The following is a 96442-nucleotide window of genomic DNA, read 5'->3' on the forward strand; positions in this document are numbered from 1 at the left end:
GAAGGAGCCTCACGTGATTCGCAATCTGTTCCAGGAAAAGCATGTTCGCTACGCCGCCTAAGGAATAGGGCACTATTTGATGCACTCGTCAGTATGTCTCGCATCGTCCGCGATCGATGCATTTGACGCGCGGCACATTCGTTCCATGGGCAGTGCGCCGATTAGTGCGCCCCCGCGTGACTATTCGTCGTGCCGCATGGCCGCCGCCTGCTCTTCAGGCGACTTTCTTAACCAGCGCCGGTGCAACGCACGTTCAATGCTGCCGCCCACCGAGAGCAGCAGCAGGAGCAGGGCGGTGGCAATACCCGCAATCTGCCATGCGCCGATGCCGCACACAATGCCGAGCGCGGCGGTGACCCAGATCGAAGCCGCCGTCGTCAAGCCGCTGATCCTGCCGGTGGCGCGGTTTTGCAGGATCACCCCGGCGCCGAGAAAACCGATGCCCGTAATGACGCCCTGAATCGCACGGCCGGCGTCGCTGCCGTCGGTGAAACCGTGCAGTTCGAAGGACATGCCGGCCATCGTGACGAGACAGGAGCCGAGCGCAACGAGGCCTAGCGTCTTGACGCCGGTTGGCTTGCCATGCAGGTTTCGATCGAGCCCGACGATACAACCCACCAGCACTGCCGCGACCATGCGCAAGATCGCCTCAAGCAATTGCACGTGTGAAATCATCGGCATCCCCGCTAAGGTTTCCAGGTAACGTCGTGTTCGGCGAGCACCAGGCTGCTCACTACAAGTTTAGCGTCGAGGGGAGCAAACTGCTTGAGCGTCAAACGCCGCTCAGGTGACCCCTTTAGCCTGAAAACCGCAGTGATTCCCTTGCGATCGCCGCGATCGGTGGGCGTTGCAGCGGCGTACATGCGGTAATGCGCGTGCAGCCCCGCTGCAGCGTGAAAGGCACCCGGTTGGTCACGTGGCAAACAGGCCTTCTGCCCAAGCTTTCGACCCGCAGGTGCGGGGCGGCTTTCCGTTCCAGGCGTTCTGAAGTAACGCCTGAAGCGGTTCACGTTCGATAGGTCTGGGATTCCGATAGGGATTCGACAGGGTCATTTCGCATGGTTTATCGAGGGCAGATTCCTGCATGCCAGTTTCGCGCAAGCGAGATGGAACGCCGAACCCAAGTCCAAGCTCGAAGACACCATGTGCAGCGCTTTCGCCGCCGGGCGCGTGGCAGATTCGTGTCATGGCCGCAGGCAGCGCCGCGCTGTTGTATGCCAGTGAGGCAATATGATCGCGTGCGTTTGCGCATGCGGCAGGTCGAAGCTTCCGCCAAGAGCATCATAAAGCTCGTGATGCAGCTCCATTTCCACGTGCCCCAGCACACAGCCGCATAGCCAAGCACCGTAGAGGCAACCGCTGCGCGCTACCAGGCTTTGGGGCTCGTTCTTGACGCCGCGCAGTCCGGTCGCCAACGCACGAATTCTGTCTTCAGCCATCAGCGACATGATTGGATTGCCATCATTGGCGTACAACCTCTCCGCCGCATGCGCAATGACATTGACGCCGCTCACGAACGACAAGCCGGGTGGCAACTCACGTGACAGCTCGGGGTGGTAGATGACCGTCTTCGGCAACACATGCAGGTCGCGCCCCGTACGATTCAGACCGTCCCCGGTCGCCATAGATCGGTGTCATCTCTGAGCCTGCATACGTGGTCGGGATCGCGATCATCGAGAGGCTCGATTCGAGCGCGATCGCCTTACCCAAGCCAGGCCCGATCAATGTTCCCAGATCGCGGACGCGCCTGCGCATGACATGCCGCTTCACAAACCTGACCGCTTTCAAATGCTGCGTGATACCCGGCGTAAGCGTCAGCTTGCACAATGCCTTCTGGAACGATGTGTTGCTTTGAATCCCGGCTAATAGCCCATCGAGCGTCGTCCCGAGTTGCCCAGCGATATAACTCAGCAGCAACCCCATCAACGAAGTCGGGTTGTACGTGCCTGGACGAGCCGTCCAACGAGTAAATCACGACCGAGCCCCCCGCCGCCGTCAGCACGCACGGACCCGTCGAACGCAAACGTCGCGGTGAACGCACCTTTGCTGTTCTTCGTGGTGCTGGTAGCACCGTCGCTCTTGCAGTAACGCTGAGCTCAAGCGCGCGGGCCTCATTCCACATCGTGTGATCCGGGCCAAACTTGATGCGCTTTTTGTTTTCCAACCGATGTTTTCGGCAATGAAAAACGAAGCTTTAGCGGTGCGGTTTCGGCGGCAGCAATGGTCAACGTCAGGAAGCTGGCAGGTCTGGCCGGCAATCAACGGTGAGGCGTAGCATGGATCCGAGCGGGTCCATAGTCTGAACCGGCTGCCGCCTGAACTGCTTCTTCTGCGCCTATGGCAGCTCGTGCGCGTTCGGCAAGCAGCCAGGCTGCTGGAGAACACTATGGAAGAGGAAAGGCAATGAACCTCAAGCTGGCCGAGTTTGCCGAAAAGGCCGGCAACACCATGGCGAGCAGTGTCTGACCCCGGTACTTCAGCGCCCAGGATATGGCCGGCCCGCGCGGTCGAATCCAAGCTTTTGTCATCGTGGTTGACCTGTGCCTTACCACGACGGGAAAGTGTCCGGAAACAACTTCATGCGGCGAGACCGCCGGACGGATCATCCTTGGTCTGATGTGGACCGTGTCCAGCGTCGGCGCGAACAATCGCGGGCTGCAATTTCTCACGGCCCCGGCGATGGGACTATTCCTCCGGATTGCCGCGATGGTGAGCGACGATCTTTCGGCCAGCCGCATCTGCCCATATGACGAACTTGCCTTAAGCAGTCTTGAATTCGACGTAAGCTTAAGTATTCGACGAGGCAACGAGGAGACTTCTGCTTGTCATGAAGCAAACAACATCGACCCGGGATCACGGGTTACGCTGCCAACCGATGAACGTTGCTTTCACCAATGGCGGGCTGAATCCAGTGCAGGAACTCGGGCTCGTGATACCGACAGGTAGCACCGTCGTGCAGGCTGCGGGTTGCGACGACTTCGGAATGAGTCACTCCATCCTGATAAGTGCACCATTTGTTGCAGTTATTCCGGCTGGGGCGCAGTTGGCCACGATCGCTGACAACGATCCCAAGGGATGGGTTATCGCACTCAAAAGGGGCGTACTTGGGCAAGTCTCGCAAGAAGCGTTTGTCGCGGTCCCGACATGGTCTAGGTTTTGGGATCCGTTCCTGCGTGAGGCCGTGGACACATTGGGCGCTTTGCATCATGCGGAGCTCATCGACGCTGCCTGCGCCAACGCTTTCGCCGATGTCATCTCGGTGCACATCGCTCTCCACTACGGGCACTGTGCTGGTGCGGCCGAGCCGGACACGCCTCTTACGCGTCAAATGCTGACTCGCGTTCAAGCCTTCGTTCATGAGCACATAGCCGAAACCATTTTGGTCGAGCAACTCGCAGTGCTGGTGCACATGGGTACTTCAAACTTTGCACGCGCTTTCAAAACGGTGACAGGCAACCCGCCCCATCTGTACGTGACACTCGAACGAGTGAAATTTGCCAGGACGATGTTGTGCCAGGAGACCCTTCCCTTGGTTGACGTTGGCGCGCGCGCGGGGTTTCAGACTCAGCAGCATTTCACCGAAGTGTTTCATCGATATACCGGTGTGACGCCGCGCGCATACCGGCTTGCCCACCATAACGTCGGTAGCTGACTAATTTGGCGAAGTTGCGAGCAAAACGACGACCCCGGACTCCCGCGCTGGCGATTAAACCAGAGCGACAAGAGTTTCTCGAACCAGATACTGGCCCCGCGAGTTGATCAGAACAAGATTACACGTCTGGCAGGAGCTGGGAAGAACTGCGTGCGTAACTGGAGGGCTATGGAGGATGTAACAAGCGTCGACGGGCTTGTGAGGGCGTTCACGTACAACCGACACGTACGATCTACGATCGGTCCCGGCAACGAAGGCCGAAGCCCGCTCGCTTCCCCGGTGCGCCCCGCCGTGTCTTGCGGGAGCAGCGCATAATGTTGAAATACTTTTGTCAGGATGATGGAGGTAGATATGGCTACGTTTGCATGGACGGCGTCCGGATTAACCCTGCAACTGGCCGTGTCACGCATGTGCGCTGGGCTCTCATCGACTCGAAGACACATGACTGGCTCTCTTCCAGCGCGGTTGTCGAGGTGGCCGAAGTTGTCATAGAGATGTATGCGGGAGACGTTCGTGAGAGCGCTGCAGGACACGATGTGGTACAGCGTTCGGGAATCGACCTCGCGCAGGGATACCGGTATGGGAAATCGTAGCGAAGGGCCTCGCGCTCGAAACCTTCGTGTCGAAGGTCGAACCGGAAGCGGGATCCGGGTCTCGCGTGGCCGTCGACGACGTTCGCTAAAGCGGCGATTTCGCTGTCATCGCGCGGCAGCCCGAGTCAATCGCCCCGCTGCGCACCTTCGCTGGATCGTGTTTCCTGCTGCCGCTGTGCATACATAGTCCGGTCGAGTTCGGCGTCCGCCGCCGTGGTCGCGTCGACCGGATCGTCCCGCTGCCGCATCAGCCAGTAGACGCTCCCCAGCGCCACCAGCGCAAACGCAAGCGCCGCGATCTGCGCGGGTGCGCTGGCCGGATCGAGAATGATGAATTTGCGGGCGATGGCAAGCAGCGCAACGAGAACCACCGTCTTGACCTGAACGATATGATCGCGCCGCGCCATCACGCGCGTAATCGAATGTTTGAATTCCATTGCGATCAACAACGTCATGACCATGCCGAAGACCGTTTGAAACACTGCGTGATCGAGCGGGTTCAGCGCGTCCGAAACCAGCAATGCAGTAACCGCGTGGATCAATTGCCAAAGCGACACGAGAATGATGACGGAGATCACCAGGCTCAGCACATGCGCGACAAGCTGTTCGAAGCGTTCATAAAAGGTGAGTACGTCCCACTGCAGACGCAGCGCATCGAAATCCCTGCGCAGCCAGCTTTTCTTTCTGTCCATGATTTGGCTCCCGGGCGGCCGCCGATACGCCGCGCGCACACAGCGGGTGCGGATTGCACATGCGTCGCGCGAAGGTCAGTTGACGATGTGGCAGCTCATGCGCCACGGTCTTTCGGGTTCATGCTGTTTCTTTGCAGATAGCTGCTTGAAAACGCAACGGGCGGACGTCATTGTCGAACGTTATAAGTCACGCCGCCTGCGCACACCGTCCGGGATTGGCGAATGCGCCATTTTTCTATTCGCGGGGCAGGGGCACGGGCTGTCACAAAACACGTACTCAGCTTGGAGTAGGAGTGGAAAAAACGCTGAGTGCGTCGACCGGTCGGCTGGCATACGTCCCGACATCTACCTGCTGGTACCGGCCGACAGGACAGCCGTAGAAGCAAGCAGCCGTGACGCAACCGGCAAATGTAACCACGCCACCGTTAGTGTACCGCGTACCGCCTTTCGTTTCAGCCACCGCACAATTAGCCGCGCCCAGGGGACGGTCCGCAAGGGCTCGTCGTCACGATCGATTCGCACACGCTCAAAAGCAAATCGCGACAGGGTTTTCGGATCGACGGCCCGTGAGTTGCCACTATGGTTCCAGGCTTGGGATCCGTTCCTGCGCGCGGCGACCGACACGCTCATTTCGGTCTCGCAAACCGCCGCCGTGGAAGTCGGCTGCCTCGAGGACTTCGCCGACGTCATTGCCTCGCATGTCTCGTACCATTACAGCCGCAGCGCTCATGCGAGCGATCCCGAAATACTGATCGACCAGCATATACTGATGCGCATCAACATCCACATCAGCGAACATATTGCCGAGAACATTCAGGTTGAGCATCTCGCCGCGCTGGTGCATACGAGTCCGTCGCACTTCGCGTGTACATTCAAGAAAGCCGCCGGTTCCCCACTCATTTTCATCTGACGACGGAGGGGCTGACGCTCGCCAAATCGATGCTGTCTTCGAGCCGGGTGCCGCTCGTTGACGTTGCGGCCCGCATGGGTTTCCAGACCCAGCAGCATTTACCGAAGTATTTCATCGCTACACGGGAATGACTCCCCGCGCATTCCGCCTTGCCGCGCGAAGCGAATTGCCGGCATCCGGGAGGCGCACGCCAGGATTGCAGAATCCCGACAAGTCTTCGCAGGAATGAGAAAGAAGTCGCTTCTGTCGACGCGTAGGGTTGAATGCATGGCTTCAATGGCTCCGCCAGAGGCGAATACAGTTCATTGCTACGCGAGGCCTTACGATGCACGATCTGCTCGGACACGCGTGGTGGATGCTGGCGTTAGCTCTATCTGGTCTTATGATTGCCTTTCTAGTCGCGCTGTACGTGGCCTACGCGACTATCAGCGGCATCAGCGCAATCAGCGGGGCCATCCGTCATGGTCATGACAGATGGGGCTGGTGGGCGCCACAGCTGCTGGGATTGTTCAGCGTCGTCGCCGGTGTGATTGCGATCTTCCTGCCGGCCGTCACCGCCCTAGTGCTCGTCATTGTGAGGCGCGTCAACGCCATCGCGGCAGGCGTGTTCGATCTCGTTACCGTCACCCGGTCGCGTGGTCGCCTGCGCCGCGCCCGGTCGCTGTACGCAACCGGCACTATTTCGCTGGTATTCGGCGTGCTCGTGATCGCGTGGCCCGGCGCTGGCGCGCTTGCACTTGTTTGGATGATCGGTGCGTACGCCATTTTCAGCGGTGCCTTGCTACATCTGCTCACCGATCTGATCCGGGATCCGTTCGGCGGCCTGGGCCGCTGGAACAGTGGTTCGGCGATTTCAATCCCAGCTGGTTTCAGCCGCGCATTCGACGTGGTCGACGACGGCGACGCCTTGCGTATCCTAGCCGAACTGCCGGGCCTGAGCCGCGACGACGTGAAGCTCGAAGTGATCAATGACATGCTGGTGCTGAGCGGCAACAAGCAGATCGAGTCTAAGGGCGAAGAAAAAGGCTGTTACCGCGTGGAACGCGCGTTCGGGCAATTTCAGCGGGCGATTCCGTTGCGGTCCGGTGTCGACCTCGATCGTGTCGACACGCGCTTCGACAACGGCGTGCTGACCATACGCGTGCCCAAAGCGGGCGAGACAAAACAGACCGCAAAGCAGATCGAGATCAGGTGACCCGCGAGGTCTCGCCGCGAGAGATCGTGAAGCAGTGCGTCGGCGAGGCAGAAATATCCAGGATATGGACAGCCCAGTCGCCCACATCGCAACGCACAGCGCGTGGGCAGAACCTGAAGAGGAACATCATGGCCAAATGCAGTGTTTGCGGCAAACCGGCGACTACACAGATTACGATCACCGAGAACGGCCAGCGCCGCCAGTTAATGCTTTGCGACGAACATCACATGGAGTTCATGGCACGCCATCAGCGCAGCCTGTCGCCGCTCGAGTCGCTTTTCCACGGCGGGCTGTTCGAGCGCCTGTTCGACGAGGGATGGTCGCCATTCGAAAACGGCGGCACGGACTGGGAGCGGGCCGGGCGTTCCGCGCCTGGCCGCGCGTCGGCTTCGGCCGGGTCATCCGGTCCTCCGTCTGAAGCAGCGGGCGGCCCCGACAGCGGCGGTGCGCGCCCTCGCCGACGCAGGCGTGCACGCGAGGCCGTCGACCTGCAAAGCTTTCTGAGCGAAAGCGGGCTCGACCGGCTGCAGGCGGCCGCGCAGAAAGCTGTCGAGTTCGGCAAGAACGAGGTCGACACGGAACATCTGCTGCTCGCGCTCGCCGATAACAACGTGGTCAACGAAATCCTGCGCGAGTTCAAGCTCGATGCCGACGATATCAAACGCACCATCGACCAGGACGCGCCGCGCGGTACGGCCAAAACCGATGGCGAGGAGCCCCGCATCGGCGTTTCGCCACGCGCAAAGAGCGCGCTCGAAAATGCACTCGTGGCGTCGCGCGAGCTCGACCACAGCTATGTCGGCCCGGAACACATCCTGATCGGTCTCGTCGAGGAAGGAGACGGTTTCGCCGGCGAGCTGCTGCGCAAACTCGGGCTGACGTCGCAATCGCTGCGTCAGAAAGCAGTGAAGGTGGTGGGCCAGGGCGCGGAAGACGGCAGCGTCGAAGGCCGCTCCTCCACCCCGACGCTCGATAAATACGCGCGCGATCTGAGCGAGCTGGCAAAGCGCGGCAAGCTCGATCCGGTGATCGGCCGCGACAAGGAAATCGAAACCACCATCGAAGTGCTCGCGCGGCGCCGCAAGAACAACCCGGTACTGATCGGCGAGCCGGGCGTCGGCAAGACGGCGATCGTCGAAGGTCTGGCGCAACGCATCGCGCAGGACCAGATCCCTGAAGTGCTGCGCGGCAAGCGCGTGGTCGAGCTGAACATCAACAGCGTGGTGGCGGGCGCGAAGTATCGGGGCGAATTCGAAGAGCGCGTCAAGCAGGTGCTCGACGAAATCGTCGCGAACCAGGACCGGCTGATCGTCTTCATCGACGAGCTCCATACGATCGTCGGTGCGGGCCAGGGCGGCGGCGAAGGCGGGCTCGATATCGGCAACGTGTTCAAGCCGGCGCTTGCGCGCGGCGAACTGCATCTGATCGGCGCAACCACGCTCAATGAATACCAGAAGTACATCGAAAAGGATTCGGCGCTCGAACGGCGCTTCCAGCCAGTGATGGTGCCCGAGCCGAGCGTCGAGGAAACGATCGATATCCTGCGCGGCCTGCGCGACCGGCTCGAGGCGCATCACAAGGTGAAGATCACCGAAGAGGCGATCACGGCCGCGGCGAAGCTGTCGGATCGCTATATTGCCGCCCGCTTCCTGCCTGACAAGGCCATCGACCTGCTCGACCAGGCCGCGGCACGCGTGCGCATTTCGTCGAACTCGCGACCGCAGGCTCTGCACGGTATCGAGGCCACTATCCGTCGTCTGCGTCAGGAGCAGGACTCGGCGAGCGCGGCCAAACAGTTCGACAAGGCGAAGGAACTGCAGGAGAAAATCACGGCCGAGCAAGCGCGTCTGAACGAGTCGACCGAGGCCTGGAAGAAGGAACGCGGCACCAGTTCGCAGGAAGTCGGGGCGGAAGACATCGCGCAGATAGTATCCTCGTTGACCGGCGTGCCGGTGTCCGAACTCACGGCCGAGGATCGCGAAAAGCTGCTGCGTCTGGAAGACCGTTTGAGGGAACGCGTTGTCGGCCAGGACGAAGCCGTAACGGCCGTATCAAAGGCCGTGCGACTTTCACGCGCGGGATTGACGGAAGCTGGCAAGCCGATCGCCAGCTTCCTCTTTCTCGGACCGACAGGCGTTGGCAAGACCGAACTCGCGAAGGCGCTCGCCGCCGCGGTGTTCGGCGACGAGAACGCGCTCGTGCGCATCGACATGAGCGAATACTCGGAACGCCATACGGTGGCCCGTCTCGTCGGCGCGCCTCCCGGCTATGTCGGCTACGAAGAAGGCGGCCAACTGACCGAGCGCGTGCGGCGCCACCCATACAGCGTCGTGCTGCTCGACGAGATCGAGAAGGCGCATTCCGAAGTGCACAACATCCTGCTGCAACTATTCGACGAAGGACGTCTGACGGACGGCAAGGGACGGCTCGTGGATTTCACCAACACCGTGATCATCGCCACCAGCAACATCGGCTCGCAGATGATTCAGGACAACATGAAGGCCGATTCGAAACAGCTCGACTATCCCGCGCTGCGCGACCGGCTGATGGAAATCCTGCGGCATCACTTCAAGCCGGAGTTCCTGAACCGTGTCGATGAAGTGGTTGTGTTCCATGCGCTCGGCAAGGAGCAGATCCGCCGGATCGTCGACCTGCAGCTTCAGCGCGTGAAGCGCACGGCGGCCGCGCAGAATATCGAGCTGTCGTTCGACGATGCACTGCGTGATCATCTGGCCACGGTTGGATACGATCCCGAGTTCGGCGCGCGGATGTTGAAGCGCAAGATCCGTCTGGAAGTGGAATCGGAACTCGCCGACTCGCTGTTACGAGGCGATGTGCGCAGCGGCGATGCCGTCGAAATCCGCTGGGATGCCGGCGAAAAGGCCGTACGTGTGAAGAAGCTGGGGGCGCCGGAATCGACCGGTGAAGAAGCCAGGAAAGCCGCCGAAACCTCGGCCTGAGGCTCGGAAACGACGGGTGCGACCGGTGGAATCAACGCCGCCGGTTGTACCCGTTTACAGTGCCACTTCTCCCGCGATCATCTCGTCGCGATAGCACCAGATCCACGATTCGCCCGGTTCGATGGAACGCACCAGTGGGTGGCCGGTCACGTGATAATGCGCGCTCGCATGGCGATCGGGCGACGAGTCGCAACAAGCTACATGACCGCACGACATGCAGAGCCGCAGATGCGCCCAGGAGTGGCCGAGTTTCACGCAGTCCTCGCAATAGTGCTTCGTGGTCTGTAATACGCGGATTCCATCCAGATGCGTGCAGGTGGGAGTCATGGTCAGCTCCTGGTGACGAGATTGCGACAGAGAAAGCGGACGGCGCCTCACTCATGTGAGGCACATGAAGCACATCATGCGCCGCTCAGATAGCGGTGCACGAGCGCCACCGCCGTGGCTCCTTCGCCGACGGCGGCCGCCACGCGTTTGATCGAGCCGTGGCGGACATCGCCGGCGGCGAACACGCCGGGCAGGCTGGTTTCCAGATACAGCGGCTCGCGATCCAGCGGCCACTGCAGCTTCCGGTCCGTGTCGTGCAGGTCAGGGCCCGTCACGAGATAGCTGGCTTCATCGCGAGCCACGCCCACTTCTTTGGCCCAATCGGTCTGCGGCAGGCCGCCGATGCAAACGAAGAGCCAGTTCGTCTTCACGCGTCGCGCTTCGCCGCTGCGGCGATCGGTCAGCGTGATTTCGCGTAGCACGTCGTCGCCGTGCAATGCGGTAACGGTTGTGCAGGTCAGCACCTCGATGTTCGACGCGGATGAAATACGGTCGATCAGGTACTGCGACAGTGTGCTTTTCAGCGACGTGTCGCGCACCACCATCGTGACGTGATTGCAGTACTGGGAAAAATGCATCGCGGCCTGCCCCGCCGAATTGCCGCCACCCACGATGTATACGTGTTCGCCGCGGACCAGCGACGCCTCGCTCGCACCCGCGCCGTAGTACACACCTGCACCGCTGAAGCGCGCTTCGTCTGGCAATTCGAGCAGCCGGTACGCGACACCTGTCGCGCACACCGACGTGCGTGCCGTGATCCGCGAACCGTCTTCCAGATAGACGATACCGTTGCCCGTCGAGAAATCCGCGCGTACGCCGGCACGGGCCAGCAGGATTTCCGCGCCGAACCGGACTGCCTGAGCGCGGGCCCGCTCGGCGAGCTCCGTACCGCTGACACCGCCCGGAAACCCCAGGTAGTTCTCGATCTTCGAAGTGCTGCCGGCCTGCCCACCAACGGCCCAGCGCTCCACCAGCACGGTGCGCAATCCCTCGGATGCACCGTAGACCGCGGCGCTCAGACCGGCCGGCCCGGCGCCATAGATCGCGAGATCGTATTCCGAACGTGACGGGCTGCGGAACCAGCCGAGCTTTTCGGTGATCTGCCGGATGGTCGGACATTCGAGTCGCGTGCCGTCGTGAAACTCGCATACCGGCAGGCGCGAGTCGCGAAGGTGCTGCACGTGTGCCAGCTTCGCCGCCTCTTCATCGCTGCTGAGTTCGATCCACTCGAAGGGAATGTCGCAACGATGCAGGAAATCGCGGATCGCATAGCCTTCCGCCGACCGCATGCGTCCATAGATCTTGACCATGTGTGCCTCGCCCAAGTCTGTGTTCGGTCATGCGTGTGGTCAACCGTCAAGGGAATCCGCCGGCGCTTCGATCTTTTGCCGGATGAAGCGGCGGCCCCATTCGAAGCCGTCACGCATGGCTTCGGCCTCGGTTAACCATTCCGGCTGCACGGTCTCGGGACGAAACTCGGTCAACACATCCGAAGCCTTGCGTACGCTGACCTTCGCGCGCCATGCGCCGAATTCGTTCTGCTCCGGTTGCACCGCGATCTCGTAGCCTCGCCACGCAAGCGTGTGTGTCTGCATACGGTGTCCGACGTCTGCCGCGACGCCGCCTCGATTTATTGAACGCACTGGCCAGCGCACGTTCGTCTCAATCCGGCAGAACGAACTCCGTACGCATGTCCTCGATGACACGCCTGACCTGTCGAAGATAGTCGGCGCCGCTCTCATTGAGCGCGAGCATGTCCCAGTTCCGGCCGGAGGCATCGGGCGGATGCCGCTCGGGCAGCGGCACGCGGACTCGCAGATGGTGGGGGACGTTGGCTGAAAGCTGCTCGACGCGCCGTTGTGTTTCGTCGCGAATCTGTTCGGCCGTTTGAATGGACTTCGACATGGGCTTGCCCTCCATGAGTGGCGAACGTCGACATGGAGTCACGTCGCCCGAAAGTCTCGTGCGGAGATCACGCTACAGATGATTGAAGTCTAGTGCCTGTTGGGCTAAAGGTATAAGGCCGTTCGCCAATCCATTTGGCTATCGCATTCGGGCACCATCCGCACAAAATCCGTGTACAGGCATGCGCAGAAATCGGACGTCGATTCGGAGTCAGGTTCACGCTCGAGTGACTCACAACGCGGCGTCGCGCGGCGGTGTTTGTCATTCACGATACCCAGGCGGAGCAACGGGAAAAAACCGCGCGCGATGCGCGGGAGGCTGCGTTGCATCGGGCAGCCCATGAGGCCTCGGAAGTTCTGCGCAGGGCACATGAGCAGTTGACGACCGCCGAGCGACAATTGGGAGCCACGCGCGTAGATTTGCGCGCCATCGCTGACAATCTGCCGGTGCTGGTCGCTTACGTCGACGGTGAGCGACGTTTCCGGTTTGCCAACTCAACCTATCGCGAGTGGCTCGGGTTGGACCCGGAGGAGATCGCGGGACGGCTCACCCATGAGGTTCTCGACGCTGACTATGTTGCTGCCATCGAGCCGTACGTCCAACGCGTGCTCAACGGCGAAAGGGTCGAGTACGAGGTCGGAGCGACGCTTAACGGGAGTCAACGTGTCCTGCGTGGTGTGCTGGTGCCGCGTCGGGTCCACGATCAGTCGGCTGACGGGTACTACCTGTTTATCGACCTGGACGGCTTCAAGGCTGTCAACGATACATACGGGCATCAGTGCGGCGACGAAGTACTTGTTGAAGCCGCGCACCGGATCAGCCGCTGCGTGCGTGGCGGGGATCTGGTTGCGCGCCATGCCGGGGATGAGTTCACGGTGCTGCTGACCGGCCCTGCAATCGATCGTGCTGCACTGGAGAAAATTGCACGCGCAATCCTGCTGACACTGAGCCAGCCCATAAGGTTCGGGGCGAAGGTCGTCCAGTTATCGGCGAGTATCGGCATGCTGCCGCGCGACCAGGCAGCGTCATTGAGTGGCGAAGCCCTGTTACGCGCGGCTGATGCCGCAATGTATCGTGCGAAAGTAGCGGGCAAGGCGCGTATTGTCGTGCACGAGCTTCACGATTCACCGGCCGGGATGCACGGTTGAGATCGACGCCCGTGTCATCCCGGCTGAACCGGACCGGCCAGCTTTGCGCCGCAACGCGATTCATCAGCGCACAGGGCGCCTAGCGTCGCGACCGCTTTATCGAGCTGCGCCGACCACGGGTATCCATAGTTCAGACGCACACGGTGTCGAAAGGCGCCGTCCGCAGAGAAGATAGGTCCGGGCGCGACGCTGATGCCACTGCTGAGCGCAGCCTGGAAGAGGTGTATCGAGTCTGCGTGATCCGGTAGCGCCACCCATGTGAAGTAACCGCCGTCAGACCTCGTCGCCATCGTATTGGCCGGGAAGTACCGGCTAATCGCGTCGAGCATCTGCGATTGCTGATGGGCCAATTCGCGACGTAGTTTGTGCAGGAAACGTTCATAGCCGCCGTGCTCCAGATAGTCGGCGATTGCGCGCTGCGCCGGCATGCTGGCCGATAGCGTGGTCATCCATTTTGCACGTTCCAGCCCGCCCGCGAACCTTCCGGCTGCCGCCCAGCCGATACGATATCCGGGCGCAAGGCACTTCGCGAACGATCCACAATGGATGACAAGACCTTTCCGGTCGAAGAATTTGGCCGGACGCACCGGGTCCGGGCCAAAATGCAGCTCGTTGTAGACGTCATCCTCGATGAGCGGCACGTCGTGTCTGGCGAGCAGATCAACCAGCGCCTGCTTCCTGGAATCGTCCAGCGTCACCCCGGTCGGATTGTGGAACGAGGTCATGAACCAGCAGGCGCGAACCGGATGTTGCTGCAGCGCCCGCGCGAGCGCATCCAGATCATGACCCTCCACCGGGTCAACAGGAATCTCCACTACGTTCAGCCTCAGTCGCTCGATAGCCTGCAGCGCTGCATAGAACGTCGGCTTTTCGATCACGATCACATCGCCTGGAGCGGCGAGCAACTGGGCGCTTAGCGTCAGGGCTTCGAGTGCACCGCTCGTTATGATTATCTCGTCGACGGGCACCGTCATCCCCGCCATCAGGTAACGCAACGAAATCTGCCGGCGCAATCCTTCGTACCCCGGCGGCAGTCCGTCAACCATGCTGGCCAGGTCCGTTGAACGATTGACAGTCGCGCACGACTTTCCGACGCGCGCCATCGGAAACAGCGCAGGGCTCAGGAACGCTGAACCAAGTGGGACAGTCTCGGGCTGCCTGATCGTCTTGAGGACCTCAAAGACAAGGTCGCTGATATTGACGGTCTTCGGGTCGGTACCCAGCGAGGACCCGGGCCTTTGCCGCAGTAATTCTCTGGAAGTCGGCGACACGAAATAGCCTGAACGCGGGCGCGCCTTGATCATGCCCCGATTTTCGAGCAGGTAGTAGGCACGAAATACCGTCGCGGGGCTGACGCCCCAAGCCTTGCACGCCGCGCGAACCGAAGGGATACGCGCGCCGGGTGGCAGATCACCGCGCTTGATGAGCTCACTGAGTTGGTCGGCTAGCCGCTCGTACCGTTTCAACCTGTACTCCTCACAGATAACACCGTTGCGGGCGTCGCACCCGCCCTGGTAGCGCACACACTCAACGTTAGAAGAATGCCACTTATCAATCTGATACGGCCTTTCTTTTGCAATCTGCGTCTATTGCGGACGCGCACACGCTGGCAAAGTGCGGCGCAGACAGTTTCCACTTCTTTCGATGTTTCGCCTACGCGTAGCGGGCCAATCGATAGCGATTTTTAAGCCGAATCTTTTAACGATAAATCAATGGCATTTGGGTTCCCGGTATCAACCATGAGATGCAGCGCGTTCATCGCGCTCCGTCGGGCCTGGAGACGAGGTATGGCAGTCGTACTCGTCACCTGCGCAGGCACCTCACTCGCGGTTGCAGGTCCGGCCGACACTGGTTCCAGTCGCAGTCTTACGTTTGAACGCAACGTCTGGCAACAACTGACGGACTGGCTTGCTGGTCCACCAGCGCCCCCGATTCGCTTCGGCTCAGTCTGCGCGTCCATTGCGCAGTTGCCCGCTATTCCCGCCGCCCTTGCCGGACCGGTTGCTGGCCCGATGCCTGTACTGGTTAATACTTGCGATTCGCTGGACGACACGCGTGGCGAGGCCACCGGCACCGATGCTGCGGCGGCCAGTTCGGGGCCGAACGTTGTGACGCTGCTTAGGGAACTGCGGTGGCAAATCAGCGACCCCGCGGCGGCAGAACGAAACGGCCTTCTGGCCTCTGACGCAGTGGCCGCTGCCGCGTCGCGGGTCGACCGCGCGGAGCAGTCGCCGGAACCACCAGCGATGTCAACCCCGGATTGCTCATTGGGTAGGGGTTGTGAAACGCGAGCGGTCTCGCCTTCGATCGGCGCCGACTCACTCGTCTCGGTGCAGCCTTTGGCGAGCACTGCTACGCAGCGTATCTCAGTATGGACCATATTTGGATTTATATTGTGGCCGATCCTGGTGGTGGTCCTGGTCGTTGTTGTCGGTTGGGCCCTCAAAAGCTGGTTTCGCTACGACAAGTCCCTGCTGCGTGCAGCGCGTGCAGGGCTGCGTCGTGGCCGGTTCCATGTTGAGTATCAACCTGTCGTTGGCGTGCGGCGGGCCAGGTGTGTCGGCGTCGAAGCGTTGTTGCGATGGGACGACCAGAAGTACGGCGCGCTGGGCTCGGCTCACTATATGGAGTTCATTGAGAACAGTAGTTTGATCGGACCGATGACGCGATTCGTCCTGTCGCGTGCTGCTCAGGAGCTGCGGGAAATCGGCGCTCCGAAATCGCTCTACCTGGGCGTTACCGCTCCCGCATCTTACCTGGTAAGTTCCGCGTTCATCGCGGACCTGGGTGACGTTGGCTCCCTCGGTCTTCCACCGCTAATACTGAAGATCGGGGCAGGCAGCGCGAGGAAGTTCAGAAAACGTCTCATTGCGATGATGGCACAGGCGCGTGATAAAGGAATGCGTTTTGCCCTGTCGGGCGTGCGTCCCACTGACGTCGGATTTGAACTGCCTGCAGACATGACCTTTGAGATGGTGAAGATTGACAGGGACGTGCTGGGAATGGATCCCGATGAGCGCTCCAGACAGGTCAGTGCATTGACGAGTATGGGGCATGAGATGGGCGCCGTGGTCGTGGTCGAAGGCATTGAGAACGCGGCGCATCACAGCATCGCGCGGGCAAGCCGGGCTGAATTCGGTCAAGGTTTCTTCTACAGCCGTGCACTCGGCGCCAGCCAGCTGAAGGCATTTCTCCAGACCGCCAACGCCCCGTCCTCAAAGCCGGCTGGAGCTGCAACCGTGCTCGGCTGGCGGGTCCGAAATTTCTAAATGAGGCATTCCGCCCGCAACCGGAGCAGCTCGTGACAACTCTACTTAATTAGCATGACATAATAATGAAGCGCTATCTCCAACTGGCGGCAAAGTTCGAAAAACTGATTGCGAACGGTACGCTCGAGCCCGGCGTGCGGCTCCCGTCGGTGCGCCAGGCGAGCAGTTCGTACCGCGTCAGCCCTTCAACGGTTTTCCAGGCTTACTACACTCTCGAACGACGAGGCCTGATCGTAGCAAGACCTCGGTCGGGTTATTTCATTGCAAGTCGGCCCGCGCTAACGAAATCACTGGCGATTGTTTCAAAGCGAAGTATTGACGAGGCTGATGGCGACAGCTTGGTTATCCGCTTCATGAAGGCTCAACGTCGATGCGCGCATCCGGGGCTTGGCTCTTCGGAGCCAAGTGCCCAGCTGTTCCCGTTTGGCAGGATCTCGCGCTCGTTGACTGCGGCAACCCGGAGGATGGCGAGTTCCCGGAATGCCTTGTCGGCGGGAAAGGCGGAAGCAGATCTGCGTCGCCAGATCGCCCTGCGCTACATTGTCACAGGTGTTACCGTTCCAATCGATGAGGTTGTTGTGACGAGCGGCGCGCTCGATGCACTGATACTGTGTCTGCAGGTTCTGACGCGGCCTGGCGACACCATCGCAATAGAACGGCCCGCTTTCCATGCTGTGCAAGATGCGGTTCAGCGCCTGCATCTGAAGGCCGTGGAAATCCCTGTCGATCCACACCGTGGACTCGACCTCGGCGCATTAGCGGAGGCGTTGCGGCAGCATCCGGTACGGGCTTGCTGGTTTATGACAACGCTGCACCAGCCTACCGGCGCGACGCTCTCCGATGAACGGAAGGAGGCGCTCGTGAGGTTGCTGGCAAAACATGGCGTGCCGCTAATCGAGGACGACGTATTCCGCGAACTGCATTTTGGCTTGACGCCCGCGTATCCGGCGAAGCGCTTCGATTCTAACGGCCTCGTGCTGCACTGCGGTTCGTTTTCGAAGAGCCTTGCGCCTGGACTGCGCCTCGGTTGGGTAGCGGCGGGGCGATACGCCGCGAGAATTGAGCACGCGCGTTGGCTGACGATGGCCCCGGCGTCTGTGCCCCTGCAATGCGCAATTGCCGACTACCTTGAGCATGGTGACTACGACCGGCTTCTGCGCAAACTGCGTCGCGAACTGGCGTCCCTTCAGACCCGGATGGTGGCCGCCGTCGTCAGGTACTTCCCTCAGGGGACATCCGTGGTCCGGCCGCATGGCGGATTCTTTCTATGGGTGCAACTTCCAGAAGGAGTCGAGGCAGTGCAGTTGTTCGAGATGGCGAAAGCGCACGAAATTGCGATAGCACCTGGTGCAATCTTTTCATGCAGCCGCGAATTTCGCCGTCACATCCGGCTTAACTATGGCCGTCCGTGGACCCCAGACGTTGAAAAGGAGATGCACACTTTGGGCATGTTGGCGAGGCGAGCAATGGCTGAGCAAGGGACAACCCGTCGTACTGGGCGCGAAGGAGCGGAATAAATAGCAGGCAAGGAGCCATGATGGTTCTGGTGCAAATACGGTCGGAGAATCGGTTAGAGTTGTCGGAGCAAAACGAACTGATGACCGGCGATGAGCAAGCTGAAAAGTCTGGAGGCGTTGTTCGATGGACGTCGTTTTGATCGGGAGATCATCATTCTGTGTGTTCGGTGGTACCTGCGCTACAAGCTCAGCCTACGCGATCTGGTCGAGATGATGGCCGAACGGGGTTTGTCGCTGGCTCACACGACAATCCTGCGCTGGGTGAGGCGTTCTACCCAACAGAGTTTGCAGAACCATCTATACGGAAGGAAAGCAAATGAGTGCAGCAACACGGGCGTGTGCACCTTCTGGCGTGACGTGGGACGGCATCAATTGGGCCGATGTTTAACGTCAGGTAAGAAGGCTGCAGTCGCGTATGGTGAAGGCGGTACAGGCCGGTCGCCATAACAGGGTGAAAGCCCTGCAATGGCTGCTGACCCACTCGTTCAGCGGCCGTGCATTAGCCGTCAGGCGGGTGACTGAAAACAAAGGCAGGAACACTCCCGGTGTGGACAAGGTAACGTGGAAAACACCGGCGGCAAAGGCCAACGCGATTGCGTCGTTGAAGAGGCGGGGTTACTCGCCCCTTCCGCTTCGGAGGGTTTTTATTCTGAAGAAAAATGGCAAGACGAGGCCGCTCGGCATCCCCGTGATGAAATGCCGCGCCATGCAGGCGCTACATCTGCTGGCGCTGGAACTTTCGAGTGCACCATCTCAATTGCCGTAGAACTCCGCAATACGCCTGAAAATGAGTTGTGCCACCGGGTGTCGACAGACGCCTTTGTAGAGGCTTGAGCCGTATGCTCCTAAAGGCGCACGTACGGCTCTTAGGGGCCGTACCGCAGCAATGCGGTACGGCTACCCAACCAGGACCATCGCCACATCAAGTCAAGAACGAACGTGATGCTTGGATTCAAACGGTTCAGGAGCGCCGCGACCACGATTTCAGGTATCGAATTGACGCAGCGCATTCGCAAGGGCCAGTTCGAGCTCGCGAAGCTCGGCCTCAAGGATGCCGCTGAGCCCGCCGTATGGAATGCGTTCCTGTTCGCTCGATAAGGAATCCTTCCTATAGGAAGCTTCTCAACCCGCTTACCTATTTGCACCAGAACCGTTACAGTTTCCTGCGTATCGGGCTGCGGGCGGCGTCGGCTTCAGCGATGCCGCCGTGGTGAAGCGGCCAATCGCAAGGCCGGTCGCGGGATCGATGCTGTCGACGGCGGGCGTGCCGGTCCATTCGCCAGCGATCCAGTGAAATGCGTTCATGCAGAGGCTTCCTTCGAGGATGACAAGCCAGGGGGTAACCGGTGCGTGCCGCCATCGGTCGGCGCCGATTCGCTCGACACTTCACGTAATTCGTCGGCGATGATGGTGATCAGCGCTTCGGCAGCAGCGCTCAACGGCCGCCGCGGATGACTGATGCGCACGATATGGCGTACGATGCGCGGCGCGAGAATCGGATAGGCGCGCAACGCCCCTCGACGCACTGCGCGCTCAACCGCGATGCGCGGCAGGATCGTCGCAAAGCGGGTGCTTTCGACGAGCTTCACGATCGTGCTCAACACATCGATTTCGAAGCGCGGCGCAAGCAGCACGTCCTCATGCTGCGCGGCCGTATCGAGCACGCCGCGCAGGCCGTGGCGCTTGGTGGGCAGGACGAGTTCGAGTTCGGGCAGTTGCGCGAACTCGATCGCATGCGGCAGTTCGGGGCCGTGTTCGGCGCTGGTGACGAGCACCATCTCTTCGTCGAGGAGCGGCTGCGAGTCGAGCGACAGGCGCGAGCGCGGCTTGTTGATCAGCGCGGCATCGAGCTGGCCGCCCGACACCCAGTCGATGAAGGTCGCGGTGTAGCCGTCGGCGACGGTGACTTCGACATGCGGATAGCGCGCGTGAAAGCGTGACAGCGAATCGGCGAGCACGCTTTCCGTCACCGATGCGATCAGCCCGATCGACACGTGGCCCGTCACGATCTCGTCGCGCTGAACCATTTGCTGACGCGCATGCGCGAGATCGCGGATGATCGGCAGAAAGAGGCGATACATCAGCCGTCCGGCGGCGGTGGGCGCCATGCCGTGCGCGCCGCGGTCGAACAGTTGCTGATGCAGTTCTTCCTCCAGCTTGGCGATCTGCATGCTGAGCGCCGGCTGCACGATGTTCAGGCGCTTGGCGGCGCGCGTCACGGAGCCGTCCTCGAACAGCGCGATGAAATACTGGATCTGCTTCAGGTCCATGCGAGGTCCATTTGACGTCCAGGGGGGCGCCGCGGGGTGCATCACGAAAGTTAATATCCGCTGCGCGGTCCATCAGGTCGCTCACGAAAGCCGGTGACAACCGCACACCGCGTAACTGTCTGAATAGCTGAGAAAGACCCTTGCCGGAAGCGTTGCCTATTGATAACCGAGCGCACGAAGGGCGTCATCGGGGCTAACACTGATATCAGAACTAGTGATAAAAGACATCAAAAAACAATATTAGAAGTTATAGCCCGTTCTCGCTACGCTTCATTCCAACTTGCTGCATGTCCGCCCGACAGACTCGTTCCGGCGCCCGACGGCAAGCACCGATGGAGACGTAAATGAACTCACGCGATGCCGCAGCCAGCGGCACACCTCAATCCTCATGGGCGCCGCAGAGCACCGCGCCGACGCTGCGCCACTGGCTTGAACGCCTGTCGGCTTCGGGCCGCGTCGCGACGATCGATCAACCGGTTTCACTCGAACACGAACTCGCGGCAGTCGCCAAACGGCTCGACGGCGAACAGGCCGCCATCTTTCTCAAACCCGGCGGCCACGCCATTCCGGTGGTGAGCGGCTTCATGTCGAAGCGCGCATGGATCGCCGAAGCGATGGGCGTGCCCGAGGCCGCGCTGCTCGAACGCTTTCGCGATGCGGCCGGCCATCCTGTTGCCTGGCACGAATTGCCACGCGAAGAGGCCGCGTGCCAGCAGGTCGTCCACACGCAGGGCATCGATCTGCACGCATTGCTGCCGATCCCGACACACAGCGAGCACGACAACGGTCCCTACATCACGGCGGGCCTCGTGATTGCGCGTAATCCGCGGACCGGCATCCAGAACGTGTCGATCAACCGCATTCAGGTGCACGCCCCGGACCGCATGGCGATCCTGATGTTGCCGCGTCATCTGCTGGCGTTCTATCAGGCCGCGGAAGCGGCGGGCGACGCGCTCGACGTGGCGATCGCGATCGGCGTCGATCCGTTGACGATGCTGGCGTCGCAGGCCATTTCCCCGATAGACAACGACGAACTGGAGATCGCCGGTGCCTTGCACGGCGCGCCGCTGCCGGTCGTGAAATGCGTGACGAACGACGTGCGTGTGCCCGCGTTTTCGGAAATCGTGATCGAGGGCCGGATCCTGCCCAAGGTGCGCGAGCCCGAAGGTCCGTTCGGCGAATTCCCGAAGTACTACAGCGCGCGCGAAGCGCGTGAGGTGATCGAGGTGACGGCGGTCACACACCGCGAACAGCCCATTTATCACACGATTATTCCGGCTGAAATGGAGCATCTGCTGCTCGGCGCCATTCCGCGCGAAGCGACATTGCTGGCGCATCTGCAGCGCAGCCATCCGGGCGTGAAAGACGTGGAGTTGTCGGTGGGCGGCGTGTGCCGGTATCACCTGTGGGTCCAGTTCGACAAGAAGCGCGAAGGCGAAGCGAAAAACGTGATTTTGTGCGCGTTCGGCGCGCACTACGACATCAAGCAGGTGGTCGTCGTCGATACCGATGTCGACGTGCACGATCCCGCCGAAATCGAATGGGCGATCGCCACGCGCTTCCAGGCGGATCGGGATCTTGTGATTGTGGCCGGCGCACAGGGCTCGCCACTCGATCCGTCGACGACCGTCGGCCAGCCCGACGATGCGCCGCCGCACATGCAGGGTGTCAGCGCCAAGATGGGTCTCGACGCGACGCGCCCGGTCGTCTATCCGGCACATGTATTCACACGCGTACAGATTCCGGGGCAGGACAGCGTCGATCTCGACCGGCTCGTCGCCACGAGCAACGCGGCGTTCGATGCCTACCTGCACAGCGGCCAGCTGCGCGACGCGGTCTGAGCGAGGCACGGCCATGCAGTCAACGCAAACGCGTGAACGGATCGTCGTCGGCATTTCGGGTGCGAGTGGGGCGGTCATCGGCGTGCGGCTGCTGGCGGCCTTGCGCCGGCTCGGCACGCGCGAGACGCATCTGATCGTGTCGCCGTCGGGCGCCATTACCGCTGCGCAGGAGCTCGGTCTCACGCGTAGGGACCTCGATGGCCTTGCCGACGTCGTGCACAACGTGCGCGACATCGGCGCGACGGTGGCGAGCGGTTCGTTTCTCACCGCGGGCATGGTGATCGCGCCGTGCTCGATGAAAACGCTGGCGAGCGTCGCCAACGGTTTCGCCGACAACCTGCTGACGCGCGCCGCGGACGTGATGCTCAAGGAGCGCCGTCGCCTCGTGCTCGTCGCGCGCGAAACGCCGCTCAATCTCGCCCACTTGCGCAACATGACGCTCGCCACCGAAATGGGCGCGATCGTGATGCCGCCGGTGCCCGCGTTCTATGCGCACCCTCAAACCGTCGACGACATCGTCGATCACACGGTCGGCCGGATCATGGATCTGTTCGGCATCGAGCATCGCGAGATTGCGCGCCGCTGGAGCGGTCTTGCCAGTGAGTTCAACCGACGCGACAACGACGAGGGCGACGACGCCGATGCGACCGGCGCGCGCGCACAGGGAGCAGTGAAATGAATCAGCGCGATACAGATGCCGAACTGGTTGCGGATGCACGCGCCGCTGGCGAGCCCGAAACGTCCGCTGAACGCCAGCGCCATGTGGGCCGCTCGATGGAACGCCTCGAGGATCCGGCGATCCTGACCGGCCGCGGACGTTACGGCGACGACATCGCCGTGAAACCCGGCACGCTGCACGCCGCGGTGTTGCGCTCGCCGCACGCCCATGCGGAACTGCGCAGCATCGATACGGACGCTGCGCTGAAACTGGCCGGCGTGCGCGCCGTGCTCACACGTGACGATCTGCCGGGTTGGTCGCGGCCGTTCGTGGTCGGCGTGAAGTCGCCGATGGAGCAGTGGGCGCTCGCGATGGATCGCGTGCGCTATGTCGGCGAACCGGTTGCCGTGGTGCTGGCCGAATCGCGTGCGCTTGCTGAAGACGCGCTCGATCTGATCAAGGTCGATTACCAGACGCTGCCGCCGGTGACGTCGATCGAAAACGCGATCGCCGACGATGCGCCCGTTCTGCATCCAAAAGTCGGCACGAACGTGATCAGCGATCGTCACTATCGCTATGGCGAGCCCGAAGCGGCATTCGAACGCGCGCCGCATCGCGTGACAATCGACGCGCACTATCCGCGCAACACGTGTGCGCCGATCGAATGCGGCGTGGTGATCGCCGAGTATCTGTCCGGCGATGAAGGCTATGACGTCACGTCGAATTTCATGGGGCCGTTCTCGCTGCATGCGGTGATGTCGATGGCGCTGAACGTGCCGGCAAATCGTCTGCGGCACAAGGCGCCGCGCGATTCGGGCGGCAGCTTCGGCGTGAAACAGGCGGTGTTTCCGTACGTGGTGCTGATGTGCCTTGCGTCGCGCAAGGCCGGTGCACCGGTGAAATGGGTCGAGGATCGCCTCGAACATCTGAGTGCGGCCACGTCGGCCACCGCGCGCCTGACGACGCTCGAAGCCGCCGTCGAAGGCGACGGCCGCATCACCGCGCTTTCATACGACCAGATCGAAGACTGCGGCGGCTATCTGCGCGCGCCGGAGCCTGCAACGTTCTACCGGATGCACGGCTGCCTGACGGGCGCGTACGCGATTCCGAATCTCGTCGTGCGCAACCGCGTGGCGCTCACGAATAAAACGCCGACGGGCCTCGTCCGCGGTTTCGGTGGACCGCAGGTGTATTTCGCGCTTGAACGTCTGATGCAGCGCATCGCGATCGAACTGAAGCTCGATGTGCTCGACGTGTATCGCCGCAACTTCGTCGCCGCCGATGCGTTCCCGTACCGCGCAGCAGCCGGTGCGCTGCTCGATTCGGGCAACTATCAGGAAGCGCTGCGCCGGTCGCTCGCTGAAGGCGGCTACGACGAACTCGTCGCGCGTCGCGATGCTGCGCGCCGCGAAGGGCGTCTGTACGGCATCGGCTTTGCGGCGATCGTTGAGCCTTCCGTCTCGAACATGGGCTACATCACGACCGTGATGCCCGCCGAGGCGCGCAAAAAAGCGGGCCCGAAGAGCGGCGCAATTGCGAGCGCGACGGTCAGCGTCGATCTGCTCGGCGGCGTGGTCGTGACGGTTGCATCGACGCCGGCGGGGCAGGGACATATGACGGTCTGCGCGCAGGTCGTAGCCGATGTGCTTGGTCTGAATCCGCAGGACATTGTCGTCAACGTCGAGTTCGACACGCACAAGGACGCGTGGTCGGTGGCGGCAGGTAACTATTCGAGTCGTTTTGCCGGTGCGGTGGCCGGCACGGTGCATCTGGCAGCGATGCGTGTGCGTGGCAAGGTAGCCCGCATCGTCGCGAAGCAATCGGGTTGTGCGCCCGAGGACATCTGTTTCGAAGAAGGCCGCATCTTTGCGAAGGGCAAGGAAGACCGTGCGATGCCGTTTGGCCGCGTCGCGAGCAATGCGCCGCACTGGGCGCCCGCGCTGTTGCCAGAAGGCGAAGAGCCGGGCCTGCGCGAGACGGTGTTCTGGACGCCACCGCACATGGACGCGCCCGACGAGCAGGATCGCATCAACACATCGGCGGCCTACGGTTTTGCGTTCGACATGTGCGGCGTCGAAGTGGACCGCGCAACCGGCCGCGTGCGCATCGACCGCTATGTGACCGCACACGACGCCGGCACGCTGCTCAATCCGGCACTCGCCGACGGCCAGATTCGCGGCGCGTTCGCGCAGGGCCTGGGCGCGGCACTGATGGAAGAGTTCCGCTACGGCGCAGACGGCAGTTTCCAGTCGGGCACGCTCGCCGACTACCTGATGCCGACCACCTGCGAAGTGCCTGATCCGGTGATCGTGCATCTGGAAACGCCGTCGCCGTTCACGCCGCTCGGCGCGAAAGGGCTCGGCGAAGGCAACAACATGAGCACGCCGCCGTGTATCGCGAATGCAGTGGCCGATGCACTCGGCGTCGAGGATATCCGCTTGCCGCTTACGCCCGCGAAGGTGATGCACCTGATCGGCATCGACGATCCACCGCCTTCGCGTCCCGAGTTACGTGAAGCGGCAGCTGCCGCCGCGCCGAACAAGGCGCTTGCAGGCGGCAAGGCGCTGACGGCGCGGGGCACTGTCGATCTCGACGCCACACCCGAAGCGATCTTCGCGGTGCTGATGGACCCGCAGGCGCTCGCGAAGGTCATTCCAGGCTGCCACGCGCTCGAAGCGACCGGACCGAACCAGTATCGCGCGGATGTGACGGTCGGCGTCGGCATGATCAAGGCGCGCTTCGAAGCGCGGATCGGGTTGTCGGATATCGACGCACCGCATCGTCTGCGGCTGGCGGGCGCCGGCAGCTCGCCGCTTGGCACCGCGCGTGGCGAAGGGCTCGTCGAACTGACGCCCACGGAGCAGGGCACGCGGCTGTCGTACGACTATGAAGCGCAGGTGTCCGGCAAGGTTGCGGCAGTCGGCGGACGGATGCTCGAAGGCGCGGCGAAAGTCGTGCTGCGGCAACTGTTCGAATCGCTGGGCCGGCAAGCGTCAGGCAAACGCGTCGACCAAGGCCGCGCGCAAGGCTCGTGGCTGTCGCGCTTCCTCGCATTCTTCAGGAGCAGAACATGAAACCGGCGCCGTTCGATTATCTGCGCGCGACGAGTACGGAACATGCGCTCGAAGCGCTCGCGCATGGCGGCGAAGACGCACGCGTGCTGGCCGGCGGCCAGTCGCTGATGGCGGTGCTGAACATGCGCCTCGCGCAACCGCGCTGGCTCGTCGATATTTCCCGCACCGACGAGTTGAATACGGTGCGTCTCGACAACGAGGCGGGGCAGCTCGTTATCGGTGCGGCGACGACGCAGGGCAGCGTCGAGTGGCGCCCGTCGCTGCGCGACGAAGTGCCGTTGCTCGCTCTCGCGTTCCCGCACATCTCCCACTTTCAGATCCGCAATCGCGGCACCGTATGCGGCTCGATCGCTCACGCGGATCCGAGCGCTGAGTTGCCTCTCGCATTGGCAGCCCTGGGCGGCGATGTGCTGCTGCGCTCGACAAAGCGCAAGCGCGTGCTCGCCGCCGAGGACTTTTTTCAGGGGATGTTGATGACGGCGCGCGAGCCGGACGAACTCGTCGAGGCGGTGCGTTTTCCGCTGAAAAAGCCGGGCGAGCGCTACGGCTTCGCGGAATTCTCCGCACGTCATGGCGATTTCGCCCTGGTGTCGTGCGCGGCGGTGATCACGGATAACGCGATCCGGCTCGCGGTGGGCGGCGTCGCCGACCGGCCGGTGGTGGAGCGCTGGCCGCTTCTGCAGGGCGACGACCTGCGCACTGCATTGAACGATTTGAGCTGGAAGCTGGGCGCGCAGGACGACGCGCATGTCAGCGCGACGTATCGCCGGCATCTGGTCCGGCAACTGGGATGGCGCGTGATCGAGGAGGCGAAGTGAGCAAGACCCCGAAGACCCCTGTTAATACCCTGCCGCAGGGCATACAACCGCGCGGCGAACGGCGGCGGATCACCGTGACGCTCAACGGCCGCGAACGGAGCGGCTATTGCGAGCCGCGCGATCTGATGTCCGATTTTCTGCGGCACGAACTGGGCGCAACCGGCACGCACGTCGGATGCGAACACGGCGTGTGCGGCGCCTGCACGGTTCACATCGACGGTATGGCAGGACGTTCGTGCCTGATGCTCGCGGTGCAGGCGGACGGCCGCCGCATCGATACCGTAGAAGGCCTCGCGCCCGACCAGACGCTCGGCGACCTTCAGCAGGCGTTCCAGCGTCATCACGCGCTGCAGTGCGGCTTCTGCACCGCCGGCATTCTGATGTCGTGCGCCGACTATCTGAAGCGCGTGCCGGATCCGAACGAGGCGCAGGTGCGCGACATGCTGTCGGGCCATCTGTGCCGCTGTACCGGCTATACGCCGATCGTCGCCGCCGTGCTCGATGTGGCGGCGCGCCGGCGCGACGCGCAGGAACAGAAGGAGACGAGCGATGCTTGATCTCGGCCGAACCTTTCTGCAAAGCGTGGAGCGTAGCCCGAACGCGCTGGCGCTCGTCGATGGTGAACTGACGCTCACGTATGCGCAGTGGCACCGGATTATCCTGAACCTTGCGGACGGTCTGCGCGAACTTGGTCTCGCACACGGCGACCGTCTGCTCGTCGTGCTGCAAAACCGCTGGGAAATGGCGACGCTGCACTGGGCGTGCCAGTTCGCCGGCGTGGCGATCGTGCCGCTGAACTGGCGGGCGAAACCCGATGAGCTCGATTACTGCGTGACCGATGCGGGCGTCAAAGCCATCGTGTACGAGCCGGTTTCCGCCGAAGCCGTCACGCAAAGTGCCGCCGCGAAGGCCGTTGCGCGCATTGCGCTGGACGATGCGGCGGGCGCGTCGATTTCGTTCGACGCACTGCTGCGCGAGCGTCGGCGCGAAGGCGCAGCTACTGTTGCGGCCACCCCGCAGGCCGCCGCGGAAGACTACTCGCTGATCCTCTACACGTCCGGCACCACGGGCAAGGCGAAGGGCGTGCCGCGCCGGCATCGCCACGAACGCGCCGCCGCGCTCGCGCACGTCGCACAGAACCTCTATCGCCACGGCGAACGCACGCTCGGCGTGATGCCGCTCTATCACACGATGGGCGTGCGCTCGCTGTTGTCGATGGCGCTCGTCGACGGGCTGTTCGTCTGCGTTCGCCGCTGGAATGCGACCCTTGCGCTCGATTCCATCTGCACGTACCGGCTGACGTGTCTGTATCTGGTGCCCACGCTCTATCACGATCTGCTCGCCGCGCCGGAGTTCGCGCGCACCGACAAAAGTTCGGTGACGAAACTTGGCTTTGCCGGTGCGCCGATGAACGACGGTCTGCTGAAGCGTCTTTCGGCTGCTTTCAAGCCGGAACTGTTCGTCAATCACTACGGCTCGTCCGAGGTCTACACGTTCAGTATCGATCAGGAGGCGACGCTCAAACCCGGCAGCGCGGGCCGCGCCGGCATCAATACGCGGCTGCGCGTCGTGAAGCTCGACGCGACGTCGCCCGACGAACTCGCGCAAACCGGCGAAGAAGGCCAGATCATCGCGGATCTGCTCGGCGACGAGTCCTTCGAGGGCTACTGGAACCGGCCCGACGCGAACGCGAAGTCGTTGCGCGACGGCTGGTATTTCACCGGCGACACCGGCTACTTCGATAACGACGGCGATCTCTTCGTGTCGGGCCGCGTCGACGACATGATCATCAGCGGCGGCGAGAACATCTCGCCGGTCGATATCGAATCGGTGTTGTCGCTGCATCCGGCGGTGGACGAAGTGGCCGTCGCTGGCGTGAAAGACGAGCGCTGGGGGCAGCGTGTCGTCGCCTTCATCAAGCGCAGCGAATACGTCGAAGCCCAGGCGCTCGATGACTTTTGCCGGACTTCCGATCTCGTCAACTTCAAGCGCCCGCGCGAATACGTGTTTGTCGACGACATTCCGAAATCGCCGGTCGGCAAGATCCTGCGCCGCAAGCTGTCCACGGGCGAGTACGAACCGGAGCACGGCGCCGCACAACCTGACAGAACCACGAAAGGAGTAACACATGACTGACCTGACTCATCGCGGCCAGACGCTGCTGCAGGAACTCGACGGCTTCTCGATCGAAATCGACGCCGCGCGCGAACGCGCCGACATCATCCTGCACCGCCCGCCGTTCAACGTGATCTCGATGCATGCACGCGACCAGCTGCGCGCCGCATTCGAAGCACTCGACGAGGACGACCGCGTCCGCGTGATCGTGCTGCGTGCGAAAGGCGAGCACTTTTCGAGCGGTGGCGACATCAAGGGCTTTCTCGAAGCGTCGCCGGAACACGTGTCGAAGCTGGCGTGGAATGTCGCCGCGCCCGCACGGTGCTCGAAGCCGGTGATCGCGGCCAATCGCGGCTTCTGCTTCGGCGTCGGTTTCGAACTGTCGCTCGCCTGTGATTTCCGCATCGCGACCGACACCAGCTTCTACGCACTGCCGGAACAGAAGCTCGGCCAGATTCCGGGTTCGGGCGGCTCGGCGCGTCTGCAGAAGATGGTCGGCGTCGGCCGCACGAAGGACATCGTGATGCGCTCGCGCCGCATTCCGGGCAAGCAGGCGTATGACTGGGGCATCGTGGTCGACTGCGTGCCCGATGCGGAGCTCGAAGCAGCGACCGATGCACTCGTCGACGAGTTGCGCGCCTTCTCGCCGCTCGCGCAGCGCACTGCGAAGAAGCTGCTGAACGACACCGAAGACGCGCCGCTTTCGATCGCGATCGAACTGGAAGGACATTGCTATAGCCGGCTGCGCAGTTCGGACGATTTCCGTGAAGGCGTCGAAGCGTTTCATGGCAAACGCAAGCCCGTGTTTCGCGGTAGCTGATAGCAGCGCATAGATCGAGCAATTCAGGAGACAGGCATGGAGCGGGTAAGCGCGCGTTTCGATTATGTGATCGTCGGCGGAGGGTCGGCAGGATGCGTGCTCGCGCATCGGCTGTCGGCCGTGCCGTCGGTGAGCGTCGCATTGATCGAGGCGGGCGCGGATACGCCGCCGGGCGCGGTGCCGGAGGCGATCCTCGACAGCTACCCGATGCCTGTTTTCTGCGGGGAGACCTGGATATGGCCTGAGCTCAAGGCGAAGGCCACGCGGAAGTCGGCGGCTAAAGTCTATGAGCAGGGCCGCGTGATGGGTGGCGGTTCGAGCATCAACGTGCAGTCGGCCAATCGCGGCCTGCCGCGCGACTACGACGACTGGGCCGCCAGCGGTGCGGCAGGCTGGGCATGGGATGACGTGCTGCCGTATTTCCGCAAGCTCGAGAGCGACGTCGACTTTCCAAATGGTCCGCTGCACGGCGCGGATGGACCGGTGCCGATCCGCCGCATCATGCCGCAGCAGTGGCCGCCGTTTTGCAACGCGTTCGCCCACGGATTGCGCAGCAACGGCTTCGCGGCGTTGCAGGACCAGAACGCGCAGTTCGACGACGGCTATTTTCCCGGCGCGTTTTCGAATCGCGACGACCGGCGCGTATCGACCGCGGTCGCCTATCTCGATGCAGAAACACGCAAGCGGCCGAACCTGCAGATCTTTTCGAACCTGCGCGTCGAGCGCATCGTGATGGAAGGGGTGGCTGCACGCGGCGTGGTTGCCGTTTCGCCGCAAGGCGAGCGACTGCGCTTCAACGCGCGGGAAACGATCGTGTGCGCCGGCGCGTTGCAGTCGCCGGCACTGCTCATGCGCGCGGGCGTGGGCGACGCGAGCGAACTGCGCGCACTCGGCATTGAGTGTGTGCTCGATCTGCCGGGCGTCGGGCGGAATCTGCAGGACCATCCGTCGCTGACGTTCTGTCATTTTCTCGAGCCGCGCTTTCGCATGCCGCTCGCAAGGCGCCGCGCCAGCATGACGGCAGCGCGATTCACGTCGGGCGTCGCGGATTGCGAGGCGTCCGATCTGTATCTGTCGAGCGCGACGCGCGCCGCGTGGCATGCACTCGGTAACCGGCTGGGCCTGTTTTTCCTGTGGTGCAACCGTCCGTATTCGCGCGGCCGCGTGCAGCTCGTCTCGAGCGATCCGTTCGCCGCACCGCAGGTCGATCTCAACCTGCTCGACGACGAGCGCGATGTCGCGCGGCTCGCCGCGGGCGTGCGCATGCTGGCGCGCGTGGTCGCGGCCTCGGGACTGAGCGAGGATCAGCGCGACTTTTTCCCCGCCGCTTTTTCGCCGCGCGTGAAGGCGTTGAGCCGCTTGAGTAAAACCAATGCGGTGATCACATCGCTGCTGGGGCTGCTGCTCGATACACCCGCACCGATGCGGCGGGCGTTGATCAAACGCTTCTTCACGCGCGGCGTCCAGATGTCGTCGGTACTCACAAACGAGCGGGCATTGAACGACTTCATTCGCGCGAACGTGTTCGGCGTCTGGCATGCGAGCGGTACTTGCCGGATGGGCGACGCGCGCGAGCGCAGCGCCGTGACGGATACCGAAGGGCGCGTGCATGGCGCGCATGGGCTGCGGGTGGTCGATGCGTCGCTGATGCCGCGTCTGCCGTCAGCCAACACGAACATTCCGACCATCATGATCGCCGAGAAGATCGCCGACACGATGCTCGGCAAGACGCAGTTTGCGGCGCAAAACCAGCGCGGTCTGGCTCGCCTGACGTCATAACGATTTTCGTCAACGCAACAAGAACGCGCCGTGCCTTTGACGAGGCCGAAGCGCGTCGCACATCGGGTGAGTTCACATCTGGGCCAGCCCGGTATCAACTTAGGAGATGATGATGTCCGTTGCAGCGCAAAGTGGCGCCGCCGTGCCCGCAATCAACAGGCGGCAGGTGATGGGCGCAGTGGTAGCCTCGTGTCTGGGATGGGCACTCGATCTGTTCGATCTGTTCGTCCTGTTGTTCGTCGCACCGGTCGTTGGCCGGTTGTTCTTCCCCTCCGAGCACGCGATGCTGTCGCTCGCCGCGGTGTATGCGTCGTTCGCCGTCACGCTGCTGATGCGGCCGCTCGGATCCGCGTTGTTCGGCTCGTATGCGGACCGGCGCGGCCGCAAGGGCGCGATGATTCTCGCGGTGGTCGGCGTCGGTCTGTCGACGGCGGCGTTCGGTTTGCTGCCGACTGTCGCACAGGTGGGCGTGATCGCGCCGGTGCTCTTTCTGCTGCTGCGTCTGGTGCAGGGCGTATTCGTCGGCGGCGTGGTGGCGTCGACGCACACGATCGGCACGGAATCCGTTGCGCTGAAGTATCGCGGTGCGGTGTCGGGGCTGATCGGCGGCGGCGGGGCAGGCCTTGGTGCGCTGCTCGCTTCGCTGACGTATCTCGCGATGTCGTCGCTGTTTCCCGGCGACCTGTTCGACGTGTGGGGCTGGCGCTGCATGTTCTTCACCGGGATCATCAGCTCGGTGCTCGGACTCTTCGTCTTCAACAGCCTCGAAGAATCGCCGCTGTGGAAGAAGCTTGCCGCGGAAAAGGCCGCGCGTGCCGCCGCCGACAAGACGCGTAATGCGCCGGTCGAGGTGGTTCGTTCGCCGATTCGCACGCTATTCTCTCGCGACTATCGTTCGATCCTCTTCGTCAACCTGCTGCTGACGATCGGCGGCGGCAGCGGTTATTACCTGACGTCGGGTTATCTGCCGACCTTCCTCAAGGTCGTCAACCACGCACCGAATGGGACGGCTGCTGCGATCCTTATGTTGTGCAGCGTGGCCGTGGTGATCGCATCGGTCGCGGCCGGTCACCTGAGCACGTTCATCGGCCGCAAACGGACCTTCATCCTGCTCGGCGCAATCCGTCTGTTTGCATTGCCCGCACTGTTCCTGCTGTTGCCGACGGCGCAGACCATCACGATGGTCGGTGTCTACGCGGTCATCCTGAGTGCGCTCGGCAGCGCCGGTTATGCGCCGATTCTGATCTTCCTGAACGAGCGGTTTCCGACGGCGATCCGCGCGACTGGCACGGGTCTGTCGTGGAATATCGGCTTTGCGATCGGCGGGATGATGCCCACGCTCGTCTCGCTAGTCGCGAAGACGCCACTCGATCTGCCGATGACGCTTGCCGTGTTCGTCGGCGCGATCAGCGTGATCTTTCTCGTCGGCGCGTTCGTCGTGCCGGAGACGCTCGGCAAGCTCGACAACACGCCAGTGCGCGACCCGTACTGATCGCGCGACCGCGCGCGATAGGCCGACTTGCGTCGCGCCGTTCGCTACCCGCAGCGATGCGCGTAGCGACGCGCGCCAGCCGGCGGAAGGCCAGCACCAGCGAAGCGGCTCACGCCTGGTTGCCGTTGGCCGGATCGGGGTCCGCGATCTCGATCCCCGTTGTGACGCGGCGGATCTGGTCGGCGATGATGTCGATGAGCTCGGTCGTGGCAGGACCGATCGGCCGCTTCGGATGGCTCACGCAAACGATGTGACGCACGATGCGCGGCGCCGAGATCGGGGTCGCGCGCAGCAGGCTGTCGTCGACCTTCCGCTGCACGACCACGCGCGGCATGATCGTCGCGATGCTGCTTTGTTCGACAAATTGCACGATCGTGGTCAGCAGGTCGATCTCGAACTGCGGCTTGATCACGATGTCGGCATTCAGCAGCGCGGCGTCGAGCACGCCGCGCAGGCCGTTGCGGCGCGTCGGCAGCACGAGTTCGAGCTCCGTCAGCGCGGATGCCGTAATGGTGTCGGGCAGCGCAGGGCCGTGTTCCGCGCTCGTGACGAGCACCATCTCTTCGACTACCAGTGGAGACGTATCGAGCGACAGGCGCCCGCGGGGCCGGTTGATGATGGCCGCGTCGAGCCGGCCCGCTTCCACCGCGTCGATCAGTTGCGCGCTGAAACCATCGGCCACCGACACCTCGACATGCGGGTAGCGCGCGTTGAATAGCGCGAGCGATTCCGGCAGGACGCTCTGCGCTTCCGACGCCACCATCCCGAGCGAGATATGCCCGGCCACGATCACATCGTGCCGGCAGAGCTGCTCGCGCGCGTGGTCGATGTCGCGCATGATCGGCATGTAGAGGCGGTACATCTGCCGTGCGGCGTCGGTGGGGGTCATGCCATGCGGGCCGCGCTCAAAGAGCTGGCTGTTCAGTTCCGTTTCAAGCTTGGAGATCTGCATGCTGAGCGCGGGCTGCACGATATTGAGCCGCTTCGCGGCCCGCGTTACGGAGCCATCTTCGAACAGCGCGATGAAATACTGAATCTGCTTTAGATCCATGAGCCGGGAGGCGAGGGAGCGATGGCCAGACATCGAGTGTAACGACATCGACGTGTGGGGGTCAACGGCGAACCTGATTTCATCTTGAAGGAAGCACACTGGTTCCTCGAGATGCCTGAGCTTGATGGCGCGACGCGGCATGGGCGCTCATGCTTGAGAATTTCGTTTACAACTGGTTGCGGGTTTCACTCCAGGGCGAACTGGAGGCAGTGAAGTGATGTGGCGTGAGCGCGCCGGGGCGGTTCAAGTTGCGAAAATGTCGACATTTATATTATTTTTAGTGATAGTTTGTCAGGATTGCAGATGGAGTTGACGTGACACTTCATGGCGCCGAGCGCCATCGCCACGGTTCTCGCACGGGCGTCGATGATCAGCCGTAGTGCCGCAGATTGATCATCGGGTAAGCAAGGGTCTTGAATGCATAGTGGACCCGCCTCAGACGCTCGAAGCGAAGCAGCAGGCGCCGGAACATGTCCTCCCAGGCGAAGACCCGCTCGATGGTCCTGAATCGCTCCTCAAAAATTGCCGGATTGAACTGCAGTTTGCGGCCCCGCGGGTTTTCGGGAATGTTGGGAATCATGTCTCGGTTGAAAATCGCCTTGCGGTTGGCCCGGCAGTCGTAGACGCCGTCCAGGCTGATCGTTGAGCCTTGCAGGTTCATGCCAATAGCGCGGGCGATGTGGTTCAATCTGGGCAGCGCCTCACGCAGGAGCGGCGATTCGTTGCGGTTGCCCGGGGCCGAAATGAATGGCGGGATCACGTTGCAGCGTCGATCGCAGAAGGCAACCACCTTATCGCCTTTCAGGTGCTTGTGGCCGCTGTACCCCAGGTTGTCGCCGCCCTTCTTCGCGGGAGTGGTCGTGCCGTCGCCGTGGATGGCCGTGAGCTCAAGCAGCCCGTCCTGATGAAGCTTGCGCACCGAGCCCGCAAAAATCCTGCCGTTGCAGCCATCGGCCTGCCATCGCCAAAATGCCCGATAGATTGGATTTCAGAGCGACCTTCGGCATCCTTTCGATCGGCAGCGCCTTCCACTGGCATCCCATGTACAGCAACTGCAGAATGTAGTTGAAGATCCTGTGCACCCCCGGCGCCGGTGCCGGACCACGCCGACCCGTACTCAGATGCGGCAAGACAAATTGCTCGAACTGCGCAAGGCTAAATTTCGTCGGAATCGTTTGCCAGCATTGGCTTCCAGCCATCAGTGCCATGCACAAATCTGGACGTTAACCGATCTGGCACCGCCGATCAAAATCCCAAGCCTGACGCGGCTCGCAGACAAATTCAACCGCCTCATAAAACCCGCAACCAGTTGTTAGCGATATCGATTCGCCCGCGTCGCGCAACGTGTTTTATGTGAGGACTTAGGGCCTGCGGGCCAGCGACTTATGTAGCACTGCCGCCGTTGGCTGAGCGAGAGGAAGACGGGGAACTGAACGAGTCGCGCGTGCTGTTTCTGACAGCAGACGGGCGGCAAGCTTGCAGCTCCATGTATTCCATAATCGTATAGATAAAGCATTATTCTTCATTATAAAGGCATGTCAATCGCCGCTAGTATGCAGAGTCCTGGCTGTGCCCCCGCGTGAAACCGACAGGCGCACGGCGTCGATCCGACGCGTCGCCGCGCTGGGCCGATGCGGAAGGGCTAACCAACCATTCACTGATACGCAGCGTCGCCGAAGGCGAAGCGAGCGTGTGGGAGGAGACTCGAACGTGAAAATGACCTTTCGCTGGTATGGCGACACGGACCCCGTGCCGCTCGCTTACATCCGTCAGATTCCCGGCATGGTCGGGGTCGTCTCGGCCATCTATGACGTGCCTGTGGGCGAGGTGTGGCCGATCGACAGGATCCAGTCGCTGAAGGAGAAGATAGAGGCCCACGGCCTGACACTGGAAGTGATAGAAAGCGTGCCGGTGCACGAGGACATCAAGCTCGGCAAAGCGACGCGCGACACGCTCATCGCCAACTACGGCCAGACGCTGCGTCACCTCGGCGCCTGCGGCGTCAAGGTGGTCTGCTACAACTTCATGCCGGTTTTCGACTGGACCCGCACCTCGCTGGAAATGCCCCTGCCCGATGGATCGACGACGCTCGCGTTCGACACGCAAGCGCTCCGCGAGCTCGACGTTAGCCACGGTATCCAACTGCCCGGGTGGGACGCGAGCTATCAGCCCGAGCAGTTGAGAGCCCTGCTGCGCGACTACGAAGCGCTTGACGAAGCCGGTCTCTGGGCCAATCTCGACTACTTCCTGCGCGCGATCATTCCGGTGGCCAAAGAAGCCGGCATCAAGATGGCGATCCACCCCGACGATCCGCCGCGGCCGATTTTCGGGCTGCCGCGCATTGTGAAGAATCGTGCGGACCTGCAGCGCGTGCTCGCCATCGTCGACGATCCCGCTAACGGCCTGACGCTGTGTTCGGGGTCCCTGGGCGCGGACCTGCAGAACGATATTCCGGCACTGGTGCGCGAGTTCAGCGCGCGTGGCCGGATTCATTTTGCACACCTTCGTAACGTGAAAACCAATGCCGCAGGCGATTTTCATGAGACCTCGCATCGCTCGGCCGACGGCTCGCTCGACATGGCGGAAATCGTCAAGGCCTACTTCGAAACAGGCTTTGAAGGCTATGCCAGGCCCGACCATGGGCGGATGATCTGGGGTGAAACGGGCCGCGCCGGCTATGGGTTGTTCGACCGTGCGTTGGGTGCGGTCTACCTGAACGGCATCTGGGAAGGCCTCGCCAAACATCCGGCCGATCATGCGGCTGAGTAATACCTGCCTGGCTTCGCTCGCAGCGCGCACCGATGGCGAAGTCGTCGTTCCCGCCTACGATCGCGCGAGCCTTGCACCAGGCATCGTCCATCTGGGCCTCGGGGCGTTTCATCGCGCGCACCAGGCCGTGTACACCGAGCACACGTTGCGCGCTGGCGATCACCGCTGGGGCATCGTCGGCGTGTCGTTGCGACGTGCGGACACGTCGGAGGCGCTCACTCCGCAGGATCATCTGTATGCCGTGGATGTGCGCGACGGCACCGCGGATTCGTTCCAGGTGGTCGGTGCGCTGATCTCTTCGTTGGTCGCGCCGCAGTCGCCCGCCGCCGTGCTCGATGCGATGACCGATCCGCGCTGCCATATCGTCAGCTTGACGATCACCGAAAAAGGCTATTGCCGCAATCCGGCCAGTGGCGTGTTGCAGTTCGATCATCCCGACATTGCCCATGATCTGCGCGAGGCCGCCGCGCCGCGTAGCGCGATCGGCTTCGTCGTACGCGCGCTGGCGCTGCGCCGCGCGGCCGGTGTGGGCCCGTTTACCGTGCTGTCGTGCGACAACCTGCCGTCCAACGGCGACACGATGCGCGCGTTGACGCTGGCGTTCGCGCGCAAAGCGGATCCTCTGCTGGCCGACTGGATCGAGCTAGAGGGCGCATTTCCCAACACGATGGTGGATCGGATCGTGCCGCTGACCACGGACGCCGATCGCATGCGCGTAGCGAAGCAACTCGGTGCCGACGATGCGTGGCCGGTGATGACCGAGCCGTTTTCGCAATGGGTGATCGAGGACCGCTTCGCGGGACCCCGGCCGGCGTGGGAGCGTGCAGGCGCGACGCTCGTGGGTGACGCGCGTCCCTATGAGCAGGCCAAATTGCGGATGTTGAACGGCGCGCATTCGGCGCTCGCGTACCTCGGGTCGCTGATCGGGTACGACACCGTCGATCAGGCGATCGGCGCGCCGGCGGTGCTGAACTTTGTTGAAAGCATGTTGCGCGATGAGGTGGAGCCGACGCTGACGCGATCCGCTTTGTCCACCTATCGCGCTGAACTGTTCGCGCGTTTTCGCAACACCGCGCTCGATCACCGTTTGCAACAGATCGCCGCCGATGGCTCGCAGAAATTGCCGCAGCGCTGGCTGGAAAGCGTGCGCGCCAACCTGAAAAGCGGCGCGCCGACCGAACGCCTCGCCTTTGCGCTGGCCGGCTGGATCGCGTACCTCAGCGGTCGGGACGAGACAGGCCGCACCTACGCCATCGCGGATCCCCTCGCCGACACACTGACCGAGGCGGTCCGCTCGACCTTGCACGCGGATGCCGTTGATGCGGTAGAAACACTGTTCGAAATCGAGTCGATTTTCGGAAGCGATCTGCGTGCACAGCCGCGCTTCGTCGCGCAAGTCGCACGCCATCTGGTGGCGATTCGCGCGCAAGGTGTCGTCAAAGCCATGAACGCTTGTACCGCTTCAGGCCATGCACGTAGCCGCAGCGACCGCCGCGTTCTGGCGAGTGGCAGCCCTAAATAACCGGAGGAAAACATGAGCAAGCTGCTCGTCAAACCGTCAAAGCATGCCGAAGACGGCCAGATCATCCATATCACGCCGGCGAGCGCCGGCTGGAAATACGTCGGCTTCGATGTTTTCGACCTGAAGGTTGGCGCCACGGTCACACAGGAGACGGGCGATCGCGAAGTCGTGGTCGTGCTCGTCAGGGGGCACGCAACAGTTGGTTGCGAAGGGCTCGCGAGCCGCGCCATCGGCGCTCGGATGTCGCCGTTCGATGGCGCGCCGTGGTCCATGTACGTGCCACCGCATACGCGCTACACGATCGTGGCCGCGGACGAGGTCGAACTCGGCATCTGCTCAGCGCCCGCGAAGGGCGGTCTGCCGCCGCGCTTCATTGCACCTGACGAGGTCAAGCAGGAAACCCGCGGCGCTGGCGCCAATCTGCGTCACGTGCGCCACATCCTTCCGGAAACCGAGCCGGCGGAGAGCTTGCTGGTGGTGGAATCGGTGACGCCGGCGGGCAACTGGTCGAGCTATCCGCCGCATCGACACGATACCGACAATGGCGATCAGCAGACCTATCTCGAGGAAACCTATTACCACCGCGTCTCGCCGCCGCAGGGCTTCGCGATTCAGCGCGTCTATACCGACGACCGCAGTCTCGACGAAACGCTCGCGGCGTACGACAAGCATGTCGTGCTGGTGCCGCGCGGCTATCACCCGGTTGCCGCCGCGCACGGCTACGACCTCTATTACCTGAATGTGATGGCCGGTCCGCGCCGCGCCTGGCACGTACATAACGAGCCGGCTCATGAATGGTTACTACAACCCGGCGCAAGCGTCGCGGTGGACGGCGTGCGCTGAGTCCCGTTGCGGTAAGTCAGTCGCTGTCGGCGTCGGGGCCTTGGGTGTCGAATCCGGCGGCCTCGCGCAGCGCTTGCAGCATCGCCCGCGCGCCCGGTGAGAGCCTGTCGCCGCGCCGTGTGACGATGCCCGCCGGTCCGAGCTTCAGATCGAGTTCGAACGGTAGCGGTTCGAGCGCGCCGGCAATGCAATACGGCCGCACCGGCTCGCGCGCAAGCGGCGCGATCATATCGCTCATCTGCAGCAGACTCGTGATAACAGGCAGCGACGAGCTCTCGACCACATCCGTCGGCAACGCGAGCTGCCGTTCGAGAAAAAGTTGCGTGATCTGATTGCGCATCACGTTGCCTTTCGGCGGCAGGATCCACGTTTGCGGCGCCAGTTCGTTCCAGCTCAAAGTCTTGCGCTTGACGAGCGGATGGCCAACGCGTGCGAACAGCGCGTGCTGTGCTTCTGCGAGCGGGGCGTAGTGCAGTTCCGCCAGATCGTCCGGATTGCGGATTCGCGCGACGATCATATCCAGCTTGCCTTCCTGCAGACGCTGCACCAGCACCTCGCTGAACTCCATCTCGATGTTGACGCGAATCTGCGGAAAGCGCTTCTTGAGCAGCGCCACCGCTTGCGGCACGACGTTGGTGGCCGCCGTGACCTCGGTGCCGATCATCGCCTGCCCGGTCAGGCCGGCTTTGAGCGCGGACACTTCGTCGTACGCGTGCTGCAACTCCGCCAGCACGCTGCGTGCATGGCGGATCAGCACCTCGCCGTACCAGGTGGGCTCGACACCGCGCGGATGCCGTTCGAACAATTGCACACCCATCGTGTCTTCCAGTTCTCGCAGCAACTTGGTCGCTCCGGGCTGCGTCATGTGCGCGGCATCCGCCGCGCGCAATACCGAGCGATGGATGTCGAGCTGAACGATCAGGGCCAATTGGCGCGTCTTCAGACGCGTGGGGTCGAAGTGGCCCGTCGCGATGGCCCCCGCGCGGTTGTCCGGATGAATGGCCGAGGTCACGATGTCGTCTCCATGTATTCCGTATCGATATAGATTTTGAGTTATTTTTCATTATAAAAGCATATCGATCGATTTTACTATGCAGCAGACGTCCTGCATTCCAAGGCGGGGCGGATTCCCATCATGGGCATCGAGACCGGATGCATCCGGCATCCGCGCATGCAGCCGCACAGGAGACGAAGAAGCAATGAACACCCGTACCGCAGACATCCCGCCGGAAGGCATCACTACCGACGAGTTCCTCGGCCGCGTCGCCAAGGTCCGCAGCGCACTCGATAAGGCGGGCCTGGTCGGCCTGCTCGCCTTCGGCGATTGCTGGCGTGGCGCGAACATCGGCTACTTTACCGACTTCCGTCCGCTCGACGGCGTATCGGATATCGCCAACGCGATCCTGCTGCTGCCCGTGGACGGCGACCCCGTGCTGTTCGTGTCGGATCAATGCTTCGACTACGCGACGAGCGTGACCGCCTTCGAGGTGCGCAGCCTGCGAGAAGTCACGCAATATGTGCAGGCATCTTCGGCGCGGCACCGCAGCGGCACGGTCGGCCTCGCCGGCGCCGCCTATATCCCCGCGGACCTGCTGCAGCGCCTGAACGCCGGTCTCGGCGAACTGAAGCTCGAACCGACGATGGTGCTGGCCGAAATCAAGGCGATCAAGAGCGACGCCGAAGTGGCGCTGATGCGCAAAGCCGCCGCCTTGACCGATTCGGCGATGGCCGCGATTCGCGACGCGCTCGCCGACCGCCGTCCGTACACCGAGCGTGAACTCGCTCTAATCGCTGACCGCGCGATGCTCGCGGGAGGAGCGGAGGGGACCGCGTTCGATTCGATGGTGCAATCCGGTCCGCGCTCGGCGTATAACCTGGCGCGCCCCACCGACCGCATCCTGCAACCGGGCGACCTGATCATGACCGACATCGGTGCGCGTTATCGTGGGTACGTGGCCGATGGCGGACGCGGTTTCACCTACGGTCCGGCGAATTCCGAGAAGATGGCGATCGTCGCGGCAGCGGCGCGCGCGGTCGAAGCGGGGCTTGCCGCCGCGCGTCCCGGCATGGCGGCCCTGGAACTGAACGCGGTGATCCAGCAGGCGCTGGTGAAATCGAACTACGAGCAATATTCGAGCGAAGCGCGCGGCCATGGCACCGGTCACGGCACCGGCATGGACCCGGAAGAAGAAGCGCCGTGGATTGGGCCGGGCAACAAGACCGTGCTGCAGGAAAACATGGTCTTTACCCTGAAGGCGACGATCACGGTGCCGAACGTCGGCGGTTTGCGCACGGAACGTATCGTGCGGTTGACCTCCGGCGGCGTCGAAACGCTCGACCAGTTCCCGATGGAACTGCACTGGTGAGTGCAGCGAATTTATCGTAACGTGCCGGCGAATCCGCTCCGCCGACACGCAGCAGTTCAAAACATAGATTCCCAGAGAAGGGAGGAGACGTGAATACATCGCCCATTTCATCCGGCAACGCGCCGGTTATCAGCCGGTCGGCCGTCAACCGTGTGCTGGTCGCTTCGGTGGTCGGGACCGCCATCGAGTGGTACGACTTTTTTCTCTATGCCACCGCTTCGGCGCTGGTCTTCGCCAAGCTGTTCTTCCCCTCGTTCGATCCGTTGGTCGGCACCATCGCGGCGTTCGGAAGTTTTGCGGTCGGCTATCTCGCACGGCCCTTCGGCGCCGTGTTTTTCGGGCACTTTGGCGATCGCATTGGCCGTAAGGCGACGCTCGTCGCGACGCTGACGATCATGGGCGTCGGCACCTTCGTGATCGGCCTGCTGCCGACTTACGCCTCGATCGGCGTCTGGGCGCCGATCCTGCTGGTCACGATGCGCTTCCTGCAAGGGCTCGGCGTCGGCGGCGAATGGGGCGGCGCGGTGCTGATGGTGGTCGAAACGGCGCCGGCCAGGAAACGTGGTTTCTTCGGCGCGTTCCCGCAATTGGGCGTGCCGCTCGGGCTGATGCTCTCGACCGCGGTGTTCAAAGCCGTGTCGAGTATGCCGTCAGACGCGTTCTATTCATGGGGATGGCGCCTGCCGTTCCTGCTGAGCGTCGCGCTGATCGCGATCGGCCTGTTCATCCGCCTGCGCGTCATGGAGTCGCCGGTATTCGAACAGATCAAGGCGAGCAAGCAGGTCGTGAAAGCGCCGCTGATCGAATTGCTGCGCCGGCATCCGAAAGACCTCGTGCTGACGATCGGCACGCGCTTCGCGGTCGACATCACCTTCAACGTGATCAACGTGTTCGTGCTGGTCTACGGAACGACGCGGCTCGGCTTGTCGCGTGGACTACTGCTGAACGCCATCATTGTGGGCTGCGCGTTTGCGCTGATCACGCTGCCGCTGTTCGGCAAACTGTCGGACGTGATCGGCCGCCGGACCGTGTTCATGCTCGGCGCGGTGTTCGTGGCGATCTATGGATTCGCGTTCTTTCCGTTGCTCGAGACACGCAATCCGACCTTGATTTTCGTGGCGTACGTCTGCGGTATCGCGTTAAGCCAGGCGTCGGTGTACGGCGTGCAATCGACGTGGTTTGCTGAGCTGTTCGGTACGCGGGTGCGCTATACGGGTGCGTCGCTGCCGTATCAGATCGCCGGCATCATCACGTCAGGACCGACGCCATTGATCGCGACCTACCTGTTCGCCACGTATGGCCAGACGCTGCCCATTTCGATCTATATCGCGGCGACAGGGTTGTTGAGCCTGGTGTGCGCGTTTTTCCTCGCCGAGACTTTCAGGCGGGATCTGTCCGCGGAGCCGGAAGATGAAGTGGCCGCAGCGCTGGGTACGCATGCGTGCGCGCACTCGCCACATCCTCTGTCGCGCTGAGCGCAAATCGGTCCGGCTGCAATGCCGTGGATGACCTGGCCGTTGGCGGCGCCGGAGCGGCGGGGAAAGCTTCGTCGCCACCCTTAAATGCGAGCTGCTGGCGCGCTCGCACTTCGCCACGCGTGAACAGGCGCGGCGCGAGATCTTCCACTTCCTGGAGGCGTGGTACAACCCGCTTCGTCTTCACAGTCTTTGAGTCTGCAGGCCCATATTGTGGCGGATGGCGGAATCTATGCGTTGCTCGGACCTTATGCGATTGCCAATCTTGAAAAGGAATGTCGGTTGCAGGCGTCAATGGTGGTCGATCCGCCAGTGCCTCGCTTCATTGCGCTTGCCATGTCGCCCCACGGCGAAATGACGCTTGCTTGCCGCACGGTCATGCAGCTCACTAATACCACTGTGTTAAAAAATAAGGCATTATTCGCTTGTCTTCAAGAAAATTATGAGGAGTGCGATTCCCCGCAAATGCTGATCCGCTCACCTTTGGCCACAAGCTCCACAGCCTCCTGCCGTGACGAACAAAATCAAGAATTTAAAGATACAAAGGGGGGAGACGTCCATCACATCAGAGCCTTCGACCGGTAGTCAATGCGTGCTCTGGCCGTCGAGCGTTGAAAACACGAATTCCGCTAATCCGTGCGGGCGAGACTTGTTTATCGCTACGGCCAACTGGACCATCGCAGGTTCGCCACTCAGCGGAATGCACACGATGGACGGTGGCAACAGCGCTTTGATATAGGCCGGCTGAAGGGTGACGGCGTGCGCTGAAAGCGTCAGTGAAATGACCATGGACATATTGTCTGCTTCTGGCCCAGGTCCTGTGCGGACGCCGACTCGGTCGAGATAGCCGTCGACCAGGCTTCTGACTGCGGGAGCGTGAACCTTCGAGAGTCGAATCAACGGTTGTCCCTCCAAGTCGGCTGGGTCAATGAACTGGTGACTGGCCAACTCGTGTGCTACTGGCAAGAATGCCATTATTGGCTCCGTCAACACGGTCTTAAAGGAGAGTTCGGTGACCTGTGGATCGGGCCTTAGAAATGCCAGGTCGACTTCGCCGTTGATGAGTGACTTGACTAGTGAGGGTGTCGATTTGCTACTGACGATGAGATCGGTCTCGTTCAGCTTTCCCCGCAGGATCTCCAGGACCTTGGGGAGCCAATCGATTTCGAATCCGGTCAGAAACCCAACCGCAAGCCGGGCCTGATTTTCTTTGCCTGCTCGCTTTGCGGCCTCGCTTGCCGCGTCGACTTGAGCGAGTATCACGCGAGCATGGTCGAGAAAGGCTCGCCCGGCGGCCGTTGGCTCGAGCCCCTGGCTGCTCCTCTTCAGTAGCTGGACGCCCAGCTCATCTTCCAGATCTCCGATCTGTCGGCTTAGCGACGGCTGCGCAGTGTGCAGGCGAAGCGTCGCCGCACGGTTGAAGCTGCCCTCTTCTACGACCGCGACGAAATACCGAAGATGTCTGAGTTCCATTTGGCTATGCCTCAAAAGCACAATCATGAGCTTATAAAGTCTTGGCGGCGAGCGCAAAGGAAAAATACTATTCCGTCCAAGCGCCATCGTCAGCTGCGGCGCAGGAACGATGTACGCGTCATGACCGGGCTCTGAGGCTGCACTGTCGGGTATATCTGCAAGGTTGGCCTCATGCTCCACGGACGCTGATAAAGGAACGAACCGGAGACAAACGTAATGAACATGAGAAAAACAGTGGAACACCTCGATCTCGAGGGACGCGTGAAGGCCGCCCTGGCCAATCCCATGACCGATGGGCAGTCCATCGACCTGATGCGGGAGTTGGCCGAGGTATTGAGCGTCGTTGGACTCGATCCGGGTTCGGCGGGTGGGTCGGTAACATTCATCGGCAGCGATCCGGTCATCTCGAGCCCACTCGCGCTTGCGACCATGGCAGGCGTCACCTTGATGGCAAAAGCGGTGGCAGTTGGCGACCTGTGGCGATTCAGGGGTGGCGAGTCGCAGGACCTGAGCGTGAACCTGGGTCAGGTGCTGCATCGCCTTTGCCCCTTCTATGACAAAAAATGGGAGTTGCTCAATGGCTATGCGCCGCGCAATCCCGCCGACGCCGACAGCCCTTTCTGGCCGACGACCATGTACCGGACAGCGGACGATCGCTGGGTACAGCTTATTAACGTCTACCCGCGCACAGCAAAGACAGCCTTGGCCTTCCTCGGCTGTCACGACGACAGGCGGGCAGTGGCTGAAGCCGCACGCAAGTGGAACGCGGTTGACCTTGAAGATGCGGCGGCCCGAGCCGGCGTCCAGGCAACGATGGTCCGCACGTTTGACGAGTTCGCAAGGGAGCCCCAGTTTCAGTACATCAAGGACATGCCGCTGATCGAGATCGAGAAGATTGGCGAGAGTGACCCCGAGCCGTTCACCTCGAATCCAGAGGATCCTTTGAGCGGAGTTCGGGCCCTCGGACTCGGGCACGTAATTGCCGGTGCGGGACTGGGGAGGGCGCTGGCGTACCACGGGGCCGACGTCCTGAATATCTGGGAGCCAAACGACTTCGAGATAGACGCCCTCTATGCTACGGCGAACGTCGGCTTGCGTTCCGCGATGATGGACCTCGGCCGCGCCGACGAACTGCAGCGATTCAAGAACCTGGCCAAAGATTCAGACGTCTTCTTTGCGAATCGCCGGCCTGGGTACCTTGACAGGCGTGGGCTGTCTGCACAGAACCTGGCGGAGATCCGCCCTGGGATGATTCACGTCGACATCTCTATCTATGGCCCGCGTGGGCCCTGGGCAAACCGGGTCGGTTTCGACCAGACGGCCGGTGGCGTCACTGGTTCGTTGACGCTGGAGGGGTCACCGGACAACCCTCGGCTGCCCGAGATTTTTGTTGTCAACGACTACCTTACGTCCTGGATGGCGAGCATCGGCGTCATCGCTGCACTCAAGAGACGGGCCGTGGAAGGCGGTAGCTATCGCATTCGCCTGTCGATGGCCCGGCTCGCCATCTGGCTGCTGCAGCTCGGCGTTTTCGACAAACAGTACGCCGCGAGGATCGCTGGTACGGCAGGCGGTCACGAATATTTATCTCCTGAGCTGTTCGAGGCTGATACGCCCATGGGCCACTATCAAGGAGTGACTGACCAGGTGCAGATGTCAAAGACGCCAGGGCGCTTCAGGTTCCCTCTTGTACCAAGGGCGTCGGGGAAGGCGTCCTGGCTGCCGCGTTGAGAAAGAAGGGGCGTCGTCTTTCGCATGAACGCTGACCTACTCGAAGCTGAATCGTTCTGGCCAGCTTAGATGCGTCAGATCAACAGCAGTGACTTGAGGATCCGGTCCTTGAGAAGAAGGCGCTGAGGTGTTTGCGGATCGCCGTGAGCTGGCGATTACACAGGAAGCCGACGACCTGATCCGTGAGGCCGGCCATGCTGACATGCTCATCGCGAACCCCGACAGGTTCGTACCAGTTGTGGAACGCGACAGCGCCGAAATGCAACGGGTGTTCGGGCGAAACTGCTATTCGCCATACCGGCTCTGTCGCGCCGCGTTTTCGCAGATGCTCGAGCGAAAGCACGGAAAAATCGTCGCCGTCAGCGGGACGGCAGGGTTGAAACGTGGTGAGGGCGGACTTGCCCTATATGGCGCTGCACGCTGAGTACAACAAGCGTACATCCGCAACGCGGCGCTCGGTGAAAACTTGCAAAGGAGACCTACATGATCGCTACAGTCAACCACCAGGTGCTCTTGACGTCACGCCCGACGGGCATCCCCGAGAGCCGGCATTTCCAGATCGTCGAGAGCGCCCCGCCTACGCCTGCCATGAACCAGGTGCTTGTGCGTAACCTTTATCTGTCGGTCGAACCGGCCATGCGCGCCTGGGTCAGCGCCGTAAGGAATTATTCTGAGCCGGTCCCTATCGGCGGAGTCATGCGCTCGTTCGCCGTCGGGCGTGTCGAGGCCTCACGTCATCCGGACTACCGCGAGGGCGATCTCGTTACCGGCCTCTTCGGCTGGCAGGACTATGCGGCGGTGGAAGCGCAGGCAATCCAACGCAAGATCACCGACACAGACCTTCCGCCTTCGACGGCACTGGGCGTTCTCGGCCTCAACGGAGTGACCGCGCACTATGGCCTGCTTGGGGTAGGCCGGCCCCAGCCTGGCGAGACGGTCGTGGTCTCCACGGCCGCGGGCGCCGTAGGCTCCTGTGTTGGGCAGATTGCGAAACTCAAGGGTTGCCGCACGGTGGGCATCACAGGTGGCCCACAAAAGACAGAGCTGTGTACCAAATCATTCGGCTTTGACGCAGCCGTCGACTACAAGGCTCCAGATTTCGCGCAGCAGCTCGCCGTCGCCTGCGAGGGTGGTGTGGACGTCTACTTCGACAACACCGCCGGCCCTATCAGCGATGCTGTCCACGGCCATCTGAACACTGGCGCGCGCATTGTCGTCTGCGGAACGGCCTCAGTCGCGAGTTGGGATCCGCCGCCGCAAGGCCCGCGCGTCGAGAGGCACCTGCTCGTGAAGGGTGCCCGCATGGAGGGCTTCGTTATGTTCGACCATCCCGAACACGAGGACATCGCGCGCCATGACCTAGCGGGCTGGCTGCGCTCGGGCCAGTTGCGCTACCTTGAAGAGGTGCTCGACGGTATCGATAACGCACCGGGGGCGATCGCCGGTCTCTACCGCGGCGACAACCTCGGCAAGCGCCTGATCCGGCTCACCCGTGAATGAGACGGCCGATCGCACACGTGCGTACTGTGTCTCTGTAGCAAAGTAACGACCGCTCGACTCGGAAAGCGGATGAACGACGACATAAAAGGATTGTCACCTTCTGCGACAGGAAGTGGAGTGATCGTTCCGTTTGCCTTGGCTGCCGGGGCATTGTCACGTTGTTGGGGCAGTCGCGTACGATGGCGTGATGGGCAAAACGAGATCGCTTTATCACAGCCATCGCTATCCGGCGGCCGTCGTTGGTTGCGCCGGGCGCTGATGTGTCCGGATTCAGTTGAGCCTGCGCGACATTGAACAGTTGCTGTTCGAGCGCCGCGTCGTTTGCCAGCTATGAGCTGATCCGGCGTTGGTCGTTGATGAACTTCTTGCTAAGGCCGGGCAGTAGTCACGTTCGCCGAAGCTGTATTCGCCGTTAACATGATCTTGGGTGAATTTCCAATGACAGCCTCAAACGAAGTTTTTGTTGTCAGCGCAGTGCGCACAGCCGTCGGAACCTATGGCGGCAGCCTGAAAGATACGCCACTGGGCGAGCTGGCAACGCTCGTGGTTAAGGAAGCCTTGATACGTAGCGCCGCGCCTGTCGAGAGGATCGGCCATGTAGTGATGGGCAACGTGATTCCCACCGAGCCTAGGGATGCGTATTTGAGCCGCGTATCCGCATTGGGCGCGGGTCTGCCCGTCACCACTCCCGCCTTCAATGTGAATCGCCTGTGCGGCTCGGGTGTTCAGGCGATCATTTCTGCGGCACAGGCGATAGCCTTGGGTACCTGCGAACTGGCCATCGCGGCCGGCGCAGAGTCGATGTCACGTGGCCCGTATGTCATGCAGTCGGCCCGCTGGGGAACCCGGATGGGGGATACGGAGTTGCTGGACTATATGGTGGGCGTGCTACACGATCCACTGTATGGCATACATATGGGAGCGACAGCCGAGAATGTCGCGGAGCAATTCGACGTGTCACGTGACGATATGGACGCACTGTCCGCCGAAAGCCACCAGCGGGCGAGCGCCGCGATCGCGGCTGGACATTTCCGCAGCCAGATCGTCCCGGTGCCTGTCACAAAGAAGCGGGAATCCGCCCCGTTCGACACGGATGAGCATGTGAAGGGTGACACGACGGTCGAAACACTCGCGAAAATGAAGCCGGCCTTCAGGAAGGACGGCGTTGTCACGGCAGGAAATTCATCAGGCATCAACGACGGTGCATCGGCCCTGGTCCTCGCATCGGGCGAGGCAGTGAAAAACTACGGGCTGGCGCCGCTCGCCCGCCTGGTCAGCTATGGTCATGCTGGGGTTGATCCCAGAATCATGGGAATTGGCTCCGTGCCCGCCGCCAGGCAGGCGCTGCAGCGGGCGGGACTTTCGACCGCGAGTATCGACATCATCGAGGCGAACGAAGCCTTCGCCGCCCAGGCGTGTGCAGTAACGCGTCAGCTCGAACTCGATCCTGCAAAGGTGAACCCGAATGGTTCGGGTATTTCGATTGGACACCCGATCGGCGCAACGGGGGCCATCATCTCGACCAAGGCGATCCACGAACTGCACCGCATCAATGGGAAATACGCACTGGTGGCAATGTGTATCGGTGGCGGCCAAGGCATCTCCGCCGTATTCGAGCGTGTCTGAGGTTCATCTGACCGTGACGGGCCGGTAACCGGCCCGCTTGCAGGATCGCAGAACTAAAAACGTAGGATGCTCCCACTACACCTTGGCCACTTCCCTAGCACCATTGTGTTAACAAACTACTCGATTTTCCGGCCGCAGCATGGGCACCGTTCGAGACGGGCGAGCAGGGCGGCAGCAAGCTCCAGCCGCAGCGTTGTAATGGAGTCCGGCACATGGCGCTGCTTACGCAGGGGCACCCCGGGGCCGGAAGCCCTCGGGTAAGGAAGGCACTTCGCCGGGTAGCCGATGGGCTGGAGTTTTTTTTTGCGCCACCAGGCGTTCGGTGACGAGAAAGCCATAAGCGGCTATGCACAGCGTCGCGTGGTGATGGAAGCCGCGCCAGCTGCGTCCCTCGAAGTGCCCCAGGCCGAGTTCCTGCTTGAGCTCCTGATAATCGCGCTCAATGCGCCAGCGCAGTTTTGCAAGTCGCACGAGTTCCTTGATCGGCGTGTCAGCCGGCAACGTGCTGAGAAAGTATTTGGTCGGCTCGAGCTCTTCTCTGGGCCACTCGACGAGCAACCATTGTTCCTCGGCGGTCTCAGATGGCTGGGCTGCGCGGGAGGTGCAGTGCACCCGTATTGCCGCAAAGCGCGACGACAAGGCAGCGTTGGTGCCTTCTCGCCATGTGACGGTGCGAAAGCGTCGCGACGGCAACTGCATGGCCAGCTCTTTTGCCTGCAGCGGCGCCTGAGCTTGTGTCTGCAGGCTGACTGCGCCTGTCACCCCGACCACATACGTGAAGCCCATCTCCGTCAGCTGCTCGCGAAACTCGGTGCTCGCCCCGTAACCGGCATCGGCTAGAACCAGTTGCGGTAGGGATTCCACCTCTGCGAGGTTTTCAAGCAGTTGCAGCGCCAGCATCGGCTTGGTGACGAACTCAAGCGCTTCAGGCACTTTGGCAGCCTTGCGCCGGTCCGCGTCATCGGCCCAGCTTTGCGGCAGGTACAGCTGATAGCGGACCGGCAGACTGAAGCGTTCATTTGCGAGCGAGACGCTGACGGCCACCTGGCAGCTGTCTTGCTTGCCCAACTGGCCGCAGTACTGCCGGGCGACCCCGACCGAGTGCTTGCCCTTCTTCGGAAAGCCGGTATCGTCAATGATCAGCGCCTCAGGTGGTGCCGCACGACGCTTGATCCGCTCAAGCGTGTAACTGCGCACAGTATCAAGCACCGCCTGATCCGACCACGGTGCATCGGCTACAAAGTGATGCAGACGCTGGTGTTCCGAGCGCACCCGGTCCGGCGACAGATGCGCCGCCATGGGCTCAACGCTCTTGCGCCTGACCGGCAACATCAACCCCGTGCAGTAGCCACGAAATGGCTCGACACGATCAGCGTGCCCCAGCGACTGAGTCATCAGGGACACGTACTCGTCGAACCGCTCCGAAGGACATTCAATCGCATTCCTCATCATTTACTTGAAGATAAGCGAATAATGCCATATTTTTTAACACAGTGGTACTAAGGAGATAGCGCGTTCTCGGAACCTCTCCTCCGACCTCCAACAGGGAGTGTCCGCAGCCTTCCTGCGATCGATTTGAAGGGTTGAAGTGCAACGGCGAGCCGCCCTTAAGTCCGTGAATCAGCGCTGCGTGCTCAGAAGGACTTGGCTGCGGCGGTAGCCCGTGCAGTTCCCGGTGCATTTTCAAGATCGGCCGCAGAGTCAAAGCAACAGAACCGAACGCGTCTTGCGACCATTGCCCAGCACGTGCAGTGTCCAGCACTCGCCGTCATCAACTTCGAGCTTCGGCAACTGCGCGTCGTCGGACAACACGAGTTCAACCAGGCGCACACCGGCGTACCGGTACAGCGCCCAGATTGCGCGGCGCCGCGCGACCACCAGCGTGTCATCGTCCTTGAAACCGTCAGCGACCCAGGTGTCGCATGCGGCAAGCAACGCGCCCGGCGGCATCCGTTACGGTGCGAAGCTCGTGCGCGCACGTCCGCCACGCGCGAGCCCGCAACCGGATTGGCGGTCAGATAGCCGGTCTCGGTCCAGTAGCGGAACAGGCTCACGACGACCGCGAGTGCCCGTGCCTGGGTCGTTTCCGCCACCGTCCGGTTGTTGTTGTCGTCGACGGGGTCACGAGCGGGCTTGCGCAATGCCTGCCGGTACGCGAGCTGGTCGTGGCGCGTGAGATCCGACAGCGGACCTCACGGGGATACGGTTTAGTGCCGCGCGGACAGAAGCATCACCGTTTGTCGCATACAACATGCAGTGGACGGTCCGGCAACGAGCTTCACCGCTCAGTCAGACAAGCTATTTCGCATTCGAATCAATGCCTTAGACTGAGATGTGGCGGATTTTTTGTGAATCCCGGCCAACCCTCATATGGGTTCTGAAATAACGGCCCTCGAAGGTGACGAACGGCTGGAGTCCGTCCACTATCGGCCACGCGATGGGGGTATGGAAAGTCTGAAGACGCATCACTTGTTCCTTTTTATCGGTGCCGACCCCAACACGAACTGGCTGCGCACGTGCGGAGTGTCGCTGGATCCGGGAGGATTTGTGTTGACCGATACCGACCTGGGAACACGGGCCAGCGGCCCCACGCTCCCGCTGCATACAAGTGTCGACGGCGTGTTTGCCATCGGCGATGTTCGATCGGGTTCCATCAAGCGCGTTGCAGGGGCCGTGGGCGAAGGGGCAGCCGTGGTCGCGCAGATTCACCGCTTTTTAGTCATGAAGCGCGCCGGAACACCCGCGCGTTCCATGCATGTGTAAGCCGCCTGTCGCGATGGGTTGCAAGGCTGGATATGTCGTGCGGACCTCTTTTAAATTTGGATGGCGTTACACCCGTATTGGAAAAGGCATGGACCGTTCAAACCAGGAACCTGGCCGCAGCGCGCTTCCGATGTGACTACCATCCATATTTCAGTTCGACACCGAGGTAGTCCGCGTTACTGCCGCAGCGCTTCGGGCGACGGCTGCGTCGAAGCAGTCGGTGAATTGAAGCTTCGAAGGTGACGTGCCTGGCGCGCAGCCTTTACGGTTCGAGCAAGCGCAACAGGCGAAGCTCTTCGAGATCGAGTTCGGATTCGATGCGATGCAAGACTCCATCGTCGACCTTGCCGTCGCGATGCAGGCCAAGGAGCGCCTCGCGCGACACGCTGACCAGCTTGAGTTCGATGCGCAGAAAGTGCGCGCGGTCTTCGACCCGTTCCGCTCCCAGCGCATACGCGTTTTCGTTCGCCGTGACGTGGATCCGGTATTCGGCGATCAGGCGCTCGAGCGTTGCGCGTTCGATACCGGACGCGTGCTTGCCCGTCTCTTCGAGTACGGCGAGCGAAGCCCCGAAGGTGCGGGCGCGCGTCTCGTGCTCGGACATGGTCTGTCGCGCGACCGGGCGCAGCTGCAGCAGACGGATGAGCGGCGCAAGACTGCCGCCCTGCACGACGAGCGTCGCAATGATGAGCAGGAAGGTACTGAAGACGATCAGGTCGCGGCCCGGGAAATTACCCGGCAACGCGAGAGCGGCCGCGAGACTCACGACGCCGCGCATGCCCGCCCATCCCAGCACGACGGCTTCACCGGCCGACCACGGCCGGTTGCCCATACGCTTCGCGAGCATGCGGCTCGGCAACCAGATCGCAGCAAACACCCACAGGAGGCGGACCGCAATCGCAGCCGCTGTTGCAGGCAGCGCGATGCGCAAGCCGACCATCAAGACGGCGACGTCGTAATTCACGCGCGCCAGGATGCCGTGCAGCGCGAGGCCGATCAGGATGAAGACGAGCGCGTCGAGCGCGAACACGATCGCCTCCCAGGTCGCCTTGGCCTTGATTCGCATGCCGGCGTCGAACACGCGATGCTGGCGGATGCCGAGCACGAGACCGCAGGTCACGACAGACAGCACACCCGAGCCACCGACCGCCTCCGCAACCCCGTAGCTCGCCCAGGCCATCACGACACGAAGGTCAGGACGATGCCGAGCATCGCATCGGAGAGGCGCTGCAGCACCCAGCACATCACCTGGCCGCACGCGAGGCCGACCACGACGCCGATCAGTGTCAGCGAGAAGAACAGGCCCGTTGCGTTCGCAACCGTGATGGTGGTGGCAAGCGCGGCCGAGACCGCCATCTGGTAGAGCAGCAGGCCCGGTGCGTCGTTCACGAGGCTCTCGCCTTCGAGCACGGCTACGAGCCTCGCTGGCAGCGGGTGGCGCTGCAGGATCGCCTTCGCGGCGACCGCATCGGGCGGCGAGACGATCGCGCCCAGCGCGAAGCATGCGGCCCAGGGCAGACCCGGGTTGAACGCATGCACGGCAACGGCGACCGCGGCGGTCGTGACCGTCACTGCGCCCAGCACAAGAGAAACGATCGTGCCGAGCTCCTCGCGGAATTCCTTCCATGCCGTGTAGAACGAACTCGACATCAAGAGCGGCGGCAACACGGCCGCGAGCATCAGGTTCGGGTCCATGTCGGGCGCGCGCTTGCCCGCGACCGCGATCACGCAGCCACCAAGCAGCAGCACGACGGCGGGCGGGATCGCAACGCGCTCGGCGAGCCAGGTGAGCGCGCCCGCGCCGCAGATCAACAACAGCAGGTAATGAAAGAGCTCGACGTTGCTCATCCGTGTGCAGGCAGATTGTGCAGCACGGAATTGTGTGAAGGATGATGGGTCACGATGGTTGCTTGTCCTTTGCGGCTACATCGGAAACGTGGCCGCCGGGCAGTGGGCCGAACATGTGCTGGCTGCATTTCGCTTCGCTCCATGCCGCTTTGAGCTTGACGCCCAATAGCATTCGACGTGCGACGGGAAGGATCTGCTCGCCGGCCAGAATGCCGAGCAGGCCCGCCAGTGCGACGGTGGGCGGCGCCGGCGACTGCACGCCGATCGCGCTGTAAACGACACCGGCAAGAATTCCGGCAAGGAACGAGAGGATATACGGCTTCATGATACGAGTCTCCTTGACGGTCGGCCGGCGACAGCACTGCGCAACAGATTGTTCACAAGCGTTTCGGGTCTGATCGATTAAGGGAAGAGTAGTTAAGTTCACTTAAAGGCGCAATTCTCGGAATCGCACTCATTTTTCGGGGTGTTCTTTCGCCGGGTTTAGTATTAAATGTTAACGCTGGACGACGCATGCCCCAGCGCAATGGATATCGGACTCCTCCCGGTCGCGCCGGCGAGGCGGGCCTTTGTTTTCTCCGCATTGAAGGAGATACACGTCATGAGCAATCCGAAGCTTGAAGTACTCACCCCGCAGAACAGCCAGCTCATCTTCATTGATCAGCAGCCGCAGATGGCCTTGGGCGTGCAGTCGATCGACCGCCAGGTGCTGAAGAACAACGTTGTCGCCCTGGCCAAGGCGGCCAAGGTGTTCAAGATTCCGACCATTATCACGACCGTCGAATCGGAAAGCTTCTCGGGGTTTACCTATCCCGAACTGCTCGACGTGTTCCCGGGCATGAAGCTGCTCGAACGTACGTCGATGAACTCGTGGGACGACCAGAAAGTGCGTGACGCGCTGGCCGCGAACGGGCGCAAGAAGGTGATCGTGTCGGGTCTGTGGACGGAAGTCTGCAATGCGACATTTGCGCTCAGCGCGATGCTCGAAGGCGGCTACGAGATCTACATGGTGGCCGATGCGTCAGGCGGTACGTCGAAGGATGCGCACGATTTCGCGATGCAGCGCATGATCCAGGCGGGCGTCGTGCCGGTCACGTGGCAACCGGTCATGCTCGAATGGCAGCGCGACTGGGCACGCCGCGAGACCTATGACCAAATCATGGCAATCGCGAAGGAGCACTCGGGCGCATACGGCATGGGCATCGACTATGCCTACACGATGGTCCACAAGGCGCCGCAGCGCACGGCTACGCCGCATGAGGCGCTGCCGGCCGTGCCGGCGAAGTAAGACGCGCTCAGGCACCGCCCGCGGAATGTGCGCGAGATGCTCGACGAGAAGGTCGAGCAACTGCGTGACGCGCGCGGTGCGATAAATCCAGCCCGAACGGCATCGGCGCGTTCACGCGCACGACGCCGGACGGCTCGAGCGCCTGAGCGCAGACGCCTCGCTTGCGCCGACCCTGGCTTCGCCGGGCAGCTGAACCGCCCGGTTCTGCAGGCTAATTTGTCAGAGAGAGTGATCATATGAAACCGTATCTGGTGTCACTGGGTGCGGGCGTGCTGATAGGCGTGATCTATAGCGTGATCAAGGTCCGCTCGCCCGCACCGCCGCTGATTGCCCTCATCGGCTTGCTCGGCATGTTGATCGGCGCCCTGGCCGTCCCGACGCTCAAGCAGTTGCTCGGCCTTTGATTGAAGCAAACGAAATTTGCGAATTGAGCGAAGTGAGGAGACGCACATGAGCACTACCGGCACCCAACCCGATCTCATTCTGCATAACGGACGGTTCACCACGCTGGATCGTTCGAACCCGGTCGCCACCGCGGTGGCAGTGGCCGATGGCCGCTTCGTCGCGGTCGGCAGCGATGCCGACGTGATGCCGCTCGCGGGCGGCTCGACCCAGGTCATCGACCTGGGCGGCCGGACCGCGCTGCCCGGCTTGATCGACAATCACCTGCATCTGATCCGCGGCGGTCTCAACTACAACATGGAGCTGCGCTGGGACGGCGTGGGCTCGCTCGCCGTGGCGATGGAAATGCTCAAGCAGCAGGTCGCGATCACGCCCGCGCCACAATGGGTGCGCGTGGTGGGCGGCTTTACCGAGCATCAGTTCGACGAAAAGCGCCTGCCGACCATCGAGGAACTCAACGCGGTGGCGCCCGATACGCCCGTGTTCATCCTGCATTTGTACGACCGGGCGCTGCTCAACGCGGCCGCGCTGCGCGTGGTCGGCTATACGAAGGACACGCCGGAGCCGCCGGGAGGCAAGATCCTGCGCGATGGCGCGGGCAATCCCACCGGCCTCCTGCTTGCGAATCCGAACGCTTCGATTCTCTACGCGACGCTCGCCAAAGGGCCGAAGCTGCCGCCCGAGTATCAGTACAACTCGACGCGCCATTTCATGCGCGAACTCAACCGCCTTGGCGTGACTGGCGCGATCGATGCGGGCGGCGGCTCGCAGAACTTCCCGGAGGATTACGAAGTCATCCGCAAGCTGCATGACGCGGGCGAGATGACGGTTCGCGTCGCATACAACCTGTTTACGCAAAAGCCGAAGGCCGAGAAGGAAGACTTCGTGAACTGGACCAGCACGTCCCGCTATCACGACGGCACGGATTACTTCCGCCACAACGGCGCGGGCGAGATGCTGGTCTTTTCGGCTGCCGACTTCGAGGACTTTCGCGTGGCGCGACCCGACATGGCGCCCGAGATGGAGGGCGAACTCGAAGGAGTGGTGCGCGTGCTCGCGCAGAATCGCTGGCCGTGGCGGTTGCACGCCACGTACGACGAAACCATCAGCCGCGCGCTCGACGTGTTCGAGAAGGTGAACAAGGACATTCCGCTCGCCGGCCTCAACTGGTTCTTCGATCACGCGGAAACCGTCTCCGAGCGTTCCATGGACCGTATCGCGGCGCTCGGCGGCGGCATCGCGGTGCAGCACCGGATGGCTTACCAGGGCGAGTACTTCGTCGAGCGCTATGGCGCAGAGGCGGCGCAAGCCACGCCGCCCGTCGCGAAGATGCTGGAGAAGGGTATCAAGGTCTCGGCCGGCACCGATGCGACGCGCGTGGCGTCGTACAACCCTTGGGTGTCGCTCGCGTGGCTGGTGACCGGCAAGACGGTCGCGGGCCTGCGGATGTATCCGCAGCGCAACCTGCTCGATCGTGAGACGGCCCTGCGCATGTGGACTGAGTACGTCACCTGGTTCTCGAACGAAGAAGGCAGGAAAGGCCGCATCGCGGTCGGCCAGCTCGCGGACCTGATGGTGCCGGACCGCGATTTCTTCGCGTGCGCCGAGGACGACATCGCCGGCACTACCGCGTTGCTTACGGTGGTGGGAGGCAAGATTGTCTGGGGCGCGGGCCCGTTCTCGCAGCACGATGCGCCGATTCCGGCCGCGATGCCGGACTGGTCGCCGGTGCGGCAGTACGGCGGTTTTGGCGGCTGGGGCCGCGGGGACGTAAGTCAGCAGCGCGAGGGCGCGCCGCTTCGGCGCGCAGCCGCCGCGGCGCTGTGCGGGTGCGCGAGCGCCTGCAATGTGCACGGCCACGCACACGCGCTCGCATGGGGCCGCGCGTTGCCGACGGCGGATGCGAAGGGCTTCTGGGGCGCGCTCGGCTGCTCCTGCTGGGCCATCTGACGTGACGGCATGGTCCGGCCGCAGCAACCCGGCATGGGTCCGCGCGCTGCTTGCGCAGCCATGGGTCGGGCCGCTCGTGCGCCTCGCGCTCGTGTCCGCCTGGCTGATCGGCGGCTTTAACAAGGCGCTGCATTTCGACAGCGCGATCGCGGAGCAGGCGCATTTCGGCCTGCATCCGCCAGCGCTCTGGGCAGCGCTGGCGGTCGCGGTCGAGATCGGCGGATCGCTATGCGTCGTATTTCGCCGCTTCACGTGGATTGGTGCGGGCGGCCTCGGCGTGCTGACCGTCGTCGCCATGCAGGTCGCCAACGACTTCTGGAACCAGACCGGCGCCGCGCGCTTCATAGCGCTGAACAGTTTTTTCGAGCATCTGGGATTGATCGCGGCGCTCGTGCTCGCGACCATGCTCGGCGATGTGAAAGGTGCGGCCGGCGACAGCCGCACCTGATTGATCAGACAGTAGGATGAAACAACAAGGAAATACCGTCATGAAAACGATTCGCGCTGCGTTGCTCGCCGTGATGATCGCAAGCGGTTTTGTCGCCGCGCCGGTTGCGTTCGCGACGCCACCCAAGCAGGCCGTCGAAGCGCCGTTCGTCGCCGTCGGTGCTCAGTACGATACGACGCACGTGTACGTTGCGGCGGACGACTTCGATCGCTTCACCGACAGCTTCGTCGCGACGTTTGGCGGCAGCAAGTCGAAGCAGGGCGTCTTCCAGGTCACGCCGACGCCGAGCCAGACGATGTCGCAGCTCGTGTTTACGCCGTCGGGCACGATCTCCGTGTTCGGCTTCAAGACGCCCATTCCGTATCCCTTCGGCGCGGAGCGTACGGGCTACCTCGTGACCGACATGGATGCGGCGATGAAGTCCGCGCGTGCGCTCGGCGCGGACGTGATCGTCGACACGTTCCCCGATCCGATCGGCCGCGACGCCATCATCTCGTGGCCGGGCGGCCTCAAGATGCAGCTTTACTGGCATACCCAGGTGCCGCACTACGATGCGCTGCAGACCATTCCCGAGAACCGTGTCTATGTGTCGCCGCAAAACCTGCGCAAGCTGGTTCACGCTTTCGTGAAGTTCTCGCACGGCAAGGTGGTGTCCGATGTGGCCAATGCGCCCGGTATCGAGATCGGCCGGCCGAACGACACGTATCGCCGCGTTCGTATCGAGTCGGGCTTCGGCAAGATGACCGTGCTCGTGACAGACGGCCGTCTGCCCTATCCGTTCGGGCGGGAAGTGACGGGCTACGAAGTGCCGAATCTCGCCGCGACGCTGGAGAAGGCGAAGGCCGCGGGCGTGCAGGTGCTCGTGCCGCCGTTTACGTCGGACGGGCGCGACGCCGCGATCGTCGAGTTCCCGGGCGGCTATATCGCCGAGATTCACGCGAAATCGGCGCAATGAAGTCCGAAGACACGATCCTCGCCGCGATCGCCGGCTTCGTCGATACGCTGAGTTTCGTCGCGCTGTTCGGGCTGTTCACGGCGCACGTGACGGGCAACTTCGTGCTGATCGGCGCCGGCATCGCGGGCTTCGGCCGCGGCGTGCTCCTGAAGCTGATCGTGTTTCCCGCGTTCATCGGCGGAGTGGTCGTCAGCGCTTTGCTCGTGCGTTCGTTGTCCGAAAAGCATGCATGCCAGGGCGCGCGCCTGCTCCATGCCGTGCAGGCCGTGCTCATGTTCGGCTACTGCCTCGCCGGCGTCTGGGCGACGCCAATCAGCCAGCCTGAAAGCCTCTCGGTGACGGTTGCCGGTGTCGTCGGCGCGTTCGCGATGGGCGTGCAGAACGCGCATCCGAAGCTCATTAAGCGCCCCGGCGTGCCCAATACCGTGATGACGGGCAACGTCACGCAAGCGATCCTGGACGCGGTCGACATGCTGTCGGCGGACACGGCCGAGAGCGTGCGCGCAACGGCGCGCGCCCGATTCGCGACGATGATGCCGGCCATCGTTGCATTCGCGATCGGGGCGGCGGCCGGTGCATTGGGTTACCGCTACACAGGATTCTGGGCGCTGCTTGCGCCGGCGTGCGCGCTTGTGGCGCTCGCATTGACCACTGGAGAACACGAGCGCGCGGCCACGCCAGGGCACGCCTGATGTTGCAGGACAGCAAGAATGGCCTCGATTTCGCCCGCCGAGCCGACCGGCGGGCGGATACAAGCCCACCCGGACAATGGCGAGGGGAAGCATGGTGTCGACTGCAATGCGCGAGCGTCGATTCGAAAAGGCCGCCAGTGTCATGGCCTTCACGGGTCTGTTGCTAACGGGTGCAGACGCGACTTTCGCGGATGCGGTCGCGCAACCCGCAACCGGGATGAGCCTCGCGGCGGATGCCGCCGATACGGTAGCGCCTGCGAGCGGCAGCACATCGGCAGGTGCCTGCAATGCAAAGCGGCCCGTCGTCATGTTCAACCGCTGGCAGGAAGACTGGTCGGTGCTCGCAAATCCGTGCGTGCCGCGCGAACCGCTCGACGGCCTCAAGTACATTCCGCTCGGTGGCGACCCGACATCGTATCTGTCGCTCGGCGTGAATATGCGCGAGCGCGTCGAAAGCAATAACGCCCCGCTGTTCGGCATCGGCACGCAGTCGGACACGTATCTGATCCAGCGCGTCGAGGTCCATGCCGATGCGCATCTCGGCGAGCACTGGCAGTTCTTCGTGCAGATCGAGGACGCACGCGCGTGGGGCAAGAACGTGGTCACGCCGGTGGACAAGAACCCGCTCGATCTCGAACAGGCGTTTGTCACCTACACTGGCGCGCTCGGCGGCGGCACCTTCAAGTTTCGTCTCGGCCGCCAGGAAATGGCATTCGACCTGCAGCGTTTCATCTCCGTGCGCGACGGCCCGAACGTGCGCCAGGCGTACGACGCGGTCTGGGCCGACTACGAATACCAGAAGTGGCGCTTCATCGCCTACGCGACGCAACCCGTGCAGAACCGCAATGCAACCGTGTTCGACGACGTATCGAATCGCGACCTCACGTTCAGCGGCGTGCGTTTCGAGCGCCAGTCGGTAGGGCCGGGCGATCTGTCCGGCTACTGGTCGCGCTATAACCGCAGCAACGCGCGGTACCTGGATGCAAGCGGCGTCGAGCGCCGCGATGTCTGGGATTTGCGCTATTCCGGCACACGCGGTCGTTTCAATTGGGATGTCGAAGGGATGCTGCAAACGGGAACGGTCGGTAACAACACGATACTCGCGTGGGCGATGGGCTCGATCGCGGGCTACAAGCTGGACGTGCCCTGGTCGCCGCAAGTTGCTGTGCAGGTCGACGCGGCTTCAGGCGACCGGCGCCCGCACGACGGCAGAATCGAGACCTTCAATACGCTGTTTCCGAACGGCTACTACTTCACGCTCGCGGGCTATACGGGCTATTCGAATCTCATTCATATCAAACCATCCATCACGCTCAAGCCGACGGCCAATCTCGCGCTGCTTGGTGCGCTGGGCTTCCAGTGGCGCGAGACGATCGGCGACGCCGTGTATCAGCAGGCGAATCAGGCTGTACCGGGCACGGCGGGCAGAGGCAGCCTGTGGACGGGGATGTATGTGCAGTTGCGCGCGGACTGGACGATTGCGGCGAACTTCATTGGTTCGATCGAAGCCGTGCACTTCCAGGTTGGGAACTCGATCCGTCAGGCGGGTGGGCGCAACGCTGACTACGCCGGCATTGAGCTCAAGTACGGGTGGTAGGTCACCCCAATTTTAATGGGTAAGCTGGCTAGTCCGCAGCTGACCGTTGACGAGCCCGATCTGTCGTACAGCATTCCGGGAACCCGATGACGTTTTTTTCCGTGTTTCGACGCTTGTTTTGGTCTGCTTAGTTAACTCCGCTTGATTTTCTCTTGCAATCCGTCGTGTCCCGAGCTCAGCGAACTCCCGCATGCGAGTGAAGCTCTGCGCCGCAGTCGACTCTTCTCTGACGTTCACCCATTCTCACTGCATCAACGGCAGCTTCCGAAGTGGAACAGTCGCTTGAGCGTCCGGCCGTTCAACCCTGTTCTCAAAGGGTGTGATTCCCTTGGGCTACTCACCTATGACAGACCGGACGGTCCACGCGCATACACGACCGGCAGCAACGGTCCGACAAGCGACAGTGGCCTGTCGCTAACGTGCTTTATTTTCCGTTTTCTGAAGCGCCCCCTACTTCATCAACGGATTGCAGTGGTCGGGGTACGAGCATTTCGATTGGAGTGTTGTCGGAGAATCATCCTGTGCAGACTCGTGGGGGAGAGCGCTGAAGACTCAGCAACCCAGCCTGTCGATCCCTTGCTATGCGGAGCGCAGATACGGCGGAGTCCTGGACGATGAGGTGCTGATGGCACTACCTCCAGAGACCTTGGCGCAGGCCATCGCAGGTATCGAGGCCCTCGCGAAAAATGGTCTTCGGTATCCGTTTGCGCAGTACGGAATCCAGCAGGATGCTCGTGCGGGGATGGAGGTTAGCTATCCAACGAAGTAGGGCAGAGCGCATGAAGCTCCATCCCGCCCGCATGAGACGCGTCCTGCCGGACGAGCGGGTGGTTAGAAACGATGGCGAATACCGGCCGCGACAAGCAACTGACCGCGCCCCGCCGACGGATCAGACGTGATGATCACGGCGGGGGCGCCCGGCGAAGCGCGCTGATAGACCGTCTCGACATACGTATCGGTGCGCCTCGAGAACTGGTAGCCAGCCTGCAGCGCACCTTCATGCCAGTGCGCACTTGAGCCCTTCGTGTACGTGTACATGCCCGCGAGCCATACCGTCGGCGTCAGTTGGTACACGCCATTGACCTCATAGTTGCTGAAGCCGGCCGAAGGCACCGCCGAACCAGAATCGGCATCGGTCACACCGCTGTAGGTCGAACGGGACCACGCGATGCCCAGCGTAAAATCGCCGAGCGCGTAGCTTGCGCCCACACCATATGTGTTCTGCGTCTGCACGTTCGCCTCGAATACGTCGCGAGTCGAGCCGGGGAGATTCACGGTGTCATACGCACTGCCCGCCGTGTTGCCACGACCGTTCACGTGCAGGTAAGCCGCGCCCGCGTTGAGGGGGCCGTTCTGGTAGTTCGCGCCGATGCTGTAAGCGCGGTTGTTCGCGAACTGGCCAGCACCGTTCGAAAACGCGTACATGCCGCCGAAGCTGAACCCGCCGAACGACGCGCTCGTGTACTTGACCGAGTTGCGTGCAAGGTACGAGTTGTTCGCGTTGTCGTTGTCGAACGGATGCGCGAATGCAGTGCCGCCAGCGCCGCCCGTCAGAGTGAACGGCGCGAAGTAATCGTGAATCGAATCGTACTGGTGACCCATCGTGACAGTGCCAAAGGCTTCGTTGCCAAGCCCGACATAGAACGGGTGATCGTCGAAGCCCTCGCCGGTCGTCACGGAAAACCCGCGTTCGAGGCTAAAGATTGCCTTGTCGCCACCGCCAAGGTCTTCGGAACCCTGCAGACCCCAGTAGCTTCCGTCGATCAGGCCGCTGGTGGCTTTGTACTGCGCGTTACCGCCCACGTTACTCACATACGTGAGCCCCGTATCAAGTTCGCCATATAGCGTTACGCTGCTCTGCGCATGAGCGGTCGCGCTGAGGAACGCCAGCGTGGAGGCGGTGGCTGCTGGAATGCTGAGAAACTTGTTCTGTTTTGCTGACATGTTATGAACCGGGTTGAAGTGTCAAGGCTGACCAAAGCAATCGCGCGCAGGATCGAACCCCATCCCACGCGGAACTTCGCTCGGGCTTAGTACCACTGGCCGTAACGGCGGATATACAGCGTCTTTACAACCTGCGTCAGCATCACGTAGCCGACCATCGTTGCGACGAGCCAGAGCCAGTAGCTGTGATCCAGAGAAATGAAACCCAATGCCCCGGCGAGCGGAGAAAACGGCAGCCAGCAGCCCACGAAGATTGCAGCCGATGTCGACAGCAGCACCGGAAAGGACGCCGTACTCTGGATGAACGGAATCCTGCGCGTGCGCAGCATGTGGACAACGAGGGTCTGGGAGACGAGACCTTCGATGAACCAGCCGGAATTCATGATGGCCTGGCCGCCGCCGTGCAGGTGGAAGGCCGCGCCAGCGCCGAACACCGTCCACAACAGCACATAGGTCGTGATGTCGAACACCGACGACGTAGGTCCCAGCCACACCATGAAACGCCCAATGTTGCCGGCATCCCACTTGCGGGGCTTTTTCAGGAAATCAGGATCCATCCGGTCCCATGGCAGGAACATCTGCGAAAGGTCGTAGATCAGGTTCTGGATCAGCAACTGCATCGCCAGCATCGGTTCCCATGGCAGAAAGGCGGAGGCGATCAGCACCGAGAACACGTTGCCGAAATTCGAGCTCGCCGTCATGTTCAGGTACTTCAGGATATTGCCGAACGTCTCGCGGCCCTTGATCACCCCCTCCTCCAGCACCATCAGGCTCTTTTCGAGCAGGATGATGTCGGCGGTTTCCTTCGCGATATCGGCCCCTGTGTCCACCGAAATGCCGACGTCCGCATCACGAAGCGCCGGCGCGTCGTTGATTCCATCGCCGAGGAAGCCGACTGTATGGCCGTTTACCTGAAGCGCTTTGACCACTCTTGCCTTTTGCAGCGGGGTGAGTTTCGCAAAGACCGTCGTGTGTTCGACCACCTGCGCAAGCTGGGCATCGTCCATTGCCTCGATGTCGCGCCCGAGCAGCGGCGTGCCCGGATCCAGTCCCACGTCGCGGCAGGTCTTCGTCGTGACAATGGGGTTGTCGCCCGTCAGCACCTTGACGGCCACGCCATGCTCATACAGCGCACGGATCGCGGGGGCAGCTGAATCCTTTGGCGGATCAAGGAAAGTGAGGAAGCCGCGCACCACGAGGTTCGCCTCGTCAATGGTCTTGTACTGGGACTTTGCTTCGGCGCGCGCGATCTCACGCGTGGCGACCACCAGCACGCGGTAGCCTTCCTTGTTGTACTCCTCGGCCCGTGTGACGAGCATGTCACGCTCGCGTGCCGTCAACTCGTGGACCATGTCCCCGTCCTGAATGTGTGTCGATACCGCCAGCATCTCTTCGACTGCACCTTTCGACACCATCAGCTGGTTGCTGTCCATCCCCTCGACCACCACCGACAGTCGGCGCCGCACGAAATCGAATGGCAGTTCGTCGACCTTGGCGTATTGCGTCAGCTTCGCCGGCGCGCCAGGTTCATTGGCATGTTCCACGACGGCGATGTCCATCAGATTCTTCTGTCCGCTCTGGTGGAAGCTGTTCAGCCATGCCAGTTGGAGAATCCGCTCGTCCCTGTTGCCGTTGATGTCGAGGTGATGTTCAAGGATGATTTTGTCCTGCGTGAGTGTGCCGGTCTTGTCCGTACACAGGACGTCCATCGCGCCGAAGTTCTGCACCGAGTTCAGGCGCTTCACGACCACCTTGCGCCGCGCCATTGCGATGGCGCCTCTGGCCAGATTTGCCGACACGATCATCGGCAGCATCTCGGGTGTCAGGCCGACTGCTACCGCCAGTGCGAACGTCACCGCGGACAGCCAGTCGCCCTTGGTCAGGCCGTTGATCAGGAACACCACCGGCACCATCACCAGCATGAAGCGGATCAGCAGCCACGATACGCTATTGACACCACGATCGAAGCTGGTCTCGACGCGCTTGTGACTGACTACGTTTTTTGCCAGTGAGCCGAACCAGGTATCGGCGCCGGTAGCAATGACGATCGCCGTTGCCGTACCGCTGACCACATTGGTTCCCATGAAGCAGATATGGGCCATATCGAGCAGATCGCCCCGATCATCGGGACTGGCATGCGCCGATTTTTCCGTCACGGCGCCGAGCGTGTCGTATTTCTCGACCGGCAGTGCCTCGCCGGTCAACGCCGCCTGACTGATGAACAGGTCGCGCGACTGGATCAGACGGATGTCAGCGGGGATCATGTCACCCGCCTGCAGACTGACGATATCGCCGACGACCAGATCGCGCATCGCGATTTCCTGCTTCTCCGGATGCGCGAACACGGTTGCGCGGCGGGTCACGGTCGCTGTCGTACGGACCATGGACTTGAGTCGCTCTGCGGCCTTGTTCGAGCGGTATTCCTGAAAGAAGCGCAGCAGGCTGCTGACGCTCACCATCGTGAGCAGGATGCTGAGTCCAGTCCAGCTGCGATCGTCCGGCGAAGCAAAGTACACGTCCGTGAAGAAGGTGATGACGGACAGACCGAGCAGCACCAGTACGAACGGATTCCTGAAGGCCAGCAATAGCTGTACCAGTGCGTGCGGGGCCTTGTCGTGGGCGACTTCGTTGGGACCAGCAAACTGCAGCCGCTCCAGCGCTTCGTCCCTGAGAAGACCATCGAGCGAGCTGAACGTCTGCTTGAGCGTGGCGGCGACGGATTCGTTGGCTTCGCTCACAACATGCGCGAGGGATATCTGTTCGCGTCTGGCAGTGCCAGACACAAAGCCTTGCTGCTTCTTCCTGGAGGTATGCTGATTATTTGTGGATTCGTGTTGCATGGGTTCTTCCTGATGTTCCGCATGCAGTGAACTGCATGCGTTTTTTCAAGGTGAGGTGATGCGCGGCTCTGCGTGGTCGGCGCCCGTCAGCAAGCCTGCAGATATCCGGGATCCGTACCCGCCGTCGGGCTGCCACCATCGGATGGCGCGGTCGGCGCCGGTGCCACCCGAACGAAGCAGACAACATGTGAAAACGCGACAGCGCCTCCATTGCTTCGATACGACGGGCGCACTGTCGGCGCCGGGATCAGACGGGATGTGCTGCTGGCCGGAGCAAGGCCTTGGCTGCTGCCCACCATCGGTGTGACGGTTTGGTGGGCGTTTGCGATGCGAGCGCCGGTGGTGCTTCGCGGTACGTATGCGGCTCGCGGACCTGTGGCAGTTGTGATACGAGAAGGGCGAAATACATGCGGTTTCTCCGTTCGGGCCAGAGCCCGACTGATCGATTGAGGTCGCCGGGATGCCTGCACGGCAACGCTCAAACAGTCAGGCAAGTGACGGCGAACGCATGCAGGCATCCATCAGGCAAAAAGAACGTAAGCGGCGTAAAAACCATAAGTCACTGTCGGGCATGACTTCTCCTTTCCGGTGCGTTGTGCACGGGCGTGTCTGTTCATGCGCTCGCAGGAATAAACCTGCGGGCGCAAGCAAGCATGGCCCCGAGTCCGGCTCGGGAACTGGTCCGTACGGACGGACGCAGTCATGCGTGCCGAAGCGGCGCTGAAATGGAGGGCACGGGAGCGGTACTGAAGACTACTGCGACGCGCACCGTCTGCCTGCTGGCAGAACGGTGGCTGAATGAGGCTAGCGGACGTTCTGCCGGTCAGGCAATCCAACTGTTCGAAGATCGACTACTGAAACTGTCCAAGGCACTAGCCCCTTTTGTGAAGACGGACGGATTCTAATCGGGCGCTCAGGACAACGTCAACCTGAAACTTGGCTGTACGGAATAAATACTCGCGTTGATGATTCGACGGATTCTGAGATGAGCTGCCAAGAAAGGGTCTAGGGTGAAGACGGCAATACGATCCGCAAAAAATCAGACTTGCCCTGGCATCTACACGAGATCAACCTAACGGCTGAATCAGGTCTCTATGCGGAGAATTGCATGGCGACCCAATCCAAACCTCGCGCTAATCTGAGCGCGTTGCGGAAAGCGACCTTGCCAGGCCATCGCGATACCTCCAAGCGCGAGCGCAGGAGCATCGTCGCACAACGCCACGCGGTTCAACGCGCCGTGAGGATCACCCGCTTCAAGCCCACGCGCCGCGGCTGTAGCCAGCGACTCCATCGGAATACCGCCACACTTGTTACTCCCAACGTTCGATCTCCCGTGCCAAGCTATCTCACGGCCAACAACGAGCGATGAGCAGCGAATGGAATCGCGCTTCAGCCACGCGGCGCGGGAATTAGCCCAAATCAGGAGATTGCAACATGACTACATCAGCCGAGAACGGACGGAAAGGCGGACAGCCTGCCATGCACACACCACCAGTCGTGTCGTCGCAGGCGTGGGAGGCGGCCCGCGAGCAGCTGCTCGTGAAGGAAAAGGCCCAGACCCGCGCCCGTGACGCCCTGGCCGCCGAGCGCCGGCGAATGCCGTGGATGGCCGTGGAGACGGCGTATGCGTTCGAGGGGCCTGCGGGCAAGGTCAGCCTGCTCGACCTGTACGACGGACGGCGTCAGCTGATCGTTTACCGCGCCTTCTTCGAGCCGGGCGTATTTGGCTGGCCCGACCAGGCCTGCCGTGGCTGCTCCATGGTGGCCGACCAGGTCGCCCACGTCGCCCACCTGAACGCCCGTGACACCACGCTCGTCTTCGTCTCGCGTGCGCCTCAGGCGGACATCGCGCGGCTGAAGGCGCGGATGGGCTGGGAGATGCCGTGGTTCACCCTCACGGACAGCTTCGACACCGATTTCGGCGTCGGCGAGTGGCACGGCACGAACGTGTTCTACCGCGACGGCGACCGCGTGTTCCGCACCTACTTCATCAACAACCGCGGCGACGAACAGATGGGGAGCACCTGGAACTACCTCGACATTACGCCGCTGGGCCGGCAGGAGGTCTGGGAGGACTCTCCCGAGGGCTATCCTCAGACCGCAACCTACAAGTGGTGGAACTGGCACGACAGCTACGTCGCAGACGCAGCGCCCGACGAGAAGTGGGTCGAGGTGTCGGACGCCGGAGAGGCGGCGTTCCGGAACCAACCCGCGAGCACGAAGCCATGAGCCAGGTCTGTTCCGGTGGGTCCGACGGGGGGCGACGGTCGGTCTGATGGGTCTGCGCTCGGCCGTAGCGCGAAGGTCCGCTATGAAGGGTCCGATGCACAGCAAGAAGTGCGACGACGGTTGTACGCTTTGAACCGGCCGCTAATCTCCCAACATGGCACCCAATCCGGGTTTGTCGGCGATCTTCTTTAATCGCCTGTCGCGCGTCCGGATGGTTACGCCGGCCGTTAAGGGTAACTGAACGGCCATTCGCCAATCAGCTGCGCGAACGGCCGGTTGCTTCATAACGCGGCGGACCGACGCGGTCGACTTCCATGAGCTGTTCGGCTTTGCCGAACGTGGAGGTAAAAGTCACGATTCATTAGTGTGGTCCGGTTGTAAGCTTCGCCTGAGAGGGCCTCCTGTCGACTCCTTCAATAAGGCGATAAATGCCCGCAGCCCTGCGGGAATATGGCGATTGCCAGGAAAGTAAAGGAACAGACCTGGGATGAGCGGACACCACTCGTCCAGCACGGTAACCAGCCGCTTGCGGGCAAGCGCTGCTCGTGCGTACATCTCGGGTACGTAGGCGATCCCGAGCCCGTCGATCGCAGCCTCGATCATCAACGCATTGCTATCAAGTGTCAGCGCACCGGGCGGGTCGATCGTGAATTCCTGTCCGTGACGCGAGAACTCCCAACGATACCGTTTGCCGCTCGGCAGACGCTGCCGGATGCACCGGTGCCGAAGAAGATCTTCTGGCGCGACCGGCTGTCCTTGTTGGCGAAGGTAGCCCGGCGACGCGACCACCAGAAAGCGCATATCGTCACCGAACCGGACTGCAACCATGTCCTTGTGCAACGCCTCACCAAGCCGGACGCCCGCATCGAATCCGCCCTCGACGATGTCGACAAGACGTCCGTCGGCGACGAGGTCGAGTTCCATCCCGGGATAGAGCGCAAGAAAGCGCGGCACGACTGTCTGCAACAGTAACCTGATTGCCCCTTCACTGCCGTTGATTCTGAGCGTTCCGCTCACCTGTCCATCGATGCGCGCGACGTCCTCCAGCACTTCATCGAGATCGCCCAGCACCGGACTAAGACGTTTCAACAAACGCTCGCCCGCGTCCGTCAACGACACGCTGCGCGTGGTCCGATGCAGAAGACGCACGCCCAGGTCGTTTTCCAATCCCCGCATGGCGTGGCTCAGAGCTGAGCGGGACACGCCCAACTGGTCGGCGGCCTGCCGGAAACTACGCCTTGCGGCGACCTCCATGAACGCCTGGAGGTCGGCCAGAGTTGGCTTGTTCATTGGTGAAAATTCCTCACCTGGTCATGCAGATTGAGGGCTGTTCCCATCACAATCATACCGCTTTAGTATGGATGGCGAGAACTCAACAGGAGCTAAGCATGGCAAGGAACTGGTTGATTACCGGTGCATCGAGCGGGCTTGGGCGCGAACTCGCCGAACGACTACTGGCGCGCGGTGACGGTGTCGTGGCGACAATACGCAAAAAGGGGGCGTTGGACGATTTGCGGGCGCGGTATCGCGATCGTTTGCATGTGGCGGAGTGCGACGTGACCAACGCTAATGTGGTAAGGGCCACTGTCGCCCAGGCGTTCGACGTCATGGGGCGAATCGATGTCGTTGTCAGCAACGCGGCTTACGGATTGTTCGGTGCCGCCGAGGAACTGACTGACGTGCAGATCGACCGTCAGATCGCAACCAACCTGACCGGCTCGATTCAGGTGATTCGTGCAGCCATTCCGCCGCTGCGGAATCAGGGCGGTGGCCGCATTGTCCAGGTGTCGTCGGAAGGAGGTCAAATTGCGTACCCGAATTTCAGTCTTTATCACGCGACCAAATGGGGTATCGAGGGCTTTGTCGAAGCGGTTGCAAAGGAGGTCGCATCTTTCGGCATCGATTTTCTGATCGTGGAACCCGGTCCGACGCGGACAAATTTCGGCGTAGGTCTTGATCACGCAACGCCGATGAGTTGCTATGACGCTACACCCGCCGGCGCGGTTCGGCGCGCAATTGCGTCGGGAAACTTCGCCAGCTACGGGGATGCCGGGAAGACGGTGGACGCGATGATCGTCGCGATTGACAGCCCAAATCCGCCGTTGCGCCTGGCCTTGGGCCAGTCCGCTTACCACTCGATACGCGAGGCGCTCCTCGGCCGATTGAAGGTACTCGAGTCGCAAAAGGACGTTGCGTTGTCAGTCATGGAGCAGTCTTGAAAAGCAGCAAGCGTCCGGGCCGCACATGCGAGCGACGTGAAGGCGACGTGACTGAGAGGGAACTCGACAACGCTCGACTCGGCCAGAAGCGAACTTGAAGTGGCTAACACGTGGACCGACATTTTTCCGCGACAGAGCCGCTCGCACTGCCGCGGAGTTACCTCTTGCTCGCCTGGCTCAAAACTGTTCAGAACGGCGACCAGCCGAAGCCGCCGTCACTAGCCTGTTCATTGCCGTTGTGATGATTATCCTGACCTCGGTCGAATCGGAACGAGTCGAAGAGGTCACTGATTGCCGGCGAGTTGACCGGTACGTACGGGTTGCTTGAGAGCTGCACCGGATTTGGCAGATTGTCGCGACTGCGCTGCGTGATCGGAGACAGCGACCAGTTCCGATCGATGAATTTGACGATCGACGCATGATCCGAATATTCATGCACCACGCGGCCGCCGCGCGAATACGGCGACACCACGATCAGCGGAATCCGCGGACCGTCGCCGAAGAAATCCACCGGCTGGATGTATCCCGAATCGTAGTAGCCGCCGCCTTCGTCGGTGGTGATCAGGATCGCCGTCGACGCCCACAGCGCCGGTTTGGCCTGGACCGCAGCGACGAGTTTGTGTACGAAGGCCTCATACAGCCCGAATTTCGACGATTCCGGATGCCCGTCCAGCAGACCGCCCGGTTTGACGAATGACACAGCCGGCAAGGTCCCGGCCGTGATATCCGAATAGAGGTCGGTCGTGTCCTGCAAGTGCGCAGCGACGAGCGCCGGATTTTTCATGATCGCGGTTTCGTAGAGGAACGGGTTGCAGATATTGCAGTAGACGCTCTTGGATGGATTGCTGACGAAGGTCTTCCAGCCTTCGCCGTAATACTTCCACGACACGTTTTTCGCCAGCAGCGAATCCGCGATTGTGCGCACCGGCGAAGGCGGAATCGTGAAGGCGCTGCTTGTATTCACGCTGCCGTCGCCGTTATAGCCCGGGTTGTAGTTGTTGAGCAGATAGTAAGTATTGGCCGCGCAGTTCGGATCGGGGTGATAGGGCAGCGTGCCGAGGTAATGGCGGATCGCGGCTACACCGGGCTGCTTCGGGTCCGAGCAGTTACTGTAGGTTCCGCCCGAATAACCGTCCTGCGTGTACCAGTTGTTGGTGCCTGGCATCGGATGCGGATTTTCGATCTGATCGGCGGGCGGGGTCGTGGCATGACCGTTGCCGTCGGTGTAGTAGAGCGCGTCAGCCGTACCGATCATGATGCTATTCGCACCCGTGCCGCCCATCACCGGTTGGTGATAGTTGTCGCTGATCGTATATTGACGTGCAAGTTCGGTGAAATAGGGCATGTCGCCGGTATTCACGTTGTAGTAGCCGAGTGCCGTCGATCCTTCTCCCGTGGTCTCGTCAGTGAAGTTGGCGGGCTTCGGCGCGCCGTTCTTGCTGGCGCCGACCGACGTTTCGACCCACACAAACAGATCCATTTTGCAGCCGCTGGGATTATCGTCTGTCGCATGCGAGACGTTACAGTCCGACTGCTGCCAGTTCTGATAGAAGCGGTGCACCGGGCTATTCATGTACTGATCGTAGTTCGGTCCCACGCGCGAAATCTGGTATGGGCCGTTCGGCAGGTTGAAGGTGTTCGCGCCGAAGCGTGTATCCGGCATCAGTTGCGGCAAGCCCGACGCGCCGGTCGTCAGATGCACGAGGTCCTGTGGCTCGATTGTCGCTCCTTCAGCGGCCGTGGCCGCCGCAAGGGTTGCGAAGGGTGGGGGACTGGTGTCGCTCGCGGCGGTCGCCACAAAGCCGGTATTGGGTGCCGGCAGTACGGGATAGGGCTTCTTGCCCGAAGGGCTCAGCTCGAAGCGGTTGGGGTTGATCGCCTCGGCCGTGTACTGCGCGGCTAGCGCGAAATTAGGCCCCGGTTTGCCGTCCTCCGTGATGATGCCTTTGGAGAGCAGATTCGACACCGTTTGCCCACGTCGCGGCGTATAGGCGCCGAACACATGATCGAAGGTACGGTTTTCGCCCACGATCACGATGACATGCTTGATCGGCGAGGTCGTCGGGAAGAAGGCTGCATCAGCCTGCTGACTGGCGGAAATGGATGGGTAAAGCGCCGCGCCAGCGGCGAGCGCGGCCAGGCTGCACGTCAGCAAGGCTTGCAAGAGGGGTTTTCGTGGGACGTTATCGACACGCTTCATGGATCTCTCCAGACGGGATTGACACAGGGACGCCGACCGGCAGCGCGCACGACGTGTCGCTTACCTGGCGTTGCTTGGTATTACCGTGCGTTACAACGGAGAGAAAGTTAGGCTTGCTGTGTGTCCAACACGGGTTGGAAAAATGTCCGTGCCGCGTAAGTCATATGACGCGGCCGACGACTGCCTTTCAGGTTTCTTCGAAATGAATGACGATGTGCGACGGGGCCCAGGCGTCACAATCGCTGAGCGTCGAGTAAAAGATGCAACGGATGGCGCCGCTTCAAAAGCCAAGGTCGTGCCTTTCGCTCTCGTGCCGAACCGGGACCCGGGCGTCAACCACCGCGCTTATAGTGACCACGCCAGCCGGGTTGCCCAAGTGTTCATTGCCAGGTCACGGATACTCTCCGCAATCACGAGAGCATCAGCTATATCGGTATTCGGCAGAAACACTGCGAACTCCTTCCCACCATAGCGGGCGAAGAGTTTTGATATTCCTTTAGGACTCCAGTAAAACACCGCTCCGTCATCGGGAATGTCGTTTCGTCCTGCTCATTCCGAGGACCCGAGATCGCGCCGAAGGCGCTGGCGCTGACCTGCGTCGGCGACGCTCGCTTCCAGCATGCGATAAAACTCCTCCGTGCTCGCGGCGCGCTTCGCCTCGCGAGCGGCGATCACCGTGGCAATCGGGCCGAGATAGACGGCGAGCTTTCGCGCAGCCGCATCGATGGTTGGTTGATCGAGCGCGTCGGGTGCCTGCGATGCCGCCGCGCCGGTTGCAGACCGAAGCGAAGCGGCCGAAGACGCGCTCGACGCCACACCTTCCGCGCCAGCCGGCGCGAGCGCCGTCGAAAACCGGGCGTCCGGCGAGCCGTGAACAAGCGTCGTCAGCGTCGTTTCGAATTCGCGCCGTGCGGTTTCGTTCGGCAAGAGCGGCAGTAATTGTTCTGTCAGCTCGCGAAGATCGCTCGTTTGCGCGGCCGCCCGCGTTACCAGCAAGCTCGCGAGCGGCCCGATGTCCGCTGCAAGCAGCAATTCGATGCGCTTGAGCAATTCGGGCGGCCACGTTCGCGCCGGCGCGGCAGCCAGGGGCGGCGCGCTTCGTGTGTGCGCGAACGAGTCCCTCACATGGCCCGCGTCTGCGGGTGCGGGCGGATCCGCGTCGCGCCGCGGCTGAGCAGCGAGCAGGGCGCGGTCGGTCACGACCGTCCGGTCGTCGTCGTTGTCCGCGCCGGCCATGGCCGCCGATACCGCCCGCAACACGCTCTGCCACTGCGCCGCTGACGCAAAGCGTTCGTCGGGACGTCTGGCGAGCGCCCTGAACACCATCGCGTCCACCTCCGGCGAGAGGGAACGCACGATACTCGACGGCCGCGCGGGCGTTTCATTCAGGATCTTGTGCATGACAACAGCAGGCGAGCCGACGAACGGATGAATCCCGGTCAGCATCTGATACAGCACGATTCCGGCGGAGAACAGGTCCGCGCGCGAGTCGACGGGCTCGCCGGTGAACTGTTCGGGCGACATGAAGCTCGGCGTGCCGACGAGCGAGCCGACCGACGTGGTCGCCGCCCCGATGCGCGCCACGCCGAAATCGGCCACCTTCAGCAGTCCGCGCGCGGTGACAAGCATGTTGGCAGGCTTGATGTCCCGGTGCACGATGCCTGCTTGATGCGCGTATTCGAGCGCGGCGAGCAACTGCGACATCCAGTCGAAAGCGGTTGCGAGCGGCGGCGTCTGTCCGCCCGCGAGCAGCGCGTCAAGCCCGGTGCCGGCGACATACTCCATGACGATATAGGCGGTGCCGCCGTCGTCGCCGAAATCATGGACCGTCACGATGTTGGGATGCGCGAGCCTCCCGGCGGCGCGCGCCTCGTTGCGAAACCGTTCCATGACATCGACGCCGCCCTGCGCTGCGAGCAGTTCGCGGCGCACCGTCTTGAGGGCGACGGGCCGTTCGATATGCGGGTCGAACGCGAGATACACGACACCCATCGCCCCCGTGCCCAGCACCCGATCGATCCGGTATTTGCCGATTCGCGACGGCATGGCTTCGTTCGTCATTGCGGTCTTCCTGTTTCGCTCCGCTGACTTTCGCCACGTGACGACGCGCATGTGTGTGCTGGCGCCATCAGGCGCCGAGCATCTTCAGCGCTTCGACGAGACTGGTCTTCATCCGGTTGAACGATATCGCAAGCGACGCGATCTCGTCGCCGCCGTGCGCCGCGAATTGCGCGGTATCGAGCTTGCCGAGGCTTGCGTCGTCGGCTGCGCGCGACAACGCACCCAGCCGTTTCGTCACAAGGAAATGTACCATGACGTTGAGCGCGATCAACGCGCATGCGAAGACGGCCGCGAGCGACATCATGAACGTGCGCCACACGGTGCGCGCCTGTTCGAGCGGCAGCGACATGGGCACCGATACGACCTGCGCCCCGATGGTCTCGTGCAGCGGCCAGCCAAAGCCGTTCGCCGGCCCGTACTTGTCGAGCACGGTCGGAGGCGCCGCCGCGGGGGTGCTATGGCATTCGAGGCAGGCGGCCGAATCGATGCGCGTGGGCCGCGCGATAAAGAGGCTGCGGCCGGACGGCGTATCGCGTTGGCCGACTATTTCCGTCAACTGAGGGTCATCGTGCAGCCGGCGGATCACGTCGTTTTCCCAGTCGGTCGCGCGGTCGCGCGGATTGGTCGGATTGAGCATCGCGTGCTTGTACGAGAATCCGGGGATCTTTTTCTGTATCGCGAGCAGGCTCTCGATCGCCGAATAGGCCGGGATGGATTGCGGCACGAAGACGTATTTGATCTGCGTCGCGAGCAGGGGCGTCACCTGCTCGGACGTGTAGTTGTGCACGGCCGTTGCCGCCTCGATCATCATGCTCGCGTCGCGCACGGTGGACTGGACGGCGTTGTCCTGAAGCACCCGCTCGGCGATGATCCCCGTGCCGGCAAACCCCGCCGCGAAAATGGCGAGAAACGTCAGATTGAATTTCACGCTCAACGACATGTTCATGAAAGCTCCACTGGACGGGCGGCCACGCGATTTCATGGTCTCTTGAGGTGATGCGCCCGTCAATGTTTATCCTCGCGGTCGCGGGGTGTCGGCTTGTCGCGATAGCGCACGCCCGCATCGGACTGCTGCCGAGGGGCCTGTGGTGGCGGCGGATGAAGTACCGGTCGCCATTCGGGCAGCCCGTCCAGATGGGCGTCGACCTGGGCCCTGAATTCCGCGGTTTTCAATCGCGGGCGAAAGCGCGCGAGAAAAGTGCCGCGCGCGCTCAGATCGCTCGCGAGCCAGTCCGAGACGTCGGCGTAGTCGACGGCACGCGAAGGCGGAGGCAACTCGCGCGACCCGCGCAGGCGCCCAGACACTGCGACGAGTGAGTCGCGAAACGCAAGAGGCATCTGCGCGATGAACTCTGCGGAGGGACGCGCAAAGATGCGCAGCGGCGAGCCCGGCGAATGCTCGCCGTATTGTCCGGTGCGCAGTGTGGCGCTGGCTGGCTTTCCCGCGCCGGCGTTGGCAACGGCCAGCACCACGTCGCCGGTTTCCGCAAAGCTTGCGATGCGCTGCTGCTCGGCCATCGCCACGATCGACCACGGCGAGCCAGCCGCGCCGTCGGCCGGCTTCGCGATGACCTGCGGCATCTCTATCGACAGCGCCAGGGCGGTTGACCCGGGCGCGACCACCGCGCGGCTCATCTTCAGCCAGCCGGTGAGGAGCGAGACACGCAGCGCCGTCGGGGCGTCGCGTGGCCGCGCGCCGGTTTCGTTCAGCAGGATGCGCGTCTGCGGTCCGAGCGCGATCAGTGTCCCGGCGTCGCTTTCCACTTGTGCGGACCTGCCCGTGTCGGTTTCGACGATGTCGGCGTTGTGCAGCCGCGTGCCCTCGCTCGCGCGATACAGCGATGCACCGCGAATCACGGTGACCGGACCGTCGGCGAACGTGAGAAGCAATTCCGCATCGGCGAAAGGCGAAAAGGATGCGAGAAGCGCCAATGCGACGCTCACGGCCGCCGCGCGGGCGATGGGGCTGAAGGCCATACCTGACCGGCGTCTGAATGGGTTCGTTCGTCAGTATAGAAGACGAGGAGTTCGCCAGGAAATTGCGGTGGCAAAGCACTGGGAGGCGGTTATCGCGCCGCTTCGCCGGTCGGATCGATGCCGCGTTGACCGGCATGGTCGCCAGGGTGTTCGCCAATTCAGAATTGTTGAGCGCGAAGCGATTCGAATTCGATCCGGCAGGCGTCACTGAATTTGCCAAAAATGTCGATCGAGCCGTCCGCCAACATGTTGCGCAACTCCGCAAACGACTTGTCGGGAGCAAGATAGGAATCGACGATCGTTCGGCCTATCCGGTCGGCTTCTTCTGCGACCCTGAACGAAGACTGGATGCGCATGCGGCTTATCTTCGCGTAAACGCCGACAAGGGAGTGAAGATCGGGCTGGTCGTGCTGCAGCGCATCCACATAGCATTTCGTGGCATCTTCGATGAAGTCTCTGTACAGTTCCTGGCGGCGCAGTCGATCCTGTGCGATCCACTCCGCCCTGACCTGAGTGTTGCGTAAGCCAGGATGCAAGGACCGATGTCAGCCCGCCGATCGCAGCGCCAATCAGAGCGGCCAGGGCCGAAATAACCGATACATTCATGGCAACACCTCACGACGCGCTATCCAGGGTTTTGAATGTTACCGCCGCATGAGATCCCCTGGATACGGCCGGACCGTTTCGAGAAAGACTCGTGAACAGCGACCGACCTTCGATGCTCCCGATTTCGAGTGTGATCGTCTTGCCAGGGTCGATCGTCGAGCCGCCGCCGATGGCGACGATACAGTCGGCATCGAGAGGCTGCGCATGGTCGCGCGCTTCGCGGGCAACTTCGATTGCCATATGCGGCATCACTTCGGGAAATTCGCCTGCGCATGGACCGCCGGAGCGTGTCGCGGCACTATAGCCGCAGGTCAAGTTGCTGAGGTGAAGCCGAAGAACGCAAAGAGGGAAAAGATTGTGCGTGACGGCTTCACGATGCCGAAGTCTGACTATGAAAAAATCGAAGCACTGAAACAGAAGTGCCTGGACGCAGGCGCTGCCGTGAAGAAGAGCGGGCTCTAGCGGGCTGGCCTGCTGCTCCTCGCGTGGGCTCCGTCCAAATGCCTCCTCGCTGCAGTCTCGGCTGTTGAAACAGTCAAGACTGGCGGGCCGGCAAAATCGTAGCACGGCGATTTCTGTCGACGCTGGTCAACCGCTCCGAATAGCAGAAGCCGCTTTGCCGCACCTCGCGTGCACCGGAGAGAAAGAGCAGCGCACACCACGGTTGATCTTGTCCGCTGCGACCACGTGGGGTCAGTGCTTCTTCAAACTATTGCTTCGCTACCTTCGCCTTCGTCGCTTTCTCGACTGCCTGGTCAGCCGCCTCGGCCACCTCCGATGCGACTTCCGTTGCTTGCTCCGTTGCGACGCTCAGACTACTTTGCGCGATATCGACAGTCTGCTTCGCAGCCTTGTGCATGCTGTCGTGGGCGGCGTTGGCGAGCGTAATAACCTGTTTCAGAAATACGATTGCCGCTTCGGAGCTAACCGGGGCGTTTTGCGCGACATTCTCGACGAACCATTGAACCTGACGGTTAATGTGTTGGTAACGGATATCGACGACCTCCGCCAGCTCCGTCTGCATGGTCGACGCAATCTCGGCAACCTGACGTTCGTACATCAGGACCTTATCTACCGAGGGTAACGCCAGCGCGTTTTGCAAGCCAGGGACGTCTTGTCCATCCTTTTTCGTCAACTGGTCTTGCACGCCTTGATAACAATCGGCCAGCGTCGTTTTCGCCATCTCCAGATTCAGTCTGACGAGCTTTTCCCCGCCGTCCAGCAATTTGCCGGCCAGCCCAAAGTAGAAATCAAGACTAGCCTGTTGCGCTACGGCAGCCTGCCCCTGAAAGTCAGTCATGTTCGCCTCCTGAAGACGTATGCCAACGTCCAGCATGTTCGTCTTCGATGACGAACAGATGAAGCGAATGGTCTGGACGCTACCGTGCCTGGCCAAGGGCGCGCATTCAGCCACAGCCATCAGTGTTGAGGCGTGTCATACATTTGCAGCTTGAAATACACAGGTTTGGTTGGGACGAAGTCACCCGGAGCATTGCACGCCATGAATTCGACGGCAAGCAAAGTGGCATTCGATTGGTGTGCGCGTTGGCGATCGTTGACCAGTGCTTGACATGCAAGGGATTGCTTGCCTATAGTTCATGCAACAGATTACTTGCATCTAGCCGTCTATGGCCGAACGTCTTGACGACACTGACTTGCTGTTCAAAGCCCTCGCCGATCCCAGCCGGCGCAAGCTGCTGGACTTGCTGCACGCACACGACGGCCGCACCCTCAACGACTTGTGCGAGCACCTGGACATGACGCGACAGGGCGTGACGCAGCACCTGGGCGTGCTGGAGGCGGCGAGCCTGGTGGTCACCATGTGGCGCGGCCGCGAGAAGCTGCACTACCTCAATCCGGTGCCGCTGCAGGAGATCTACGAGCGCTGGATATCCAAGTTCGAAAAGCCGCGCCTCAAAGCGCTGGGCGACCTGAAACGACGACTGGAGAAAAGCAATGGCTAGATCGACCTTTGTCTACGTGACCTACATCCGCACCACGCCGGAAAAGCTGTGGTCAGCACTGACCGACGTGGAGTTCATAAAGCAGTACTGGTTCGGCATGCACTGCGAAAGCCAGTGGACGGCGGGATCCTCGTGGAAGCTGGTGTCCGGCGACGGTCAGATCTTCGACGCCGGCGAGATCATCGAGGCCGAGCCGCCACGGCGCCTGGTGATCCGCTGGCAGCATCAGATCAAGCCCGAACTCAAGGCTGAAGGTGAGTCGTGCTGCACGATGGAACTGGAACCCAGTGGAACGGCGGTCAAGCTCTCCATCACCCACACCATCGAGCGCGAACCCTCGAAATTCATCGAGGCGGTGTCCGGCGGCTGGCCGAAGGTCATCTCCAACCTCAAGTCCCTGCTGGAGACTGGCTCCGCCGTTCTGCAGGAACCCTACCCAATTGAGAGCGCCCACTCTGGAAAGGAGTAACCATGCCTGCGCGGTCAACGTTCGTGAGTGCGCCCCGGATTAAAAGGTGCTGGTTACTTTCCTGCGCTGACGCGGCGGCGTCAATGACGCCCGGTTGACCGGGGTCGAATGCGAGGAAGAGCACCGCCAATTTTGCATCTTCGATGCAGCGAATTTAATGATGTCCGTCTCCAGAATGCGGGCACGCAATGCAGGACGTGCATGGGCCGGCATCGCGCACGTCCGCGAGACGGTTCTCATCGCTCCCTCGATGCCGCGATGCACAACGAACTTGAGAAACTACTTCAACCTTAGCCTGTCGAGTCCCGCCATCGCAAGGAGATGGACAGTTTTACCGCACAGGGTCATGAAAATAGCAACAGCACGGCAACACCCACGCCCGGGCGGAGGTAACTGACAGCAAAGGCCACATTCCGGCTTCATCGGGACGTGGCCTGCCCGTCTGAGAAAGGATGAGCGTGGTTCACCGTCTGTCCGAAAGCGAACGCAGGTCGGGTCGCCGCAATCTCGCATGAACAAAACAGACTAATGACGGCATCGGTCGTGAAAGCCGTGGCAATGCTGCGGCGCACACATACATAATTGTTAAATCTCGGTTAGAGGGTATACGCTTAAGTACCTTCCCTGCGAGAAACTCATGGACGTGCCGATTCTTCTGGAGCACATCGGATTGCTTGCCGCATGGCGTCGCCTGGCCACACAGGCGGAATCTGGTCAGCGGCAGTTGTACGAGTTGGACGAGTACGGTGAACTGGTGATGAACCCGCGCCCGTCGGCAAGGCGCCAGATAGTGCTCACAGATATTTTCTGCCATGTGACTGAGCAGATTGGTCATCTCGCCGCAATGTCAGTGGCCGTTACGACCCCGTCATTCGGTATCAGGATCCCTGACGTTGTCTGGATGCCGTGCGACAAGTGGGACGGTTTCGACCGCGACGACCCCGTGCCGTTCGTGCCTGACCTCTGTGTCGAGGTGCTTCTCGATAGCGACCGGACGCAGGACATCGACCGGAGGGTCAAAGGCTATCTGGAAGGTGGCGCCCGCGAAGTCATTGTCGTCGGCCAGTGCGGACAGGTTCAATTTTGGGGAGCGAGAGGCCAGGTGCAAGCCTCAATGTTCGGCATAGCGCCGTTGCTCGACCGCATGTATTTCGAAGAAGGGGGCGTGTCCTCCGTTTCCAGCGTAGGTTGTTGAGAAGCAACGACCGGCTGCCCAGGAATTTGCGGAATCGATGCCGCTTAATCATTGCGTCAAGCCGCTTCGGTGATTCCTGCTGCGCCAGGCCACAGCAGCGATGCCAACGCGTGAACATATCATCTACCGCACGGTCTCTATTGGTAGCGACGAAAACCTCCCGCTGCCTCATCCATTTTATTCGGTTCACCATGCGCTCCACCTTCATCAAATCGGTGTTCATTGTCTACCTGCTCGGCAGCGGGACGTTGTACTCGATAGGGATATTGGTGCTATACCCCTTCGTCGGGAGGTCCGGACGCTATTGGCTTGCGGTGCAGTGGTGTCGTGCACTGGTTGTTGTGATGCGCTGGCTACCCGGCATCACCTGTTCGGTGGAAGGACTCGAGCATCTCCCGGAAGGGCCGTCAATAATCTTGTGCCGTCATGAATCCACGTGGGAAACGCTGGCATTCCTCGCGCTGTTTCCACGACGCATCAGCTTTGTGTTCAAGGAAGACCTTCTGCGTATTCCGTTCTTCGGGTGGGTGCTGCGTGGCCTCGACATGGTCAGCCTGAATCGTGGCTCGCCCCGCCAGGCACATCTCGCAGTGACAAAGGAGTGCGCTCAGCGGCTGGCAAAGGGTGACGTCGTGGTCATATTCCCGGAAGGCACCCGGGTGGCGCACGGTGCACCGTTGAGACTGACGTCGGGCGGTATTCGTCTGGCGTGCGCAACCGGTGCTCCGGTCGTCCCTGTCGTCCACAACGCCGGAAAATTCTGGCCAGCGAAGGGGTGGCCTGACGGGGCGGGACACATCGAGGTAATCGTCGGTCCCGCATTCCCTTCCCAAGACACGTCGCAACAGGAATTAAGTCGCGCCGTTCACGACTGGATGAAGGCAGAATTGCTGTCGCTCTGACGGCCGCCGTGCCAAAGGTCTTCCGCGTCTGCTGTGGTCAGGTCGGGGAAGCTCGGCGTCACCCGATACGCGCTGTACGCTCTCTCGGAAGCTCAGCGCGTCAGCTCGTCTTGCATGCGTTGAGGCCAGTCGGCAAACGTCGTTTTCGCCGTATCCAGATTCAGTCTGATGAGCCTGTCCCCGCCTTCGAGCATCTTGCTGGTCAGGCCAGAGAAAAGTCCCGGTATGCTTGTTGGGCTGCAGCAGCTTGCCCTTGAAAGCCAGTTATGTTCGCCTCTCCAGGGCGTATGTCCAACGCTCGGCATGCTCCGCAACGATGACCAACTGATGAAACGCGGAGTATGGAGCAGTTACTCTGTCGGCGCACGTCTGCGAACCTGCCTTTCGGCGGACGTATTCCTATATATTCCGAATTGGAACGTGGGCGCTTGTAGCGGAACCAAGGTCGCCTTGGTTCCAGTTTCTGTTCGGGACAGACACCGTTGATGGGGGACGTCAAGATGGCTACCGGTTCTGGTTTGGTTTATGGCCCGCAGGGGCAGACGCCGGCGTCATTGCTGGCGCTGGCCGGGTACCTTGAGCTCTCGCTTGAAGAGGGGAAGTGCGTCGTCATGATGCGCCACGATACGGAAGTCTGTTCAGTCTACATCGGCATCGTAACGGGCGAAGACGATGAACTGACTGGTCACGGGGCCATTGCGGTGGCAGTGGCCGACGAGATACTGGAGCTGACGCAGGCCGGCGTAAACCGGATGACAGTTGGCGAAGAGACGTACCGGTTTGTTCGGAGCTTTACGCACATCGGTGACGTTGGAGCGGTAGTGTTCGCTCCTGCGTAGGGTAGTATGGGGCTTCGCATTAGCGGTCCAGCGACCAGCGCGGTCGCCGGCCTCCGCTTCTCGAGCGACTGAGGTAAATGTCACGCGCGGAAGAGCTGCTTGTTCGCATTGACCTGATGGCGACGGGCCGTTCCAGAGACAGTCGCCCCAGGCTCGAAGGCCTCGCGCACTATTGCGAGCTTCTCCTCAACGGAGCGCCGGCGGCGCTGTTCCGGCTCAATCGGATCCTCGACAGGTTCTACATTGGAGTCAGACCTAAACACAGGTGGAAGTGCCTCTAAGTTTTAGTGTTACCTCATGTCCGGCTTTCGCGGGGCCGCGCCAGATGCAGGGAACCCTGGTTCTGACTACCCTCGAGTACACCCCGGATTTCTACCGAACAACCCATCCGCCGTGCTGGCGCAAAGACGATAGGCCGCGCGACGTGGAAGCCCATCAAACTTGAGATCGCCAAAGCTATCTGTCGCGGACGCACCGACGACGACTGCGCGATGCGCGCGACCACGTCGGCGTATATCAAGCGCGATGGGCAGAATCTGGACGACATCCATATGATTTGTCGTAACGTACGTCCCCGATCTGGAGATTCGCAACCGAACTTGCGGAGGTGTGAAACGGGGCCTGGTTGGACGGCCTCCCGCGCCTTCCAAACTTCTTAACGTGAATGAGGCCAACAACAGCAGGAGACGGGAGTACGTCGCACTCGCGTTCGACGAGTCCCGATCCCGGAGGCTAGGAGTTGGTTATCCAATCAGCAGACGGTTGCACCTATCGCCATTTCTGCCGCGCGACGTCGAGATTGAGCATTCAGTGTCGCATGCTAGATGCCCAAGCGGACTTCCGCTATTCTGTCGATTGTTTACTAGCCGCACCGAAATGACCATGGATCTCGACAAAATCGACTCTCGCATTCTTGACCTTGTGCAACGTAATAATCGCCTGACTAGCGAGGAGCTTGGAGAAAAGGTCGGATTGTCCGCAACTGGAGTCCAGCGGCGACTGAAGCGGTTGCGGTCAGAGGGCGTGATTGAAGGAGACGTTTCGATCGTTTCACCCAAGGCGATTGGCCGGAACGTGACGATGTCGGTCCTCGTCTCGTTGGAGCGGGAGCGGGCGGACATCGTTGACCGCTTCAAGCAGGCGATCTGCAATACTACCGAGGTAATGAGCGGCTTCTACGTTACCGGCGATGCAGACTTTGTTCTACTGGTTACTGCAAACAATATGGAAGACTACGAGCAATTTACCAGGCGTTTCTTCTACGAGAATGCGGACATAAATTCGTTTAAGACGATGGTTGTTATGGACCGCGTTAAAGCTGGTTTTACTTTGCCGATGCCTTTAGGCACATCAATTTAAATGACGTCGGGAAGGAAGGCGCTGGTAAAGGCAAGTCTATTTTTGCTTGACTGCTGGGATGGCGCGGTAAGCGGGCATCGACGATCTATAAAAATTCTCTTGGTGGCTGCGCAATATTTTCGTCTGGAATATTTGCCCATCCCGATGATATTCCACTGAGTGTCGCCAACCCGCTGGGTAACGTTGCGTGGGCGCAGTCAAGAAAGCCCGGGATCGAACGATTCCGGGAATTGCACTCTCTCCGTAGGACGCAACATCTGTCATGTGGAAGAAGATATTGACCAGCCTGAAATAGTGCGACCGCCCTGGTCAAGCGAAGAATGCATGACTTAACGTCCTGGAGATGACACCCACCAATTTGCGCGCACCGCGCAATTGACGTGGTCACAGCTTATCTTGTCCCTGAATGCTCAGTTCTACGTGGAGGCTGGTCGAGCTTGTCGATTGGCGCTTGGCGCTTGGCGACACGCCAACCGAAAGTCAGACCAATTGCGAGTACAGGGATCAAAGCAATCGTCATGGTGCCATCGGGGGCAGTCGAGCACCATCAAAGCCGGCACGGCCACAAGGAACCCTAACGTTAACCACGAAGTAAACGATGCGCCGGGCATCCAAAAAAACATCCGGGAGCCTCCCCGCGATTGACCGAGCCGATTCCGTGAGAGCTAAACCAGTCTTGATTGTTCGAAAAATTTGCGGCGGCGGGTTTTGAGTGGCCAAATTTGCTTATGCCTTCGCGTCTCATTAGATGCCTCCTATCGCACTTATAAAGTGAAATTTGTGTTCGCGCGAACTCGATTCGGTTCGCTTCGAGTTTGAATACTCCGCGCCAGCGGGCTAAGTTTAGAAATCATTCTGGATGTGGTTTGTCAGCCCCAGCCATCGTCGATCACACGACATTGCTGCATCACATTGCCCTTCCGAGAGACCACCTTGGCTTGGGCTGATTTAGCAACTTCCTTCGACTCAGGCGATGGCTTCGTATGCTTCCAATTTCGGTTTCTTTTTGCCCAACCCAACGAGAGCGTGACGTGGCGTGCGAGCAGATACGGACATCTCGCGGAGTAAAAAAAGCTCCTAAACATCGCGCGACGTAAAGGAGCTAACTCTCGGACTTAAAAGCGGTCAGAGAAACTTAGGCATGCGTCGGCTCTTTGGCCAGTTCGTTCGCAACCTGTGAGACGGCCTGACGAGCAATGTCAACGATGTCGTCGATCTCCGCCTTGGTAATCGTGAGCGGAGGAGCGAAACCCAGGATGTCGCCGTGCGGCATCGCGCGAGCGATCAGCCCGCGGTCTCGAGCGGCTTTCGACACTCGTGCCCCAACCTTCAGTTGCGCGTCAAAGCGTTGCCTGGTCGCCGGGTCAGCAACGAATTCAATCGCTGCCATGAGGCCAACACCACGAACCTCACCGACGATCGGCGAATCGCTGAACGCAACCTCCAGTGCCGTCTGGAAATATTCGCCGACGTTTGCGGCATTTCCGGGGAGGTCCTCACGCTCGACGATGTCGAGGACTGCATTCGCAGCTGCAACGCCAATCGGATGGCCAGAGTACGTGTAGCCATGCGAGAAGGCACCGACCTTCTGTGCACCTGCGTCGAGCACCTCATAGACCTTTTCGCCCACGATACATGCCGACAGTGGCGCGTACGCCGACGTGAGCCCCTTCGCGACGGTGATGAGGTCCGGCTCGATCCCGTACTTTTGCGAACCAAACATCGCGCCGGTACGACCAAAGCCTGTGATCACTTCGTCTGCAATCAGCAGGACATCGTATTTCGCCAGAACCGGTTGGATCGCTGCCCAGTAGCCTTCCGGTGGGGGCGTGATGCCGCCCGTGCCGAGGACAGGTTCAGCGATGAATGCACCGACAGTTTCCGGGCCTTCACGAAGAATGAGTTCCTCCAGCTCGCGAGCACGACGTGCCGAGAACTCCAGCTCCGTCTCACCCGGATTTGCACCCCAATAATAATGGGGTACGCCCGTATGCAAAATGCCCGAGACCGGCAGGTCCATGTAGTCGTGATAGAAGCTCATGCCCGTCATCGAGCCGGACACAACTGAGCACCCGTGGTATCCGCGTTCACGCGCGATGATCTTCTTCCTCTTCGGCAGCCCGCGAAGATTGTTGTAGTACCAGACGAGCTTCGCCTGCGTTTCGTTGGCGTCGGAGCCGGAAAGGCCGTAGAACACCTTGCTCATCTTGCCCGGCGCCATCTTGACGAGGCGGTCAGACAGTTTGGCAAGCTCCTCCGTCGTGTGTGCTGCGTACGTGTGGTAATAGGCGAGCTTGTAGGCTTGCCGCGCAATCGCCTCGGCGACTTCGTCGCGGCCGTAGCCAACATTGACGCAGTAGAGGCCGGCGAACCCGTCAATGTACTCGCGGCCTTCGGCGTCGCGAATGCGAATGCCTTTGCCACCTTCAACGATCGTGGGGTCCCCGGCCTTCCCGGCAGCAAAGTCGTGAAGCTGCGTGAACGGATGGAGGACCGAATTGCGATCCATTTCCGAAATCTTTTTGATATCCATGTCTATCTCCTTAATCCTTCAAATTGCCGAAGCAGGTGTACTTCTGCTCCATATAGTCACCCATGCCATAGCGCGATCCTTCCCGCCCAAGGCCCGACTGCTTCCATCCCCCGAACGGAATCGATGCACCCGTGAACTTCGGCGTATTGACGGCCACCATCCCGTACTCCAGTCGATCAGACATACGCATCGCACGATTCAGGTTGCTCGTGTAGACATATGCAGCGAGACCGTATTCGGAGTTGTTTGCGCGTTGCAGTACTTCAGCTTCGGTATCAAACGGCAGGATTGCGGCGACCGGACCGAACGTCTCCTCCTTCGCAATATCCATGTCATCTGCGACGTCAGCCAGAACTGTCGGAAGAACGAACTGGTGCCCCAGCGGAGAGGTGCCTCCACCTGAAACGACGCGGGCTCCCGCGATTACTGCCTGCCCAATCTGGTCGCGACATTTCGCAGACACAGACGGACGAGTCATCGGGCCGATGTCTGAGCTGGGATCCAGACCATGTCCCACCTTCAGCTCTTTGACAGCGGTCGAAAACTTCTCTACAAACTGCTCGTAGATGGATCGCTGGACGTAGATTCTGTTTGCAGCAAGACAATCCTGACCGGACGTCGCAAACTTCGCGTCAATACAGCCCTCGACCGCGACCTCGAGAGACGCGTCATCAAATACGATGAAAGGTGCGTGACCGCCCAGTTCCATAGAGACCTTCTTGACCGTCTCCGCCGACTGGCGCAACAGGATTCGGCCCACCGTGGTCGAACCGGTGAAGCTGAAGGAGCGAACCTCCGTAGCTTCAAGAAGACGTTTGGACATCTCGGCCGCGTCGCCGTTGATGACCTGAAACACACCCGTCGGCATACCTGCTTCGTCAGCCAGTTTTGCGATGGCCAGCGCGCACAGCGGCGTTTCCGGCGCGGGCTTGACGATCATCGGGCAACCCGCTGCGAGCGCAGCGCCGGCCTTGCGCGTAATCATCGCGATCGGAAAATTCCAAGGCGTAACCGCCGCCGTCACTCCGATTGGGTGCCAGGTGACAGTCAGCCGGCTACCCGCCAGGTGGCTCGGAATAGTCTCACCATAGGCACGTTCACCTTCGGCTGCAAACCAGTCGAGAAAATTCGCGGCGTACTCGATCTCCCCGCGCGATTCCTTGATAGGCTTGCCTTGCTCCGACGTCATGATTACGGAGAGGTCTTCGGAGTTGCTCCGCAGCAATGCAGCCCACCTTCGAAGAATCGCGCCACGTGCGGTCGGAACAAGTTCGCGCCAGCCTTCAAACGCAGCTCGCGCGGCATCGACCGCGGCATCAATGGCGTGCGCGGAAAGCATGTCCACCTGGGCAATCACCTCGCTGGTTGCGGGATCGATGACACTTATCTTCTCCTGGCCGGCTTTCCACGAACCGTTCACGTAGGACCGGTGTTCCAACAGGTCCGCGCGGCTCAGCGAAGCCAGTGCATTTCTTGCTAACTCTTTCACGACGTGTCCTCATAAGCTCGTCAAACGACGTAAACATGGTAGCGTCGGTGCCTCGCTGAAAAAGCGCACTTGAATTCATTGTGATGTCGAATTCCGGCGATGTTCCTCTCGCTACGCAGCTTTTCAACGCCGCGTGGCATTGAGAGCGTCTTCCCGTCGAGGCGACTGGCCGCTGCACGCTCGACCGCGCGACCTACGGCTCTTTGCCCGGCGTACAACACCTCCGGGCAGTCAAACGTCCGACGATTCACTGCCAGTTAACGGTCCGCACAAATTGTGCGCGACGAATACAAAAATGCAGACTATCTGCGTGATGTAGTGACCAAACGCCGTATTGCGCTTTTATTGCCGGCGGAAACTCTCTCCATTCCAAATGAACTCGAGGAGTGGAGGCATGAAACCTGGCTCACGTCGCGAAGCCGTTCAGATCGGACATCCCGCTGCCGACAGTGCTTCGCAACGCAACGTGACGACGGAGTCCACTGGGGACGTTCTCGCTGTCGAGGGCGTTCATAAATCGTTTGGCGAAAACGAAGTACTGAAAGGGATCTCTCTCGCAGCCAGGAAGCACGAAGTGATCTCTATTCTCGGGAGCAGTGGTTCTGGAAAGAGCAGGTTTCTTCGTTGCATCAACCTTCTCGAAACACCAGACACCGGAGTAATTCGAGCAAATGGAGAGACCATCTGTTTTGAGCGCTGCGGCGGGCGAGGGCAGGTCGACGCTCGCACCGTTCGCGCACTCCGACGAAACATAACAATGGTGTTCCAGCAGTTCAACTTGTGGACGCACATGACCATATTGAGGAACGTGACGTTTGCGTTGACCCACGTCCTGCACTTGCCGAAGAAAGAGGCGGAAGTCAAGGCACTCGCGAAGCTTGAAAAAGTAGGTATGGCTCACAAACTCGATGCCTATCCAATCCAACTACCCGGGGGGCAGCAGCAAAGCGTCGCAATTGCGCGGGGGCTAGCGATGGAGTCCGCGCAATCTTACAAGCTCGATCCACTGATTGTGGCAGGAGTGATTTATGCGTGCGTGACCATTCCGATTTCAGTGATCTCGCGTACGTTCGAACGGAAGGGAAACAGCTATTTGGCGCTTCAGCAGAGGCACATTTAATTGGATGGCATACGGCCTTCTATGGTGAAGAGCGTGTGATGGATGGTTCCTTGAGTTACCCGTAATCTCGAAAGATTCACGACGGCGCTTTTGGAATCTGGCAGACCGGCAAGAGGCATCCTGGAAATTCAGCGAGCACGAATGAGCGCAGCACCTTTACTCACTGTCAAGCAACTTACGCCCGAGTCTTTTTCTCCGTTTGGCTGGGTGTTGGGTAAAGCAATGGCGACTGCCGGCGACAAGCCGTTCTTCAAAGGCGCCACGCTGTCGATGTGGCGGGAGCACCTGTTCGATACGGGGGCTCCGAACAAGACCGAAATTGTGTGGGGCAACTTCAGCGACGACGACCCGATTGTGCGCACCCTCGAGACACGCTTGTTGACTCAGCAAGCGGTCGTGCCACCGACCGGGCCGTTGATCCAGATCGTTGCTGCCAGCAATGAATCTGGTGGCCCTGACATTGAGTCAATCAGAGCCTTTGAAATTCCAGTAGGCATGGGGACATGCGTGCGCCCGGGATGTTGGCACGCAATCCGTGTGTCGAAAGGCGAGGTTGTGGCCCTTCTGCTATCTCGGCAATCGACAACTTACGATTTGATTGTCCACCTGCACACGGGATGTCCAACAGCAGAGAGTTCAAGGAATTCAATTGTGCCGCGTCGGGTGGTCTTGAGGGAGGTCGAGTCAAACGAAATTATCGATGTCGCATAAATCTTTTCGTCAATGCCGAAAAGCGCAGTGATTTTCTGAATCTTTATTTCGATTGTGGTTGCGTTCCGATTGAAGGCATTCAATTCGAACGGCGTGGTTGTGCCTTTTGCTTTGCATACGCTTATAACGCTAAATTTTGAGTTATCTCACGTTCAATAACAGGTGGTAATCATGCGCAAAATTGAATCCCTTTCGTATATTGCGGCGCTCTCGTCGCTTTCATGTGCTTTCGCGGCCGTCTACTCGGCACCGGCGGTCGCAGATGAGACAGTGGTGATCGGCCATGTTGCTCCGCTCACTGGCCCTGTCGCACAGTTGGGTAAAGACAACGAGAATGGTGCAAGGCTCGCGGTCGAGGAGATCAACGCAAAAGGCCTCGTGATTGGTGGTCAGAAGGTCGTCCTGCAATTGGACGGTGAAGACGACGGCGCAGACCCGAGGACGGCTACCCAGGTGGCACAGAAGCTCGTTGACGAGAAAGTGGTGGCGGTCGTTGGTCACATGGAGTCGGGCACTTCGATTCCGGCATCAAAAATTTATAGCGACGCGGGAATTACGATGATCACACCGTCGGCGACCAACCCGACTCTCACGCGACAGGGTTTCAAAAACGTCTTCCGCCTGGTTGCCACTGACGCGCAACAAGGTCCTGCGCTGGCAAACTATGCAAGCGAGAAACTGAAGATCAAAACCGTTGCGATCGTTGACGATGCTACGGCATACGGCCAAGGCTTGGCGGATGAGTTCGCAAAGGCGGCAAAGAACCTGGGTATCCAGGTCCTGTCTCGAGACACCACGAACGACAAAGCTGTCGATTTTCACGCCATTTTGACGAAAATCAAGAGTGAAAGACCTGACGCAATCATGTATGGCGGTCTGGATGCAACCGGGGGACCCTTCACCAAACAGTCCGCACAGCTCGGGTTGCAGGCGAAGATTCTTTCTGGTGATGGCGTATGCTCTGACAGATTGGAGGCGCTGGCGGGAAGCGCGGTTGATCGCGTAGTGTGCTCTCAGCCCGGAACGTCCCCGGAGAAGATGCCGGGAGGCGCCGTGTTCAAGGCCAAATATCAAAAGCGTTTCGGGCATGCGATGGAAATCTATGCACCGTTCACTTACGACGCTGTGTATATCGTGGTAGATGCGATGCGTCGTGTGAATTCGACAGATCCAGCAAAGATTCTGGCGACGACGCCGGCCACCGACTATCGCGGCGTTACTGGTGAAACCAAATTTGATGAGAAAGGGGATCTTCGGAACGGTGTGATCTCGATCTTTGACTATCAAAATGGGAAGAAGACGTTCGTCGACCAAGTGACGATGTAAGCGGTTCCGTCAGGGAGAAACTGGTCGAGTCGAGCTCCCGGATGTTTGTTTCTCAAGTTTGAGACGTAAAGTAAGGAGAGGACTTTCGTACATTCTATTTTTCAAAAATGGATTATTGACGGAGCGAAAGTTCATTTTATGAGGTATTGTCAATGAGCGAAATTTCAAGTGACGCCGGATTTCCAAAGCTTCGAAGGTTTTTCGATCGCGCGGAATATTTGGCTCGCTTAGAAAGAGTACGTGCCGAGATGGTCGCGAGAGGCATGGATTTGCTGATCGTGTCGGACCCCGCCAATATCGGTTGGATGTCGGGGTACGATGGCTATTCGTTTTACAACCATCAATGTGTGGTTGTTTCGATGGATAACGAACCCGTCTGGTTCGGACGCGGCATCGATCTCAACGGTGCCAAAGCGACCACTTACATGACCGATTCCGCATTGTTCGCGTACCCGGAGGAGTATGTCCAGCGTGACTTGCATCCGATGGAGTACCTTGCTCGCGAAGTGATTGCGGGTCGTCGCTGGGAGGGTTTGGCTGTCGGGGTGGAAATGGACAGCTTTTACTTTTCCGCGGCGTCGCTTACGACACTGCAGAAGCATTTGCCGAAGAACTCATGGGTGGATGCGACAGGGCTCGTTAACCGTCAACGCGCCGTGAAGTCGGAGACCGAACTGGGCTATATGCGGATCGGGGGGCGCATCCTGGAGAAGATGTACGGTCGAATCCTCGATTTGATCGAGCCGGGTGTGCGGAAGAACGATCTGGTTGCTGAAATTTTCGCAACCGCGATTCGGGGTGTGGATGATTTCGGTGGGGATTATCCGTCGATTGTGCCTCTGGTTCCGACCGGAATTGAGGCTGCTACTCCTCATTTGACGTGGGACGATTCGAAGTTCCAGCGCGGTGCGGGTACCTTCTTCGAAATTGCAGGGGTTTATAGAAGATACCACTGTCCGTTGTCCAGAACGGTATATATCGGTCAGCCTCCGCAGAAATTCCTGGACGCCGAAAAAGCGGTTATTGAAGGAATTGAGGCTGGGCTTGAAGCTGCCAAGCCGGGAAACACGTGCGAGGATATTGCAACGGCCTTCTTTTCTGTCATGAATCGGCGCGGCATTCAGAAAGGTGGTCGCGTGGGATATCCGATCGGAATGAGCTATCCCCCAGACTGGGGCGAGCGTACTACGAGCCTGCGCGTCGGGGATAAAACAGTGCTGGAGCCGGGCATGACTTTCCACTTCATGCCTGGCCTGTGGTTCGAGGACTGGGGACTGGAGATTACCGAGAGCATCGTTATTACACCAACAGGTTCATCATGTCTGTGCGATGTTCCGCGGAAGCTCTTTGTCAAAGACTGATTTGTTCCAGGTTGACGCGTGTTTCGGGAGAAGTGGATGAGGGCATTGCTACTCAAGTTCTCCCGAGCGCCGTGAATTGATTGCCTTGCGAAACGATGACAGCCAGGGCGCCGCGGTGCTTAGCGTCATTCCAGTCTCGGTCGTTTCACGGAAACGTCGAGCGCCGGCGGGCAGATGCTCAGTTCTTGCGGGAAGCCGGAGACCATGAGATGTCACTGAAAAACTGGGCAGGTGCCAGGGTATTACGGAACCGGTGTCAACGACGCTGTAAGCCCGATGCGCTCATTTTCGCAATGCACTCAATTTACTGACTACGACGCCTCGACTTTCAGTAAGGCGCCGCACGAACTTTTTATCAAGGAGTGACCCAATGCGGGCTTCGCCAATCACTCCCACTGTCGATTTCGATGCTGACGGCGAGCAACATGGCTTTTTGAAGCTGCCGTACTCCCGAAACGATTCGGCGTGGGGAGCAGTCATGATCCCGGTCACGGTCGTGAAACGTGGTGTGGGGCCAACCGTCCTGCTCACGGGCGGTAATCACGGGGACGAATATGAAGGTCCGGTTGCTTTGTCGAAGCTGGCAGGCGAGCTGCGTGCACATGGCTTGCGTGGACGGGTCATTATCGTTCCGTTCATGAACTATCCGGCGTTCTGTGCCGGGACACGTACTTCGGCGATTGACGCGGGCAATCTGAACCGCAGCTTCCCAGGTAAGCCAGATGGCACCGTGACGGAGAAGATTGCTGACTACTTCCAGCGGTATCTGCTCCCTCTTGCCGATTACGTGCTCGATATTCACGCGGGCGGGCGGACACTCGATTTCGTGCCGTTTGCCGCGATCCACGTGCTCGACGACAAGGCTCAGCAGGCACGCTGCGAAGCCGCGATGCATGCATTCGGGGCGCCGTACTCGATGCGGCTGCTCGAGCTCGACAGTGTTGGGATGTTCGACACCGCGGTCGAGGAGGCCGGAAAGGTCTTTGTGTCGACGGAGCTCGGCGGCGGCGGTGCGTCCACGGCGAAAAGCGTCGCCATTGCCGACAGGGGCGTGCGTGGCTTCTTGCGATACGCCGGCGTCCTCGAGGGTGATGGGCAACCAGGTACGGAGCGGCGCACGACGGCACTTCTGGATATGCCGGACGGATCCTGCTACACGACGAGCGAGCACGACGGGTTGCTGGAGATGTGCCGCGACCTGGGCGAAACAGTTACGTGCGGTGACGTCCTGGCACGCGTTTATGACACGAGCCGCACCGGTGTGCCGCCAGTCGAATACAAAGCGCGGCGAGACGGGATTGTCGCAGCCCGCTATTTCCCAGGATTGGTGAAAGTTGGCGACACGGTCGCGGTTGTTGCAGAAATCGTCGAGCGCAACGTAGTCGTGGCTGGCTGAGTCGTTCTAGCCAGGTGCTGTTTACATTTGAGTAAATGTGTTTACATCCTGTCTTTCGCGGTGCGAGACAGGATGGTACGAACGTTACTGAGCGACGAAGCATGGAAGGGCGATACGGCCGCAGTTTTCACGGCGATTGCGAAGGCCAAAGCGCGCTGTCATCTGGCCGCCGATGCCCCGGTGCGTAGCTGTTGTGAAGCCGGGCGTGATGGCTTCTGGCTGCACCGCTGCCTGGAGGAACATCAGGTCGCGAACCTGGTGGTGGATTCAGCCAGTATCGAAGTGAACCGGCGCAGGCGCCGCGCCAAGACCGACCGTCTCGACAGCGACAAGCTGCTGTTGATGCTGATGAGATACTACGGTGGTGAACGCCGGGTGTGGGCGGTCGCGCGCATCCCCCCCGAACAGGAAGATGACCGGCGAGTGCACCGGGAGCTCGGTCGCCTGCGGCAGGAGCGCACCGCCGACAGCAACCGGATCCGCTCGCTGCTGGTACTCCACAACCTGCGGGTCGAACGCATCGGTGGCCGCGCGTGGGCACACTGGTGGGCGCAGCACGCCGCGCGAATGTTGCCAGGCCTGCGCGCCGAGATCGAGCGCGAGTTCGAGCGGCTGTCGCTCGCTGTCAGGCAGATCAGGACGCTTGAGGCACTGCAGCAGCATGAGGTTCGCAGCGGTGCGCAACCCGCGATCGCGCTGCTCGCGCGCCTCGCGGGTATCGGCACCGGCAGTGCGTGGACTCTGGTCAGGGAACTGTTCGGCTGGCGGCAGTTTCACAACCGCCGCGAAGTGGCCGGCTGCCTAGGCCTGGCCCCGACGCCTTACGCCAGCGGTACGAGTGAAGTTGAGCAGGGCATCAGCAAGATCGGCAACAGTCCGGCCCGATGGCTGATGGTGGAGCTGGCGTGGAGCCGGCTGCGCTTCCAGCCCACCAGCCAGCTGAGCCAATGGTTCAACGAGCGCTTCGGACCCACCGGCAAGCGCGTGCGACGCATCGGCATTGTTGCGCTTGCAAGGCGTCTGGCGGTCGCGCTGTGGCGCTACCTCGAATTCGGCGAGATTTCCCTCGGAGCAACACTCAAATCACCTGTCAACAAAGCGGTGGCGACCTGAGCGGCCAACGTCGAGCGGCAACAGCGTCTGAAGGCTGGTCCGGCAAAATGTCCGGACATCATGCACCTCGACCTCACTCCTGTTGAATGGTTCAGCGCGCCCGGACAGTAAGCGGGTTACCCGGGGGTAACCGTAGTTCTAGATGGGGTGCGCCGTTAGCGGGGTGGGTTCCAGCGCCTTGCGCATGTGGTATGTGGTGCCCGGCCTGGTGCCGGCGCTGATAGAAGCGATCGATTGATATGGAGGATTCGCGATCATTTAATCCGCAGGTTGTCCTTAGTTAGGGAGGACGGTCATTGATTACCGGGCGGCACAACCGTTGCTCGACGCACCCCGGCAAGCGGTGAGCCATAGCCACCGGATTGCGTGTTGTTGGGCAAGCCGTTTGCCAGTTGTGCACGCGGATCGGCAGGGTTCAGCGGGAGTTCACCCGCTTGCCTGGCTCCATGCGTGGGATATTCGCTCCCGAGCGGAGCATTCGGCATTAGCGCAAGGCTATTCTCCGGTGAATAGAGGTCGTCTTGTGCGGAAGGCGGTCGAGCATGAACGCTCGAGCCGATGGAGAACAAAACCGATCCTGAAATCAGACTGGCAAGCAACAGAGAGTTTTTCATCGCGATCTCCCGGCATGGCCGTTGCACGAGGGGCGTGCGTCACGCTCCCCTGTGCCTCTCACATATGCGTACTTCGAATCGATGGCACTGGCAAAACACCGATCAATCTAGGATTACTACATAATCTGCGGGTCGAGCCGGCACTGAGACAGCGGCTCGTTTGGGCTCGTCTGTCGGCAGGCTTACCGAGGAAAACCGCTCCTGGTCGATGTTTATTCCCGCGTCATATTAGTTTTCCTGGCCGATACCACTCGCTATCTCAACGTTAGCCGCCGGGAAAAGTTTGATCAGTCGCAACCCGGCCGCCAGCAGCGGGCAGGTCTCTGTTTCGGGGTTTTCGACGGATGATTTGGGCGATGCCCGCCTTGGCTTGCATCCCCCGGAAATGCGGCGCGAGTTCACGAGCCCCTGTCGTCCACTGCTGTAAAGCGCGCTTTAACGCTCCATCGTGCCCGTTCTAGCGCACTTATGCTTTGCTGAGCAGGGCTACTCTTCATCGCTATGGCGATTAGCCCCTCTCATGAGGTTTGCGGCAGTGATTCGAGTTGCTCTTCGTGGGCCTCGCAGGCTGCATCATCGACGCATCGTACGCACATCGACGGCCTGACGAAGTCAGTGTCCGGAATAGATCGAGCGCGCAG

At 61.2% G+C, this 96442-nt stretch carries 78 protein-coding genes and 10 pseudogenes; 55 read left to right on the plus strand and 33 right to left on the minus strand.

Annotated features, from left to right (window positions below):
- Positions 1-180: 180 nt before the first annotated feature.
- Positions 181-675, minus strand: a complete 495-nt coding sequence (locus P3T23_RS36445) for an MgtC/SapB family protein (RefSeq protein ID WP_429320982.1) — start codon at positions 673-675, stop codon at positions 181-183.
- A gap of 237 nt (positions 676-912) precedes the next feature.
- Positions 913-1713: pseudogene (locus tag P3T23_RS36450) on the minus strand (maleylacetate reductase); the annotation flags it as partial.
- 1114 nt (positions 1714-2827) lie between these two features.
- On the opposite strand from P3T23_RS36450, the gene P3T23_RS36455 reads away from it, so the two are divergent.
- Complete coding sequence (locus tag P3T23_RS36455; RefSeq protein ID WP_429320916.1) at positions 2828-3652, plus strand: helix-turn-helix domain-containing protein; 825 nt, start codon at positions 2828-2830, stop codon at positions 3650-3652.
- Between the two features lie 718 nt (positions 3653-4370).
- Here the strand turns inward: P3T23_RS36455 and P3T23_RS36460 are convergent.
- Positions 4371-4937, minus strand: coding sequence for a phosphate-starvation-inducible PsiE family protein (locus P3T23_RS36460; protein ID WP_429260626.1), 567 nt, complete (start codon positions 4935-4937; stop codon positions 4371-4373).
- An 85-nt stretch (positions 4938-5022) separates the two neighbouring features.
- Here P3T23_RS36460 and P3T23_RS36465 point away from each other — a divergent pair, with 85 nt between their 5' ends.
- The 3 genes from P3T23_RS36465 to P3T23_RS36475 all read left to right on the plus strand — a co-directional run bounded on the left by P3T23_RS36465 (position 5023) and on the right by P3T23_RS36475 (position 10002).
- Positions 5023-5847 (plus strand): hypothetical protein, encoded by an 825-nt coding sequence (locus tag P3T23_RS36465; RefSeq protein ID WP_429320917.1) that lies wholly within the window; start codon positions 5023-5025, stop codon positions 5845-5847.
- Positions 5848-6172: 325 nt separating this feature from the next.
- Positions 6173-7042, plus strand: coding sequence for an Hsp20 family protein (locus P3T23_RS36470; protein WP_429320918.1), 870 nt, complete (start codon positions 6173-6175; stop codon positions 7040-7042).
- Between the two features lie 128 nt (positions 7043-7170).
- Positions 7171-10002 (plus strand): AAA family ATPase, encoded by a 2832-nt coding sequence (locus P3T23_RS36475; protein WP_429320919.1) that lies wholly within the window; start codon positions 7171-7173, stop codon positions 10000-10002.
- Positions 10003-10056: 54 nt separating this feature from the next.
- Here the strand turns inward: P3T23_RS36475 and P3T23_RS36480 are convergent, their stop codons facing one another.
- From P3T23_RS36480 to P3T23_RS36495, 4 genes are all read right to left on the minus strand, one after another.
- Entirely contained in the window at positions 10057-10329 is a 273-nt protein-coding gene (locus P3T23_RS36480) for a UBP-type zinc finger domain-containing protein (protein WP_429320920.1), read from the minus strand.
- A gap of 74 nt (positions 10330-10403) precedes the next feature.
- The gene (locus P3T23_RS36485) at positions 10404-11639 is read right to left on the minus strand and encodes an NAD(P)/FAD-dependent oxidoreductase (RefSeq protein WP_429320921.1); all 1236 of its coding nucleotides are present in this window, start codon (positions 11637-11639) and stop codon (positions 10404-10406) included.
- A 39-nt stretch (positions 11640-11678) separates the two neighbouring features.
- Positions 11679-11924 carry a DUF6566 family protein gene (locus P3T23_RS36490; RefSeq protein ID WP_429320922.1) on the minus strand — a complete coding sequence of 82 codons (246 nt, stop codon included), beginning with the start codon at positions 11922-11924 and terminating at the stop codon, positions 11679-11681.
- 67 nt (positions 11925-11991) lie between these two features.
- Positions 11992-12234, minus strand: coding sequence for a hypothetical protein (locus tag P3T23_RS36495; protein WP_429320923.1), 243 nt, complete (start codon positions 12232-12234; stop codon positions 11992-11994).
- Positions 12235-12488: 254 nt separating this feature from the next.
- Here P3T23_RS36495 and P3T23_RS36500 point away from each other — a divergent pair, with 254 nt between their 5' ends.
- Positions 12489-13382 carry a diguanylate cyclase domain-containing protein gene (locus P3T23_RS36500; protein WP_429320924.1) on the plus strand — a complete coding sequence of 298 codons (894 nt, stop codon included), beginning with the start codon at positions 12489-12491 and terminating at the stop codon, positions 13380-13382.
- Between the two features lie 14 nt (positions 13383-13396).
- On the opposite strand, the gene P3T23_RS36505 is transcribed toward P3T23_RS36500, so the two are convergent.
- Positions 13397-14848: a PLP-dependent aminotransferase family protein gene (locus P3T23_RS36505; protein ID WP_429320925.1), complete on the minus strand. Its 1452-nt coding sequence runs from the start codon at positions 14846-14848 to the stop codon at positions 13397-13399.
- A gap of 321 nt (positions 14849-15169) precedes the next feature.
- Here P3T23_RS36505 and P3T23_RS36510 point away from each other — a divergent pair, with 321 nt between their 5' ends.
- The 5 genes and pseudogenes from P3T23_RS36510 to P3T23_RS36530 all read left to right on the plus strand — a co-directional run.
- Entirely contained in the window at positions 15170-16651 is a 1482-nt protein-coding gene (locus P3T23_RS36510) for an EAL domain-containing protein (RefSeq protein ID WP_429320926.1), read from the plus strand.
- Between the two features lie 65 nt (positions 16652-16716).
- A complete protein-coding gene (locus P3T23_RS36515; RefSeq protein ID WP_429320927.1) occupies positions 16717-18168 on the plus strand; it encodes a PLP-dependent aminotransferase family protein in 1452 nt (483 codons plus the stop codon).
- Between the two features lie 90 nt (positions 18169-18258).
- A pseudogene (locus P3T23_RS36520) lies at positions 18259-18438 on the plus strand (IS6 family transposase); the annotation flags it as partial.
- A 145-nt stretch (positions 18439-18583) separates the two neighbouring features.
- Complete coding sequence (locus P3T23_RS36525) at positions 18584-18934, plus strand: reverse transcriptase N-terminal domain-containing protein (protein WP_429320928.1); 351 nt, start codon at positions 18584-18586, stop codon at positions 18932-18934.
- 131 nt (positions 18935-19065) lie between these two features.
- Positions 19066-19266, plus strand: a pseudogene (locus P3T23_RS36530) (DDE-type integrase/transposase/recombinase); the annotation flags it as partial.
- Between the two features lie 33 nt (positions 19267-19299).
- Here the strand turns inward: P3T23_RS36530 and P3T23_RS36535 are convergent.
- The gene (locus P3T23_RS36535) at positions 19300-19473 is read right to left on the minus strand and encodes a hypothetical protein (protein ID WP_429320929.1); all 174 of its coding nucleotides are present in this window, start codon (positions 19471-19473) and stop codon (positions 19300-19302) included.
- Positions 19470-20438, minus strand: a complete 969-nt coding sequence (locus P3T23_RS36540; protein WP_429320930.1) for a LysR family transcriptional regulator — start codon at positions 20436-20438, stop codon at positions 19470-19472. Before P3T23_RS36540 ends, P3T23_RS36535 begins: the two co-directional genes overlap by 4 nt.
- Positions 20439-20782: 344 nt before the next feature.
- Between P3T23_RS36540 and P3T23_RS36545 the strand changes: the two genes are divergently transcribed.
- From P3T23_RS36545 to P3T23_RS36585, 9 genes are all read left to right on the plus strand, one after another.
- Entirely contained in the window at positions 20783-22279 is a 1497-nt protein-coding gene (locus tag P3T23_RS36545; RefSeq protein ID WP_429320931.1) for a UbiD family decarboxylase, read from the plus strand.
- Positions 22280-22292: 13 nt separating this feature from the next.
- On the plus strand, positions 22293-22958 hold the full coding sequence (locus P3T23_RS36550; RefSeq protein WP_429320932.1) for a UbiX family flavin prenyltransferase: 666 nt from the start codon (positions 22293-22295) through the stop codon (positions 22956-22958).
- The gene (locus P3T23_RS36555) at positions 22955-26011 is read left to right on the plus strand and encodes a xanthine dehydrogenase family protein molybdopterin-binding subunit (protein WP_429320933.1); all 3057 of its coding nucleotides are present in this window, start codon (positions 22955-22957) and stop codon (positions 26009-26011) included. The genes P3T23_RS36550 and P3T23_RS36555 overlap by 4 nt, the downstream gene beginning before the upstream one ends.
- Positions 26008-26829 carry an FAD binding domain-containing protein gene (locus P3T23_RS36560; protein ID WP_429320934.1) on the plus strand — a complete coding sequence of 274 codons (822 nt, stop codon included), beginning with the start codon at positions 26008-26010 and terminating at the stop codon, positions 26827-26829. Before P3T23_RS36555 ends, P3T23_RS36560 begins: the two co-directional genes overlap by 4 nt.
- Before the next feature lie 29 nt (positions 26830-26858).
- Positions 26859-27386, plus strand: coding sequence for a (2Fe-2S)-binding protein (locus P3T23_RS36565; protein ID WP_429320983.1), 528 nt, complete (start codon positions 26859-26861; stop codon positions 27384-27386).
- Positions 27379-28965 carry an AMP-binding protein gene (locus tag P3T23_RS36570; RefSeq protein ID WP_429320935.1) on the plus strand — a complete coding sequence of 529 codons (1587 nt, stop codon included), beginning with the start codon at positions 27379-27381 and terminating at the stop codon, positions 28963-28965. The genes P3T23_RS36565 and P3T23_RS36570 overlap by 8 nt, the downstream gene beginning before the upstream one ends.
- Entirely contained in the window at positions 28958-29764 is an 807-nt protein-coding gene (locus tag P3T23_RS36575) for an enoyl-CoA hydratase/isomerase family protein (RefSeq protein ID WP_063496441.1), read from the plus strand. Before P3T23_RS36570 ends, P3T23_RS36575 begins: the two co-directional genes overlap by 8 nt.
- A gap of 36 nt (positions 29765-29800) precedes the next feature.
- Positions 29801-31543 (plus strand): GMC family oxidoreductase, encoded by a 1743-nt coding sequence (locus P3T23_RS36580; protein WP_429320936.1) that lies wholly within the window; start codon positions 29801-29803, stop codon positions 31541-31543.
- A 112-nt stretch (positions 31544-31655) separates the two neighbouring features.
- The gene (locus P3T23_RS36585) at positions 31656-33035 is read left to right on the plus strand and encodes an MFS transporter (RefSeq protein ID WP_408517766.1); all 1380 of its coding nucleotides are present in this window, start codon (positions 31656-31658) and stop codon (positions 33033-33035) included.
- Between the two features lie 109 nt (positions 33036-33144).
- Here the strand turns inward: P3T23_RS36585 and P3T23_RS36590 are convergent, their stop codons facing one another.
- The 3 genes from P3T23_RS36590 to P3T23_RS36600 form a co-directional block, all read right to left on the minus strand.
- Complete coding sequence (locus P3T23_RS36590; protein WP_429320984.1) at positions 33145-34086, minus strand: LysR family transcriptional regulator; 942 nt, start codon at positions 34084-34086, stop codon at positions 33145-33147.
- Between the two features lie 370 nt (positions 34087-34456).
- Positions 34457-35005, minus strand: a complete 549-nt coding sequence (locus tag P3T23_RS36595) for a transposase (RefSeq protein ID WP_429320937.1) — start codon at positions 35003-35005, stop codon at positions 34457-34459.
- Positions 34974-35294, minus strand: coding sequence for a hypothetical protein (locus P3T23_RS36600; RefSeq protein WP_429320938.1), 321 nt, complete (start codon positions 35292-35294; stop codon positions 34974-34976). The genes P3T23_RS36595 and P3T23_RS36600 overlap by 32 nt, the downstream gene beginning before the upstream one ends.
- Positions 35295-35802: 508 nt before the next feature.
- On the opposite strand from P3T23_RS36600, the gene uxuA reads away from it, so the two are divergent.
- Genes uxuA through iolB form a run of 3 tightly spaced genes read left to right on the plus strand, consistent with a single transcriptional unit; the run spans position 35803 to position 39220 of the window.
- Positions 35803-36855: a mannonate dehydratase gene (uxuA, locus tag P3T23_RS36605; RefSeq protein WP_429320985.1), complete on the plus strand. Its 1053-nt coding sequence runs from the start codon at positions 35803-35805 to the stop codon at positions 36853-36855.
- Complete coding sequence (locus P3T23_RS36610) at positions 36842-38377, plus strand: mannitol dehydrogenase family protein (RefSeq protein WP_429320939.1); 1536 nt, start codon at positions 36842-36844, stop codon at positions 38375-38377. Before uxuA ends, P3T23_RS36610 begins: the two co-directional genes overlap by 14 nt.
- A gap of 12 nt (positions 38378-38389) precedes the next feature.
- Positions 38390-39220, plus strand: coding sequence for a 5-deoxy-glucuronate isomerase (gene iolB / locus P3T23_RS36615; RefSeq protein ID WP_429320940.1), 831 nt, complete (start codon positions 38390-38392; stop codon positions 39218-39220).
- A gap of 16 nt (positions 39221-39236) precedes the next feature.
- Here the strand turns inward: iolB and P3T23_RS36620 are convergent, their stop codons facing one another.
- Positions 39237-40232, minus strand: a complete 996-nt coding sequence (locus P3T23_RS36620) for a LysR substrate-binding domain-containing protein (protein ID WP_429320941.1) — start codon at positions 40230-40232, stop codon at positions 39237-39239.
- A gap of 187 nt (positions 40233-40419) precedes the next feature.
- On the opposite strand from P3T23_RS36620, the gene P3T23_RS36625 reads away from it, so the two are divergent.
- From P3T23_RS36625 to P3T23_RS36640, 4 genes are all read left to right on the plus strand, one after another.
- Positions 40420-41586 carry a M24 family metallopeptidase gene (locus P3T23_RS36625; protein WP_429320942.1) on the plus strand — a complete coding sequence of 389 codons (1167 nt, stop codon included), beginning with the start codon at positions 40420-40422 and terminating at the stop codon, positions 41584-41586.
- Positions 41587-41675: 89 nt separating this feature from the next.
- On the plus strand, positions 41676-43061 hold the full coding sequence (locus tag P3T23_RS36630) for an MFS transporter (RefSeq protein WP_429320943.1): 1386 nt from the start codon (positions 41676-41678) through the stop codon (positions 43059-43061).
- Between the two features lie 97 nt (positions 43062-43158).
- Positions 43159-43257 carry a hypothetical protein gene (locus tag P3T23_RS36635; RefSeq protein ID WP_429320986.1) on the plus strand — a complete coding sequence of 33 codons (99 nt, stop codon included), beginning with the start codon at positions 43159-43161 and terminating at the stop codon, positions 43255-43257.
- Positions 43254-43646, plus strand: a complete 393-nt coding sequence (locus P3T23_RS36640; RefSeq protein ID WP_429320944.1) for a hypothetical protein — start codon at positions 43254-43256, stop codon at positions 43644-43646. Before P3T23_RS36635 ends, P3T23_RS36640 begins: the two co-directional genes overlap by 4 nt.
- Here the strand turns inward: P3T23_RS36640 and P3T23_RS36645 are convergent, their stop codons facing one another.
- On the minus strand, positions 43647-44534 hold the full coding sequence (locus P3T23_RS36645; protein WP_429320945.1) for a LysR substrate-binding domain-containing protein: 888 nt from the start codon (positions 44532-44534) through the stop codon (positions 43647-43649). It lies immediately after the preceding gene.
- A 216-nt stretch (positions 44535-44750) separates the two neighbouring features.
- On the opposite strand from P3T23_RS36645, the gene P3T23_RS36650 reads away from it, so the two are divergent.
- The 5 genes and pseudogenes from P3T23_RS36650 (at position 44751) to bktB (ending at position 49391) form a co-directional block, all read left to right on the plus strand.
- Positions 44751-46265 (plus strand): CoA transferase, encoded by a 1515-nt coding sequence (locus P3T23_RS36650; RefSeq protein ID WP_429320946.1) that lies wholly within the window; start codon positions 44751-44753, stop codon positions 46263-46265.
- Positions 46266-46467: 202 nt separating this feature from the next.
- Positions 46468-46689, plus strand: a complete 222-nt coding sequence (locus P3T23_RS36655; RefSeq protein ID WP_429320987.1) for an SDR family NAD(P)-dependent oxidoreductase — start codon at positions 46468-46470, stop codon at positions 46687-46689.
- Between the two features lie 59 nt (positions 46690-46748).
- Positions 46749-47765 (plus strand): NADP-dependent oxidoreductase, encoded by a 1017-nt coding sequence (locus tag P3T23_RS36660; protein ID WP_429320947.1) that lies wholly within the window; start codon positions 46749-46751, stop codon positions 47763-47765.
- Positions 47766-47952: 187 nt separating this feature from the next.
- Positions 47953-48115: pseudogene (locus P3T23_RS36665) on the plus strand (IS6 family transposase); the annotation flags it as partial.
- 88 nt (positions 48116-48203) lie between these two features.
- On the plus strand, positions 48204-49391 hold the full coding sequence (gene bktB, locus P3T23_RS36670; protein WP_429320948.1) for a beta-ketothiolase BktB: 1188 nt from the start codon (positions 48204-48206) through the stop codon (positions 49389-49391).
- 225 nt (positions 49392-49616) lie between these two features.
- Here bktB and P3T23_RS36675 read toward each other — a convergent pair.
- Positions 49617-50840, minus strand: a pseudogene (locus P3T23_RS36675) (IS701 family transposase); the annotation flags it as partial.
- Positions 50841-51092: 252 nt separating this feature from the next.
- A complete protein-coding gene (locus P3T23_RS36680; RefSeq protein ID WP_429320949.1) occupies positions 51093-51341 on the minus strand; it encodes a hypothetical protein in 249 nt (82 codons plus the stop codon).
- 417 nt (positions 51342-51758) lie between these two features.
- On the opposite strand from P3T23_RS36680, the pseudogene P3T23_RS36685 reads away from it, so the two are divergent.
- A pseudogene (locus P3T23_RS36685) lies at positions 51759-52154 on the plus strand (NAD(P)/FAD-dependent oxidoreductase); the annotation flags it as partial.
- A 262-nt stretch (positions 52155-52416) separates the two neighbouring features.
- Here P3T23_RS36685 and P3T23_RS36690 read toward each other — a convergent pair.
- Positions 52417-54002, minus strand: a pseudogene (locus tag P3T23_RS36690) (cation:proton antiporter).
- 49 nt (positions 54003-54051) lie between these two features.
- Positions 54052-54327, minus strand: coding sequence for a XapX domain-containing protein (locus P3T23_RS36695; RefSeq protein ID WP_429320950.1), 276 nt, complete (start codon positions 54325-54327; stop codon positions 54052-54054).
- A gap of 276 nt (positions 54328-54603) precedes the next feature.
- On the opposite strand from P3T23_RS36695, the gene P3T23_RS36700 reads away from it, so the two are divergent.
- The 8 genes and pseudogenes from P3T23_RS36700 to P3T23_RS36735 all read left to right on the plus strand — a co-directional run.
- Positions 54604-55290, plus strand: a complete 687-nt coding sequence (locus P3T23_RS36700; RefSeq protein ID WP_429320951.1) for a hydrolase — start codon at positions 54604-54606, stop codon at positions 55288-55290.
- Between the two features lie 236 nt (positions 55291-55526).
- Positions 55527-55694: a DUF1427 family protein gene (locus P3T23_RS36705; protein WP_171926426.1), complete on the plus strand. Its 168-nt coding sequence runs from the start codon at positions 55527-55529 to the stop codon at positions 55692-55694.
- Between the two features lie 46 nt (positions 55695-55740).
- Positions 55741-57642 (plus strand): amidohydrolase, encoded by a 1902-nt coding sequence (locus P3T23_RS36710; RefSeq protein WP_429320952.1) that lies wholly within the window; start codon positions 55741-55743, stop codon positions 57640-57642.
- Position 57643: 1 nt separating this feature from the next.
- The gene (locus P3T23_RS36715; protein ID WP_429320953.1) at positions 57644-58090 is read left to right on the plus strand and encodes a DoxX family protein; all 447 of its coding nucleotides are present in this window, start codon (positions 57644-57646) and stop codon (positions 58088-58090) included.
- 40 nt (positions 58091-58130) lie between these two features.
- A complete protein-coding gene (locus P3T23_RS36720) occupies positions 58131-59045 on the plus strand; it encodes a glyoxalase (protein WP_429320954.1) in 915 nt (304 codons plus the stop codon).
- Entirely contained in the window at positions 59042-59737 is a 696-nt protein-coding gene (locus tag P3T23_RS36725) for a YoaK family protein (RefSeq protein WP_429320955.1), read from the plus strand. Before P3T23_RS36720 ends, P3T23_RS36725 begins: the two co-directional genes overlap by 4 nt.
- Before the next feature lie 91 nt (positions 59738-59828).
- Complete coding sequence (locus tag P3T23_RS36730) at positions 59829-61334, plus strand: alginate export family protein (RefSeq protein WP_429320956.1); 1506 nt, start codon at positions 59829-59831, stop codon at positions 61332-61334.
- 457 nt (positions 61335-61791) lie between these two features.
- Positions 61792-62103: pseudogene (locus P3T23_RS36735) on the plus strand (DUF169 domain-containing protein); the annotation flags it as partial.
- A gap of 62 nt (positions 62104-62165) precedes the next feature.
- Here P3T23_RS36735 and P3T23_RS36740 read toward each other — a convergent pair.
- The 3 genes and pseudogenes from P3T23_RS36740 to P3T23_RS36750 all read right to left on the minus strand — a co-directional run.
- On the minus strand, positions 62166-63278 hold the full coding sequence (locus P3T23_RS36740; RefSeq protein ID WP_429320957.1) for a porin: 1113 nt from the start codon (positions 63276-63278) through the stop codon (positions 62166-62168).
- An 86-nt stretch (positions 63279-63364) separates the two neighbouring features.
- Positions 63365-66118, minus strand: coding sequence for a magnesium-translocating P-type ATPase (gene mgtA, locus P3T23_RS36745; protein WP_429320958.1), 2754 nt, complete (start codon positions 66116-66118; stop codon positions 63365-63367).
- A 1153-nt stretch (positions 66119-67271) separates the two neighbouring features.
- A pseudogene (locus P3T23_RS36750) lies at positions 67272-67409 on the minus strand (helix-turn-helix domain-containing protein); the annotation flags it as partial.
- A 143-nt stretch (positions 67410-67552) separates the two neighbouring features.
- Here P3T23_RS36750 and P3T23_RS36755 point away from each other — a divergent pair.
- Positions 67553-68347, plus strand: coding sequence for a DUF899 domain-containing protein (locus tag P3T23_RS36755; protein ID WP_429320959.1), 795 nt, complete (start codon positions 67553-67555; stop codon positions 68345-68347).
- Positions 68348-68698: 351 nt separating this feature from the next.
- On the opposite strand, the gene P3T23_RS36760 is transcribed toward P3T23_RS36755, so the two are convergent.
- Positions 68699-69637 carry a LysR family transcriptional regulator gene (locus P3T23_RS36760; RefSeq protein ID WP_429320960.1) on the minus strand — a complete coding sequence of 313 codons (939 nt, stop codon included), beginning with the start codon at positions 69635-69637 and terminating at the stop codon, positions 68699-68701.
- Positions 69638-69735: 98 nt separating this feature from the next.
- Here P3T23_RS36760 and P3T23_RS36765 point away from each other — a divergent pair, with 98 nt between their 5' ends.
- Positions 69736-70566: an SDR family oxidoreductase gene (locus tag P3T23_RS36765; RefSeq protein WP_429320961.1), complete on the plus strand. Its 831-nt coding sequence runs from the start codon at positions 69736-69738 to the stop codon at positions 70564-70566.
- A 187-nt stretch (positions 70567-70753) separates the two neighbouring features.
- On the opposite strand, the gene P3T23_RS36770 is transcribed toward P3T23_RS36765, so the two are convergent.
- The 4 genes from P3T23_RS36770 to P3T23_RS36785 form a co-directional block, all read right to left on the minus strand.
- Positions 70754-72766: an alkaline phosphatase family protein gene (locus tag P3T23_RS36770; RefSeq protein WP_429320962.1), complete on the minus strand. Its 2013-nt coding sequence runs from the start codon at positions 72764-72766 to the stop codon at positions 70754-70756.
- Between the two features lie 549 nt (positions 72767-73315).
- Positions 73316-74827, minus strand: coding sequence for a serine/threonine-protein kinase (locus P3T23_RS36775; protein ID WP_429320963.1), 1512 nt, complete (start codon positions 74825-74827; stop codon positions 73316-73318).
- A gap of 67 nt (positions 74828-74894) precedes the next feature.
- Positions 74895-75773 (minus strand): c-type heme family protein, encoded by an 879-nt coding sequence (locus P3T23_RS36780; RefSeq protein ID WP_429320964.1) that lies wholly within the window; start codon positions 75771-75773, stop codon positions 74895-74897.
- Positions 75774-75832: 59 nt separating this feature from the next.
- Complete coding sequence (locus P3T23_RS36785; RefSeq protein ID WP_429320965.1) at positions 75833-76804, minus strand: hypothetical protein; 972 nt, start codon at positions 76802-76804, stop codon at positions 75833-75835.
- A gap of 17 nt (positions 76805-76821) precedes the next feature.
- Between P3T23_RS36785 and P3T23_RS36790 the strand changes: the two genes are divergently transcribed.
- Complete coding sequence (locus tag P3T23_RS36790) at positions 76822-77328, plus strand: hypothetical protein (protein WP_429320966.1); 507 nt, start codon at positions 76822-76824, stop codon at positions 77326-77328.
- A 91-nt stretch (positions 77329-77419) separates the two neighbouring features.
- Here the strand turns inward: P3T23_RS36790 and P3T23_RS36795 are convergent, their stop codons facing one another.
- A complete protein-coding gene (locus tag P3T23_RS36795) occupies positions 77420-77659 on the minus strand; it encodes an iron-containing alcohol dehydrogenase (protein ID WP_429320988.1) in 240 nt (79 codons plus the stop codon).
- Between the two features lie 460 nt (positions 77660-78119).
- Positions 78120-78710, minus strand: coding sequence for a phasin family protein (locus tag P3T23_RS36800; protein ID WP_429320967.1), 591 nt, complete (start codon positions 78708-78710; stop codon positions 78120-78122).
- Between the two features lie 328 nt (positions 78711-79038).
- Between P3T23_RS36800 and P3T23_RS36805 the strand changes: the two genes are divergently transcribed.
- The 5 genes from P3T23_RS36805 (at position 79039) to P3T23_RS36825 (ending at position 82779) form a co-directional block, all read left to right on the plus strand.
- The gene (locus P3T23_RS36805) at positions 79039-79374 is read left to right on the plus strand and encodes an ArsR/SmtB family transcription factor (protein WP_429320968.1); all 336 of its coding nucleotides are present in this window, start codon (positions 79039-79041) and stop codon (positions 79372-79374) included.
- Positions 79367-79843 carry an SRPBCC family protein gene (locus P3T23_RS36810; RefSeq protein ID WP_429320969.1) on the plus strand — a complete coding sequence of 159 codons (477 nt, stop codon included), beginning with the start codon at positions 79367-79369 and terminating at the stop codon, positions 79841-79843. Before P3T23_RS36805 ends, P3T23_RS36810 begins: the two co-directional genes overlap by 8 nt.
- Before the next feature lie 637 nt (positions 79844-80480).
- The gene (locus P3T23_RS36815) at positions 80481-81038 is read left to right on the plus strand and encodes a Uma2 family endonuclease (protein ID WP_429320970.1); all 558 of its coding nucleotides are present in this window, start codon (positions 80481-80483) and stop codon (positions 81036-81038) included.
- A gap of 191 nt (positions 81039-81229) precedes the next feature.
- Positions 81230-81940: a lysophospholipid acyltransferase family protein gene (locus tag P3T23_RS36820; RefSeq protein WP_429320971.1), complete on the plus strand. Its 711-nt coding sequence runs from the start codon at positions 81230-81232 to the stop codon at positions 81938-81940.
- Between the two features lie 500 nt (positions 81941-82440).
- A complete protein-coding gene (locus P3T23_RS36825; protein ID WP_429320972.1) occupies positions 82441-82779 on the plus strand; it encodes a hypothetical protein in 339 nt (112 codons plus the stop codon).
- Positions 82780-82877: 98 nt separating this feature from the next.
- Here the strand turns inward: P3T23_RS36825 and P3T23_RS36830 are convergent.
- Positions 82878-83042: pseudogene (locus P3T23_RS36830) on the minus strand (transposase); the annotation flags it as partial.
- Positions 83043-83661: 619 nt separating this feature from the next.
- On the opposite strand from P3T23_RS36830, the gene P3T23_RS36835 reads away from it, so the two are divergent.
- Positions 83662-84138, plus strand: coding sequence for an Lrp/AsnC family transcriptional regulator (locus P3T23_RS36835; RefSeq protein WP_429320973.1), 477 nt, complete (start codon positions 83662-83664; stop codon positions 84136-84138).
- A 1135-nt stretch (positions 84139-85273) separates the two neighbouring features.
- Here P3T23_RS36835 and P3T23_RS36840 read toward each other — a convergent pair.
- On the minus strand, positions 85274-86671 hold the full coding sequence (locus P3T23_RS36840) for an aspartate aminotransferase family protein (RefSeq protein WP_429320974.1): 1398 nt from the start codon (positions 86669-86671) through the stop codon (positions 85274-85276).
- A 10-nt stretch (positions 86672-86681) separates the two neighbouring features.
- Entirely contained in the window at positions 86682-88160 is a 1479-nt protein-coding gene (locus P3T23_RS36845) for an NAD-dependent succinate-semialdehyde dehydrogenase (protein WP_429320975.1), read from the minus strand.
- Positions 88161-88554: 394 nt separating this feature from the next.
- Between P3T23_RS36845 and P3T23_RS36850 the strand changes: the two genes are divergently transcribed.
- The 6 genes from P3T23_RS36850 to P3T23_RS36875 all read left to right on the plus strand — a co-directional run bounded on the left by P3T23_RS36850 (position 88555) and on the right by P3T23_RS36875 (position 95187).
- A complete protein-coding gene (locus tag P3T23_RS36850; protein WP_429320976.1) occupies positions 88555-89280 on the plus strand; it encodes an ATP-binding cassette domain-containing protein in 726 nt (241 codons plus the stop codon).
- Between the two features lie 141 nt (positions 89281-89421).
- Positions 89422-89991, plus strand: a complete 570-nt coding sequence (locus tag P3T23_RS36855) for an ureidoglycolate lyase (RefSeq protein WP_429320977.1) — start codon at positions 89422-89424, stop codon at positions 89989-89991.
- Between the two features lie 171 nt (positions 89992-90162).
- Positions 90163-91317: a branched-chain amino acid ABC transporter substrate-binding protein gene (locus tag P3T23_RS36860; protein WP_429320978.1), complete on the plus strand. Its 1155-nt coding sequence runs from the start codon at positions 90163-90165 to the stop codon at positions 91315-91317.
- A 152-nt stretch (positions 91318-91469) separates the two neighbouring features.
- Complete coding sequence (doeA, locus tag P3T23_RS36865) at positions 91470-92678, plus strand: ectoine hydrolase DoeA (protein ID WP_429320979.1); 1209 nt, start codon at positions 91470-91472, stop codon at positions 92676-92678.
- Between the two features lie 370 nt (positions 92679-93048).
- Positions 93049-94074, plus strand: coding sequence for a N(2)-acetyl-L-2,4-diaminobutanoate deacetylase DoeB (doeB, locus tag P3T23_RS36870; RefSeq protein WP_429320980.1), 1026 nt, complete (start codon positions 93049-93051; stop codon positions 94072-94074).
- Between the two features lie 48 nt (positions 94075-94122).
- Positions 94123-95187 carry an IS110 family transposase gene (locus P3T23_RS36875; RefSeq protein WP_429320989.1) on the plus strand — a complete coding sequence of 355 codons (1065 nt, stop codon included), beginning with the start codon at positions 94123-94125 and terminating at the stop codon, positions 95185-95187.
- A gap of 293 nt (positions 95188-95480) precedes the next feature.
- Here the strand turns inward: P3T23_RS36875 and P3T23_RS36880 are convergent, their stop codons facing one another.
- A complete protein-coding gene (locus tag P3T23_RS36880; RefSeq protein ID WP_429320981.1) occupies positions 95481-95801 on the minus strand; it encodes a hypothetical protein in 321 nt (106 codons plus the stop codon).
- Between the last annotated feature and the right edge of the window lie 641 nt (positions 95802-96442).

The sequence above is a fragment of the Paraburkholderia sp. GAS448 genome, assembly GCF_050435685.1.
Classification (GTDB): Bacteria; Pseudomonadota; Gammaproteobacteria; order Burkholderiales; family Burkholderiaceae; genus Paraburkholderia.

What these genes read in the sequence shown, in the direction of transcription:
- P3T23_RS36445 (WP_429320982.1), bottom strand. Translation starts at nt 675, where the DNA reads ATGATTTCACACGTGCAATTGCTTGAGGCGATCTTGCGCATGGTCGCG.
- P3T23_RS36455 (WP_429320916.1), top strand. Translation starts at nt 2,828, where the DNA reads ATGAAGCAAACAACATCGACCCGGGATCACGGGTTACGCTGCCAACCG.
- P3T23_RS36460 (WP_429260626.1), bottom strand. Translation starts at nt 4,937, where the DNA reads ATGGACAGAAAGAAAAGCTGGCTGCGCAGGGATTTCGATGCGCTGCGT.
- P3T23_RS36465 (WP_429320917.1), top strand. Translation starts at nt 5,023, where the DNA reads ATGTGGCAGCTCATGCGCCACGGTCTTTCGGGTTCATGCTGTTTCTTT.
- P3T23_RS36470 (WP_429320918.1), top strand. Translation starts at nt 6,173, where the DNA reads ATGCACGATCTGCTCGGACACGCGTGGTGGATGCTGGCGTTAGCTCTA.
- P3T23_RS36475 (WP_429320919.1), top strand. Translation starts at nt 7,171, where the DNA reads ATGGCCAAATGCAGTGTTTGCGGCAAACCGGCGACTACACAGATTACG.
- P3T23_RS36480 (WP_429320920.1), bottom strand. Translation starts at nt 10,329, where the DNA reads ATGACTCCCACCTGCACGCATCTGGATGGAATCCGCGTATTACAGACC.
- P3T23_RS36485 (WP_429320921.1), bottom strand. Translation starts at nt 11,639, where the DNA reads ATGGTCAAGATCTATGGACGCATGCGGTCGGCGGAAGGCTATGCGATC.
- P3T23_RS36490 (WP_429320922.1), bottom strand. Translation starts at nt 11,924, where the DNA reads ATGCAGACACACACGCTTGCGTGGCGAGGCTACGAGATCGCGGTGCAA.
- P3T23_RS36495 (WP_429320923.1), bottom strand. Translation starts at nt 12,234, where the DNA reads ATGTCGAAGTCCATTCAAACGGCCGAACAGATTCGCGACGAAACACAA.
- P3T23_RS36510 (WP_429320926.1), top strand. Translation starts at nt 15,170, where the DNA reads ATGGCAGTCGTACTCGTCACCTGCGCAGGCACCTCACTCGCGGTTGCA.
- P3T23_RS36515 (WP_429320927.1), top strand. Translation starts at nt 16,717, where the DNA reads ATGAAGCGCTATCTCCAACTGGCGGCAAAGTTCGAAAAACTGATTGCG.
- P3T23_RS36525 (WP_429320928.1), top strand. Translation starts at nt 18,584, where the DNA reads ATGGTGAAGGCGGTACAGGCCGGTCGCCATAACAGGGTGAAAGCCCTG.
- P3T23_RS36535 (WP_429320929.1), bottom strand. Translation starts at nt 19,473, where the DNA reads ATGAACGCATTTCACTGGATCGCTGGCGAATGGACCGGCACGCCCGCC.
- P3T23_RS36540 (WP_429320930.1), bottom strand. Translation starts at nt 20,438, where the DNA reads ATGGACCTGAAGCAGATCCAGTATTTCATCGCGCTGTTCGAGGACGGC.
- P3T23_RS36545 (WP_429320931.1), top strand. Translation starts at nt 20,783, where the DNA reads ATGAACTCACGCGATGCCGCAGCCAGCGGCACACCTCAATCCTCATGG.
- P3T23_RS36550 (WP_429320932.1), top strand. Translation starts at nt 22,293, where the DNA reads ATGCAGTCAACGCAAACGCGTGAACGGATCGTCGTCGGCATTTCGGGT.
- P3T23_RS36555 (WP_429320933.1), top strand. Translation starts at nt 22,955, where the DNA reads ATGAATCAGCGCGATACAGATGCCGAACTGGTTGCGGATGCACGCGCC.
- P3T23_RS36560 (WP_429320934.1), top strand. Translation starts at nt 26,008, where the DNA reads ATGAAACCGGCGCCGTTCGATTATCTGCGCGCGACGAGTACGGAACAT.
- P3T23_RS36570 (WP_429320935.1), top strand. Translation starts at nt 27,379, where the DNA reads ATGCTTGATCTCGGCCGAACCTTTCTGCAAAGCGTGGAGCGTAGCCCG.
- P3T23_RS36575 (WP_063496441.1), top strand. Translation starts at nt 28,958, where the DNA reads ATGACTGACCTGACTCATCGCGGCCAGACGCTGCTGCAGGAACTCGAC.
- P3T23_RS36580 (WP_429320936.1), top strand. Translation starts at nt 29,801, where the DNA reads ATGGAGCGGGTAAGCGCGCGTTTCGATTATGTGATCGTCGGCGGAGGG.
- P3T23_RS36585 (WP_408517766.1), top strand. Translation starts at nt 31,656, where the DNA reads ATGTCCGTTGCAGCGCAAAGTGGCGCCGCCGTGCCCGCAATCAACAGG.
- P3T23_RS36590 (WP_429320984.1), bottom strand. Translation starts at nt 34,086, where the DNA reads ATGGATCTAAAGCAGATTCAGTATTTCATCGCGCTGTTCGAAGATGGC.
- P3T23_RS36600 (WP_429320938.1), bottom strand. Translation starts at nt 35,294, where the DNA reads ATGGCACTGATGGCTGGAAGCCAATGCTGGCAAACGATTCCGACGAAA.
- uxuA (WP_429320985.1), top strand. Translation starts at nt 35,803, where the DNA reads ATGACCTTTCGCTGGTATGGCGACACGGACCCCGTGCCGCTCGCTTAC.
- P3T23_RS36610 (WP_429320939.1), top strand. Translation starts at nt 36,842, where the DNA reads ATGCGGCTGAGTAATACCTGCCTGGCTTCGCTCGCAGCGCGCACCGAT.
- iolB (WP_429320940.1), top strand. Translation starts at nt 38,390, where the DNA reads ATGAGCAAGCTGCTCGTCAAACCGTCAAAGCATGCCGAAGACGGCCAG.
- P3T23_RS36625 (WP_429320942.1), top strand. Translation starts at nt 40,420, where the DNA reads ATGAACACCCGTACCGCAGACATCCCGCCGGAAGGCATCACTACCGAC.
- P3T23_RS36645 (WP_429320945.1), bottom strand. Translation starts at nt 44,534, where the DNA reads ATGGAACTCAGACATCTTCGGTATTTCGTCGCGGTCGTAGAAGAGGGC.
- P3T23_RS36650 (WP_429320946.1), top strand. Translation starts at nt 44,751, where the DNA reads ATGAACATGAGAAAAACAGTGGAACACCTCGATCTCGAGGGACGCGTG.
- P3T23_RS36655 (WP_429320987.1), top strand. Translation starts at nt 46,468, where the DNA reads ATGCTCATCGCGAACCCCGACAGGTTCGTACCAGTTGTGGAACGCGAC.
- P3T23_RS36660 (WP_429320947.1), top strand. Translation starts at nt 46,749, where the DNA reads ATGATCGCTACAGTCAACCACCAGGTGCTCTTGACGTCACGCCCGACG.
- bktB (WP_429320948.1), top strand. Translation starts at nt 48,204, where the DNA reads ATGACAGCCTCAAACGAAGTTTTTGTTGTCAGCGCAGTGCGCACAGCC.
- P3T23_RS36680 (WP_429320949.1), bottom strand. Translation starts at nt 51,341, where the DNA reads ATGCCGCCGGGCGCGTTGCTTGCCGCATGCGACACCTGGGTCGCTGAC.
- P3T23_RS36695 (WP_429320950.1), bottom strand. Translation starts at nt 54,327, where the DNA reads ATGAAGCCGTATATCCTCTCGTTCCTTGCCGGAATTCTTGCCGGTGTC.
- P3T23_RS36700 (WP_429320951.1), top strand. Translation starts at nt 54,604, where the DNA reads ATGAGCAATCCGAAGCTTGAAGTACTCACCCCGCAGAACAGCCAGCTC.
- P3T23_RS36705 (WP_171926426.1), top strand. Translation starts at nt 55,527, where the DNA reads ATGAAACCGTATCTGGTGTCACTGGGTGCGGGCGTGCTGATAGGCGTG.
- P3T23_RS36710 (WP_429320952.1), top strand. Translation starts at nt 55,741, where the DNA reads ATGAGCACTACCGGCACCCAACCCGATCTCATTCTGCATAACGGACGG.
- P3T23_RS36720 (WP_429320954.1), top strand. Translation starts at nt 58,131, where the DNA reads ATGAAAACGATTCGCGCTGCGTTGCTCGCCGTGATGATCGCAAGCGGT.
- P3T23_RS36725 (WP_429320955.1), top strand. Translation starts at nt 59,042, where the DNA reads ATGAAGTCCGAAGACACGATCCTCGCCGCGATCGCCGGCTTCGTCGAT.
- P3T23_RS36730 (WP_429320956.1), top strand. Translation starts at nt 59,829, where the DNA reads ATGGTGTCGACTGCAATGCGCGAGCGTCGATTCGAAAAGGCCGCCAGT.
- P3T23_RS36740 (WP_429320957.1), bottom strand. Translation starts at nt 63,278, where the DNA reads ATGTCAGCAAAACAGAACAAGTTTCTCAGCATTCCAGCAGCCACCGCC.
- mgtA (WP_429320958.1), bottom strand. Translation starts at nt 66,118, where the DNA reads ATGCAACACGAATCCACAAATAATCAGCATACCTCCAGGAAGAAGCAG.
- P3T23_RS36755 (WP_429320959.1), top strand. Translation starts at nt 67,553, where the DNA reads ATGACTACATCAGCCGAGAACGGACGGAAAGGCGGACAGCCTGCCATG.
- P3T23_RS36760 (WP_429320960.1), bottom strand. Translation starts at nt 69,637, where the DNA reads ATGAACAAGCCAACTCTGGCCGACCTCCAGGCGTTCATGGAGGTCGCC.
- P3T23_RS36765 (WP_429320961.1), top strand. Translation starts at nt 69,736, where the DNA reads ATGGCAAGGAACTGGTTGATTACCGGTGCATCGAGCGGGCTTGGGCGC.
- P3T23_RS36770 (WP_429320962.1), bottom strand. Translation starts at nt 72,766, where the DNA reads ATGAAGCGTGTCGATAACGTCCCACGAAAACCCCTCTTGCAAGCCTTG.
- P3T23_RS36775 (WP_429320963.1), bottom strand. Translation starts at nt 74,827, where the DNA reads ATGACGAACGAAGCCATGCCGTCGCGAATCGGCAAATACCGGATCGAT.
- P3T23_RS36780 (WP_429320964.1), bottom strand. Translation starts at nt 75,773, where the DNA reads ATGAACATGTCGTTGAGCGTGAAATTCAATCTGACGTTTCTCGCCATT.
- P3T23_RS36785 (WP_429320965.1), bottom strand. Translation starts at nt 76,804, where the DNA reads ATGGCCTTCAGCCCCATCGCCCGCGCGGCGGCCGTGAGCGTCGCATTG.
- P3T23_RS36790 (WP_429320966.1), top strand. Translation starts at nt 76,822, where the DNA reads ATGGGTTCGTTCGTCAGTATAGAAGACGAGGAGTTCGCCAGGAAATTG.
- P3T23_RS36795 (WP_429320988.1), bottom strand. Translation starts at nt 77,659, where the DNA reads ATGCCGCATATGGCAATCGAAGTTGCCCGCGAAGCGCGCGACCATGCG.
- P3T23_RS36800 (WP_429320967.1), bottom strand. Translation starts at nt 78,710, where the DNA reads ATGACTGACTTTCAGGGGCAGGCTGCCGTAGCGCAACAGGCTAGTCTT.
- P3T23_RS36805 (WP_429320968.1), top strand. Translation starts at nt 79,039, where the DNA reads ATGGCCGAACGTCTTGACGACACTGACTTGCTGTTCAAAGCCCTCGCC.
- P3T23_RS36810 (WP_429320969.1), top strand. Translation starts at nt 79,367, where the DNA reads ATGGCTAGATCGACCTTTGTCTACGTGACCTACATCCGCACCACGCCG.
- P3T23_RS36815 (WP_429320970.1), top strand. Translation starts at nt 80,481, where the DNA reads ATGGACGTGCCGATTCTTCTGGAGCACATCGGATTGCTTGCCGCATGG.
- P3T23_RS36820 (WP_429320971.1), top strand. Translation starts at nt 81,230, where the DNA reads ATGCGCTCCACCTTCATCAAATCGGTGTTCATTGTCTACCTGCTCGGC.
- P3T23_RS36825 (WP_429320972.1), top strand. Translation starts at nt 82,441, where the DNA reads ATGGCTACCGGTTCTGGTTTGGTTTATGGCCCGCAGGGGCAGACGCCG.
- P3T23_RS36835 (WP_429320973.1), top strand. Translation starts at nt 83,662, where the DNA reads ATGGATCTCGACAAAATCGACTCTCGCATTCTTGACCTTGTGCAACGT.
- P3T23_RS36840 (WP_429320974.1), bottom strand. Translation starts at nt 86,671, where the DNA reads ATGGATATCAAAAAGATTTCGGAAATGGATCGCAATTCGGTCCTCCAT.
- P3T23_RS36850 (WP_429320976.1), top strand. Translation starts at nt 88,555, where the DNA reads ATGAAACCTGGCTCACGTCGCGAAGCCGTTCAGATCGGACATCCCGCT.
- P3T23_RS36855 (WP_429320977.1), top strand. Translation starts at nt 89,422, where the DNA reads ATGAGCGCAGCACCTTTACTCACTGTCAAGCAACTTACGCCCGAGTCT.
- P3T23_RS36860 (WP_429320978.1), top strand. Translation starts at nt 90,163, where the DNA reads ATGCGCAAAATTGAATCCCTTTCGTATATTGCGGCGCTCTCGTCGCTT.
- doeA (WP_429320979.1), top strand. Translation starts at nt 91,470, where the DNA reads ATGAGCGAAATTTCAAGTGACGCCGGATTTCCAAAGCTTCGAAGGTTT.
- doeB (WP_429320980.1), top strand. Translation starts at nt 93,049, where the DNA reads ATGCGGGCTTCGCCAATCACTCCCACTGTCGATTTCGATGCTGACGGC.
- P3T23_RS36880 (WP_429320981.1), bottom strand. Translation starts at nt 95,801, where the DNA reads ATGAAAAACTCTCTGTTGCTTGCCAGTCTGATTTCAGGATCGGTTTTG.